The 113,789-nt window shown below is 70.6% G+C and carries 105 protein-coding genes and 2 pseudogenes; 44 read left to right on the plus strand and 63 right to left on the minus strand.

All coding sequences use genetic code 11. The features are described from left to right. A pseudogene (locus AB0H56_RS21600) lies at positions 1 to 1,077 on the plus strand (hypothetical protein); the annotation flags it as partial. Next, positions 1,074 to 1,760, plus strand: a complete 687-nt coding sequence (locus AB0H56_RS21605) for a class F sortase (RefSeq protein WP_357166056.1) — start codon at positions 1,074 to 1,076, stop codon at positions 1,758 to 1,760. The pseudogene AB0H56_RS21600 and the gene AB0H56_RS21605, both read left to right, overlap by 4 nt. A 133-nt stretch (positions 1,761 to 1,893) precedes the next feature. Here AB0H56_RS21605 and AB0H56_RS21610 read toward each other — a convergent pair whose 3' ends face one another. Together AB0H56_RS21610 and AB0H56_RS21615 are read right to left on the minus strand one after the other, a co-directional pair. Further along, positions 1,894 to 3,255, minus strand: a complete 1,362-nt coding sequence (locus tag AB0H56_RS21610) for an NlpC/P60 family protein (protein ID WP_357166590.1) — start codon at positions 3,253 to 3,255, stop codon at positions 1,894 to 1,896. A gap of 329 nt (positions 3,256 to 3,584) precedes the next feature. Then, positions 3,585 to 4,127 carry a DUF6676 family protein gene (locus AB0H56_RS21615; RefSeq protein ID WP_357166059.1) on the minus strand — a complete coding sequence of 181 codons (543 nt, stop codon included), beginning with the start codon at positions 4,125 to 4,127 and terminating at the stop codon, positions 3,585 to 3,587. 296 nt (positions 4,128 to 4,423) lie between these two features. On the opposite strand from AB0H56_RS21615, the gene acnA reads away from it, so the two are divergent. Then, positions 4,424 to 7,216, plus strand: coding sequence for an aconitate hydratase AcnA (acnA, locus tag AB0H56_RS21620; RefSeq protein WP_357166062.1), 2,793 nt, complete (start codon positions 4,424 to 4,426; stop codon positions 7,214 to 7,216). A 254-nt stretch (positions 7,217 to 7,470) separates the two neighbouring features. After that, on the plus strand, positions 7,471 to 8,040 hold the full coding sequence (locus AB0H56_RS21625; protein ID WP_110035461.1) for a TetR/AcrR family transcriptional regulator: 570 nt from the start codon (positions 7,471 to 7,473) through the stop codon (positions 8,038 to 8,040). Between the two features lie 57 nt (positions 8,041 to 8,097). Here the strand turns inward: AB0H56_RS21625 and AB0H56_RS21630 are convergent, their stop codons facing one another. Then, on the minus strand, positions 8,098 to 8,592 hold the full coding sequence (locus tag AB0H56_RS21630; protein ID WP_357166065.1) for a MarR family transcriptional regulator: 495 nt from the start codon (positions 8,590 to 8,592) through the stop codon (positions 8,098 to 8,100). A gap of 65 nt (positions 8,593 to 8,657) precedes the next feature. Here AB0H56_RS21630 and AB0H56_RS21635 point away from each other — a divergent pair, with 65 nt between their 5' ends. The 4 genes from AB0H56_RS21635 (at position 8,658) to AB0H56_RS21650 (ending at position 11,324) form a co-directional block, all read left to right on the plus strand. Further along, complete coding sequence (locus AB0H56_RS21635) at positions 8,658 to 9,152, plus strand: cupin domain-containing protein (protein WP_357166068.1); 495 nt, start codon at positions 8,658 to 8,660, stop codon at positions 9,150 to 9,152. A gap of 78 nt (positions 9,153 to 9,230) precedes the next feature. Continuing rightward, positions 9,231 to 9,647, plus strand: coding sequence for an acyl-CoA thioesterase (locus tag AB0H56_RS21640; RefSeq protein ID WP_357166071.1), 417 nt, complete (start codon positions 9,231 to 9,233; stop codon positions 9,645 to 9,647). Positions 9,648 to 9,930: 283 nt separating this feature from the next. Next, a complete protein-coding gene (locus AB0H56_RS21645) occupies positions 9,931 to 10,350 on the plus strand; it encodes a hypothetical protein (protein WP_357166074.1) in 420 nt (139 codons plus the stop codon). Positions 10,351 to 10,364: 14 nt separating this feature from the next. After that, positions 10,365 to 11,324 (plus strand): MvdC/MvdD family ATP grasp protein, encoded by a 960-nt coding sequence (locus AB0H56_RS21650; protein WP_357166077.1) that lies wholly within the window; start codon positions 10,365 to 10,367, stop codon positions 11,322 to 11,324. Positions 11,325 to 11,331: 7 nt separating this feature from the next. Here AB0H56_RS21650 and AB0H56_RS21655 read toward each other — a convergent pair whose 3' ends face one another. Together AB0H56_RS21655 and AB0H56_RS21660 are read right to left on the minus strand one after the other, a co-directional pair. Continuing rightward, positions 11,332 to 11,604, minus strand: coding sequence for a helix-turn-helix domain-containing protein (locus AB0H56_RS21655; RefSeq protein ID WP_357166080.1), 273 nt, complete (start codon positions 11,602 to 11,604; stop codon positions 11,332 to 11,334). Positions 11,605 to 11,750: 146 nt separating this feature from the next. Continuing rightward, complete coding sequence (locus tag AB0H56_RS21660) at positions 11,751 to 13,382, minus strand: ABC-F family ATP-binding cassette domain-containing protein (protein ID WP_357166083.1); 1,632 nt, start codon at positions 13,380 to 13,382, stop codon at positions 11,751 to 11,753. Positions 13,383 to 13,529: 147 nt separating this feature from the next. On the opposite strand from AB0H56_RS21660, the gene AB0H56_RS21665 reads away from it, so the two are divergent. Next, complete coding sequence (locus tag AB0H56_RS21665; protein WP_357166086.1) at positions 13,530 to 14,294, plus strand: SDR family oxidoreductase; 765 nt, start codon at positions 13,530 to 13,532, stop codon at positions 14,292 to 14,294. Positions 14,295 to 14,337: 43 nt separating this feature from the next. Here the strand turns inward: AB0H56_RS21665 and AB0H56_RS21670 are convergent, their stop codons facing one another. Both AB0H56_RS21670 and AB0H56_RS21675 read right to left on the minus strand, forming a co-directional pair. Continuing rightward, complete coding sequence (locus AB0H56_RS21670; RefSeq protein ID WP_357166089.1) at positions 14,338 to 16,698, minus strand: MMPL family transporter; 2,361 nt, start codon at positions 16,696 to 16,698, stop codon at positions 14,338 to 14,340. 327 nt (positions 16,699 to 17,025) lie between these two features. Beyond that, positions 17,026 to 18,108 (minus strand): lycopene cyclase family protein, encoded by a 1,083-nt coding sequence (locus AB0H56_RS21675; protein ID WP_357166092.1) that lies wholly within the window; start codon positions 18,106 to 18,108, stop codon positions 17,026 to 17,028. Positions 18,109 to 18,217: 109 nt separating this feature from the next. Between AB0H56_RS21675 and AB0H56_RS21680 the strand changes: the two genes are divergently transcribed. Next, the gene (locus tag AB0H56_RS21680) at positions 18,218 to 19,129 is read left to right on the plus strand and encodes a Ku protein (protein ID WP_357166095.1); all 912 of its coding nucleotides are present in this window, start codon (positions 18,218 to 18,220) and stop codon (positions 19,127 to 19,129) included. A gap of 14 nt (positions 19,130 to 19,143) precedes the next feature. Next, entirely contained in the window at positions 19,144 to 19,692 is a 549-nt protein-coding gene (locus AB0H56_RS21685) for a GNAT family N-acetyltransferase (protein WP_357166098.1), read from the plus strand. Positions 19,693 to 19,694: 2 nt separating this feature from the next. On the opposite strand, the gene AB0H56_RS21690 is transcribed toward AB0H56_RS21685, so the two are convergent. Beyond that, the gene (locus AB0H56_RS21690) at positions 19,695 to 20,561 is read right to left on the minus strand and encodes a MetQ/NlpA family ABC transporter substrate-binding protein (RefSeq protein ID WP_357166101.1); all 867 of its coding nucleotides are present in this window, start codon (positions 20,559 to 20,561) and stop codon (positions 19,695 to 19,697) included. 164 nt (positions 20,562 to 20,725) lie between these two features. Between AB0H56_RS21690 and AB0H56_RS21695 the strand changes: the two genes are divergently transcribed. Genes AB0H56_RS21695 through AB0H56_RS21705 form a run of 3 tightly spaced genes read left to right on the plus strand, consistent with a single transcriptional unit; the run spans position 20,726 to position 23,237 of the window. Then, positions 20,726 to 21,565, plus strand: coding sequence for a MetQ/NlpA family ABC transporter substrate-binding protein (locus tag AB0H56_RS21695; RefSeq protein WP_357166593.1), 840 nt, complete (start codon positions 20,726 to 20,728; stop codon positions 21,563 to 21,565). Then, positions 21,562 to 22,575 (plus strand): methionine ABC transporter ATP-binding protein, encoded by a 1,014-nt coding sequence (locus AB0H56_RS21700; RefSeq protein WP_357166104.1) that lies wholly within the window; start codon positions 21,562 to 21,564, stop codon positions 22,573 to 22,575. Before AB0H56_RS21695 ends, AB0H56_RS21700 begins: the two co-directional genes overlap by 4 nt. Then, positions 22,575 to 23,237, plus strand: coding sequence for a methionine ABC transporter permease (locus tag AB0H56_RS21705; protein ID WP_357166107.1), 663 nt, complete (start codon positions 22,575 to 22,577; stop codon positions 23,235 to 23,237). The genes AB0H56_RS21700 and AB0H56_RS21705 overlap by 1 nt, the downstream gene beginning before the upstream one ends. 69 nt (positions 23,238 to 23,306) lie before the next feature. Here AB0H56_RS21705 and AB0H56_RS21710 read toward each other — a convergent pair whose 3' ends face one another. Then, complete coding sequence (locus AB0H56_RS21710; protein WP_357166109.1) at positions 23,307 to 23,804, minus strand: DUF4189 domain-containing protein; 498 nt, start codon at positions 23,802 to 23,804, stop codon at positions 23,307 to 23,309. A 274-nt stretch (positions 23,805 to 24,078) separates the two neighbouring features. Further along, on the minus strand, positions 24,079 to 25,302 hold the full coding sequence (locus tag AB0H56_RS21715) for a helix-turn-helix domain-containing protein (protein WP_357166112.1): 1,224 nt from the start codon (positions 25,300 to 25,302) through the stop codon (positions 24,079 to 24,081). A 156-nt stretch (positions 25,303 to 25,458) separates the two neighbouring features. Between AB0H56_RS21715 and AB0H56_RS21720 the strand changes: the two genes are divergently transcribed. Continuing rightward, the gene (locus tag AB0H56_RS21720; protein ID WP_357166115.1) at positions 25,459 to 26,088 is read left to right on the plus strand and encodes a TetR/AcrR family transcriptional regulator; all 630 of its coding nucleotides are present in this window, start codon (positions 25,459 to 25,461) and stop codon (positions 26,086 to 26,088) included. A 53-nt stretch (positions 26,089 to 26,141) separates the two neighbouring features. On the opposite strand, the gene AB0H56_RS21725 is transcribed toward AB0H56_RS21720, so the two are convergent. The 9 genes from AB0H56_RS21725 to AB0H56_RS21765 form a co-directional block, all read right to left on the minus strand. Continuing rightward, the gene (locus AB0H56_RS21725) at positions 26,142 to 26,567 is read right to left on the minus strand and encodes a DUF4189 domain-containing protein (RefSeq protein WP_357166119.1); all 426 of its coding nucleotides are present in this window, start codon (positions 26,565 to 26,567) and stop codon (positions 26,142 to 26,144) included. Between the two features lie 112 nt (positions 26,568 to 26,679). Beyond that, positions 26,680 to 27,054 (minus strand): hypothetical protein, encoded by a 375-nt coding sequence (locus AB0H56_RS21730; protein ID WP_357166122.1) that lies wholly within the window; start codon positions 27,052 to 27,054, stop codon positions 26,680 to 26,682. 108 nt (positions 27,055 to 27,162) lie between these two features. Beyond that, entirely contained in the window at positions 27,163 to 27,546 is a 384-nt protein-coding gene (locus tag AB0H56_RS21735; protein WP_357166125.1) for a metal-sulfur cluster assembly factor, read from the minus strand. Next, positions 27,546 to 28,022 carry a Fe-S cluster assembly sulfur transfer protein SufU gene (gene sufU, locus AB0H56_RS21740; protein ID WP_110035482.1) on the minus strand — a complete coding sequence of 159 codons (477 nt, stop codon included), beginning with the start codon at positions 28,020 to 28,022 and terminating at the stop codon, positions 27,546 to 27,548. The genes AB0H56_RS21735 and sufU overlap by 1 nt, the downstream gene beginning before the upstream one ends. 3 nt (positions 28,023 to 28,025) lie before the next feature. Beyond that, positions 28,026 to 29,288: a cysteine desulfurase gene (locus AB0H56_RS21745; RefSeq protein ID WP_357166129.1), complete on the minus strand. Its 1,263-nt coding sequence runs from the start codon at positions 29,286 to 29,288 to the stop codon at positions 28,026 to 28,028. A 5-nt stretch (positions 29,289 to 29,293) separates the two neighbouring features. Next, complete coding sequence (gene sufC, locus AB0H56_RS21750; RefSeq protein ID WP_280303200.1) at positions 29,294 to 30,061, minus strand: Fe-S cluster assembly ATPase SufC; 768 nt, start codon at positions 30,059 to 30,061, stop codon at positions 29,294 to 29,296. Positions 30,062 to 30,097: 36 nt separating this feature from the next. Continuing rightward, a complete protein-coding gene (gene sufD / locus AB0H56_RS21755) occupies positions 30,098 to 31,276 on the minus strand; it encodes a Fe-S cluster assembly protein SufD (protein WP_357166133.1) in 1,179 nt (392 codons plus the stop codon). Next, positions 31,276 to 32,712, minus strand: coding sequence for a Fe-S cluster assembly protein SufB (gene sufB / locus AB0H56_RS21760; protein ID WP_067981090.1), 1,437 nt, complete (start codon positions 32,710 to 32,712; stop codon positions 31,276 to 31,278). Before sufB ends, sufD begins: the two co-directional genes overlap by 1 nt. After that, on the minus strand, positions 32,709 to 33,575 hold the full coding sequence (locus AB0H56_RS21765; RefSeq protein WP_357166137.1) for a metalloregulator ArsR/SmtB family transcription factor: 867 nt from the start codon (positions 33,573 to 33,575) through the stop codon (positions 32,709 to 32,711). Before AB0H56_RS21765 ends, sufB begins: the two co-directional genes overlap by 4 nt. Before the next feature lie 204 nt (positions 33,576 to 33,779). On the opposite strand from AB0H56_RS21765, the gene AB0H56_RS21770 reads away from it, so the two are divergent. The 5 genes from AB0H56_RS21770 to AB0H56_RS21790 all read left to right on the plus strand — a co-directional run bounded on the left by AB0H56_RS21770 (position 33,780) and on the right by AB0H56_RS21790 (position 39,260). After that, entirely contained in the window at positions 33,780 to 34,712 is a 933-nt protein-coding gene (locus AB0H56_RS21770) for a rhomboid family intramembrane serine protease (protein ID WP_357166140.1), read from the plus strand. A 79-nt stretch (positions 34,713 to 34,791) separates the two neighbouring features. Further along, positions 34,792 to 36,510: a polyprenol phosphomannose-dependent alpha 1,6 mannosyltransferase MptB gene (gene mptB, locus AB0H56_RS21775; protein ID WP_357166143.1), complete on the plus strand. Its 1,719-nt coding sequence runs from the start codon at positions 34,792 to 34,794 to the stop codon at positions 36,508 to 36,510. Then, the gene (locus tag AB0H56_RS21780) at positions 36,510 to 37,439 is read left to right on the plus strand and encodes an ABC transporter ATP-binding protein (RefSeq protein ID WP_357166596.1); all 930 of its coding nucleotides are present in this window, start codon (positions 36,510 to 36,512) and stop codon (positions 37,437 to 37,439) included. Before mptB ends, AB0H56_RS21780 begins: the two co-directional genes overlap by 1 nt. Continuing rightward, the gene (locus AB0H56_RS21785) at positions 37,436 to 38,218 is read left to right on the plus strand and encodes an ABC transporter permease (RefSeq protein WP_357166146.1); all 783 of its coding nucleotides are present in this window, start codon (positions 37,436 to 37,438) and stop codon (positions 38,216 to 38,218) included. Before AB0H56_RS21780 ends, AB0H56_RS21785 begins: the two co-directional genes overlap by 4 nt. A 67-nt stretch (positions 38,219 to 38,285) precedes the next feature. Further along, a complete protein-coding gene (locus AB0H56_RS21790) occupies positions 38,286 to 39,260 on the plus strand; it encodes a heme A synthase (RefSeq protein WP_357166149.1) in 975 nt (324 codons plus the stop codon). A 62-nt stretch (positions 39,261 to 39,322) separates the two neighbouring features. Here the strand turns inward: AB0H56_RS21790 and AB0H56_RS21795 are convergent, their stop codons facing one another. Continuing rightward, on the minus strand, positions 39,323 to 39,691 hold the full coding sequence (locus tag AB0H56_RS21795) for a hypothetical protein (protein ID WP_357166152.1): 369 nt from the start codon (positions 39,689 to 39,691) through the stop codon (positions 39,323 to 39,325). A gap of 76 nt (positions 39,692 to 39,767) precedes the next feature. Between AB0H56_RS21795 and AB0H56_RS21800 the strand changes: the two genes are divergently transcribed. Further along, positions 39,768 to 40,733 (plus strand): quinone oxidoreductase, encoded by a 966-nt coding sequence (locus tag AB0H56_RS21800; RefSeq protein WP_357166155.1) that lies wholly within the window; start codon positions 39,768 to 39,770, stop codon positions 40,731 to 40,733. A gap of 230 nt (positions 40,734 to 40,963) precedes the next feature. Here AB0H56_RS21800 and AB0H56_RS21805 read toward each other — a convergent pair whose 3' ends face one another. Next, complete coding sequence (locus AB0H56_RS21805) at positions 40,964 to 41,563, minus strand: TetR/AcrR family transcriptional regulator (RefSeq protein ID WP_357166158.1); 600 nt, start codon at positions 41,561 to 41,563, stop codon at positions 40,964 to 40,966. A gap of 98 nt (positions 41,564 to 41,661) precedes the next feature. Here AB0H56_RS21805 and AB0H56_RS21810 point away from each other — a divergent pair, with 98 nt between their 5' ends. Beyond that, entirely contained in the window at positions 41,662 to 43,158 is a 1,497-nt protein-coding gene (locus AB0H56_RS21810) for an FAD-dependent monooxygenase (protein ID WP_357166161.1), read from the plus strand. An 89-nt stretch (positions 43,159 to 43,247) separates the two neighbouring features. Here AB0H56_RS21810 and AB0H56_RS21815 read toward each other — a convergent pair whose 3' ends face one another. Further along, positions 43,248 to 44,183, minus strand: coding sequence for a heme o synthase (locus AB0H56_RS21815; protein WP_357166599.1), 936 nt, complete (start codon positions 44,181 to 44,183; stop codon positions 43,248 to 43,250). 483 nt (positions 44,184 to 44,666) lie between these two features. Between AB0H56_RS21815 and tkt the strand changes: the two genes are divergently transcribed. The 6 genes from tkt to AB0H56_RS21845 all read left to right on the plus strand — a co-directional run bounded on the left by tkt (position 44,667) and on the right by AB0H56_RS21845 (position 52,055). Further along, the gene (gene tkt, locus AB0H56_RS21820) at positions 44,667 to 46,808 is read left to right on the plus strand and encodes a transketolase (RefSeq protein ID WP_357166164.1); all 2,142 of its coding nucleotides are present in this window, start codon (positions 44,667 to 44,669) and stop codon (positions 46,806 to 46,808) included. A 5-nt stretch (positions 46,809 to 46,813) separates the two neighbouring features. After that, a complete protein-coding gene (gene tal, locus AB0H56_RS21825) occupies positions 46,814 to 47,950 on the plus strand; it encodes a transaldolase (RefSeq protein WP_357166167.1) in 1,137 nt (378 codons plus the stop codon). 4 nt (positions 47,951 to 47,954) lie between these two features. Beyond that, positions 47,955 to 49,529 (plus strand): glucose-6-phosphate dehydrogenase, encoded by a 1,575-nt coding sequence (gene zwf / locus AB0H56_RS21830; RefSeq protein WP_357166170.1) that lies wholly within the window; start codon positions 47,955 to 47,957, stop codon positions 49,527 to 49,529. Then, the gene (gene opcA, locus AB0H56_RS21835; RefSeq protein WP_186817348.1) at positions 49,526 to 50,434 is read left to right on the plus strand and encodes a glucose-6-phosphate dehydrogenase assembly protein OpcA; all 909 of its coding nucleotides are present in this window, start codon (positions 49,526 to 49,528) and stop codon (positions 50,432 to 50,434) included. Before zwf ends, opcA begins: the two co-directional genes overlap by 4 nt. Beyond that, on the plus strand, positions 50,427 to 51,212 hold the full coding sequence (pgl, locus tag AB0H56_RS21840) for a 6-phosphogluconolactonase (RefSeq protein WP_357166173.1): 786 nt from the start codon (positions 50,427 to 50,429) through the stop codon (positions 51,210 to 51,212). The genes opcA and pgl overlap by 8 nt, the downstream gene beginning before the upstream one ends. Positions 51,213 to 51,314: 102 nt before the next feature. Further along, on the plus strand, positions 51,315 to 52,055 hold the full coding sequence (locus AB0H56_RS21845) for a hypothetical protein (protein WP_357166176.1): 741 nt from the start codon (positions 51,315 to 51,317) through the stop codon (positions 52,053 to 52,055). 291 nt (positions 52,056 to 52,346) lie between these two features. Here AB0H56_RS21845 and AB0H56_RS21850 read toward each other — a convergent pair whose 3' ends face one another. Continuing rightward, positions 52,347 to 54,062, minus strand: a complete 1,716-nt coding sequence (locus AB0H56_RS21850) for an ABC transporter ATP-binding protein (RefSeq protein WP_357166179.1) — start codon at positions 54,060 to 54,062, stop codon at positions 52,347 to 52,349. Further along, on the minus strand, positions 54,059 to 55,834 hold the full coding sequence (locus tag AB0H56_RS21855; protein WP_357166182.1) for an ABC transporter ATP-binding protein: 1,776 nt from the start codon (positions 55,832 to 55,834) through the stop codon (positions 54,059 to 54,061). The genes AB0H56_RS21850 and AB0H56_RS21855 overlap by 4 nt, the downstream gene beginning before the upstream one ends. A 105-nt stretch (positions 55,835 to 55,939) precedes the next feature. Between AB0H56_RS21855 and AB0H56_RS21860 the strand changes: the two genes are divergently transcribed. Further along, positions 55,940 to 56,545, plus strand: a complete 606-nt coding sequence (locus tag AB0H56_RS21860) for a helix-turn-helix domain-containing protein (RefSeq protein ID WP_357166185.1) — start codon at positions 55,940 to 55,942, stop codon at positions 56,543 to 56,545. A gap of 4 nt (positions 56,546 to 56,549) precedes the next feature. Here AB0H56_RS21860 and AB0H56_RS21865 read toward each other — a convergent pair whose 3' ends face one another. Then, entirely contained in the window at positions 56,550 to 57,524 is a 975-nt protein-coding gene (locus AB0H56_RS21865) for an alpha/beta hydrolase (protein ID WP_357166188.1), read from the minus strand. 164 nt (positions 57,525 to 57,688) lie between these two features. Between AB0H56_RS21865 and AB0H56_RS21870 the strand changes: the two genes are divergently transcribed. Together AB0H56_RS21870 and AB0H56_RS21875 are read left to right on the plus strand one after the other, a co-directional pair. Continuing rightward, positions 57,689 to 58,345 carry an AraC family transcriptional regulator gene (locus tag AB0H56_RS21870; protein ID WP_357166191.1) on the plus strand — a complete coding sequence of 219 codons (657 nt, stop codon included), beginning with the start codon at positions 57,689 to 57,691 and terminating at the stop codon, positions 58,343 to 58,345. An 83-nt stretch (positions 58,346 to 58,428) separates the two neighbouring features. Further along, the gene (locus tag AB0H56_RS21875) at positions 58,429 to 60,708 is read left to right on the plus strand and encodes a thiamine pyrophosphate-dependent enzyme (RefSeq protein ID WP_357166194.1); all 2,280 of its coding nucleotides are present in this window, start codon (positions 58,429 to 58,431) and stop codon (positions 60,706 to 60,708) included. A gap of 2 nt (positions 60,709 to 60,710) precedes the next feature. Here AB0H56_RS21875 and secG read toward each other — a convergent pair whose 3' ends face one another. Both secG and AB0H56_RS21885 read right to left on the minus strand, forming a co-directional pair. Beyond that, positions 60,711 to 60,944, minus strand: coding sequence for a preprotein translocase subunit SecG (secG, locus tag AB0H56_RS21880; RefSeq protein WP_110036060.1), 234 nt, complete (start codon positions 60,942 to 60,944; stop codon positions 60,711 to 60,713). Between the two features lie 34 nt (positions 60,945 to 60,978). Further along, entirely contained in the window at positions 60,979 to 62,574 is a 1,596-nt protein-coding gene (locus tag AB0H56_RS21885; protein ID WP_357166197.1) for an MFS transporter, read from the minus strand. 95 nt (positions 62,575 to 62,669) lie between these two features. On the opposite strand from AB0H56_RS21885, the gene AB0H56_RS21890 reads away from it, so the two are divergent. Beyond that, a complete protein-coding gene (locus AB0H56_RS21890; protein WP_357166200.1) occupies positions 62,670 to 63,461 on the plus strand; it encodes an META domain-containing protein in 792 nt (263 codons plus the stop codon). Positions 63,462 to 63,520: 59 nt separating this feature from the next. On the opposite strand, the gene tpiA is transcribed toward AB0H56_RS21890, so the two are convergent. The 7 genes from tpiA to uvrC all read right to left on the minus strand — a co-directional run bounded on the left by tpiA (position 63,521) and on the right by uvrC (position 71,831). After that, positions 63,521 to 64,309: a triose-phosphate isomerase gene (tpiA, locus tag AB0H56_RS21895; protein ID WP_110035506.1), complete on the minus strand. Its 789-nt coding sequence runs from the start codon at positions 64,307 to 64,309 to the stop codon at positions 63,521 to 63,523. Positions 64,310 to 64,312: 3 nt separating this feature from the next. Further along, entirely contained in the window at positions 64,313 to 65,527 is a 1,215-nt protein-coding gene (locus AB0H56_RS21900; protein ID WP_357166203.1) for a phosphoglycerate kinase, read from the minus strand. A gap of 4 nt (positions 65,528 to 65,531) precedes the next feature. Then, positions 65,532 to 66,548, minus strand: a complete 1,017-nt coding sequence (gene gap / locus AB0H56_RS21905) for a type I glyceraldehyde-3-phosphate dehydrogenase (RefSeq protein WP_110035508.1) — start codon at positions 66,546 to 66,548, stop codon at positions 65,532 to 65,534. 201 nt (positions 66,549 to 66,749) lie between these two features. Then, positions 66,750 to 67,733, minus strand: coding sequence for a DNA-binding protein WhiA (gene whiA, locus AB0H56_RS21910; protein WP_110035509.1), 984 nt, complete (start codon positions 67,731 to 67,733; stop codon positions 66,750 to 66,752). Then, positions 67,724 to 68,770 (minus strand): uridine diphosphate-N-acetylglucosamine-binding protein YvcK, encoded by a 1,047-nt coding sequence (gene yvcK / locus AB0H56_RS21915; protein ID WP_357166208.1) that lies wholly within the window; start codon positions 68,768 to 68,770, stop codon positions 67,724 to 67,726. Before yvcK ends, whiA begins: the two co-directional genes overlap by 10 nt. After that, the gene (rapZ, locus tag AB0H56_RS21920) at positions 68,767 to 69,723 is read right to left on the minus strand and encodes an RNase adapter RapZ (protein ID WP_357166212.1); all 957 of its coding nucleotides are present in this window, start codon (positions 69,721 to 69,723) and stop codon (positions 68,767 to 68,769) included. Before rapZ ends, yvcK begins: the two co-directional genes overlap by 4 nt. Before the next feature lie 119 nt (positions 69,724 to 69,842). Next, positions 69,843 to 71,831: an excinuclease ABC subunit UvrC gene (uvrC, locus tag AB0H56_RS21925; RefSeq protein WP_357166215.1), complete on the minus strand. Its 1,989-nt coding sequence runs from the start codon at positions 71,829 to 71,831 to the stop codon at positions 69,843 to 69,845. A gap of 105 nt (positions 71,832 to 71,936) precedes the next feature. Here uvrC and AB0H56_RS21930 point away from each other — a divergent pair, with 105 nt between their 5' ends. After that, positions 71,937 to 72,359: a hypothetical protein gene (locus AB0H56_RS21930; protein ID WP_357166218.1), complete on the plus strand. Its 423-nt coding sequence runs from the start codon at positions 71,937 to 71,939 to the stop codon at positions 72,357 to 72,359. 41 nt (positions 72,360 to 72,400) lie between these two features. Here the strand turns inward: AB0H56_RS21930 and AB0H56_RS21935 are convergent, their stop codons facing one another. After that, positions 72,401 to 73,093, minus strand: a complete 693-nt coding sequence (locus AB0H56_RS21935) for an HAD family hydrolase (RefSeq protein WP_357166221.1) — start codon at positions 73,091 to 73,093, stop codon at positions 72,401 to 72,403. 146 nt (positions 73,094 to 73,239) lie between these two features. Here AB0H56_RS21935 and ggt point away from each other — a divergent pair, with 146 nt between their 5' ends. Next, positions 73,240 to 75,186, plus strand: a complete 1,947-nt coding sequence (ggt, locus tag AB0H56_RS21940; RefSeq protein WP_357166224.1) for a gamma-glutamyltransferase — start codon at positions 73,240 to 73,242, stop codon at positions 75,184 to 75,186. A 34-nt stretch (positions 75,187 to 75,220) separates the two neighbouring features. Here ggt and AB0H56_RS21945 read toward each other — a convergent pair whose 3' ends face one another. From AB0H56_RS21945 to AB0H56_RS21960, 4 genes are all read right to left on the minus strand, one after another. Continuing rightward, positions 75,221 to 75,715 (minus strand): PH domain-containing protein, encoded by a 495-nt coding sequence (locus AB0H56_RS21945; RefSeq protein WP_357166602.1) that lies wholly within the window; start codon positions 75,713 to 75,715, stop codon positions 75,221 to 75,223. A gap of 2 nt (positions 75,716 to 75,717) precedes the next feature. Continuing rightward, a complete protein-coding gene (gene ribH / locus AB0H56_RS21950) occupies positions 75,718 to 76,194 on the minus strand; it encodes a 6,7-dimethyl-8-ribityllumazine synthase (protein WP_110035516.1) in 477 nt (158 codons plus the stop codon). Positions 76,195 to 76,219: 25 nt separating this feature from the next. Beyond that, positions 76,220 to 77,464, minus strand: coding sequence for a bifunctional 3,4-dihydroxy-2-butanone-4-phosphate synthase/GTP cyclohydrolase II (locus AB0H56_RS21955; RefSeq protein ID WP_280348194.1), 1,245 nt, complete (start codon positions 77,462 to 77,464; stop codon positions 76,220 to 76,222). A 114-nt stretch (positions 77,465 to 77,578) separates the two neighbouring features. Further along, positions 77,579 to 78,202 (minus strand): riboflavin synthase, encoded by a 624-nt coding sequence (locus AB0H56_RS21960; RefSeq protein ID WP_357166228.1) that lies wholly within the window; start codon positions 78,200 to 78,202, stop codon positions 77,579 to 77,581. Positions 78,203 to 78,779: 577 nt separating this feature from the next. Here AB0H56_RS21960 and AB0H56_RS21965 point away from each other — a divergent pair. Continuing rightward, positions 78,780 to 79,211, plus strand: coding sequence for a hypothetical protein (locus AB0H56_RS21965; protein ID WP_357166231.1), 432 nt, complete (start codon positions 78,780 to 78,782; stop codon positions 79,209 to 79,211). A 13-nt stretch (positions 79,212 to 79,224) separates the two neighbouring features. Here AB0H56_RS21965 and rpe read toward each other — a convergent pair whose 3' ends face one another. After that, positions 79,225 to 79,881 carry a ribulose-phosphate 3-epimerase gene (gene rpe / locus AB0H56_RS21970; RefSeq protein WP_110035520.1) on the minus strand — a complete coding sequence of 219 codons (657 nt, stop codon included), beginning with the start codon at positions 79,879 to 79,881 and terminating at the stop codon, positions 79,225 to 79,227. A gap of 98 nt (positions 79,882 to 79,979) precedes the next feature. On the opposite strand from rpe, the gene AB0H56_RS21975 reads away from it, so the two are divergent. Next, the gene (locus AB0H56_RS21975) at positions 79,980 to 80,402 is read left to right on the plus strand and encodes an anti-sigma factor (protein WP_357166233.1); all 423 of its coding nucleotides are present in this window, start codon (positions 79,980 to 79,982) and stop codon (positions 80,400 to 80,402) included. A gap of 98 nt (positions 80,403 to 80,500) precedes the next feature. Continuing rightward, positions 80,501 to 81,295: an RNA polymerase sigma factor SigF gene (locus AB0H56_RS21980; protein ID WP_357166605.1), complete on the plus strand. Its 795-nt coding sequence runs from the start codon at positions 80,501 to 80,503 to the stop codon at positions 81,293 to 81,295. Positions 81,296 to 81,321: 26 nt separating this feature from the next. On the opposite strand, the gene AB0H56_RS21985 is transcribed toward AB0H56_RS21980, so the two are convergent. The 6 genes and pseudogenes from AB0H56_RS21985 to AB0H56_RS22010 form a co-directional block, all read right to left on the minus strand. Further along, the gene (locus AB0H56_RS21985; protein ID WP_357166236.1) at positions 81,322 to 81,666 is read right to left on the minus strand and encodes an MmcQ/YjbR family DNA-binding protein; all 345 of its coding nucleotides are present in this window, start codon (positions 81,664 to 81,666) and stop codon (positions 81,322 to 81,324) included. Positions 81,667 to 81,834: 168 nt separating this feature from the next. Next, complete coding sequence (locus tag AB0H56_RS21990; RefSeq protein WP_357166608.1) at positions 81,835 to 83,199, minus strand: transcription antitermination factor NusB; 1,365 nt, start codon at positions 83,197 to 83,199, stop codon at positions 81,835 to 81,837. A 688-nt stretch (positions 83,200 to 83,887) separates the two neighbouring features. Further along, a complete protein-coding gene (gene fmt / locus AB0H56_RS21995; protein ID WP_357166239.1) occupies positions 83,888 to 84,811 on the minus strand; it encodes a methionyl-tRNA formyltransferase in 924 nt (307 codons plus the stop codon). Then, positions 84,811 to 85,350, minus strand: a complete 540-nt coding sequence (def, locus tag AB0H56_RS22000; protein WP_357166242.1) for a peptide deformylase — start codon at positions 85,348 to 85,350, stop codon at positions 84,811 to 84,813. The genes fmt and def overlap by 1 nt, the downstream gene beginning before the upstream one ends. 51 nt (positions 85,351 to 85,401) lie before the next feature. Then, positions 85,402 to 86,070 (minus strand): annotated as a pseudogene (locus tag AB0H56_RS22005) (DNA alkylation repair protein). A 59-nt stretch (positions 86,071 to 86,129) separates the two neighbouring features. Further along, the gene (locus tag AB0H56_RS22010; RefSeq protein ID WP_357166245.1) at positions 86,130 to 87,113 is read right to left on the minus strand and encodes an alpha/beta fold hydrolase; all 984 of its coding nucleotides are present in this window, start codon (positions 87,111 to 87,113) and stop codon (positions 86,130 to 86,132) included. A 224-nt stretch (positions 87,114 to 87,337) separates the two neighbouring features. On the opposite strand from AB0H56_RS22010, the gene AB0H56_RS22015 reads away from it, so the two are divergent. After that, positions 87,338 to 88,723, plus strand: coding sequence for a flavin monoamine oxidase family protein (locus AB0H56_RS22015; protein ID WP_357166248.1), 1,386 nt, complete (start codon positions 87,338 to 87,340; stop codon positions 88,721 to 88,723). Here the strand turns inward: AB0H56_RS22015 and AB0H56_RS22020 are convergent. Next, positions 88,710 to 89,306 (minus strand): TetR/AcrR family transcriptional regulator, encoded by a 597-nt coding sequence (locus AB0H56_RS22020; protein ID WP_357166251.1) that lies wholly within the window; start codon positions 89,304 to 89,306, stop codon positions 88,710 to 88,712. The genes AB0H56_RS22015 and AB0H56_RS22020 overlap by 14 nt on opposite strands. A 126-nt stretch (positions 89,307 to 89,432) precedes the next feature. On the opposite strand from AB0H56_RS22020, the gene AB0H56_RS22025 reads away from it, so the two are divergent. The 4 genes from AB0H56_RS22025 (at position 89,433) to AB0H56_RS22040 (ending at position 94,612) form a co-directional block, all read left to right on the plus strand. After that, positions 89,433 to 91,598: an MMPL family transporter gene (locus tag AB0H56_RS22025; RefSeq protein WP_357166254.1), complete on the plus strand. Its 2,166-nt coding sequence runs from the start codon at positions 89,433 to 89,435 to the stop codon at positions 91,596 to 91,598. Positions 91,599 to 91,888: 290 nt separating this feature from the next. After that, on the plus strand, positions 91,889 to 92,920 hold the full coding sequence (locus AB0H56_RS22030; RefSeq protein WP_357166257.1) for an SDR family oxidoreductase: 1,032 nt from the start codon (positions 91,889 to 91,891) through the stop codon (positions 92,918 to 92,920). Next, positions 92,917 to 94,149 carry an aminotransferase class III-fold pyridoxal phosphate-dependent enzyme gene (locus tag AB0H56_RS22035; protein ID WP_357166260.1) on the plus strand — a complete coding sequence of 411 codons (1,233 nt, stop codon included), beginning with the start codon at positions 92,917 to 92,919 and terminating at the stop codon, positions 94,147 to 94,149. Before AB0H56_RS22030 ends, AB0H56_RS22035 begins: the two co-directional genes overlap by 4 nt. 19 nt (positions 94,150 to 94,168) lie before the next feature. Next, positions 94,169 to 94,612, plus strand: a complete 444-nt coding sequence (locus tag AB0H56_RS22040) for an SRPBCC family protein (RefSeq protein WP_110035532.1) — start codon at positions 94,169 to 94,171, stop codon at positions 94,610 to 94,612. 82 nt (positions 94,613 to 94,694) lie between these two features. On the opposite strand, the gene AB0H56_RS22045 is transcribed toward AB0H56_RS22040, so the two are convergent. Then, positions 94,695 to 95,372 (minus strand): PadR family transcriptional regulator, encoded by a 678-nt coding sequence (locus tag AB0H56_RS22045; RefSeq protein WP_357166263.1) that lies wholly within the window; start codon positions 95,370 to 95,372, stop codon positions 94,695 to 94,697. Between the two features lie 89 nt (positions 95,373 to 95,461). Then, positions 95,462 to 96,049 (minus strand): TetR/AcrR family transcriptional regulator, encoded by a 588-nt coding sequence (locus AB0H56_RS22050; protein WP_357166266.1) that lies wholly within the window; start codon positions 96,047 to 96,049, stop codon positions 95,462 to 95,464. 75 nt (positions 96,050 to 96,124) lie between these two features. On the opposite strand from AB0H56_RS22050, the gene AB0H56_RS22055 reads away from it, so the two are divergent. Continuing rightward, positions 96,125 to 96,970, plus strand: coding sequence for an NAD(P)H-binding protein (locus AB0H56_RS22055; protein ID WP_357166269.1), 846 nt, complete (start codon positions 96,125 to 96,127; stop codon positions 96,968 to 96,970). A gap of 264 nt (positions 96,971 to 97,234) precedes the next feature. Here the strand turns inward: AB0H56_RS22055 and AB0H56_RS22060 are convergent, their stop codons facing one another. From AB0H56_RS22060 to AB0H56_RS22100, 9 genes are all read right to left on the minus strand, one after another. Then, positions 97,235 to 97,897: a maleylpyruvate isomerase family mycothiol-dependent enzyme gene (locus tag AB0H56_RS22060; RefSeq protein ID WP_357166272.1), complete on the minus strand. Its 663-nt coding sequence runs from the start codon at positions 97,895 to 97,897 to the stop codon at positions 97,235 to 97,237. 158 nt (positions 97,898 to 98,055) lie between these two features. Beyond that, complete coding sequence (locus AB0H56_RS22065) at positions 98,056 to 98,868, minus strand: acyl-CoA thioesterase domain-containing protein (RefSeq protein WP_357166275.1); 813 nt, start codon at positions 98,866 to 98,868, stop codon at positions 98,056 to 98,058. A 132-nt stretch (positions 98,869 to 99,000) separates the two neighbouring features. Continuing rightward, the gene (locus tag AB0H56_RS22070) at positions 99,001 to 101,307 is read right to left on the minus strand and encodes a primosomal protein N' (RefSeq protein ID WP_357166278.1); all 2,307 of its coding nucleotides are present in this window, start codon (positions 101,305 to 101,307) and stop codon (positions 99,001 to 99,003) included. A 14-nt stretch (positions 101,308 to 101,321) separates the two neighbouring features. Next, positions 101,322 to 102,533, minus strand: a complete 1,212-nt coding sequence (gene metK / locus AB0H56_RS22075; RefSeq protein WP_357166280.1) for a methionine adenosyltransferase — start codon at positions 102,531 to 102,533, stop codon at positions 101,322 to 101,324. 232 nt (positions 102,534 to 102,765) lie between these two features. Further along, a complete protein-coding gene (gene coaBC / locus AB0H56_RS22080; protein WP_232999586.1) occupies positions 102,766 to 103,983 on the minus strand; it encodes a bifunctional phosphopantothenoylcysteine decarboxylase/phosphopantothenate--cysteine ligase CoaBC in 1,218 nt (405 codons plus the stop codon). Positions 103,984 to 104,011: 28 nt separating this feature from the next. Continuing rightward, the gene (gene rpoZ, locus AB0H56_RS22085) at positions 104,012 to 104,290 is read right to left on the minus strand and encodes a DNA-directed RNA polymerase subunit omega (RefSeq protein ID WP_110035543.1); all 279 of its coding nucleotides are present in this window, start codon (positions 104,288 to 104,290) and stop codon (positions 104,012 to 104,014) included. A gap of 28 nt (positions 104,291 to 104,318) precedes the next feature. Beyond that, positions 104,319 to 104,903: a guanylate kinase gene (gmk, locus tag AB0H56_RS22090; RefSeq protein WP_357166285.1), complete on the minus strand. Its 585-nt coding sequence runs from the start codon at positions 104,901 to 104,903 to the stop codon at positions 104,319 to 104,321. A 5-nt stretch (positions 104,904 to 104,908) separates the two neighbouring features. Further along, complete coding sequence (gene mihF / locus AB0H56_RS22095) at positions 104,909 to 105,229, minus strand: integration host factor, actinobacterial type (protein WP_043653536.1); 321 nt, start codon at positions 105,227 to 105,229, stop codon at positions 104,909 to 104,911. A gap of 348 nt (positions 105,230 to 105,577) precedes the next feature. Beyond that, on the minus strand, positions 105,578 to 106,168 hold the full coding sequence (locus tag AB0H56_RS22100; RefSeq protein WP_357166288.1) for a TetR/AcrR family transcriptional regulator: 591 nt from the start codon (positions 106,166 to 106,168) through the stop codon (positions 105,578 to 105,580). Positions 106,169 to 106,198: 30 nt separating this feature from the next. On the opposite strand from AB0H56_RS22100, the gene AB0H56_RS22105 reads away from it, so the two are divergent. After that, positions 106,199 to 106,552, plus strand: a complete 354-nt coding sequence (locus tag AB0H56_RS22105; RefSeq protein ID WP_357166291.1) for a DUF6463 family protein — start codon at positions 106,199 to 106,201, stop codon at positions 106,550 to 106,552. A gap of 109 nt (positions 106,553 to 106,661) precedes the next feature. On the opposite strand, the gene pyrF is transcribed toward AB0H56_RS22105, so the two are convergent. From pyrF to AB0H56_RS22130, 5 genes are read right to left on the minus strand one after another with little or no spacing between them, the layout of a single operon-like run. Further along, on the minus strand, positions 106,662 to 107,486 hold the full coding sequence (gene pyrF / locus AB0H56_RS22110) for an orotidine-5'-phosphate decarboxylase (protein WP_357166612.1): 825 nt from the start codon (positions 107,484 to 107,486) through the stop codon (positions 106,662 to 106,664). Position 107,487: 1 nt separating this feature from the next. After that, positions 107,488 to 110,850 carry a carbamoyl-phosphate synthase large subunit gene (carB, locus tag AB0H56_RS22115; protein ID WP_357166294.1) on the minus strand — a complete coding sequence of 1,121 codons (3,363 nt, stop codon included), beginning with the start codon at positions 110,848 to 110,850 and terminating at the stop codon, positions 107,488 to 107,490. Continuing rightward, positions 110,850 to 111,965: a glutamine-hydrolyzing carbamoyl-phosphate synthase small subunit gene (gene carA, locus AB0H56_RS22120; RefSeq protein ID WP_357166297.1), complete on the minus strand. Its 1,116-nt coding sequence runs from the start codon at positions 111,963 to 111,965 to the stop codon at positions 110,850 to 110,852. The genes carB and carA overlap by 1 nt, the downstream gene beginning before the upstream one ends. Continuing rightward, positions 111,962 to 112,468: a transporter gene (locus tag AB0H56_RS22125; RefSeq protein ID WP_357166300.1), complete on the minus strand. Its 507-nt coding sequence runs from the start codon at positions 112,466 to 112,468 to the stop codon at positions 111,962 to 111,964. The genes carA and AB0H56_RS22125 overlap by 4 nt, the downstream gene beginning before the upstream one ends. A gap of 12 nt (positions 112,469 to 112,480) precedes the next feature. Then, entirely contained in the window at positions 112,481 to 113,779 is a 1,299-nt protein-coding gene (locus tag AB0H56_RS22130) for a dihydroorotase (RefSeq protein WP_357166303.1), read from the minus strand. Positions 113,780 to 113,789 lie beyond the last annotated feature (10 nt).

Consider the following 113,789-nt stretch of genomic DNA (forward strand, 5'->3'; position numbering starts at 1 on the left):
GGAACCGCGCTCGGGTCAGGCAGTTCGGGCGCCCTCACCACCGGCAGCGGGTCGGCCGCCGGCGGCTCGTCGGCACTCGATGCCGGAACCGCGCTCGGGTCAGGCAGTTCGGGCGCCCTCACCACCGGCAGCGGGTCGGCCGCCGGCGGCTCGTCGGCACTCGATGCCGGAACCGCGCTAGCGTCAGGCAGTTCGGGCGGGCTCGCCACCGGCAGCACCGAGACCCTCGGGACCGGCAGTGCCCTCGCCACCGGCCTGCTCGGATCGAGCGGGTCCGCGACCGGCAGCGCCACCGGGCTCGGCGCACTCACCGCACTCCTGGACACAGGAAGCGCGCTCGGCTCGGGCGCCCTGCTGGGCACCGGGAGCGCGGGCGCCCTCGCGACCGGCAGCGCCGGCGCCCTCGGACTGGGCGGCAGCCTGGAAACCCTCGCCCTCCTCCTGGGCACAGAAAGCGCGGCCGCGGGAGGCCCGGCGCTGGGCAGCGCGGCCACCGGCAGCGCGGCACTCGGCAGCGCAGCCGTAGGAAGTGCCGGAGTCGGCAGCGCAGCCGTAGGAAGTGCCGGAGTCGGCAGCGCGGCCGTAGGAAGTGCCGGAGTCGGGAGCGCGGCGGTCGGGAGCGCGGCGGCCGGCAGCGCCGGGGTCGGGAGCGCCGCGGCGGGTAGTGCGGCACTCGGCGGTGCGGCGTTGGGGGCCGGTTCGTCGCAGGGTCTCTCGACGCCCGCGCCGGGGACCTCGGACAGGCCGGGCGCGCACACCGCTCCGGGGAATTCGCCGGCGCCGGGCGGTGCGGCGCCGGGCGAGCAGGCGACACCCCGAGGCAGTGCCGGCGGCTCCGTGCCGGTCGGCGGACGCGATGACGCGACGGCGGGTATCACGCCGGAGTACAGCAGCCGGTCGGCGACCGATCTCGCCGGAAGTTTGTACGGGACTCCGTCGGGTGCGCCCGAGACCGGCGCCGGTGGGCGATTCACCGACAACCGACTGATGCTGGCGGGGTTCGGCGTGCTGGCACTGCTCGGCGCCGCGGTCACGCTGACGCGGGACCGGCGCGCGGGACGGCGTCATCGGGCATGAACGAGCCGATCGGCACGGCGGAGCCGCGGGCCCGAATGGCCCCGACGCTCGGCTCGGCGAAGCGGCGAGCGCCCAGGGCGCGCATGGTGCGCGGCGTCGTCGCGACGGCCATGGCCGGGGTGGCGGTGGTGCTGTTCACCGCCGCCACCCGTGGCCCGCACCAGGCCGACCCGCCGCCCGCGCACGCCGACACGGCGCTGCCGGGCAGTGTCGCAGCGGCCGCACCGCTGGACCGTTCGGCGCCGGTCCGTCTGGAAATTCCGCGCATCGGACTCGACACGAGCCCGGGGCGCAGCGGCACGACCGCGAGCGGATCACTCGCCGCGCCGGACGATTTCGCACGCGCGACGTGGTTCGAGCCGGGCGCGAGCCCCGGGGAGGCGGGCCCGGCGGTCATCCTGGGACACGTCGACTCGACCAGCGGACCCGCCGTGTTCTTCCGCCTCGGTGAACTCTCGGCCGGCGACGAGGTCCGGGTGACCAGGGCCGACGGCCGCACCGCGCACTTCGTCGTCGACCGCACCGAATCGGTCGACAAGACACGGTTCCCCACCGATCGGGTCTTCGCCGACGACGGCACCGCGCGCCTGCGCCTCATCACCTGCGGCGGCACCTTCGACCCGGCCCACAGCCGCTACCTGGCCAATGTCATCGTCTACGCGACCTCGGTCGCCGTGACCTGACCGGCGCCGGGATCACGCCGGGCCTCCCTCGACTGGCGTAGGTGGCGCCGATGGTGGCAGCCGGGCGTCCAGGACCGTCGCGTGCGTGCCGGCCGGCACCAGCTCACCGCAGTCCGGCCGCGGACGAGCAGCCTCACTCGGTGACGATGCGGACCGCGTAGGGCATGATGCCGTCCTCACGGACCGGCGAGATCTTCACGACGTCACCGGATTCCGGCGCCTCGATCATCGTGCCGTCGCCCAGGTACAGCGCGACGTGCGCGCTGCCGCCCGGGCCCCAGAACAGCATGTCGCCGCGTTCCCGGTCCTCGACGTCGACGCGGGTGCCCGCGTTGTACTGGTAGCCGCTGTAGTGCGGCAGCGAGACGCCGATGCCAGCGAAGGCGTAGAGCATCAGGCCCGAGCAGTCGAAGCCGACCTTGTTGTAGTCGCCGTGCGCGTCGCCGGTGCCGCCGTCGCGGATGCCGAGGGTCGGTCCGTCCTCGTCGCCGCCGCCCCACGCGTAGGTGACGCCCAGCTGGGACATGGCCCGGTCGATCACCGTCTCGATGGCGGCCGACCCGGTGACCTGCGGCGTGGTCGGTCTGGGTTTCGTCTTGCGTGGCGAGGCGGGCGTGGATTCCAGTTCGGTGTGCGGACGCTGGCCCTCGCCGAGGCGGGCGGCGCGATCGCGGGCGGCCTGGTCGGCGGCGGCCCTGGCGGCGGCGGCGTTGGCGGCGGCCAGCAGCGCGGTCAGCTCGGCCTTGCGCTGGTCGTCCCAGGACAGGAAGACCTCGCGCTGGCTCTGCAGGCCCGCGACCGTCGCGCGGGCGACGTCGAGAGCGGACTGGGCGGCGGCCCGGTCGCGCTGCAGGCTGTCACGGGTGGCCGCCTGGGTGTCGTACTCGGACTTGGCCACCGTCATCGCGGTCTGCGCGGCGTTCTTCTTCTGCTCGGCGGCGGTGGCGGCGCTGTCGGCGTCGGCCTTGGCCTGGCGGGCGGCCGCGTTCTGGTTGGCCTGGGCGATCTGGGTGCGGCGCAGGTCGTCGAGCACTTGGCGCTGGTTCTTCGACACCATGCCGAGCACCTGCGCGCGGTCCATCGCGGTGTCGGGCGAGGAGGACGCCAGATAGGTGACGACGGAACTGTTCACCGGGCGCACGTAGGCCTGGGTGGCGAGCTGGTCGAAGTCGCGGCGCGCGCCGTCGACCTTCGCGCCCGCGTCGGCGAGCAGCGCCTGGGAGTCGGTGACCGCGGCCGCCGCCGCGTCGGCGGCGTCACGGGCCGACTGCAGGTCGACCAGCGCCTGGTTGACCGCCTCGCGTTTGGCGGCGAGGACGTCGTCGAGGGCGCGCAGCTGCTGATCGGCCGCCGCGACACGGTTGATCAGCGCGCCGATCTCACCGACGCGGGCGTCGACCTGGGCGTCGGCGCCGACGATCTCCCCGTCGGAGGGATTGGGTGGAGGCGGTGGCACCGCCGCGACGGGTCCCGCGCTCGCCAGCAGCGCGAGCACCAAGAGCAATCCCGCCGCTATCCGTAATAGACCTGGTTCGTCCTGCCTGCCCGCACTGCGCACGGCACCTCCGAGTGACTCGACTCGTCCAACGCCACCGGCGCATCAGCCCACCCCATCGACCTCAGCAGTCGACCAATGCCCCCTGTACCTCGTCCTTCACGATCATGATCACCGTCACCGTACGACACATAGTTCCCGAAGGAAACATCTGCCACAGCACGTCGGGGGCCCGATTAGGCGATTGCCCGGAATTAGCCTGATCTAAGACAGCATTAACCCGGGAGAAACAGACCGAAGGTCTGGAAATGTGACTGGAGTGAGACCAGTTACCTGGTGGAGTCGAGTTCAGCCGGTGCGGCGTCGACGTCGGGACCGCGCCGGACCTTGACGACGTAGAGGCCGGCGATCACCAGCGCGGTGAGCGTCAGGAGGATGCCGGTGATCACGCCCCAGGACACACCCTCGGGCTGCTCGAGCCGGTCCACGAAGGCGCGCACCGCCACCTCGGGATGGTTCCCCTTGTACTTGGCGGCATCCTCGGCCCACTCGAGCCGCACCCTGCTGATGCTGTCGCTGTGCGTGCCCACCCAGTCGTCGCTGAACACCGCGACGGTGCCTTCGGTACTTTCGCCCACCTCGGTGGCCAGGTCACGTAGGCTCGAGTCGTGCCCTGGGTTTCCGGGAACGACGACGACACTCAGCGGGATCCCCTCGGATCGCGCCTCGGCGACGATCGCCGCCAGCTTCTCCTGATCGACGCCCTTGGGGGCGGCGACATGATTGTCGGCGAGATCGGACTCGACACTGCTCAGCACGGTATTCGGCGGCAGTTCCGCGGCCATCGGCGCAAAGGTGTGCAAGACGGTCATCTTCCATCCGGTCTGTCGAGCCACGGTCGCCTCGGTCGCGACGGGCAGCCAACACTGCAGAGTGAGCGTCAACGCGTCATTCCCCGACTCGCTCGACAGGCACAGTACGCGACGGCACGCGCGGGCACGTCCGCACGCCACGCTCGGGCGGCCCCGCGTATTTCTTAGGACAAGCGTACTGTTAGACTTGTGCGGCGAGGAAACCGGCATCTCACGGCGCCGGAACCCCCTCCGAAGACGCGAGTCGCCGGCACAGCCCCGCCGGCGGCACACCCTCACACATGAGTGGAGCTGACGTGACGAAGATTGATACCTTCGGCGCCAAAGGCACGCTCGAGGTCGGAAGCAACTCCTACGAGATCTTCCGTCTCTCGGCTGTTCCCGGCACCGAGAAGCTGCCCTACGCCCTGAAGGTGCTGGCGGAGAACCTGCTGCGCACCGAGGACGGCGCGAACATCACCGCCGACCACATCCGCGCGATCGCGAACTGGGACCCCTCGGCCGAGCCGAGCGTCGAGATCCAGTTCACCCCCGCGCGCGTGATCATGCAGGACTTCACCGGCGTGCCCTGCATCGTCGACCTGGCCACCATGCGTGAGGCCGTCACCACCCTCGGTGGCGATCCCAGCAAGGTGAACCCGCTCTCCCCCGCCGACATGGTCATCGACCACTCGGTGATCCTGGACGTCTTCGGCCGCGCCGACGCGCTGGAGCGCAACGTCGAGCTCGAGTACGAGCGCAACGGCGAGCGCTACCAGTTCCTGCGCTGGGGCCAGGGCGCCTTCGACGACTTCAAGGTCGTCCCCCCGGGCATGGGCATCGTCCACCAGGTGAACATCGAGTACCTGGCGCCCACCGTCATGGTCCGCAACGGCCAGGCCTACCCCGACACCTGTGTCGGCACCGACTCGCACACCACCATGGTCAACGGCCTCGGCGTGCTGGGCTGGGGCGTGGGTGGCATCGAGGCCGAGGCCGCGATGCTGGGTCAGCCGGTCTCCATGCTGATCCCGCGCGTGGTCGGCTTCAAGCTGACCGGTGAGATCAAGCCGGGCGTCACAGCCACCGACGTGGTGCTCACCGTCACCGACATGCTGCGCAAGCACGGCGTGGTCGGCAAGTTCGTCGAGTTCTACGGCAAGGGTGTGGCCGAGGTTCCGCTGGCCAACCGCGCCACCCTGGGCAACATGAGCCCGGAGTTCGGCTCGACCGCGGCGATCTTCCCGATCGACGGCGAGACCATCAACTACCTGCGCCTGACCGGCCGCACCGACGAGCAGCTCGCGCTCGTCGAGGCGTACGCCAAGGAACAGGGCATGTGGCACGACGCCGACAACGAGCCCGCCTACTCGGAGTACCTGGAGCTGGACCTGGGCACCGTCGTGCCGTCCATCGCGGGCCCGAAGCGTCCGCAGGACCGCATCCTGCTCAGCGACTCGAAGTCGGCCTTCCGCTCCGACATCGTCAACTACGTGGGCGACTACACCGCGCTCGACGAGGGTGTCGACGAGACCTTCCCGGCGTCGGATCCCGTCGCGGTGTCGGCCGGTCACGCCGGTGACGCCTCCGCGCCCGCCCACTCCGCCGCCAACGGCGCCGCGGGCCGTCCGTCCAAGCCGGTCACCGTGCGTTCGGCCGAGCGTGGCGACTTCGTCCTCGACCACGGCGCCGTCGTCGTCGCGGGCATCACCTCCTGCACCAACACCTCCAACCCGTCGGTCATGCTGGGCGCCGCCCTGCTGGCCCGCAACGCGGTGGAGAAGGGCCTGTCGACCAAGCCGTGGGTGAAGACCAACATGGCGCCGGGTTCGCAGGTCGTCTCCGACTACTACGAGAAGGCCGGTCTGTGGCCCTACCTCGAGAAGCTCGGCTTCTACGTGGGTGGCTACGGCTGCACCACCTGCATCGGTAACACCGGTCCGCTGCCCGAGGAGATCTCGGCCGCGATCAACGACAACGACCTCTCGGTCACCGCGGTGCTCTCGGGCAACCGCAACTTCGAGGGCCGCATCTCCCCCGACGTGAAGATGAACTACCTGGCCTCGCCGCCGCTGGTCATCGCCTACGCGCTCGCGGGCACCATGGACTTCGACTTCGAGACCGACGCCCTCGGCAAGGACACCGACGGCAACGACGTCTTCCTGAAGGACATCTGGCCGTCCCCGCAGGAGATCGACGACACCATCAAGTCGGCGATCAACCAGGAGATGTTCAAGAAGTCCTACGCCACCGTGTTCGACGGTGACGAGCGCTGGCAGAACCTGGCCACCCCGGAGGGCGACACCTTCGCGTGGGACGAGAAGTCGACCTACGTCCGCAAGGCGCCGTACTTCGACGGCATGCAGATGGAGCCCGCCCCGGTCGCCGACATCACCGGCGCCCGCGTGCTGGCGCTGCTGGGCGACTCGGTCACCACCGACCACATCTCCCCGGCGGGCCCGATCAAGCCCGGCACCCCCGCCGCGCAGTACCTCGACGCCAACGGTGTGGCCCGCAAGGACTACAACTCGCTGGGCTCGCGTCGCGGTAACCACGAGGTGATGATCCGCGGCACCTTCGCCAACATCCGGCTGCGCAACCAGCTGCTCGACGACGTCTCGGGTGGCTACACCCGCGACTTCACCCAGCCCGGTGGCCCGCAGGCGTTCATCTACGACGCCTCGCAGAACTACCAGGCCGCGGGCATCCCGCTGGTCGTGCTCGGTGGCAAGGAGTACGGTTCGGGCTCCTCGCGTGACTGGGCCGCCAAGGGCACCAGCCTGCTGGGCGTGAAGGCCGTCATCACCGAGTCGTTCGAGCGCATCCACCGCTCCAACCTCATCGGCATGGGCGTCATCCCGCTGCAGTTCCCGCAGGGTCAGTCGGCGGCCTCGCTGGGCCTCGACGGCACCGAGACCTTCGACATCGCGGGCATCACCCAGCTCAACGAGGGTGTCACCCCGAAGACCCTGAAGGTCACCGCCACCAAGGAAGACGGCTCGAAGGTGGAGTTCGACGCGGTCGTGCGCATCGACACCCCCGGTGAGGCCGACTACTACCGCAACGGCGGCATCCTGCAGTACGTGCTGCGCAACATGATCCGCGGCTGAGACACGCGCGGCTCCGCCGCGGGGTCCGGGGCCTCGTGACCCCGCCGCCGGACACTCGGGACTCGCGCCTACGGCGCATGCGCTCCGAGTGCCCGGCGGCGGGGCGGCCCCGGACGTCGCTCGTCGGGCTCGCTCCCGACATGGCTGGGTTTCCGCCGGAACTCACCCATACTTGTTCGGCCACAAGCCGATTCGTCATCGACCCCCGCCTCGGTCTCCGGGGCGGGGGTCCGTGCATCCCCGTTGGAGGACTCATGCCCAAGGTCAGCGACGACCATCTCGCCGCCCGGCGCAGCCAGATCCTCGACGGCGCGCGGCGCTGCTTCGCCGAATACGGCTACGAGGGCGCCACGGTGCGCCGCCTGGAAGAGGCGATCGGCCTTTCGCGCGGCGCGATCTTCCACCACTTCCGCGACAAGGACGCGCTGTTCTTCGCGCTGGCCAAGGACGACGCCGAGCGCATGGCCGAGGTCGCGGCCAATCAGGGCATCGTGCAGGTCATGCGCGACATGCTCGCGCGCCCAGAGGAATTCAACTGGCTGGGCACCCGGCTCGAGATCGCGCGCCGCGTGCGCACCGATCCCGAGTTCCGCGCGGGCTGGACCCAGCGCTCGGCCGAACTCACCGCGGCCACCCTGGCCCGCCTCGAGCGCCGCAAGGCCGCGGGCGCGCTGCGCGACGACGTACCCACCGACGTCCTGCTCGGCTACCTCGACCTGGTCCTGGACGGCCTGATCGCCCGCATCGCCTCGGGCCACACCGACGACAACCTCTCCGCCGTCCTCGATCTCGTCGAGGCCTCGGTGCGCCGCAAGGAATCCTGAGCGCCGATTGCGCGGGCCGGGATCGTGCCCGGCGATAGTTGCGTTGCCGGGGATCGGCTAGTTCTCCAAGCTGCGCAACAGGATTCGGGCGATGCGGTCGAGAGATTCGCGGTCGGCGGGGTCGAGGACCGACAGCATCGCCGTCTCGTTCCTGACGTGGTCGCCGACGACCAGGTCGACCAGTTCGCGGCCCTCCCCGGTGAGCGCGACGCGCACCGCCCTGCGGTCGGCCACGTCGGCGATCCGCCGGACCAGTCCTGCCGCCTCGAGCCGGTCGATGCGCCCGGTCATCCCCGCCCGCGAGAGCATCAGGGTGTCGGCCAGCACCGACGGATTCAGCTCGAACGGCGCGCCCGCGCGGCGCAGCGCCGCGAGGACGTCGAATTCCCCACGCTGCAAGCCGTGCTCGGTGAACACCGCCTCGATGCGGGCCAGCGCCACGGTCATCAATCTGCCCAGCCTGCCGAAGACGGCCATCGCCGTCAGATCCAGGTCGGGTCGCTCGCGCCGCCACTGCGCGGCGATGGCGTCGACGGCGTCCGGTTCATCCATGGACACGATTCTATTCGCTGAGATATAGTTCGGTGGCGAATTATCAACCACCGAATGGACCTGCCATGACGAACCAGCGCGAGATCGCCCTCTGCCTGCCCGAGCAGGCCGAGACCCTCGGCACCGATGCCGTCCGCCTGCGCCTGCTCACCGACGCGGACGCCAGCGGTGGCGCCGTGAGCACCCTCGAGGTCACCATGGACCGGGGCGCCGACGGCGCGGCGCCACACTTCCACACCCGCTCCGACGAGCTGTTCTACGTCGCCGACGGCGAGCTGCAGGTGCTCGCCGGCGACCGCATCCTCACCGTCGGCGCCGGCGGCTCGCTGGTCGTCCCCCGGCACATGCCACACGCCTTCGGCGCGACACCCGACAGCGGCGCGCGCATTCTCATCGCGCTGATGCCCGGCGTCCAGCGCTTCGAGTACTTCCGCCTGCTCGACCGGCTGCTCCGCGGCGAGGGCACGCACAACGAATTCACCGCCGCCCAAGAGGAATTCGACAACCACTTCCTCGACGTGCCCGCCTGGCGCGCCGAACGCGAGGCCCACCGCCGCTGATGCGGGGACCGCGGAAATGTGGCCGACATTGCACCCGGACCGGGAACAACCGCGCGCGAACCCGCGGTTCTACGGCGTATGACGTTCTCCGTTCCGGTCCTCGTCCGCGGCTACGAGCTCGACACCCAGGGTCATCTCAATCACGCCGTCTACCACCAGTACGGTGAGCACGCCCGCTGGGAGCTGATGCGCGCGGCGGGCATCGCGCAAGACAAGTTCCTCGCCAGCGGCGTCGGCGCGGTGGTGCTCGAGTCGACCATCAAGTACCGCCGCGAGCTACGCGGCGGTGACGAGGTCACGGTGACCTGCGAACTCGATTTCGACGGCGGCAAGGTCTTCCGCTTCCACCACCAGATCCTGAAGCTCGACGGCACGGTGTCGGCGGAGATCACGGTGGTGGCGGGTGCGATGGATCTGACCGAGCGCAAGCTCATCGACGATCCCGCCGAACACTTCCGCGGCCTCGCCGAGCACCCCGAGCTCCTCGGTCTCTGACCCACGCGACACGGCCCACCTCCCCCAGCAATTCCGGGGCGACGCGGGCCGTCGCGCTGTCCGGCGCGTTAGCTGATCGATTGCCGAGGTGACGCGCCGATCCGCGCCCCGGTTGTCCGAAATTCTGTTCCCGCTAGGCGATCACGCGCCGCTCGGCGGTTTGCCCGGCACTCCGCAAATCTCGCGAACCCCCTCGGCGAGGCCCGCGCGCACGCTATGATCCGAAGCACCTTCGGGGGTTCTGGCAAATCGCGAGCAGACGAGAAGATCGGAGTGAGTGCCCATGACCGACGCCATCCACCTCCCCGCTACCGCGTCGCCCCGGCATCGGGGCCCGGCGTTGCGCGGATTGCTGGTGGCCGAGTCCGATCGCGACATCTCGGTGCGCGTGGACGACGGAACGTGGACCTTCGACCGCCGAGATGTCCTGCGGCTCACCGAAGATCACGCCGGGGCGGGCGAACGGCAGGTGCACGTGGACATCCGGCCGGGCGCCACCGCCGATTTCACCCGCCGCATGCGGGTGGAGCTCGTCGACCGGCCGATCACCCTGGCTACCGATCCCTCCGAGGCCCTCGGTGACGATCTGCTGGCCCAGGCCACCCGCACGTGGGCGGCCAAGCTGCGGATCGCCGAACGCGGCGGGGTCACCGGCGCCACGTTCACCTTCCGCGACGGCATCAACTGCGACAGTCTCGACTGAAACGGCCACGGGTCATGGAACGCGCGACCGACGCGGTGCTCATCGTCTCCGAATCCGACGACCTGCACGCCGATGCGCTGGCCGCCACGCTCCGCGAACACCACCGGCTCGACCCGATCCGGCTGGACCTGCGCGACTTCCCCACCGAGACCGGCAGTTTCCGGCTCGACAAGGCGGGCACCAACCGCGCGCTCGCGCACATCCACGGTCTCGACGACGTGCGCGCGGTCTGGTGGCGCCGGCCCCACCCGTGCCGGGTCCCGCAGGGCGTGCGCGCCGCCGACGACGCGTTCCGCCAGGCCGAATGCGACCATTTCCTCCAGGGGATGCTCTGGTCGATCCCGGCCTACTGGGTCAACGACCCGGCCGCCGAACGCACGGCCGCGCGCAAGATCGTCCAGCTGGAGACGGCGCAGCGGGCGGGCTTCACCATTCCGGAGACCCTGATCACCAACGATCCGGACGAAGCCCGCAGTTTCGTCGAATCCCGTTCCGGCCCAGTGGTGTACAAGCGCACCGGCACCGGCCGTGGCGAATTCTCCGAGACCAGGATCGTCACCAGGCCCGAACTGAGCAGGCTCGGCACGATCCGGTCGACGCCGACCACGTTCCAGGACTATGTCGAGGCCACCTGCGATCTGCGGGTGGTGTGGGTCGACGGCGTCGAATGGACCGTGCGGATCGATTCGCAGGCCGGTGTCGGGCGGGTCGATTCCCGGCTCGACACCTCGGTCGGGTTCGCGCCCGACCGGCTGCCCGCCTCGGTCAGCAAGTCCCTGGCCACCCTCATGGGCGCGCTCGGGCTGAGTTTCGGCGTCGTCGACCTGCGCCTCGGCCTGGACGGCGAGTACTACTTCCTCGAGGTGAACCCGCAGGGCCAGTTCGCCTACCTGGAGATCAAGACCGGGCTGCCGCTGTTCACCAGCCTGGCGCACCTGCTGGTGCGCGGGGACGGTGCCGTACCCGGGTGGTGACCGCTCCTCAGTCGGCCGGATTCTTGCGCCGGTTCGCGCCGCCGCGGCCGCGCAACTCCACGTGCGATTCGACAAGCACGTTGTGAATGAAGCCGTACGAGCGGCCGGTGGCCCTGGCCAGCGAGCGAATGCTCGCGCCCGCCTCGTACTGCTTCTTCAACTGGGATTGCAGCCGGTCACGGGACTTGCCCGTGACGCGCGTGCCCTTGCCCAGCGTGCCCTTGCCGATCGTCGCCTTGCCCTTGGCCGATCTCGCGGCCTGTCTCGCACTGTCGCTCATGGCTTCCTCCGAGTCGCCGAGCAGCTGATTCCAGGCTAGACACTCCGGCGGCGGTGATCAACGAAAACAGTGATCGAACTCACTCCGAGGCCGCGAGTTCCCTCCCGACACAGCGTTTCACGCCCGACACACCGGTCGGACGCGCGTCAGGCGAGGTCGATCAGCTCGGCGTACTCGTTGGACCAGTGGTCCTCGGTGCCGTCGGGCAGCAAAATGACCCGCTCCGGGTTGAGCGCCTCGGCCGCACCCGGATCGTGGGTCACCAGGACGACGGCGCCCGCGTACGTGCGCAGCGCCTCGAGCACCTGCTCGCGCGAGATCGGGTCCAGGTTGTTGGTCGGCTCGTCGAGCAGCAGCACGTTCGCCGCCGAGGACACCAGCCCGGCCAGCGCCAGCCGGGTCTTCTCACCGCCGGACAGGGTGCCTGCGGGCTGCTCCAGCTGCGGGCCGGTGAACATGAACGCGCCGAGCAGGCTGCGCAGCTCCTGCTCGCCCGCGTCCGGCGAGGCGTGCCGGATGTTCTCCCAGACCGTCGCCTGGTCGTCGAGGGTGTCGTGTTCCTGGGCGAAGTAGCCCACCTTGAGGCCGCGGCCCTGCTCGATCCCGCCCGAGGTCGGCGTCTCGACGCCGGCGAGCAGCTTGAGCATGGTGGTCTTACCGGCGCCGTTGAGGCCGAGCACGACCACGCGGCTGCCCTTGTCGACGGCGAAGTTCACCCCGGTGAAGATCTCCAGCGAGCCGTAGAGCTTGGTGAGGTTGTTCACCATGAGCGGGGTCTTGCTGCACGGCGCGGGCTCGGGGAAGCGGATGCGGGCGACCTTGTCGGCCACGCGCACGTCGTCGAGCTCCGACATCAACCGCTCGGCGCGACGCACCATCTGGTGTGCCGCAGCGGCTTTGGTGGCCTTGGCGCCGAGCTTGGCGGCCTGCTGACGCAGCGCGCTCGCCTTCTTCTCGGCGTTGGCGCGCTCGCGCACCCGGCGCTGCTCGTCGGTGGCGCGGGCGTCGAGGTACTTCTTCCAGCCCATGTTGTAGACGTCGGGCTCGCCGCGCACGGCGTCGAGGAACCAGACCTTGTTCACCACGGCCTCGAGCAGCTCGACATCGTGGCTGATCACGATGAGGCCGCCGTCGTGGTTCTGCAGGAAGCCACGCAGCCAGGTGATGGAGTCGGCGTCGAGGTGGTTGGTCGGCTCGTCGAGCAGCAGGATGCGGTCGGAGCGGCCACCGGAGCCGTCGGAGGCGGAGAACAGGATGCGCGCCAGCTCGATGCGGCGGCGCTGACCACCCGAGAGGGTGCGCAGCTGCTGGCCGAGGACGCGGTCGGGCAGACCGAGGCTGTTGCAGATGCGGGCCGCCTCGCTCTCGGCGACGTAGCCGCCCAGTGAGGAGAATTGGTCCTCGAGCCTGCCGTACTTGCGGATCGCCTTCTCGCGTTCCTTCTCGTCGACGACCTCGGCCATCAACGTCTGCTGCTTCTCCATGTCGCGGATGAGCGTGTCGAGGCCGCGCGCGGAGAGCACCCGGTCGCGGGCGATCACATCGAGATCGCCCTCCTTCGGGTCCTGCGGCAGGTACCCGATCTCGGTGGAGCGCACGATCTTTCCCGCGTACGGCTCGCCCTCCCCCGCCAGGATGCGCAGGGTGGTGGTCTTGCCGGCGCCGTTGCGCCCGACCAGTCCGATCCGGTCGCCGGACTGCACCCGCAGCGCCGGCCCAGGGGCCGAGAGCAGGGTGCGGACTCCGGCCCGGACCTCCAGGTCGGTCGCCGTGATCACAGGCTTCTCCTCGTGTCGGAAAGAAAGGTGGGCGCCGAACCGACCCATCGTGCACCGTCGGGCTCGGCGAGAACCACCCATTTTACCGACGCCGAACTCGGCGACCGAACCGGCGCCGCCCGGTGTGAGCGTGGTTACTCTCGATCCATGACAACCGACCTAGCGGGCAGGACCGCCCTCGTCACCGGAGCGAGCCGAGGCATCGGCCTGGCCACCGCCGCCGAACTCATGCGCCGCGGCGCGAACGTGCTGATCACCGCGCGCAAACCCGAGCCGCTCGAGGCCGCCGCGCAGGAGCTGCGCGCGCTCGGCCACGCGGGACAGGTGAGTGCCCTCGCGGGCAACGCCGGTGACGCCGACGCCCGCGCCGAGGCGGTCTCGCGGGCCGTCGCGGAGTTCGGTTCGCTCGACATCCTGGTCAACAACACGGGCATCAATCCGGTCTACGGCGCGCTGATGGACGCTGATCTCGGTGCGGTGGGCAAGATCTTCGATGTGAACGTGGTCGCCTCGCTCGGCTATGTGCAGCAGGCGTACCGGGCGTGGATGGCCGAGCACGGCGGCGCCGTGGTCAACGTGGCCAGTGTGGCGGGCATCCGGTCCTCGGGGGTGATCTCGGCCTACGGCGCGTCCAAGTCGGCGCTGATCCGGCTCACCGAGGAGCTGGCCTGGCAGCTGGGCCCGAAGATCCGGGTGAACGCGGTGGCGCCGGGCGTGGTGAAGACGAAGTTCGCCGACGCGCTGTACTCCGCCGACGAGGAGCGCGCGGCGAGTGTGTACCCGCTGAAGCGGCTCGGCGTGCCCGAGGACGTCGCCCGGCTGATCGCGTTCCTGGTCTCCGACGAGGCGGCGTGGATCACCGGCGACTGTGTGCGCGTCGACGGCGGACTGCTCGCCACCGGCGGTATCTGAGTTCCGGCCGCCCCCGCCCGCTACGCGGCGGGCGGGGGCCTGCTCAGTCGGCGGTCTCCGCGCGACCGGCCGTGCTCGCCAGGCCGTCGCCGGACTCCTCGGCGCGTGCCGCCTCCGCTCGCGCCTGTTCCGCCCGCGCGAGCGGATCGAGCACCAGCGGCTCGGCGGCGCTCTCCGGTCGGCCCGCGGTCACCACACCCAGCGGATCACGCACCGGCACATCGTGTTTCGGCGCCCGGCTCGCGCCGCCCTCGTCCAGCCCCCACCGATCGTGCAGCCTGCGCAGGAAGTCCGGGGCGTACCAGTTGGCGTCGCCGAGCAGCTTCATCGCGGCGGGCAGCAGGATGCCGCGCACCAGGGTGGCGTCGACGAGCACCGCCAGCGGCAGGCCGATGCCGAACGCCTTCATGAAGGTGATGTCGGAGGCGAGGAATCCGAGGAAGACCAGCGAGATGAGGATCGCGGCCGCGGTGACGATGCGTCCGGTGCGCTCCAGCCCCAGCGCGACGGCGGTCTCGTTCTTGCCGGTGCCGTCGTATTCCTCGCGGATGCGCGCCAGCAGGAACACCTGGTAGTCCATCGCCAGACCGAACGCGGCGGCGAACAGCATCACCGGCACGGTGGCGGCCAGGTCACCGGTGACGGTGAAGCCGAGCAGTCCGGACAGGTGCCCGTCCTGGAAGATCCACACCAGCGCGCCGAAGGTGGCGGTCAGGCTCAACGCGCTCAGGGCCATCGCGAGCACGGGCAGCACCACGCTGCCGGTGAGCGCGAACAGCACGATCAGCATCACGATCAGCACGAAGCCCAGCGCCCACGGCAGCGCGTCGGAGATGGCGGCGAGCGAGTCGACGTTGGCCGCGGCGACACCACCGACGAGCAGCGTGCTCGGTGTCGGCACCGCCCTGACCCGCTCGACCAGCGCGGACAGCTCGTCGCTGTCGGCGGTGGCGGGCACGATCGACAGATACACCGCGCGCTCGGCGCGGAACCGGGCGTTGGCCGCGGTCGGTTCGGCCAGCAGGCCGCCCTGGGCGTAGCTGCCGGTGGCGGTGTCGACGCGGCGGACGTGGTCCAGGTCCGACATCTCGCGGGCGATCGCGTCGAGTCCCCCGGCGCTGTAGGCACTGTCGGGCAGCACCGCGACGAGGGTGTTCTGGTCGCTCTCGCCGAAATCGCGCTGCACGATCTCGGTGACCTGCCGGGAGTTCATCGACTCCGGCAGGGTCCGCTCGTCCGGGAAGCCCAGCTTCACCCCGAGGAACGGTGTGCCCAACAGCAGCAGCACAGCGGTGACGGCGAGCCCGATCGGGATCGGCTTGCGCATGACCGCGGTGGCGAGCTTGTGCCAGGCGCCTTCGCCGGGTGCGGGGCGCGGCGCCCGCAGGAACCACCAGCCGAGCTGGCCCTTGTCGATCCTGGTGCCGAGCAGCAGCAGCGTGGCGGGCAGCACGGTCAGCGAGACGGTCGCGGCCAGCGCCGCGACGACGATGCCGGCGTACCCCATGGACCGGATGGCCAGCTGCGGGAAGAACAGCAGGCCTGCCAGCGCCACGGCGACGGTCAGCGCCGAGAAGGCCACGGTGCGTCCGGCCGTGCGCAGCGTGGTCGCGACGGCGCCGGCCGGGGTTCGGCCGTCGGCGAGTTCGTCGCGGAACCGGTTGACCACGAGCAGGCTGTAGTCGATGGCGAGGCCGAGCCCGAGCAGGGTGGCCACGTTCGTCGCGGTGACCGACAGCGGGATGAACAGGGTCAGCAGCCACAGCGTGCCCATGGTCGTGAGCACCGTGGCGACCGCGACGAGCAACGGCAGGCTCGCCGCGACCAGCCCGCCGAAGACGAACAGCAGCGCGATCAGGGTGAGCGGGAACGCGATCGCCTCGCCCTTGACGATGTCGCTCTTGCTCTGTTCGACGGTCTCGTGCAGCAGCATCGCGAAGCCACCCACCCGGACCTGCAGGGTGCCCTGCTGCCCGGTGAGCTCGTCGGCGATGGCGGCGACGCGCTGGTCGACCTCGCGTTCGGTGCCGAGCACGCTCGCCAGGATCATGCCCTGCTTGCCGTCGACGCTGCGCAGCGCGGGCTGGTGGGTGGTCCAGTACGACAGCACCTCGGCGACGCCGTCGCGTTCCTGCAGGTTGGCGACCAGCGCGGTGGCGGCGGCGGTGGATTCGGGGTCGTCGACCGAGTCCTCGGTCTCCACCAGCAACAGCAGATTCGGTGGGGCCTGGCCGAACTCGTCGCGCAGGACCTCGAGCGCGCGGCTGGATTCGCTGCCGGCATCGGTGTACCCGCCGCCCTCCACCCGCTCGAACAGCGTGGCGCCGAGCGCGCCGAGCACCAGCGCCAGCACCGCGAAAACCCCGAGCACCCAGCGGCTGCGCCGCCTGGTGAATTCGAACACCGGATATACCCCTTACTCGTCACGCCTCGCGCGCTCGCGCGCCTGGATCCGCGGGGTGGCGGCCGATCACCGGCCGGTCCGCCTCGGCGGCCCGAACCTGTTGGCGGGTCGGCGCGTTCGCCCGGCGATGGTAGCAACTTCGTGGCGCGTGCGCGGGCCCTCGGGGCGGGTGCGCGAACCGGCCGAGCGGACCCGGGCACCACCGGGCGGGCGGCCCGCCCGCGGCCGCACCGCGTCCCGCGCGCCGCCCACGGCGAGCGGGCGGGCCGGGAGTCGCTGATTTCCCTGTGCCAGTGCGCGATTCGCGGTGGACCCGGCCCCGCGGGGTCAGGACCGGGAGCCGCCGACCACCGCTGTCGCGACGGTGCGGCGCAGGCGCGGCGGCAGCGCGGCGAACAGCGCGCGCATGGCCGCGAGGGTGCCGGTCAGATCGGCGTCGCCCGAGAGGTAGGCGCGCTGCAACGGGGTCGGCAAACCGAAGAACGTCTCGAAGAAGACGGCGGTCTCGTGCGGCGGCAGGGCGAGCAACGCGCGCAGCCCGGCCCGGCGCAGGCCCGCCACGGCGCGCGCTCCGGCCGTCCACGGCGTCGCGCCCGCGGCGACGGTGTCGGCCGCGCGCAGCGAGGCCGCCACGCTGTAGCCGGTCGCGGGGTGGATCAGTCCGCCCGCCGCGCCGAAACGGCCGCGGCCCGGGCGCCCGCCCTCGACCGGGAAGCGCACCCGCTCCACGGGTTCGGTGCCGGTGACGGGAATCCCGCGGCCGCGGAGCCGGTGATCGAGCCTGCGCCGCAACTCGTCGAGGCCGAGGGCCGGCCTGCCCGCCAGGCAGGTCTCCTCGAACAGCAGGAATTCCGGGCCGCGCGGGACGGTGTAGAGGAACGAGGGCGGCGCGCCCGGTTCGGCGCCGTTGTCCCCCCGCCAGTCCATGAACAGGGTGGGCGGCTCGGAATCGAGCGCGTCGCGGCGCACCAGGATGCCGTAGGCGGTCTGCTCGGCCCGGCGCGGCGATCGGCCGAGGCCGCGGGCGTCGACCACCCGCCCGCGGGCGACCTGTCCGGACACCGTCGTCACCACGCCGCGGCGCGCGTCCACCTCGACCGCCCGGTCGGCGATCACCCGCGCGCCGTCGACGCTCAGCGCGCGCTGCAGCGCCGCGGTGTCGAGGATCTGATAGGCGCGGTCGAGGCGATGCTCCTCGAGCGCCCAGGCCGTCGGTGCCGGAACCGTCACCGCGACGGCCGCGGGATCGAGCCAGCCGGGCAGTTCGTCGGCCCACGCCGCGTAGGTCGGCGTCCACACCCGCTCCGGGTGCGGATCGATCACCGTCACCGCCAGCCCCTCGGCCAGCGCCCGATGCGCGACCGCCCGCCCGGCCGGGCCGAGCCCACAGATGATCACCTCGCCGTTCACCCGACGATTGGACCAGACGCCACTTTTTCAAGCACCGCCGCGTCACGGACCGGCGGCGGTTCGGTGCCGTGCGCTCGCCCCGCCGTGAATTATCGGTAATGATGGGGCTATGAGATCGATCTGGAAGGGCTCGATCGCATTCGGGCTGGTCAATGTCCCGGTCAAGGTCTACACCGCGACCGAGGACCACGATATTCGGTTCCATCAGGTCCACGCCAAGGACGGCGGACGGATCAAATACGACCGTGTCTGCCAGGTGTGCGGCAAATCCATCCAGTATTCCGATATCGACAAGGCCTACGTCTCCCCCGACGGCGACCAGGTGGTGCTCACCGACGCCGATTTCGCGAAACTGCCCGCGGCCGAGAAACACGAAATCCCCGTGCTGGAATTCGTGCCGTCCGATCAGATCGATCCGGTCCTGTTCGACAAGAGCTACTACCTCGAACCGGACTCCTCGACCCCCAAGGCCTATCAGCTGCTCGCGGCCACGCTGGAGCGCATCGACAAGACCGCGCTGGTGCACTTCACCCTGCGGCAGAAGACCCGGCTGGCGGCCCTGCGGGTGCGCGAGGGCGTGCTCGTGCTGCAGACGCTGCTGTGGCCCGACGAGGTGCGCGCGGTCGACTTCCCCGCCCTCGACGACGCCCCCGCGCCGCGGCCGCAGGAATTGAAGATGGCCGAAACCCTGGTCGAGTCGATGTCCGGTGATTTCGATCCCAGCGAGTACACCGACGAATATCAGATCGAATTGCAGAAGGTGCTCGACGAGGCGATCGCCAGCGGCACCGGCAAGGTCGAATCCGCCGAAGCGGCCGAACCCGCCGAGACGCCCGATGCCGAGGTCGTCGACCTGGTCGCCGCCTTGCAGCGCAGCCTCGAGGCCAGCGGCCGGCGCGAGGCCGACGAGAAACCGGCGCCGAAGAAGGCGGCGAAGAAGGCCACCGCGAAGAAGGCCGCGCCGCGCAAGGCCGCGAGCAAATCCACGGCGAGCAAGACCGCCGCCCGCAAGGGGGCGTAGGGCACACTGGGCCCATGGACCTCGCGATCGCTGTCGTTCCGATGGGATTGGGACATCTGCGTCAAGTCCTCGATCTCGGCCACCAGGTGTTCGACACGACCACCAAGCCGTACACGTCGTGGTCGCTGACGGCGGTCGCCGAGCATCTGGACAGCCCCGACAACGCCTGCTGGGTGGCGCTGGACTCCGACCGCGTCGTCGGTTTCGTGCTCGGCTCGATGGAGTTCGAGCATCGCGACGACTGGGCCTACCTGGAGTGGATCGCGGTGGCTCCCGACATGCAGGGCCACGGCATCGCCCGCAGACTCGTCGACGTGTGCTCGGAGGCGCTGTTCGCCCGCGGCGCCCGCCACATCGTCACCGACGTCGAGGACCGCAACAGCGCCTCCGGCGCCCTGATGACCAGCGCCGGTTTCGTCCCCGCCGCGACCGTCACCCTGCTGGTCCGCCCGAACCCCGACGACTCCGGCACCGGCGACCAGCCCCTACCCCCGATGTCGGCCACCACCCGCCACGACCTCATCCGCCGCGGCCGCCTCTCGGTCGACCATCCCCGCCGCTGACGCTACTTCCGGAACTTCGCCTCCAGCTCACGCAGCGTCGCCTCCAGGTCGGCCTGCTCGTTGGTCTTGAAGATGCCCGCGTACCCGGTCTCCGCGCGGACCGCGGCGACGACGTCCGGATCGTGGTACAGCTGAGCCAGTTTCCGCAGGGTCGGGTCGTCCTTGTCCTCGGCGCGCGCGGCGAAGATGTTGATGTACTGCTTCAGTTCGGGTCGTTCGGGATCGTCGGTGTAGATCACCTGCTGCGGCGTCAGGCCGGCGGGACCCGCGAAGGTGTCGTCGACGAAGGCGGCGTCCACACTGTCGAGCGACTGCGCGGTCAGGGTCGGATCGATCGCGGTGAGTGACACCTTCGAGGCCGCGGTGTCGACGTCCTCGATCTTGGAGTCCCAGGTGGCCCCGCCCTTCAGCACGATCAGCCCCGCCGCCGCGAGGCCGAGCAGCGGCCGCACCTGTTGCGCCGGGTTGTTGCTGAGCGTGATCTCACCGCCGCGCGGGATGGCGGCCACCGAGGTGTGCTTCTTCGAATACAGGGTGAGCGGGAAGATCTCGGTGGCGCCGATGGGCACGAGGGTGTCGTTGTTGGCGACGTTGTAGTTCGCCAGATACCGCACGTGCTGAAACTTGTTGAGGTCCACCCGCTTCTGCGACAGCGCCGGGTTGGGCTGCTTGTAGTCGGTGAAGTTCACGAACTCGACGGTGATGCCCTGCTCGGCGGCCTTTGTCCGGTAGATGTCCCAGTGCGGCTGGGCGATGTCGTTCACCCCGATCCGCACGACATCGTCGGGGTGATCGTTCCCACACCCCGCCCCGCCGAGGACGAGGGCGAGCAGGACCGGAATCGCCGGCAGACGGCGCAGGATTCGCATTGTGGGCAAGTTAGACGGGCGTCCAAGAGTTTGCGAGGGTTGTGCTCGAGGCGAATCGAACCGTTGTCGGCGGGGGTCGCGCGCGGCTTGGATGACCGGGTTCACCCACAGCGAGCAATTCGGGAGTCATAGTGAAATTCCGTCGGGTACTGGCGATCCCGGTCCTGGTAGCGACCGCGGCCCTCACCCTCACGGCCTGCGGTTCCGGCGAGGCGGAGTCCGGCACCGTCGTGCGCATCGGCACCACGGACAAGGACAAGGCGTTCGAGGTCTTCGAGCAGAAGGCGAAGGAACAGGGCATCACGCTGAAGGTCACCAACTTCTCCGACTACAAGCAGCCCAATGCCGCGTTGTCGCAGAAGCAGATCGACGTCAATCTGTTCCAGCACCTGCAGTTCCTCGGGCAGTACAACGTGGCGAGCTCCGACACCCTCACCCCGATCGGCAGCACCTACATCGTGCCGCTCGGCCTGTATTCCAAGAAGCACCGGACACTGGCCGACATCCCCGCGGGCGGCGAGATCGCCGTCCCCAACGATCCGACCAACCAGGCCCGCGCGCTGTTCGTGCTGCAGGCCGCCGGGCTGCTGACGCTGCGTGGCACGTCCGCCCAGCCGACGCCCGCCGACATCGACGCCGGCGCGTCCAAGGTGCGGGTGACCCCCGTCGACGCCGCGCAGACCGCGCTGTCGCTGGCCTCGGTCGACGGGTCGATCATCAACAACACCTTCTTGGACCGCGCCGGGATCGACCCTCAGTCGGCGCTGTACAAGGACGACCCGAAGAACCCGGCCGCCGAGCCCTACATCAATGTGATCGTCACCCGCGCCGAGGACAAGAACGATCCGACGCTGCGCAAGCTCGTCGAGATCTGGAAGGACCCGGCCGTGGCCGCCGCGCACGCCGAGGTCACCAAGAACACCGCCGTGGCCGTCACCCGTCCGGGCCCCGAGCTCGAGCAGATCCTCGACCGGGTGCAGCAGGGCATCCGGGCGAACAAATGAGCGCGGCCGACGCCGCTGTCGAATTCCGTTCCGTCTCCAAGGTTTTCGGCGGCGGCGCGGACCGCCATGTCGCCCTCGACGACATCGACCTGCGGATCGAGCAGGGCGAGATCTTCGGTGTGATCGGCTATTCGGGCGCGGGCAAGTCGACCCTGGTGCGCCTGATCAACGCACTCGAGAAGCCGACCTCGGGCACCGTCACGATCTCCGGCACCCCCATCACCGGGGTGCCGGAGTCGGCGGTGCGGCGGCTGCGGCGCGACATCGGCATGGTGTTCCAGCAGTTCAACCTGTTCCGCTCGCGCACCGCCGCGGGCAACATCGAGTACCCGCTGAAAGTGGCGGGGTGGAAACGCGCCGAGCGCAAGGCCAGGGTGGCCGAACTGCTCGAGTTCGTCGGGCTCACCGACAAGGCGCGCGCCTATCCCGATCAGCTCTCGGGCGGGCAGAAGCAGCGCGTCGGGATCGCGCGGGCGCTGGCGACATCGCCGTCGCTGCTGCTGGCCGACGAAGCCACCTCCGCGCTCGACCCCGAGACCACCGGTGAGGTGCTGCGGCTGCTGCGCAAGATCAACACCGAACTCGGGGTGACCATCGTGGTGATCACCCACGAGATGGACGTGATCCGCGCGGTCGCCGACCGGGTCGCGGTGCTGGCCGAGGGCAAGATCGTCGAACTGGCGTCGACCTTCGAGGTCTTCGCGGCACCGCGCGCCGCGCCGACCCGATCGTTCGTCGCGACCGTGCTGCACAACCGGCCCGACGCCGCCGAACTGGCTCGGCTGGGTCAGCTGCACGGCGGACGGCTGGTCACCGTCGACGTCGACGACCACAGCGGTGTCGGTGCGGCACTGGCCGCCGCCACCGCCGCCGACGTGCGGTTCGAGATCGTCTACGGCGGGGTGAGCACCCTGCAGGACAAGACGTTCGGCAGCATCACCCTCGCGCTGCACGGCCCCGACGACGCCGTGGACCGGGTGGTCGCCGACCTGGAGCGGAAGGCGGGCTGATGGAGACGAACTGGGAGAAGTTGCGGCCCACGCTGTTCGAGGCGATCGGGACGACCGTGTACCTGGTCGGGGTGACCTTCGTGGTGGCGGGAACGCTCGGATTGATCCTCGGCACCGCGCTCTACACGACCCGCAAGGGCGGGCTGCTGGCGAACGGGCCGATCCACGTGGTGCTCAATGTGCTGGTCAATGTGGTGCGGCCGATTCCGTTCATCATCCTGCTGGCGGCACTCGGGCCGATCACCCTGGAGGTGGTGGGCACGACGATCGGCAGCGAGGCGGCCCTGTTCGTGATGATCGTGGCCGCCACGTTCGGCATCGCGCGGATCGTGGAGCAGAACCTGGTGACGGTCGACCCGGGCGTGCTCGAGGCGGCGCGCGCGGCGGGTGCAGGGCCGCTGCGGATCATTCTCACGTTGCTGATCCCGGAAGCGCTGGGGCCGTTGATCCTCGGCTACACCTTCGTGGTGATCGCGATCGTCGACATCTCGGCGATGGCGGGCACGGTCGGTGGTGGCGGGCTCGGCGATTTCGCGCTGGTGTACGGCTATCAGCAGTTCGATTGGGAGGTCACCATCGTGGCGACGCTGATCATCATCGCCGGGGTGCAGGGTGTGCAGTTCCTCGGCAACGGGCTGGCCAGAAAAGTGTTGCGCCGCTGAGTGGTGCGCCGGGACGGCAGCGGGGCAACGGACAGGTTCGTCCGTTGCCCCGCTGCCGTTCGTTTCCCGTCAGACGTTCGACGTGCACGCCGAGAGAATGACGCTCGCCGCCCGCGGCGAGGCCGAGCCCGGATCCGGGAACGGCGGGGCGCTGATACCCAGCACATCCACCGCCGCCCGCTCGGCCGCGGCCTGGGAGTGGTCCCATGCCCAGCCGAACCGGAAGTCCGCGCCCTGCGCGACCGCACCACAGGCATTGCGGAATTCGACGACGACCTGGCAGTCCCAGACGCCGCACTCGGCCAGGGCGGCCTGGCTCGCCGCCTCCCAGCTGCCGTAGTTGACCGCCGAGGCGACCACGGCCTCCTGCGACGACAACGCCAGCGCGCCGTACAGATCACCGGAGGCCGCCTGGAACCCGCCGTCACGCGACACCGCGGTGTAACCGGGCGCCTCGGCGATCGCCACACCGCTCTCCGCCGCCCCGGCCGGACCGGCCGTCACCACGGTGACCGCGGCCGCGCACGCCGCGGCCACACCAAGGGCATACCTGCCCACAACAGACATCAGAGATTCTCCCCATCGAAAATGTCGACCCCACAACGAAAGCCGACCCGAGCACACCGCCGCCGAATCCTCCCGGTCCGCCGGCCGCCCCAGACTAACAACCCCCACCGACACCTTCGCTATCCGGACAGAACGTCCCGCTCCGACGATGCCGAAATGGCCCCGCTGCCACACGGTGTCGTCGAGATCGCGAACAGCCCGCCGAGGCAGTTCGCCGCACCCGGATGGTCGGTCGTGACGATCCGCGCGGCCGTGTCCTCGCCACCGATTCGGGCTAGGCCAGGCGGGCCTCGAGGGTGGGGCCGGTGTGGAAGCTGCGGGCGATCATGGCGGAGCGGAGTTGCCAGAGGCCGGAGCCCTGGGTGGGGTCGAGGCCGGTGAGCTGGGCGATGCGGCGCAGGCGGTAGTCCACGGTGTTGGTGTGGATGTGCAGCAGTCGGGCGGTGCGGCGGCGGTTCATGTTGTTGGCGATGTGCACGCGCAGGGTTTCGTAGAGCTCCGGGTGGTTGTCCAGCGGGGCGAGGAGCTCGCCGAGGCGCGCGCGGCCGGGGCCGGGGCGGGTGAGCTGGTATTCGAGAGCCAGGTCGCCGAAGCGGTAGAGACCGGGCGCGCAATCGAGGCGCTCGACCATGTCGAGCAGTTCGTGCGCGCGCTCGGCCGCAGCGGGGATGTCCTCGGTGTCCGCGGGAACGAGGGCACCCGTCACCGCCACGCGGGCAGCCCGCGACAGCGCGGCCACCAGCGCGTCGAGCGCGTCGGAATCCATCAGATCGGCGGGGATGAGCAGGGTGCCGCCGTCCACCGACAGCAGCGAGAGCACCTCGTCGCCGCCGTGATGGGCCAGCGCCGCCTGCACCCGGCGCAGTGTGCGCCGCGCGGCGACGGCCGCGTTCACGCGCGGATCGTCGCCGTCGGCGCGCCGCCGGATCGAGATCGCCAGCACCGAATACGCGTCGGCCACCGCGATCCCGCACTCCCTGGCCATCGTCACCGTCGGCTGGCCCGCGAGCAGCGCCGAGGTGAGCGTGTGCACGGCGGTGTGGTGCTCGCCGGCGATGTCGCGGTGCTCGCGGATGTAGGCGCGAGTCACCGTGGTGCACAACAGGTCCGACATCGCGACCGCCCGCCGGAAGCCCTCGATCATCGCCGCCCGGTCACCGTGGGTCGCCTCGGCGAAGACCGCGTCGAAGCCGAGCCGGAAGCCCTCGTGGAAAGCGTGCAGGATGGTGTCGATCGGCACGCCCTCGCGCGCCCAGCCCGCCGCGGCGATCGAGAGCCGGTTCAGCCGTTCGGTCTCGTCCCGCCCGTCGAGCATCCCGCCGACGATCTCCAGGCACAGCCGGGTGACCGTGGTGACGTCACCGGAGATCGCGTCCCCCGGCAGCGTCCGGCAGGTGGCGACGGTGTCCACGAAGTGGCCGACGAGCTTGCCGGTCAGGGTCCGGACATCGCGCAGGGGCTGCCACATCGGCGCTCCGTCCACGGGGATGGTCATCATCGTCGGCTCCTTCCACACCGCACCGGCAGCGCCGTCGGTGGTTCTGCTTCCGCAGTGCGGGCCCCTGTGATGGCCTACACTCCGGTTTCTCCGTGATCATGACTCTAGAATGAGCGACTACTCACCTTCTACTCCTCTTTCGACCGAGGTCTACGAATGCCACCGCACGCCGACAAGCAGCGCAAACGTCCGAAACAGGATCGAGCCAAGGAGACCCGAACGCGCATTCTCGAGGTATCCGCTCAGCTTTTCGGCGCCCGCGGTATCGGCAACACCTCGACCAACCGGATCGCCGCCGAGGCGGGCATGAGCATCGGCACCCTGTACCGGTATTTCACCGACCGCGACGAGATCGTCAAGGAACTCACCGACGGCCTTTTCCTGCAGGTGGAGGACCGATACAGCCGCCTGCTCACCCTCGCCGCCGACCTGACGCCCCGCGATGCGGTGGCCGACGTGATCCGCATCGCCGTGGAGATCCTGGTCGCCAACGGCCCGCTGGTCCGCGCGCTCGTCGCCGATCTGCACTTCTACGGCAGCGGCATCCCCGAATTCGAGCCGCGGCTGCGCATGATCATCAAGCTCTACCTGATCCACCTGCTCGGTCCGACCAAGAACGTCGACATCGACATCATGGCGTTCATCGTGCTCAACGCCGGATTCGCCACGGCGCTGCGCTCGGTGGAGATGGAGGACGAGGGACTCGACCGCGACGTGGTCATCGAGCACACCGCCGACATGATCGGCGCCTGGATCGCCACGGTCGCCGAGCCCGAACCGGCCTAGGACACACGAAAGGCCCGGATCCGCCCCCGCGGGGATCCGGGCCCGAACGATGATCAGCGCGCGTTGGCCGTGCAGGTCACGTCGACCAGCTTGGCGCCGCTGAACTGCGACGAACCGAAGTTCGCCAGCTGCGCGGTCGGGGTGATCTCCGACAACGTGGTGTACGCCTCGCGCTCCGCCTCGGCGCGGGTGGCGGCGACGGAAACCGCGAAGCCCTGGTCGCTCTCGACCATCGCGCCGCAGCCGTTGCCCCACCAGGTCACGATGCGGCAGTCGTCGGCGCCGCAGTTCGCGATGGCCTCGGCTTCGGCGTCTTCGCGGCTGGCCGCGTTGACGCCGGTGCCGAAGACCCACTCCCGATCGCTCACCGCGTAGGCCGCGTACAGGTTGTCGGCCTTCGCCGCACCGGCACCGAGCACCGATCCGGCCGCAAGGCCGAACACCGCCACGGCGAGGCCGGCCTTACCCATGAAACTCATCGAACTGTCTCCTCTGGAAAATGCCCCGCAAGCCGGAGCACCAAGATCATCGCCGAACATCGGTGGTCGTCCAACAGAATTGAGCAGAATCACACCCCACCAGAGGTTTACATCACCACGGACCGACCACGTACTCGAGCAGCGCCAGTCCGAGCGCGCCCAGAATGGCCGCGACCATTCCCGATCCCGTGGCGAGAAGATAATTGCGGCGCGTGCCGACCGGATTTCCCCACGTGATCAGCACACCGCCGAACGCGCCGAGCGCGGCGAGCACCAGCGCACCGCCGAGCACCAGGTAGAACAGGCTGCCGACGGCCGCGGTCAGGGCGCCGCCGACGCCGCTGGTGTAGCCGACCAGGGGCACGGGAAAGCGATAGACGGTCGCGGTGAGGGCGGCGGCGACCGGGGCGAGAACCACGGCGGCGAGCCCACCGGCCAGCGCCAATTTTCCGCGCGCCAGGGTGCTGTTCCGATTCGGCTCCGTCATTCCCCCATGATCCCCGTCCCGGCCGAACCGGCGACGAAGCACGCGCGGGAAGTCCAGGAAGAACGAAAAAGCCCGGACCCCATCGGGATCCGGGCTTTCGCACGGGTACTACACCGTGAAGCCGAGTGCGCGCAATTGTTCGCGGCCGTCCTCGGTGATCTTGTCCGGGCCCCACGGGGGCATCCAGACCCAGTTGATCTTCAGGTCCTCGACCAGGCCGCTGCGCACCAGCGCGTTGCGGGACTGGTCCTCGATGACGTCGGTCAGCGGACAGGCCGCCGAGGTCAGCGTCATGTCGAGGGTGGCGATGTTCTCGTCGTCGACGGACATGCCGTAGACCAGGCCGAGGTCGACGACATTGATGCCGAGCTCGGGGTCGACGACATCGCGCATGGCCTCCTCGAGATCCTCGAGGTGCTGGATCTGCTCGGGAGACAGCTCCACCTCGGCGGGCGCGGCTTCGGTGGCTTCGGCAGCCGGTGTCTCACTCATCACGCTTCCCCATTTCCCATGGCAGGCTTGGCATCTTCGGCCGAGGCGATCTGCACGACGGCGTCCTTGAACGCCATCCACCCCAGCAGTGCGCACTTCACGCGCGCCGGGTACTTGGCGACGCCCGCGAGTGCGATGCCGTCGCCGATCATGTCCTCGTCGCCCTCGACGGTGCCGCGGCTGGAGATCATCTCGCTGTAGGAGTCGACGACCTTCAGCGCCTGCTGCACCGGCAGCCCGATCACCTGATCGGTGAGGATCGAGGTGGCGGCCTGGCTGATCGAGCAGCCCTGACCGTCGTAGGAGACGTCGGCGACCTCGCCCGCGTCGTCGAGGTGTACGCGCAGGGTCACCTCGTCACCGCAGGTCGGGTTCACGTGGTGCACTTCGGCACCGAACGGCTCCCGCAGCCCGCGGTGGTGCGGGTGCTTGTAGTGGTCCAGGATCACTTCCTGGTACATCTGCTCCATGCGCATGTCTTATGCAACTCCGAAGAACGTCTGAGCCTTCCGCACGGCCTGCACCAGCGCGTCGACCTCGTCGAGGGTGTTGTAGACGGCGAACGACGCCCGCGCGGTCGCCGCGACACCGAACTTGCGGTGCAGCGGCCAGGCGCAGTGGTGCCCGACCCGGATGGCCACACCCTGGTCGTCGAGGATCTGGCCCACGTCGTGCGCGTGGATCCCGTCCACCACGAACGCGACCGCGCCACCGCGGTCCACGTTCTCGGTGGGACCGATGATCCGCACGCCGTCGATCCCGCGCAGGCCCTCGAGCGCGGCGCCGGTGAGCGCGTGCTCGTGCGCGGCGATCGCGTCCATGCCGAGATCTTCCAGGTAGCGGACCGCGGCGGCCAGCCCGACGACCTGCGAGGTCATCGGCGTGCCCGCCTCGAAGCGCTGCGGCGGCGGCGCGTAGGTGGTCTTCTCCATGGTGACGGTCTCGATCATCGAGCCACCGGTGATGAACGGCGGGGTCTCCTCGAGCAGCGCCCGACGGCCCCACAGTCCACCCACACCCATCGGGCCGAGCATCTTGTGGCCGGAGAACGCGGCGAAGTCGACGCCGAGCTCACGGAAGTTCACCGCCATGTGCGGCACCGACTGGCAGGCGTCGAGCACGACGAGCGCGCCCACGTCCTTGGCCCGGCGGACCAGTTCGGCCACCGGGGCGACCGCGCCGGTCACGTTCGACTGGTGGGTGAACGCGAGAACCTTGGTCGCGGGCGACAGTTCGAGCGAATCCAGGTCGATGCGGCCGTCGTCGGTGATGCCGTACCACTTGAGCGTGGCGCCGGTGCGGCGCGCGAGTTCCTGCCACGGAACGAGATTCGCGTGGTGCTCGAGCTCGGTGATCACGATCTCGTCGCCCCGACCCACCTTGTACGGGAACCGGTCGTCACCGAAGGCGTTGGCCACCAGGTTCAGCGACTCGGTCGCGTTCTTGGTGAACACGATCTCCCCGGCGTCGGCGCCGACGAAGCGGGCGATGGCGACGCGGGCGTCCTCGTAGGAGTCGGTCGCCTCCTCCGCCAGCTGGTGGGCACCGCGGTGCACCGCCGAGTTGCGGGTGAGCAGGAAGTCGCGCTCGGCGTCCAGCACCTGCAGCGGACGCTGCGCGGTCGCACCGGAATCCAGGTACACCAACGGTTTCCCGTCCCGGACCGTACGGTTCAGGATCGGGAAGTCGGCCCGGATCCGGGCGACGTCGAGGGCGGGCCCCGAGACGGACACAGCGGTCATGGTTGTCAGGCTCCAGCGGTCGCGGAGGTGAAGCGCACGTAGCCGTTCGCGTCGAGTTCCTCGGCCAGCTCGGAACCACCCTCGGCGACGATCTTGCCGCCGACGAACACGTGCACGAAGTCGGGCTGGATGTAGCGCAGGATGCGGGTGTAGTGGGTGATCAGCAGCACGCCGCCGTTCTCGCGCTCCTTGTAGCGGTTGACACCCTCGGAGACGATGCGCAGCGCGTCGACGTCCAGGCCGGAGTCGGTCTCGTCGAGGATCGCGATCTTCGGCTTGAGCAGACCCAGCTGCAGGACCTCGTGGCGCTTCTTCTCGCCACCGGAGAAGCCCTCGTTCACCGAGCGATCGGCGAAGGCGGCGTCGATGTCGAGCTCCTTCATCGACTCCTTCACCTCCTTGACCCAGGTGCGCAGCTTGGGCGCCTCGCCGCGCACGGCGGTGGCGGCGGTCCGCAGGAAGTTCGACATCGAGACGCCGGGCACCTCGACCGGGTACTGCATGGCCAGGAACAGGCCGGCGCGAGCGCGCTCGTCGACCGACATCTCCAGCACGTCCTCACCGTCGAGGGTGATGGTGCCCTGGGTGACGGTGTACTTCGGGTGACCGGCGATCACATAGGACAGCGTGGACTTGCCCGAGCCGTTGGGGCCCATGATGGCGTGCGTCTCGCCGGACTTCACGGTCAGGTTCACGCCGTTGAGGATCTTCTTGGACTCACCCTCGGGGGTGGTGATCTCGGCGTGCAGGTCCTTGATTTCCAAGGTGGTCATCGAATTCGAATTCCTTCGTGGGGAGTGTGAGGGGTGTCAGATACCGACAGTGGCGAGCTCGGCCTCGATGGCCGCCTCGAGCCGCTCCCGGACCTCGGGGACCGCGATCTTCTGGATGATCTCGTGGAAGAAGCCGCGCACCACCAGGCGGCGGGCGACGTCTTCCGGGATGCCGCGAGCGCGCAGGTAGAACAGCTGCTCGTCGTCGAAGCGGCCGGTGGCGCTGGCGTGGCCGGCGCCGGCGATCTCGCCGGTCTCGATCTCCAGGTTCGGCACCGAGTCGGCGCGGGCGCCGTCGGTGAGCACCAGGTTGCGGTTGGCCTCGTAGGTGTCGGTGCCCTCGGCGGCCGCGCGGATCAGCACGTCGCCGACCCACACGGTGCGGGCATCGCCCTTGGGGGACTTCGGATCACCCTGCAGCGCGCCCTTGTAGAGCACGTTGGACTTGCAGTTGGGCTCGGAGTGATCGACCAGCAGGCGCTGCTCGAAGTGCTCACCCGCGTCGGCGAAGTACAGGCCGAACAGCTCGGCCTCGCCGCCGGGACCGGCGTAGCGCACGGTGCCGGTGAGGCGCACCAGATCGCCGCCGAGGGTGGCCGCGAAGTGGCGCACGGTGGCGTCGCGACCCAGCTTCAGGTGGTGCGCGGTGGTGTGCACGGCGTCTTCGTTCCATTCCTGGACGGCGACGACGGTCAGCTTGGCGCTGTCCCCGAGCACGAATTCGACGTTCTCGGCGTAGGTGCCACTGCCGCGCTGGTCCAGGACCACGGTGGCGGCGGCGAAGTTGCCCAGCCGGATCTGCAGGTGGCCGTAGGCGGTCTTGCCCTCGCCGGGACCGGTGACGGTGATCGTGACGGGCTCGGCGACCTCGGTCTCCGCGCCGACCGACACGACGGTCGCCGACTCGAAGCCCGAGTAGGCCTGGGCGGCAACACGATCGGCGGGGGTGCCCGCCTGACCGAGACGTGCGTCGGAGCGGTCGACGGTCTCGACGGTGACACCCTCGACCGGGGTGACCTCGACGGTCGGCACGCCGTCACGCACGGCGGTGCCGTCGTGCAGGCCGCGCAGGCGGCGCAGCGGGGTGAACCGCCACTCCTCGTCGCGGCCCGAGGGCACCTCGAACGCGTTCACATCGAACGAGGTGAACACCTCGCCCTTGTTGATCGCCGGAATGCGAGCCTCGGCGGCCTCGGCAACGTTGTCCACGGCCATCAGCCGACGGCTCCTTCCATCTGCAGTTCGATCAGGCGGTTCAGCTCGAGGGCGTATTCCATCGGCAGTTCCTTGGCGATGGGCTCGACGAAGCCGCGCACCACCATCGCCATCGCCTCGTCCTCGGTGAGACCGCGGCTCATCAGGTAGAACAGCTGGTCCTCGGACACCTTGGAGACGGTCGCCTCGTGGCCCATGGTGACGTCGTCCTCGCGGATGTCGACGTAGGGGTAGGTGTCGGAGCGGCTGATCGTGTCGACCAGCAGCGCGTCACACTTCACGGTCGACTTGGAGCCGTGGGCGCCCTTGTTCACCTGCACCAGACCGCGGTACGACGCGCGACCGCCGCCGCGCGCCACCGACTTCGACACGATGGTCGAGGAGGTGTGCGGGGCCAGGTGCAGCATCTTGGCGCCGGTGTCCTGGTGCTGGCCGACGCCGGCGAACGCGACCGAGAGCACCTCGCCGTGCGCGTGCTCACCGGTCATCCAGACCGCCGGGTACTTCATGGTGACCTTGGAGCCGATGTTGCCGTCGACCCACTCCATGGTGGCGCCCGCCTCGGCCTTGGCCCGCTTGGTGACCAGGTTGTAGACGTTGTTGGACCAGTTCTGGATGGTCGTGTAGCGGCAGCGGCCGCCCTTCTTCACGATGATCTCGACGACCGCGGAGTGCAGCGAGTCGGACTTGTAGATCGGCGCGGTGCAGCCCTCGACGTAGTGGACGTAGGCGTCCTCGTCGACGATGATCAGCGTCCGCTCGAACTGGCCCATGTTCTCGGTGTTGATCCGGAAATAGGCCTGCAGCGGGATGTCGACGTGCACGCCCGGCGGCACGTAGATGAACGAGCCACCCGACCACACGGCGGTGTTGAGCGCGGAGAACTTGTTGTCGCCCGCGGGAATCACCGAGCCGAAGTACTCCTGGAAGATCTCCGGGTGCTCCTTGAGCGCGGTGTCGGTGTCGAGGAAGATGACGCCCTGCTTCTCCAGGTCCTCACGGATGGAGTGGTAGACGACCTCGGACTCGTACTGCGCGGCGACACCGGAGACCAGGCGCTGCTTCTCGGCCTCGGGGATGCCCAGCTTGTCGTAGGTGTTCTTGATGTCCTCGGGCAGGTCTTCCCAGCTCTCGGCCTGCTTCTCCGACGAGCGCACGAAGTACTTGATGTTGTCGAAGTCGATGCCGTCGAGGTTGGAACCCCAGTTCGGCATGGGCTTGCGATCGAAGATGCGCAGCGCCTTGAGGCGGATGTCGAGCATCCACTCCGGCTCGTTCTTCTTGGCCGAGATGTCGCGAACGACAGCCTCCGACAGGCCGCGTTGCGCGCTGGCACCGGCCACATCCGAATCGGCCCAGCCGTAACCGTAGTTGCCCAGCGAGGCGATGGTCTCGTCCTGGGTCAGCGGTTGCGCCTGGTCGGTGGTCGTCGTCATTCGGCACTCCTTCCGGAGTCGTTCGTTCGTCCCGCCGCGGGCTGTGCGGCGGATGGGGTGGCGGCTGTTTTCGGGAGCGCGACCAGCGGTACGTGGGTGGTGCAGGCGCAATCGCCGTTGGCGATGGTCGCAAGTCGCTGGACGTGGGTGCCGAGCAGGTCCCGGAAAGCGTCCAGTTCGGCGTCGCACAACTGCGGGAACTCCTCGGCCACGTGGGCCACCGGGCAGTGGTGCTGGCAGATCTGCACACCGGCCCCGACCTGGCGGGTGGTGGCGGCGAAGCCCGCGTCGGAGAACGCGTCCGCGATCTCGGTGACCTTCGCCTCGATCTCGGGGGCGGTGTGCTCGGCGACGGGTTCGATGCCGTCGACGATCGTGCGGACACGCTTGCGCGCGAACTCCTCGATGGCCGCGTCGCCGCCGATCTCACCGAGCTGGCGGATCGCCGCACCGGCCAGATCGTCATAGGCGTGGCCGAGGGTGCCCCGGCCCGCCGCGGTCAGCTGATACTGCTTGGCCGGGCGGCCCCGGCCCTTCTGCTGCCACGGCGCCGACCGGCTCGCCCGCGCCTGACCGGAGTCGATGAGCGCGTCGAGATGCCTGCGCACGCCCGCGGGCGCGAGGCCGAGCGCGGCGCCGATGGCGGTCGCGGTGATCGGGCCCTCTTCGAGCAGCAACTGGACGATCGCCGCCCTGGTCTGCCCTTCGTGCGCGGTCGTCACTGGACCAGCGGACGAGCGGGCGCCGGTCGTCTTACGACCGGTCCCGTCCACGTCTGTCCGCAAACCCACGGTTTTCACAACACAAGTGTGGCGGAATTCGTTCCCTAAATCTAATAAGGGTGTCCTGACAAAGGGTGCCATGACCTGCGACGAAGATCATCCGCGGCGCCCGGGGCCCGGCAAAACCCCAGGTGCGGCCCTCGGACGCGGTGCTCCGCCGCGCGCGGGGGTGACTCATCGCACACCTCGACGCGGGCTCGATCCGCCGGAATTCGCGCCCGCGCACATGGTCAACAGTCCAGCGCGGAGACGGCCCGGACCGGCGGGCCGTGGCAGGATGGTCGGGTGTCGAACCCGCCCGCGCCCACGTGCGTCCGTCATCCCGATCGACCGACCGGACTCGCCTGCACGCGCTGCGGACGGCCCGCCTGTCCGGACTGCCTGCGCCCCGCGGCGGTCGGCCAGCACTGCGTGGACTGCGTGCGGCAGGGACAGAGCGAGGTGCGGCCGGTCCGCACCGTCGGCGGTGGGCGAGCGGGCGCCACGTTCCCCGCGGTCACCTACGGGCTGATCGCGATCAATGTGCTCGTCTACGTGATCACGGCCGCGCAGGCAGGCAGCGCGATGGACAACTACCGCGGCTCGGCGCTGTTCCGGGAGTTCGTCCTGGTCCCGCTGCTGGTCGCCGACGGCCAGTGGTGGCGGCTGCTCGGGTCGGGCTTCCTGCACTACGGCGCGATCCACCTGCTGGTCAACATGTTCGCGCTGTATGTCGTCGGCCGCGATCTCGAGCAGGTGCTCGGCCGGACCCGCTTCGCCTGCGTCTACCTGGTGTCGCTGCTCGGCGGTTCGGCCGCGGTGATGGCGCTGTCGGACTCGATCACCGCGACCGCCGGCGCCTCGGGCGCGGTGTACGGCCTGTTCGGCGCGGTCACCGTGACCCTGATCCGGTTGCGGCAGAGCCCCACTCCGATGCTGGTCGTGATCGGCGTCAATGTGCTGATCAGCTTCTCGCTGCCGGGGATCTCGCTGTGGGGGCACCTCGGCGGACTCGCGGCGGGCACGCTCGCGGCGCTCGGCATCCTGTTCGTGCCCGGCTGGCTGTCCGCGCGGACCCAGGAGGCCGCGCGGCGCATCGGCTGGGCGGCACTGGCCGCGGTGGCGGCCGCGTGTCTCGCCGTCGCCGGCGTCGCGACCCTGATGACGCGCGACGAGATCCCGCCGCAGCCCGTGCGGGTGAGCGCCCCCGCCGACCTCCAGGTCCCGGCGCCGCGCTGACCGCCGTCCGCGCCGGTCGACGGCGAGCGGCGGACCGGAACACCGCCACTCGCGGCCGACCACACTAGGCTCGCTCCTCGTGGCGGTACTGGAGGGCGCGGCGCGCAAGATATCGGCGTTCGGTAGACGGGCTCTCGGGTTCGACGTACCGGCGCCCGATCACACCGTCGCGGTGCTGCACCGCGACGAGAGCGAGGTCCCCGGCCTCGACAAGCGTGAGCGCGCGCAACTGGACCGGATCCGGCTCATGGGCGCCACCGGCGCCGTGCTCATGGCGATCGCGGCGCTGGGCATCGGCGCGCAGCCGGTGCACCAGAACCCGGTCTCCGGCATGCGGGTCTTCGGCATCTTCGCGCGGGCGCACACCGGCTCGCTGGCGATGTGCATGTTCGGCACCGTCCTGGTGATCGGCGCGTGGCTGTTGCTGGGCCGCTTCGCGATCGGCGGGCTGGCCGGTTCGCCGATCCACCGGCTGACCAGGTCGCAGCTGGACCGGACGCTGCTGCTGTGGATCATCCCGCTCAGCGTGGCGCCGCCGATGTTCAGCAACGACGTCTATTCCTACCTGGCGCAGAGCGAGATCGCCGCGCGCGGCATCGACCCGTACGACGAGGGTCCCGTCGCGGGCCTCGGGATCGACAACGTCCTGACCAACAACGTGCCGACCATCTGGCGCGACACCCCGGCGCCCTACGGCCCGCTGTTCCTCTGGATCGGGCGCGGCATCGCGGAACTGACCGGGGACAACATCATCGCCGGCGTCTGGGTCCACCGCCTGCTGGCGCTGGCCGGCGTGGCGCTGATCGTGTGGGCACTGCCGCGGCTGTCGGTGCGCTGTGGCGTGGCGCCGGTCAGCGCGCTGTGGCTGGGTGCCGCCAATCCCCTGGTGCTGTTCCACCTGGTCGGCGGCGTGCACAACGACGCGCTGATGCTCGGCCTGATGCTGGCGGGCGTCGAGCTGATGCTGCGGGCGATCTACGGCGACGGCGGCGAGCCCGACCGATTGACCGGGCCGGTCACGGCGCCGTTCGACGCCAGGGCCTACGGGCTGCTGATCGGCGGCGCGGTGGTGATCACGCTGTCGTCGTCGGTGAAGTTCACCTCGATCATCGCGCTCGGCTTCGTCGGCATGGCGCTGGCCAGGCGCTGGGGCGGCGACCTGAAGGCCGTCCTGAAGGCCGCCCTGTTGCTGGGCGTGATCGCCGCGGTGACAACACTTTTCGTGAGCTGGGCCAGCGGCCTCGGCTTCGGCTGGATCTTCACCCTCAACACGGCGAGCGCCGTGCGCAGCTGGATGTCGCTGCCGACGGTCATCGGCATCATCACCGGATTCGGCGGCGTGCTGCTGGGGCTCGGCGACCACACCACCGCGCTGCTGTCGATCACCCGGCCCATCGCGGCCCTGGTCGCGGCCTTCGTCACCGTCCGCATGCTCGTGGCCACCAGCACCGGCCGCCTGCACCCGGTCGGCGCGCTCGGCGTCGCCCTCGGCGCGATCGTGCTGCTGTTCCCGGTGGTCCAGCCCTGGTACCTGCTGTGGGCGATCGTGCCACTGGCGGCCTGGGCGACACAGCCGGTGTTCCGCATCCCCGCGGTCGCGTTCTCGGCGGTCGTCTCGATGCTGGTGATGCCGCGCGGCGCGGAGTTCCAGGTCTTCCAGATCATCGGCGCCGCACTGGCCGCCGCGATCTGCTTCGGGCTGTTCTACGCGCTCACCCGGCACACCCTGCCCTGGCGCGCGCAGCCGGGGGTGTCGGCTGAGTCACAGCAGGGCACGGCTTACCGTGTGACCTCGTGATGACAGGACCTGGCCCCGCTGTCAGCATCGACGGTGTGGTCAAGCGCTACGGCGCGACCACCGCGGTGGACGGCCTGCGGTTCGAGGTCGAGCAGGCCCAGGTGTTCGCGTTGCTGGGCCCCAACGGCGCGGGCAAGACCACCACCGTCGAGATGTGCGAGGGCTTCGTGCGGCCCGACGCCGGGACGGTCCGCGTCCTCGGGCTCGACCCGATCGCCGACTCCGAACAGCTGCGTCCCCGGATCGGCGTCATGTTGCAGGGCGGCGGCGCCTACCCGGGCGCCCGCGCCGGCGAGATGCTCGACCTGGTCGCCGCCTACTCCGCCGACCCGATCGATCCCGGCTGGCTGCTGTCGACCCTCGGCCTGAGCGAGCACCGCCGCACGCCGTACCGGCGCCTGTCCGGCGGTCAGCAGCAGCGGCTCGCGCTCGCCTGCGCCCTGGTCGGCCGCCCGGAGATCGTGTTCCTCGACGAACCGACCGCGGGCCTCGACGCGCAGGCCAGGCTGATCGTGTGGGAGCTGATCGACGCGCTGCGCCGCGACGGGGTGAGCGTGGTGCTCACGACGCACATGATGGACGAGGCCGAACAGCTCGCCGACCAGCTGGTGATCATCGATCACGGACAGATCGTCGCCGCGGGCACCCCCGCCGAGGTCACCGCGCACGGCGCCGCGGGCCAGCTGCGTTTCTGCGCCCCACCGAAACTCGACATCGAGCTGCTGAAATCGGCTCTGCCGGAAGGCTTCTCGCCACGCGAGACCACGCCGGGCACCTACCTGATCGAAGGCGAGATCACCCCGCAGGTACTGGCCACCGTCACCGCCTGGTGCGCCAGGATGGACGTGCTGGCCACCGACATCCGGATCGACCAGCGCCGCCTCGAGGACGTCTTCCTCGAACTGACCGGACGGGACCTGCGCGGATGACCGAGACCACCAGCCGGTTCCTGCCCGGCACCTTCACGCCCGACCCGCGCCCCGCGAGCCGGGCGGCGATGCTGGCCGCGCAGACGGCGCTGGAACTGAAGCTGTTGCTGCGCAACGGTGAGCAGCTGCTGCTCACCATGTTCATCCCGATCACGCTGCTGGTCGGGCTCACCCTGCTGCCGTTCGGCGAGTTCGGCGAGCACCGGGTGGACAAGATCGTGCCGATGGTCATGATGACCGCGGTCATGTCGACGGCGTTCACCGGCCAGGCCATCGCCGTCGGCTTCGACCGGCGCTACGGCGCGCTCAAACGGCTCGGCGCCACCCCGCTGCCGCGCTGGGGCGTGATCGCGGGCAAGTGCGCGGCGGTGCTCATCGTCGTCGTCCTGCAGGCGCTCCTGCTCGGCCTGATCGGTGTCGCGCTGGGCTGGCGGCCCGGACTCGGCGGGCTGGCGCTCGGCGCGCTGGTGATCGCGCTCGGCACCGCGACCTTCGCCGCGATGGGCCTGCTGCTCGGCGGCACGCTCAAAGCCGAGGTCGTGCTGGCCCTGGCCAACATCTGCTGGTTCGTCATGCTCGGGATCGCCAGCCTGGTGCTGGTCAGCGACTCGCTGCCGACGGCGCTCACCGTGCTCGTGCGGCTGGTGCCCTCCGGCGCGTTGGCCTTCGCGCTGGAAGCGGCCCTGGCGGGGGCGGTCGACTGGCTCGGCGTCGCGGTGCTCGTGGCGTGGGGCGTGGTGTGCGGGGCGCTGGCGACCCGGCTGTTCCGGTTCAGCTGACGTGATCAACGACGCACCGTAGTAGCCCGGGTATCGGTCGCGATCGGGCGGCCAGTACCATCGTGACGTGCTGTATCGCGCCTTCATGCGACTCGTCGACCGGCTGCCGCTCCCCTCACTGCGGGTGCAGTTGCTCATCGCCGCCGCCGTCGTCCTCACCCAGGCAGGCATCTCGGTGACCGGCGCCATCGTGCGCGTCACCGCGTCGGGCCTCGGCTGCCCCACCTGGCCCCAGTGCTTCCCAGGCAGCTTCACCCCCGTGGGAGTGTCGGAGGTGCCGATCCTGCATCAGACCGTCGAGTTCGGCAACCGGCTGCTCACCTTCGTCGTGTCCCTGTTCGCCGGGCTGATCGTGCTGGCCGTGCTGCGGGCGCGCCGGCGCAAGGACGTGCGGGTCTACGCCTGGCTGATGCCGGCGGGCACCGTCGTGCAGGCCGTCATCGGCGGCATCACCGTGCGCACCGGCCTGCTGTGGTGGACCGTGGCGGTGCACCTGCTCGCGTCGATGGTGATGGTGTGGCTGGCGGTGGTGCTCTACGCCAAGATCGCCCAGCCCGACGACGGCATCGAGACGGTGCAGGTACCCGCTCCCCTGCGCTGGCTGACGGCGCTGAGCGGCGTCGCGCTGGCCGGCGTGCTGATCGCGGGCACGCTGGTCACCGCGGCCGGACCGCACGCGGGCGACAAGAGCATCGAGCGCCAGGTCGAGCGGCTGCAGGTCGAGATCGTCACGCTGGTGCACCTGCACTCGCAGCTGCTCGTCGGCTATCTGGCGCTGCTGGTCGGGCTCGCGTTCGGCCTGTTCGCGGTGGGGATCACCCCGGCGATCCGCACGCGGCTGTTCGTGCTGCTCGGGCTGGTGCTGTCGCAGTCGCTGGTGGGTGTCGTCCAGTACTTCACCGATGTGCCCGCCGCGCTCGTCGCGATCCACGTGGGTGGCGCGGCGGCGTGCACGGCGGCCACGGCCGCGCTGTGGGCCTCGCTGCGGACCAGGGAGAAGGTCGAGGCGCCTGCCGGTGTCGCCGCGCCCGCGGTGTCCTGACCCGAAACGCACGACTGCCCGCGATCACGGTGATCGCGGGCAGTTCTCGTTCGGTGCCGAGCTCAGGCGCCGGCGAACAGGTCCGCGTTGCGGGCCTTCGGGAACCGGGTCTGCCTGGCGACCCAGCCCGCCATCTTCTTCCAGTGCGACGCGGTCGGGGTGACGACGGAGACCAGCTCGCGGTTCCATTCGTCGGTCTCGGTGAGCCCGTCGACCTTGGCCACGATCGCCTTCGCGGTCGCCAGATCGGCGACCACCCGGTCGCCCAGGATGCCGTCGGCGCCGACCAGCGTGATCCGCACGCCCTGCTCACCGATGTACTGCAGCACGGCCGTGCCCGAACCACCGTGCTCGGCGACGAACTTGACGATGGACTTCTCGACCTCGGCAGGCACCTTCACGGCGGCGGGGGCGGCGGCGGTTGCACTCATGCCGGGGAGTTTACCGGCCGGTAGTCGCGCGTCCACCCCCGAGTGGCGTCGAACACGGGGTGTACAAAGGGGACTCATGCATGCGATTCAGGTTTCCGAGCACGGCGGTCCCGAGGTTCTGCGGTACGTGGAGGTGGCGGATCCGCCGATCGGGCCGGGTCAGCTGCTGGTCGACACCCAGGCCGTGGGCGTCAACTACATCGACACCTATTTCCGCACCGGCCTGTACCCGCAGCAGACGCCCTATGTTCCCGGCTCCGAGGGCACCGGCGTCGTCGCCGAGGTCGGCACCGAGGTGACCGAGTTCGCCGTCGGCGACCGGGTCGCGTGGGCGGCGGCGCCGGGCAGTTACGCGGACCGCGTCGCCGTCGACGCGGCTGTGGCCGTGAAGGTGCCCGACGACGTGGACGCGACCGTCGCGGCCGCCGCGCTGCTGCAGGGCATGACCGCGCACTACCTCGTCGAATCGGTGTTCCGGCCCGAGCCCGGCGACCCGGTGCTGATCCACGCGGGCGCCGGTGGTGTCGGCCTGCTGCTGACGCAGATGGCCGCCGCCAAGGGCGCGCGGGTGATCACCACGGTCTCCACCGACGACAAGGAGAAGCTCTCGCGCGCGGCGGGGGCGGCCGAGGTGCTGCGCTACGGCGACGACCTCGCCGACCGGGTCCGCGCACTCACCGGCGGGACCGGCGTCGCCGCGGTCTACGACGGCGTCGGCGCGAGCACGTTCGAGGCCAGTCTCGCCTCGCTCCGCGTCCGCGGCACCCTCGCCCTGTTCGGCGCGGCCAGCGGCGCGGTGCCCCCGTTCGACCCGCAGCGCCTCAACCCGGCCGGTTCGCTCTGGCTGACCCGTCCCTCGCTCGGCGCCTACACCCGGGATAGGGCCGAATTCCTGTGGCGCGCCACCGATGTCTTCGACGGTATCGCCGCGGGCACGCTGAACCTGCGGATCGGGGCCACCTACCCGCTCGCCGACGCGGCCCAGGCCCACCGCGATCTCGCGGCACGCAAGACCACCGGCTCTATCGTGCTGTTGCCGTAGCGGCTCGCTGCGGCGCGTCCCGGTTCGGCGAGGCAGCCGTGCCACCACAGCGACGACCCAGGAGCGCTCGTCGGCGCGGTGCGCGACTCACTTCGGCGCGCGTCGCGTCCGGTTCGGGTCGCCGGTGGAGCGAGGCAGCTTTCCTGGAACTCCGAAGACCTCGTCGCCCGCGTTCGGCAGCGGGGTCTTCGCTGTCCATCCGGCACGGTCCTGGGCGGCCTTGTCGGGGCTCAGCAGTCGCGGCCGGTGAGTCCCCGGTAGACGAAGCGCGTGAGTGATTCGATCGCCTCGTCGTCGGTCATCGTCACCGCGCCGTCCGCGATCATCCGCAGCAGTCCGTCGGCCGCCGCGAACATCATCGCCAGGCTCGCGTCGACCGTGCCGGGCAGTGCGAGCCCGTGCTCGGGGAAATCGGCCACATGGTCGGCGATGTCGGCGCGCTGCGCTGTCCCGAAACTCGCGACGACCCGGGCGAATTCGGGACTGACCTGGGCCGCCTGTTCGATCGCGCGCAGCACCGGCGCGTGTTCGCGCGCGAAGCTCCAGTACGCCCGCACGTGGTAGCGCACCGCCGCCGGATCGGTGAAGTCGCCGTTGTGCTCGGGATCGGCGGTGCGTTCGTCGCCCGCCGCGGCCAGGTCGGCCAGCAGTGCCTGGAGCAGTTCCTCTTTGCTCGCGAAGTGGTTGTAGAACGAACCGGCGGCGCGGCCCGCGGCCGCGGTGATGTCGGTGATCTTCGCGTTCAGGTAGCCGTGTTCGGCGAACACCTGCCGGGCGGCGTCCTTGAGCGCCTGCTCGGTCTCCGCGGACTTCTCCCGCCTGCTGCCCATCTCCGGCCACCTCCTCTTGACAGGCAGGCTACCAACACTGAAACTGAATTCATATTCACTGAATATCGATTCAGCCAGATTCTCAGGAGGTAATCCCCATGTCCGACCAGGTACTCGTCGCCGGTGCGGGCCCTACCGGCCTCACCCTCGCCATCGATCTCCTGCGCCGTGGGATCGGGGTGCGCGTCATCGACCGGGCGGCGTCGCCCTTCCATGGCTCGCGCGGTGACGGCATCCAGCCGCGCACGCTCGAGGTGTTCGACGATCTCGGTGTGCTCGAGGCGGTGTTCGCCGCCGGGCGCGATCTCCCCGTGATGCGCGCGTACTTCGCGGGCGAGTTCGCCGGCGAGCGCCGGATGGCCGATCCGGTCGCGCCGACACCGGCGGTGCCGTATCCGAACGGCTGGGTGCTCGGCCAGTCCGACACCGAGGCGATCCTGCGCGCACGCTTGACCGCACTCGGTGGGCGCGTCGAATTCGGTACGGCGCTGGTCGATGTCACCCAGGACGACATCGGCGTCACCGCGGTGCTCGCACGAGGCGAGAGCAGGCAGACAGTGCGGGCGAGCTATCTGGTCGGCGCAGACGGCGGCGCGAGCACGGTCCGCAAGCGCCTCGGCATCGCGTTCGAGGGCACCACCGACGAATCGATCAGGATGCTGCTCGGCGATGTACGCGCCGACGACCTCGACCACGACTTCGGGTACTGGTTCGCCGCCGCAGCCGACCAACCGATGACCGGCTTCGCGCTCTCACCCCTGCCGGGCGGGCGGCGTTTCCAGTTCGCCGCTCCCCTGTCGCTGGACCAGCGCGCCGACCTCACCACCCTGCAGGCTCTCGCCGACCGGCACGCGCCCGGGCTGGGCCTGACGCTGGGTGACCTCTCGTGGGTCACGGTGTGGCGCCCCAACATCCGGCTCGCCGAACGCTTCCGCGCAGGCCGCGTCCTGCTCGCGGGCGACGCCGCCCACGTGCATCCGCCGACCGGCGGCCAGGGCCTCAACACCGGTGTCCAGGACGCGTACAACCTGGGGTGGAAACTGGCGGCGGCGCTCGACGGCGACCTCGCCCCGCTCGACACCTACGAACCGGAGCGCCGTGCCGTCGCGGCCCACGTCCTCGGCCTGAGCACCGACCTGCTCGACAAGCTCGTCGACGGCGACGAGGACGCGATGCGCCGCGGCCCGGCGACCGGCCAGCTCGGCATCACCTACCGCTCCCCCACCGCGCAGGGGCCGCTGGTCGCGGGCGACCGCGCGCCGGACGCGCCGCTCGCCGACGCCACGGGCGCGCGGATCCGCCTGTTCGACGTCTTCCGCGGCCCGCACGCGACCCTGCTGCGATTCGGGCCGTCCACCGACGCCGAGGCGGGCACCGCCACGGCGCCGCCACGGATGCGCGCCCAGCTCGGCGGCGCCGGAGTCCACACGATCGATATTCACCGCGCCGGCTCGATCGCCCCCACGCGCACGGATGTCGCGGGCGTTCACGCACACCTCGTCGACGCCGACGGTCACGCCTTCACCGCCTACGCGGCCACCCCGGGCACCGAGGTCCTGATCCGCCCGGACGGCCACCTCGCCGATCGCTGGTAGCCCGCCGAGCCGGAACGTCGCGCCGACGACAGCCCGAACAGACCGGTGGCCGGGCATCGCTGCCCGGCCACCGGTTCGTGCGAAGTGCGTCAGAGCCCGACGAGGCTGCCCAGGGTCGTCCAGCCGAGCACCGAGTCGACGGCCAGACCGCAGAACACCACGGCCAGGTAGTTGTTCGACTGCAGGAACAGCCGCAGCGGCTTCACCGATTCCCCGCGGCGCACCCCGGCGTAGAGCTGGTGGGCCATCAGCAGGAACCAGGCGCCGGCGACCAGGGCCACGGCCGCGTAGATGACGCCGGTCGCGGGGACGAGCGCCAGGGTCGCGAGCACGGTCAGCCAGGTGTAGATGACGATCTGCTTGGTGACGGCCTGTTCGGTGGCGACCACCGGCAGCATCGGCACGCCGGCCGCGCGGTAGTCCTCCTTGTAGCGCATGGCCAGCGCCCAGGTGTGCGGCGGCGTCCAGAAGAAGATCACCAGGAACAGCACGATCGCGGGCCAGCCGATGGTGCCGGTGACCGCCGACCAGCCGACGAGGGCGGGCATGCAGCCCGCGGCGCCGCCCCACACCACGTTCTGCGAGGTCCGCCGCTTGAGGCCCTTGGTGTAGACGAAGACGTAGAACAGGATCGTCGCGACCACCAGCACACCGCTGAGCAGGTTGGCCTGCCACCACAGCCAGCTGAACGAGATCGCCCCGAGCGCCACGCCGAAGACCAGGGCGTGCCTGGTCGGCACCGCGTCGCGGGCCAGCGGCCTGCGCGCGGTCCGCTTCATCACCTTGTCGATGTCGGCGTCGACGACGCAGTTGAGGGTGTTGGCGCTGGCGGCGCCCATCCAGCCACCGAACAGGGTGACCAGGATCAGCCGGATGTCGACGGTGCCGCGATCGGCCAGCAGCATCGTCGGGATGGTGGCGACGAGCAGCAGCTCGATGACGCGCGGCTTGGTGAGCGCGATGTAGGCCAGCGGCTTGCGCAGGATCTTGGCGACGAGTCCGTCGCCGGTGATCCGGTCGGCCAGCGCCGTCGAGGAATTGTGCGCACCGCTACTACCCGGCTGGGGATCGATCCGCACTGTTTCTCCTCGCACGCTGTGCTTCGCATCCGGCATTGGAACCAGCAGCGCGCGGCTGCGGCGCGGCCACTACTACAGACGATGGTAGACCCACGCCGGTGCCGCTCCACGCCAGGGCCCCGCCACCGTGGGCCCCGTCACGGCGCCCTCGAGGCCACCCGCGGCGGTGAACCCGCGCCGACGCGCAGGTGAACGGTGACGTCGGCGAGCCATCACCGGACGCGCCGGGCGATGCCACCGACACCGCGAACGGTGTCGCCGCACCCCTCTAGACTCACAACCAGGGTTCGCGCCGGTCCCGTGGAGCTCCACCACTAGGGTAGGGGTGTACATCGGTACGCACCCAGGCCGCGTGCGGTCCGTACGACATCCACATCGCCGCTGCCATGTATCGCCGTCGACGAAACCTAGGTCAGGAGAACCACGGTCGTGTCAGTCACAGACGACATTCGCGCCCTCACTCAGCGGAACTACCCCAGCGACTGGACGGACCTCGACACCAAGGCCGTCGACACCGCCCGTGTCCTGGCCGCGGACGCGGTGCAGAAGGCGGGCAACGGGCACCCCGGTACCGCGATGAGCCTCGCGCCGGTCGCCTACACCCTCTTCCAGCGCACCATGCGCCACGATCCCGCGGAGCCGCGCTGGGTCGGTCGCGACCGGTTCGTGCTGTCCTGTGGGCATTCCAGCCTCACCCTCTACATCCAGCTCTACCTGGCCGGTTTCGGCCTGGAGCTCACCGACCTCGAGCAGCTGCGCCAGTGGGACTCGCTGACCCCCGGCCACCCCGAGTTCCGGCACACCGACGGCGTCGAGATCACCACCGGCCCGCTGGGCCAGGGTCTGGCCTCCGCGGTCGGCATGGCCATGGCGGCCCGCCGTGAGCGCGGCCTCTACGATCCCGACGCCCCCGCGGGCACCAGCCCGTTCGACCACTTCATCTACACCATCGCCTCCGACGGCGACCTGCAGGAGGGCGTCACCGCCGAGGCCTCCTCGATCGCGGGCACCCAGCAGCTGGGCAACCTCGTGGTGATCTACGACGACAACGAGATCTCCATCGAGGACGACACCGACATCGCCTTCACCGAAGACGTGGCCAAGCGCTACGAGGCCTACGGCTGGCACGTGCAGGTCGTCGAGGGCGGCGAGGACGTCGTCGCGATCGAGGCCGCGATCGAGGCCGCGAAGGCCGAGACCGCCAAGCCCTCGATCATCATCCTGCGCACCATCATCGGCTTCCCCGCGCCGAACAAGATGAACACCGGCGGCGTGCACGGCGCGGCGCTGGGCGCCGACGAGGTCGCCGCCGTCAAGCAGGCCCTCGGCTTCGACCCGGAGAAGTCCTTCGACGTCGACCCGGCCGTCATCGAGCACACCCGCAAGGCCCTGGCCCGCGGCGCCGAGGCGAAGGCCAAGTGGCAGACCGACTTCGACGCCTGGGCCACGGCCAACCCGTCGAACAAGGCCCTGTTCGACCGCCTGCAGACCCGGTCGCTGCCGCAGGGCTGGACCGAGTCGCTGCCCACCTTCGAGACCGACCCGAAGGGCATGGCCACCCGCAAGGCCTCCGGCAAGTTCCTGGCCGCCGTGGCCGACGAGCTGCCCGAGCTGTGGGGCGGCTCGGCCGACCTGGCCGAGTCCAACAACACCACGATGCCCAGCCAGCCGAGCTTCGGCCCCGAGTCGATCTCCACCGGCATGTGGAAGGCGCAGCCCTACGGCCGCACCCTGCACTTCGGCATCCGTGAGCACGCGATGGGCTCGATCCTCAACGGCATCGCGCTGCACGGCCCGACCCGTCCCTACGGCGGCACCTTCCTGGTGTTCTCCGACTACATGCGCCCGGCCGTCCGCCTGGCCGCGCTGATGCGGGTGCCCGCCATCTACGTCTGGACCCACGACTCCATCGGTCTGGGCGAGGACGGCCCGACCCACCAGCCGATCGAGCACCTGGCCGCGCTGCGCGCGATCCCCGGCCTCAACGTCGTGCGCCCCGGCGACGCGAACGAGACCGTGCACGCCTGGCGCACCGTCCTCGAGCGCGACTCCGACGAGCACACCTCGCACTTCTCGGTGCACGACGCGCCGCACCAGGACGGCCCGTCCGCGCTGGCGCTGACCCGCCAGGACGTCCCGACCCTCGAGGGCACCAGCTACGAGGGCGTCAGGAAGGGCGGCTACGTGCTGGCCGAGGCCTCCACCGGCACCCCGCAGGTGATCCTCATCGGCACCGGTTCCGAGCTCCAGCTCGCGGTGGCCGCGCGCACTACCCTGGAGGAGCAGGGCATCCCGACCCGGGTGGTCTCGATGCCGTGTGTGGAATGGTTCGACGCGCAGGAGCAGGGCTACCGCGACGAGGTGCTGCCGCCGTCGGTGCGTGCCAGGGTGGTCGTCGAGGCCGGTATCGCGATGCCGTGGCACCGCTTCGTCGGTGACGCCGGTGAGGTCGTCGGTATCGAGCACTTCGGCGCCTCCGCCAACTTCAAGAAGCTGTACTCCGAGTTCGGTATCACCGCCGATGCCGTCGTCGCCGCCGCGCTGCGTTCGACCGACAAGGTGAAGGGGTAAAACCAATGGCACAGAACGAGAATCTCGCCGCGCTCTCGGCCGCGGGCGTCTCGGTGTGGCTCGACGATCTGTCCCGTGATCGGATCAAGTCCGGCAATCTCGCCGACCTGGTCGCGACCAGGAGCGTCGTCGGTGTCACCACGAACCCGAGCATCTTCCAGGCCGCGCTGAGCAAGGGCCACGACTACGACGGCCAGCTGACCGAGCTCGCCGGACAGGGCGCCGACGCCGACGCCGCGATCCGCACCATGACCACCGACGACGTGCGCGCCGCCTGCGACGTGCTCGCCCCGGTGTTCGAGGCCACCAACGGCGTCGACGGCCGCGTCTCGATCGAGGTCGACCCGCGCTTCGCCTTCGACGCCGACAAGACGGTCGCCCAGGCGATCGAGCTGTGGAAGATCGTCGACCGCAAGAACCTGTTCATCAAGATCCCGGCCACCGAGGCGGGCCTGCCCGCCATCACCGCGGTGATCGGCGAGGGCATCAGCGTCAACGTGACGCTGATCTTCTCGGTGCCGCGCTACCGCGCGGTGATGGGCGCCTACCTCGACGGTCTGCGCAACGCCAAGATCGGCGGCCACGACCTGGCCAAGATCCACTCGGTCGCGTCGTTCTTCGTCTCCCGCGTGGACACCGAGATCGACAAGCGCCTGGACGCGATCGGCACCCCGGAGGCGCTCGCGCTGCGCGGCAAGGCCGGTGTGGCCAACGCCCGCCTCGCCTACGCCGAGTACCAGGACGTGTTCGACGGTGGGGCACACACCTCCACCTACAACCACCTGGCTTCCCAGGGCGCCAACCGGCAGCGGCCGCTGTGGGCCTCGACCGGCGTGAAGAACCCGGACTACCCGGACACCCTCTACGTCACCGAGCTCGTGGGCCCGAACACGGTCAACACCCTGCCGGAGAAGACCCTGGAGGCCTTCGCCGACCACGGTGAGGTCCGCGGCGACACCCTCAGCGGCCAGGCCGTCGAGGCCGCCCAGGTCTTCGCCGACCTGGAAGCGGTCGGCATCGACCTGGCCGACGTGTTCGATCTGCTCGAGCGCGAAGGCGTCGACAAGTTCGAGTCCGCGTGGAACGAACTGCTCGAGGCCACCACCGCCGAACTGCGTACCGCGGCGGCGGGGGGCAACTGACCCGATGGCCGGCACAGCATCGACGGATCAGGCGGCGGGGCTGTGGCACAACCCGCTGCGCGACGAACGAGACAAACGGGTCCCCTTCATCGCGGGCCCGTGCTGCTTGGTGATCTTCGGTGTCACCGGAGATCTGTCCCGCAAGAAGCTGATGCCGGCCATCTACGACCTGGCGAACCAGGGGCTGCTGCCCCCTGGTTTCGCCCTGGTCGGTTTCGCCCGGCGCGACTACGCCGATGAGGACTTCGCCGCCGTCGTCCTCGACGCGGTGAAACAGCACGCCCGCACGCCCTTCCGCCAGGAGGTCTGGGACAACCTGGCCGAGGGGCTGCGGTTCGTGCAGGGCAGTTTCGACGACGACGTCGCGTTCGCGACCCTCGCCGACACCCTGCGCACGCTCGACGAAACCCGCGGCACCGGTGGCAATTACGCCTTCTACCTGTCGATTCCGCCGAACATGTTCCCCGTGGTGCTCGATCAGCTCTCCGAGCACCACCTCGCCCAGCCCACCGGCGTCGACGCCGACGGCTACCTGCCGTGGCGGCGGGTGGTGATCGAGAAGCCCTTCGGCCACGATCTGGAGAGCGCGAAGGAACTCAACGCCCTGGTGAACCGCGTGTTCCCGGAGGAGCAGGTCTTCCGCATCGACCACTATCTCGGCAAGGAGACGGTGCAGAACATCCTGGCGTTGCGCTTCGCCAACGAGCTATTCGAGCCGATCTGGAACGCCAACTACGTCGACAGCGTGCAGATCACGATGGCCGAGGACATCGGATTGGGCGGGCGCGCGGGGTATTACGACGGGATCGGCGCCGCCCGCGACGTCATCCAGAACCATCTGCTGCAGCTGCTGGCGCTGACGGCGATGGAGGAACCCACCTCCTTCGAGCCCCAGCAGCTGACCACCGAGAAGATCAAGGCGCTCTCGGCGACCAAGCTCGTCGAACCGCTGGACGAGACCACCGCGCGCGGCCAGTACACCGAGGGCTGGCAGGGCAGCGAGCACGTGGTCGGCCTGCACGAGGAGGAAGGCTTCGACCCGCAGTCGCGCACCGAGACCTTCGCCGCGATCACCGTGCACGTGGAGAACCGCCGCTGGGCGGGTGTGCCGTTCTATCTGCGCACCGGAAAACGCCTGGGCCGCAGGGTCACCGAGATCGCGGTGGTGTTCAAGCGCGCGCCGCACCTGCCCTTCGACCAGACGATGACCGAGGAGCTCGGCCAGAACGCGCTGGTCGTGCGGGTGCAGCCGGACGAGGGCATCACCCTGCGCTTCGGTTCCAAGGTGCCGGGCTCCGGCATGGAAGTGCGCGACGTGAACATGGACTTCAGCTACGGCGAGGCGTTCACCGAGTCCTCCCCCGAGGCCTACGAGCGGCTCATCCTCGATGTGCTGCTCGGCGTGCCGTCGCTGTTCCCGGTGAACGCCGAAGTCGAATTGTCCTGGCGCATCCTCGATCCCGTGCTCACGCACTGGGCCGCCGAGGGCAAGCCCGAACCCTACGAGGCCGGGACCTGGGGTCCCGCCTCGGCCGAGGAGATGCTCGCGCGCAGCGGGCGGGAATGGCGGCGCCCGTGATCGTCGACATGCCCGACACGAACACCGTCGAGGTCGGCAAGCGGATGGTGCAGCTGCGCGAGACCAACGGCGTCATCACCCAGGGCCGGGTGCTCACGCTGGTGGTGTGCACGCTGGATTCCTCGGAGGCCGAGGACGCGATCGACGCCGCCAACGACGCCAGCCGCGAGCACCCGTGCCGGGTGATCGTGCTGGCGCGCGGTGACCGCGACGCCGAGGCCCGCCTCGACGCCCAGATCCGGGTCGGCGGCGACGCGGGCGCGGCCGAGGTGATCGTGCTGCGATTGCAGGGTCCGCTGGTGAACCACGAGAGCAGCGTGGTCACCCCGTTCCTGCTGCCCGACACCCCGGTGGTGGCGTGGTGGCCGCGGGGCGCGCCGGAGTTCCCCTCCCTGGATTCGGTGGGCAAGCTGGCCAAGCGCCGGATCACCGACGCCACCTTCGCGCCCGACCCGCAGGCCGCCATCAAAAAACGCCGTCACTCCTACGCGGCGGGCGACACCGACCTGGCGTGGAGCCGCATCACCTACTGGCGGGCGCTGTTGGCCGCGGCGCTGGACGAACCGCCGTTCGAGCCGGTCACCTCGGTGACGGTGTCCGGACTGGCCAGCGAACCGGCGCTGGACACGCTGGCGGGCTGGCTGGCCTCGCGCCTCGACTGTCCCGTCCGTCGCCGGACGGGTGAGCTGCGGGTGGAAGTGCACCGCGGCACGGATTCGATCGCGATCAGCAGACCGCAACTGGGCAGAACCGCAACGCTGACCCGCACCGGTGAACCCGACCAGCGAATCGCGCTGGCGCGCCGGGAAACTCGCGATTGCCTCGCCGAGGAACTGCGCCGGCTCGACGCCGACGAGATCTACGCCGAGGCGCTCGCCGGAATCGAGAAGGTGACCTATGAGTGACCATATCGACGTGCACGACGAGCTCGGCGCCGAATTCCCCGCCGACACGATCGAGGTCCACGACGACGCCGACCTGCTCGCGGACGCGGCGGCCGAGCGCTTCGTCGACGTGATCGTCGCGGCCCAGGCCGAACGCGGCACCGCCTCGGTGGCGCTGACCGGCGGCAGCGACGGCATCCGGCTGCTCGAGCGCGTCCGGCAGAACCCGGGCGCCATCGACTGGTCGGCGCTCTACGTCTACTGGGGCGACGAACGGTTCGTCCCCGACGGCGACGCCGACCGCAACGAGCTGCAGGCCAGGCAGGCGCTGCTGGACCACGTGCCGCTCGATCCGGCACACGTGTTCCCGATCGCCGCCTCCGACGGCACCTACGGTTCGCCGGAGGCCGCGGCCGCCGCCTACGCCCAGCTCGTGCACACCGAGCTCGACGAGCGCGGCGAGTTCGACCTGACCGTCCTCGGGATGGGGCCGGAGGGACACATGAACTCGCTGTTCCCGCACTCCCCCGCGGTGCGCGAGCAGACCGATTACGTGGTGGCCGTGCACGATTGCCCGAAGCCGCCGCCGACCAGGGTGAGCCTGACGCTGCCCGCGGTGCATCGGTCCCGGCACGTCATGCTGGTGGTGAGCGGCGAGGGCAAGGCTGCCGCGGTGGCCGCCGCCGTCAACGGCGCCTCCCCCGACGACGTTCCCGCGGCGGGCGCGGTCGGCATCGAGTCGACCACCTGGGTCATCGACGAGGCCGCCGCCTCCGACCTCCTGCTCGACGAGGAGTAGACCGACGCCGCGCGGGAACCCTCACCAGGTCCCGCGCGGCGCGGCCACCCGCCCGATCGATATCGTCGAGGACATTCGACCGGCCGAAGGGTGACCACAGTGATGAGCCAGACCGAGACGGTGACGATTCCGGAGCACATCCACGGCTATCCGCAGGTGGCCTTCGGCGGCTACGTGGCCGGGATGCTGGCCCGCCGGTCCGGGGCCGACACGGTGCGCGTCGACTTCCGGAGCGCGGTGCCGATCGGCACGCCGATCGCGGTGTCCGCCGGGGACTCCGGGTCAGTGAGCCTGTCCGGCGCGGACGGCACCGTGCTGGCCCGGTCCGCCCCCGCCACGGCGTCGCTCGCGGTCGCGCCCACTCCCTCCTGGTCGGATGCGAAGCGGGCGACCGAATCCGCGCTGGCCAGTCCGAAACGCCCCGCCACCGACTGCTTCGGGTGCGGTGTCGAGTGCGCGCCCGGCCACGGGTTGCGGTTGTTCCCATGGCCGGTGCCAGACAGTTCCGTCGTGGCCGCCGCCTGGACCCCGGATCACGGCCTCGCCGACGCTGACGGCGAGCTGCCGCCGGAGATCGTCTGGTCCGCCCTCGACTGCCCCGGTGGCATCGCAGCCTGGGTGTTCCAGGACATGGCCCGCGGCGCGGTGACCGCCGCCCTCACCGCCACCATGCACCAGCCGGTCCTGGCCGGCGCCGAATACCTCTCGCACGCCTGGGCGATCCACAGCGAGGGCCGCAAGTTCACGGTGGGTGTGGCCCTGTCGACCCGAGACGGCGAACTCTGCGCGGCCGCCGAGGCACTGTGGGTGGTGCCGCGGGAGATCGCGGCACAAGCCGGTTAGGGCAGACGCCAGACGAACTGGACGCCGGGCACGTACCGCCCGCCGCGAACGTACGGTGGCCCTCAGCCTTTCGACCGACGATCCGGCGGGCGTCGCAGCCCGCCGAGGCCTTGCCGGGTGCCGAGTCGCCCCGACAACCGCGTGGCGTGTCACGCGGCGGACACCGGGGCGCTATGCAATCGCACCGTGGCCCTCAGCCTTTCGACCAACGATCGGGCGGACTTCGCTGCCCGCCGAGGCCTCGTGCTGTTCCGCGCAGCCGCCGAGTCGCCCTGGCAGCCGCGTGGCATGTCAGGCGCCGGACACCGGGGCGGTGGCGATGTTCCAGAACTCGGCGTACCTGCCGTCCGCGGCGAGCAGTTCGTCGTGCGTGCCCTGTTCCGCGATCCGTCCACCGTCGAGGAAGACGACGTGGTCGGCGGTGCGGACGGTGTTCAACCGATGCGCCACCATCACGACGGTGCGCCCCCGCATCAAACGCTCGATGCCCTCGTGCACGGCCGCCTCGTTGACCGGGTCGAGCGCCGAGGTCACCTCGTCGAGCAGCACGACCGGAGCGTTCTTCAGCAACGCGCGGGCGATCGAAACCCGTTGGCGCTCACCGCCGGAGAGCAGCGCGCCGCCCTCGCCGACCGCGGCCGACCAACCGCCGGGCAGTCGCTCGATCACCTCGTCCAGCCGGGCCGCGGTCGCCGCGGCCCGCACCTCGGCGGTGCTCGCGCCGGGGCGGCCGAGGCGGATGTTGTCCTCGATCGTGCCGTCGAACAGGTAGACGTCCTGGAACACGATCGCCACCCGCGACATCAGGGTGGCGGTGTCGATGTCGCGGACGTCCACACCGCCGAACCGCACCGCGCCCGCGTGCACGTCGTGGAACCGGGCGAGCAGGTGCAGCAGTGTGCTCTTGCCCGCGCCGGACGGGCCGACGATCGCGTACCGCGCGCCCTGCGGCACGCTCAGCGTGAGTCCGTCGAGCACCGTGCGGTTCTCGTGCCGGAAGGTGACGGCGTCGAAGGCCAGATCGTGGCGCTCGGGGTGGATCGGGTCGACGGGTTCGGGGAGCGGTTCGGTGCGCAGCAGGGCGTCGAGGCGGTCCAGCTGGGAGCGGGCGCTGCGGAGCTTGCCGCCGAGATCGGCCAGCGACAGCAGCGGTTCGGCGCAGCGGGCGGCCAGCACCAGCATCGCCAGCAGCTCGGCCACGCCGAGGCCGCCGCCGAGCGCGAGGTACACGCCGAGCGCGAGCAGGACGGTGAACATCGCCTGCACGACGAGCGTGAGCCCGACCATGCCGGGCAGCGCCGACCGCACCGAGCGGTGGGTGGAGCGCTGGATGCCCCGCAGCGCGTCATCGAGCAGGTCGAAGCGCTCCGCGGCGCGCCCGCCTGCCCGCAACACGGGCTGGGCCTGCAGATATTCGATGACGCGGCCCGCGGCCTGCTGGTCGCGGTCGTGGCGTTCGACGTCGGCGGTGGCCATCGCGCGCCCCGACCAGGCCTGGATCGCCGCGACGAGCGGGACCGCGAGCGCCGCGGCCAGCCCGAGCCGCCAGTCGTAGACGGCCATGACGACCACGATCGTCAGCGGGGTCAGCGTGGCGGTGACGAACGGCGCCAGCAGATGCGCGATCACCCCCATGGCCTCGAGGACACCGCGGCTGGCGAGCGCCGACACCGCACCGACCCGCTCCGGCCCGTACCAGCCGATCGGCAGCCGCGCCAAGTGGTCACCGAGCCGGTGATAGGTCCCGCGCAGCAGGGTTGTTCCGGCCCGGAACCCGGCCAAGTCGGCGAGGTAGCGCAACCCCGCGTAGAGCGCGACGCCGGCGCCGAAGGCGATCAGCCAGGGCCAGGCGCGGGTGGGCTCGCCGCCGAACAGTTCCCGGAGCACGGGCACCAGCAGCAGCGCGGACAGTCCCTCCACCACCGCGGCGACGCTCATCAGCACCACGGCGCGGCGGACCGGACCGGCGTACTGGTGGCCGAGCACGCGGAGCAACGTGCGGATCATGACAACTCGCTTCCTCGATGGGTCTGCCAGAACTCGGCGAACGGGCCGCCCTCGGCCGAGAGCCGCGCGGGATCGCCGTGCTCGACGATCACTCCGCCGTCGAGCAGGACGACGGTGTCGGCGTCGGCGACTGTCTCGTGCCGATGGGCGATGATCAGCACGGTGCGGTCGCCCCGGCCGCTCGCCACCGCACGGCGCAGCGCTTGTTCGGTGCGCGGGTCGGCGAAGGCGGTGGCCTCGTCGAGCACCAGGACGGGGGTGTCGGCGAGCAGGGCGCGGGCGAGCGCGAGGCGTTGCGCCTCACCGCCGGACAACCCGGCCTGTTCGCCGAGCACGGTGTCGTAGCCGTGCGGCAGCTCCAGGATCCGGTCGTGAATCTCCGCCAGCCGCGCCGCCTCGACCACCTGCGCCCGGTCGGCGTGCGGCACCGCGAGCGCGATGTTGTCGGCCACCGTGGCCCGCAGCAGGCGGACGTCCTGGAACACGAACGAGACCGACCGGTAGAGCCGCTGACCGCCGATCTCCCGCAGATCGACGCCACCGAGGAGCACGGAGCCGCCGGTCGGATCGAAGAACCGCAGAAGCAGGTGGGCGAGTGTGGATTTCCCGCTGCCGGAGCGCCCGACCAGCGCGGTCACCGTGCCCGGCTCGAGCACCAGGTCGATGCCGCGCAGCACCTCGTGGTCGGCGTCGTAGCCGAATCGCACGTCGCGCAGCTCCACCCGGTGCCCGCGCGGCGGGACCGACCTGGCGGGTTCGGGCAGCGGTTCGACGGCGAGCACGTCGCGGATCCGCCCGACCGCGCGACCGGCCGCCTGCAGATCGTCGAAGCCGTGCCCGAGTGCCGCGACCGGCGCGGTGAGTCCGAGGCCGAGCAGCAGGAACGGCAGCAGATCGGCGGGCGCCAGCCCACCCCGGGTGATCAGGAAGGTCCCACCGATCAGCACGATCAGCAGCACGAACGGCGGCGAGAAGGCCAGCTGCATCCCGGCGGCGATCGGCGCGAGACCGCGCACCCAGCGCAGGAAGGTATCGGCGAATTCGTCGGCGGCCGTGCGGAATCGGCGATGGGCGCGGTCGCCGCCGCCGAAGGCTTTGACGACGGCGATGCCCTGGACGAACTCCACCACCGAGTCGGCGATGCGGCCCATCGCGGCGTCGAACTCGCGCTGTTCGCGTTCCCTGGCGGGCAGCATCAGCAGCGGCACGTGCGCCACCGCGAGCGCCACGGGGATCAGCGTGATCAGCGTGAGCCGCCAGTCGACGGTGAGCAGGTAGACCAGCGAGACCAGCGGCACCACGAACGCCGAGACCAGTTCACCGGGCGCGTGCGCGAAGAACGGATGCACCGCGCTCACGTCGTCGCCGACGACCTTGGCCAGCTCGCCGGTCCGGCGCCGGGAGAACCAGCCGATCGGCACGCGTCCCAGATGCGCGGCCAGCCTGCGCCGCAACGACAGCTGGACGCGGCTGTCGAGCACATGGCCGAGGCCGGAGGAGGCGGCGGTGAACACGAGCCGCACGAGCAGCCCGAGCGCGCCGATCGCCACGGCCGCCCACACCCGGTCCGCGTCGACCGGCCCCGGCGAGAGCAGCAGCCGGCCCACCTCGACCACCGCGAGCAGCGGCGCCAATCCGGCGACCGCGCCGATGACCTGCAGGACCACCACGGTCGCGAAGCCGGGGGCATGGGGGCGCACGAGTGTCGCGAGTCCCCCGGTATCCGGCGGCGCGGACCGCACCGCCTGCTCGGCACGTTCGATTGTCGTCATCGCACACCCCAGTTCAGAAAGTCACTGTCTGTAGCGAGTGACTCTACGATTCTCGTATCAGACAGTCAATGTCTGAAGACAGCTACTCCCTGATAATCTGCTCGCATGACCGGACTTCGCGAACGGTGGCGGCTCAAGGCCATGCACACCGTCCAGGAACGCGCCCTCGACCTGTTCGACGAGAAGGGCTTCGCCGCGGTGACCATCGACGAGATCGCGGCCGCCGCCGAGGTCTCCCCGTCGACGGTCTACCGGCTCTTCGGCACCAAGGAGGGCATCATCGTGGCCGACGAGTTCGACAATCTCAGCGACGCCGACCTCGAACGCGTCGTCGACCCGGGTGACCCCATCGGCAGCCTGCTGGCGTCGGTGCGCGAGTACGAGTCCGCGCCGGCCACCTCCGACTCCGGCACAGGCGATCCCAGCCCGTGGCGCCGCAGTCTGCGCTACCACTTCACCGAGCCCTCGGTGCGCCGCGCCGCCTACGCCTCGGCGGACCGGACGAGCCAGCGGCTCACCCCGATACTCGCCGCGACCGGCCGATTCACCGAGGCGCAGGCGCGCGTCGCCACCAACGCGCTGATCTTCGGCTATCTCGCCGCCCTCGAGCAGTGGTTCCTCGACGGCGAGGACCGCTCCGTCGCCGAGTCCGTCGAGGACAGCCTGCGCCCGCTGCGCGCGCTGTGGCCGGCCGATGCCGACGCGCGCTGACCGTTCACCGCGGGACCCGCACCCGGGCCAGGTGGTCGACCAGATGGGTGCGGATCTCCGCGCGCGCGGGCCGCGCCGCGGGGACCAGCCCCGGCATGCTCAGGAACGCGTGGGTCGCCTCGGCGTGGCGGGTCAGCGTCACCGCCACGTTCGCCTCGCGCAGGCGGGCGGCGTAGGCGGGCGAGTGGTCCTCGAGGGTGTCGAGCCCGGCGGAGACGATCAGCGCGGGCGCGACCCCGGCGAGGTCGCGGTGGTGCAGTGGCGAGATCGCCGCAGAGTCGAACGAGGGCGGCAGCGCGATCCGCTGCGCGGCACGGCAATTGGCGGGTGTCGCGGTCGGGGCGTCGGCATTCTCGGTGAACGACGGGTATTCGAAGGTGGCGTCGGTCCAGTCCAGCTGCGGGTTGATCAGCACCTGCGTGCGCACCGTGCGGCCCTGTGCCACGGCGTGGATCGCGGTGAGCGCCGCGAGGGTGGCGCCCGCGCTCGAGCCGAGCAGCGCGACCCGGTGCGGATCGATCCCCCACTGTTCGGCCCGGTCGACGAGGTGGGCGAAGGCGTCGTAGGCGTCGTGCACCGGCGCGGGGACCGGATGTTCGGGCGCCAGCCGGTAGTCCACCGACACGACCACGGCACCGCAGCGCGCGGCCAGGTGGCTGAGCAGCCAGTCGTCCTGGGCCGGCGTACCGACGATCAGCCCGCCGCCGTGGAAGGCGAGGATCAACGGCGGCGTGCCCTCGACGCGGCGCGGCCGGTAGACGCGCACGTCGACCGCGCGTCCCGGCAGCTCGAGCGTCTGCGTCGAGATCAGCACGCCCCGATCGGTGCGGCCGCGCACCAGCACACCCAGGGGCGACCGCAGCACTTTCGCTTGCGCCGCACGCAGTTCCACGAGATCAGCCGCGGTGATCGTGTCCCAGTCGGGTTCGGGCCGGAGTGCGGCCAGCATCCGCATTCGCCGGGGAATTCTGCCTCGCATGACGGGTCCTCCTGATGGATCGGTGTAGCGCTACGGTGACAGGCGGGCCCGGTGCCGCGCTTTCGGAAACGTGCGGTCTCGCGCGGTCGCCGCTGGTCTGGATCCGGCCCGGGCATGCCGGCTATCTCGGACTAGAGCTCGGTGTCGATCCGCATTCGACGTCGGTGGCGGTGCTGAGTGTGGGGTTGACCGGGCCGTTCGTCCTCGAGACCGCCACGCACGGCGAGATCGTGGCCCGCAGCGCGCTCGCCCCGGCGCGGGCGGTACACAGGGTGAACTCGCGCGACGACCCGATCCTGTTGATGTTCGTCGATGTCGCCGACTCGCCCGCGGCCGCGATCGCCGCCGAGATGACCAGCGCCGTCGGGCCTTTCGGGCTCGGGCACCGCCGCGAACGCGCGCTGATCGACCTGTGCGCGGGCCCCGAGGTCGACCCGGATGAGATCTTCGGCCTGCTCGTCGCGGGCCGGACGCGGCCGGTCGATCCACGGATCGACGCGGTGGCCGCGGCGATCCGGCGACACCCTCGGCACACGTACCGGGCCGAGGTGGTCGCCGCGCGCCTCGACCTGTCCACCTCGCATTTCCTGCGCCTGTTCGCCCAGCAGTGCGGGACCACCTTCCGCCGGTATCAGCAGTGGGCCAGGATGATCCACGCCCTGCGCGGCATCGCCGACGGCCACGACCTCACCCGCTGCGCGGTCGACGCCGGGTTCGCCACGCCCTCCCACTTCAGCGAGACGGTCCATCGGATGTTCGGCGCCCCGGTCAGCCGGCTGCTGCGCCACGACGTCCGGTTCGACGTCAGCCCACCCGGCTGAGCGCCGATTACCCCGGCCCGCGGGCGCCGAGCGCCTAGCATCGGGATGCTGAACGAATCGACGGCGGGCGAGGAGTGGGTGCGATGGTGCGGAGTTCGCTCGACATGGACACGGCGTTGCGGACCGCGCTGACCGGGCTCGCGGTCTACGCCCGTTCCGACGCCGCCCCCACCCTCGCCACCGCCGACGCGCTCGACCTGTTCGAATCCCAGGCCACCAGCAGGCATCTCGATCTGGCGGCGCGCCGGCTCGGCGCGGCCGGGCGCGGGTACTACAGCATCGGCTCGGCCGGGCACGAGGGCAACGCCGCGGTGGCCGCCGCGCTGCGTGTCGACGATCCGGCGCTGCTGCACTATCGGTCCGGGGCGTTCTTCGTGCAGCGTTGCCGGCGGATTCCCGGCCTCGACCCGGTTCGTGACGTGCTGCTCGGCGTGGTCGCGGCGGCGGCCGATCCGATCTCCGGCGGCAGGCACAAGGTGTTCGGCAGCAAGGCCGCCTCGATCATTCCGCAGACCTCGACCATCGCCTCCCAGCTGCCGCGCGCGGTCGGCCTCGCGTTCGCGCTGGATCGCGCGGCGCGCCAAGGGGTTCGGTGCCCGTGGCCCGCCGACGCGGTGGTGGTGTGCAGTTTCGGTGACGCCTCGGCCAACCACTCCACCGCGACGGGCGCGATCAACGCCGCGGTGCACGCGGCGGCGCAGGGTGTGCCGATGCCGATCGTGTTCGTCTGCGAGGACAACGGTCTCGGCATCAGCGTGCCCACTCCCCCGGACTGGATCGAGAGCGCCTACGGCCCCCGCCCCGGCCTGACCTATCTGGCCGCGGACGGCTGCGACCTGCCCGACGTACTCGGCGCCGCCGACGACGCGGTCCAGCTGGCCCGCACCTGGCGGACCCCGGTTTTCCTGCACCTGCGCACGGTGCGCCTCGGCGGACACGCCGGCTCCGATGTCGAGGCGGCCTATCGCGGTCCGGCGGAGCTGGCCGCCGATCTGGCCCGCGATCCGCTGCTCGGGACCGCCCGCCATCTGCACGCCACAGGCCTGGCCGAGGCGCCCGAACTGCTCGAACGCTACGACCGCATCGGCGCACAGGTGCGCGCGACCGCCGAGGAGGTCGTGCGCGAGTCGCGGCTCGACTCCGCGGCGGCGGTCATCGCCCCACTCGCGCCCGCCCGGCCGGACGCCGTGCGCGCGGAGGTGGTGCGGTCGTGGTCACCCGGCGAGGTCGCCGGGCCGCGCGGTCAGCGGGCGGGATCCCCGGCCACGCCGAGCTTCGGGGACGGGACACCCGGCGGTTCGCGAACAGCCGAGGGCCCGCAGGCCGGGGCCGCGGGCACCGATACGCGCCCTCCCGTGATGACCCTCGCGCAGGCTATCAACCACACCCTCGGTGAGCTGCTGGCCAGAGATCGCGACGTCCTGGTCTTCGGCGAGGACGTCGGCCGCAAGGGCGGCGTGTACGGCGTCACCAAGGGGCTGCGCAAACGTTTCGGCGCCCGTCGCGTCTTCGACACCCTGCTCGACGAGCAGGCCGTCCTCGGCACCGCGCTGGGTACCGCGCTCGCCGGATTCGTTCCGATCCCGGAGATCCAGTACCTGGCCTACGTGCACAACGCCGCCGACCAGATCCGCGGCGAGGCGGCGACGCTGTCGTTCTTCTCGAACGGGCAGTATCGCAACCCGATGGTCGTGCGCATCGCCGGCCTCGCCTACCAGAAGGGTTTCGGCGGCCATTTCCACAACGACGACTCGCTGGCGGCCCTGCGGGACATCCCGGGCGTGGTGCTGGCGGTGCCCGCGCGCGCCGACGACGCCGCGGCCATGCTGCGCACCTGCGTTTCGGCGGCCAGGGTGGACGGCCGGGTGTGCCTGTTCGTGGAACCGATCGCGCTCTACCACACCAGGGACCTGCATCCGGGCGACGAATCATGGCTCGCCGCACCGTCTTCCGGGCATGTGCCGATCGGCAGCGCCCGCGTGTACGGTGACGGCACCGACCTCACCCTCGTCACGTTCGGTAACGGGGTGCCGATGTCGCTGCGGGTGGCGGACCGCCTGGCCGCCCGCGGCGTCCGGGCCAGGGTGCTCGACCTACGCTGGCTCAACCCGCTGCCGGTGCGGGATCTGCTCGAGCACGCCGCCGCGACCGGGCGCGTGCTGGTCGCCGACGAGACCCGGCGCGGGGGTGGGGTGTCGGAGTCGGTGTACGCGGCGCTGATCGATGCGGGCTATGCGGGCGCGCTCGCCCGCGTCACCAGCGCGGACAGCTTCGTTCCCCTCGGGCCCGCCGCCGACACCGTGCTGCTGGGCGAAGCCGAGATCGAGTCGGCCGCGCTGCGGATGACGGCGCCGGAGCGCTGAGCTCAGGCGAACTTGATCTCCAGGCCGATGCCGAGGATCGAGATCAGCCAGACGAGACCGACGAAGATGGTGACCCGGTCGAGGTTCTTCTCGACCACGGTGGAGCCGGACAGGCTCGACTGCACGCCGCCACCGAACAGGCTGGACAAGCCGCCACCCTTGGCGCGGTGCAACAGCACCAGCAGCACCAACAGCACGCTGGTGATCACAAGGAGGATATCGAGGAACAGCGACATGGCGTCCATCCTATGGGGTCGACGCCCGATGGGTCTAACCAGGCTCGACCGCGACCAGGTGGGAGACCGTCGCGGCACCGGCCGACCAGTGCGCGACGGTCTGTTCGATCTCCCGGTCGCGCGCGGTCAGCCGCACCTGGTGCTGGTGCATGTGTTCGGCCCAGGACCGCACGACGAAGGCCTCGACGAACCGGTCGAGGATGCCGACATCGCGGTAGAGCCGCCATTCCATCGCGCCCGTGCGCTGCCTGGACCGCCCGACCAGGGCCATCGCCTCGGTGAACGCGGCCACGTCGGCGGGCGGCACATCGTAGCCGCGCATCACCAGCACCGGCCCGTCCATGGGATCGGGCTCGACCACGAGCTGCGGTTCGGGCCAGAACGCCGCCGGGGACAGGTCGATGTCCTCCACGTTGTGCCGGATCGGCCACCACACCGTGCTCACCGCGCAGCAGGCCAGCAGCACGGCCGCGACCAGCAGCGCCGCCACCGCGCCGTAGGCGCCTGCGACCAGGCCCCACAGCAGCGAGCCGATGGCCTGCCCGCCCATGAACACCAGCATGTACACCGACAGCCCGCGCGCCCGCACCCACGCGGGCAACAGCAACTGCATCGTGGAGTTCAGCGTCGACATGGCCAGCAGCCAGGCCAGTCCCGCGCCGACCAGCAGCACCAGCACGATCGGCACACTCGGCACCAGCGCCGTCGCCACCGCGCCGAGCCCGAACAGCACCGCGGCCAGCGCCAGCCGCTGGGTCGGGGTGAACAGCACCCGCAGCCGGGACAGGCCGAGCGCGCCGCACACCGCGCCGAGCCCGAGCGCGCCGAGCAGCAGACCGTAGCCGTCGGAGGCCAGTCCCAGCCGGTCGTGCGCGATCACCGGCAGCAGCGACCACACCGCGCTCGCGGGCGCGATGAACAGGATCGCGCGGAACAGCACCCGCCGGATCGCGGGCGCGGCACGGATGAACCGCGTGCCCGCCTGCAGCGCGGCGAGCGGTCGCTCACTGGGCAGGGTGCGCGGCCGGGTGGGCCACTTCGACACCAGCAGCACCGCCACGATCCCGACGAAGGACAGCGTGTTGAACCCGAACACCACGGTGGGCCCCGCGATCGAGACGATCACACCCGCCACCGCGGGTCCGACCGCCCTGCCGATGTTGACGCTCATGCTGCCCAGCGCCGCGGCCGAGGTGATCTGGTCGCGCGGCACCAGTTCCGGCTGGATCGCCTGCCACGCGGGCGCCGTGAGCGCCTGCCCGCAGCCGAGCAGGAACAGCAGGGTCAACAGGACCGCCGGGGTCGTGTGCCCGGTCGCGGTGAACACGGTGAGGGTCAGCGAGGCCAGTGCCATGCCGCTCTGCGCGCCGAGGAGCAATCGGCGCCGGTCGACCAGGTCGGCCAGCACCCCGGACGGGATGGACAGCAACATGACGGGCAAGGCCAGCGCGGTCTGCACGAACGACACCAGCGCCGCCGCGTTCGGCGCGTCGACCAGGATCCACTGGGCGCCGACCGTCTGCATCCACGTGCCCAGATTCGACACCAGCTGCGCGATCCACAGCGCCCGGTACACCGGCGACCGCAACGGCGCCCACGTCGACACCGGTCCCGCCGCCACGCCTGTCACCCGCCGAGCATATCCCCGGCGACCGGCCCGCGACGCCACGCACGACCCCGCGCAGCATGACCGGCCGTGTGGCCCGTCGCACTACCATGGGCCCCATGTCGGCATCCCTGCTCCGCCTCGCCGCGCTCGGTGTCCTCGCCACCGTCGCGGCCACGGCCTGCTCCTCGTCCGATTCCGGAAAGGCGCCGGAGGACACCGCCACCCCGATGGGCCACACCTACATCTCCACCGAGGTCGTCGGCGGCGCCATCCCCGGCGGCGGTCCGCTGACGCTCACCTTCGCCGACGGCCGCGTCTCGGCCAACTCCGGCTGCAACACCAGCAGCGGCACCGTCGACCTGACCGACCACGTCCTGCGCCCGACCTCCCCGCTGGCGGGCACCCTGATGGCCTGCCCCGGTGACCGCGGCAACGCCGACGCCTGGCAGACCGCGTTCCTCGAATCCGGTCCCACCTGGCGGCTCGACGGCGACACCCTCACCCTCACCGGCGAGACCGTCACCGTCCATCTCACCGACAAGAAGATCGTCACCCCTGACAAGCCGCTGCTCGGCACCACCTGGATCGTCACCACCCTGCTCACCCCGCAGGGCCAGGTTCGGTCCACCACCCTCGACGAGGTGCGGCCGAACCTCACCATCGGCGAGGGCGGCACCGTCAACGGGCTGGCGGGCTGCAACCGGATGTCGGGCACCGCGGGGGTCGGCCCCGGCGACGCGGTGGCCTTCGCCGTCGGCACCACCAAGATGATGTGCGGCCCCGAGGTGATGGAGGTCGAGAACGACGTGCTGCGCGCCCTCGACGGCAAGACCACGGCCACCGTCGACGCCGACACGCTCACTCTCCGCAACGAGAACGGCTACGGCCTCGTCCTGCACGCGCAGTGACCGCGAAAGGCCGGAAACCACTGGGGTTTCCGGCCTTTCGACGGGGTTTCAGCTACCGATCAGGGCAGCGGCCCACCCGCGGCGATCGCCGACAGGGTGGCGAACTCCTCCGCCTTGAGCGAGGCACCGCCGACCAGGGCGCCGTCGATGTCGGGCTGACCGACCAGCTCGCCGACGTTCTTGGCGTTGACCGACCCGCCGTAGAGCACCCGCACGGTCGCGGCGACCTCGGGCGAGGCCAGCTCGGCCAGCTCGGCCCGGATCGCGCCGCAGACTTCCTGCGCGTCGGCCGCCGAGGCGACCTTGCCGGTGCCGATCGCCCAGACCGGCTCGTAGGCGATGACGACCTGAGCGATCTGCTCGGCCGTCAGGCCCTTCAGCGAACCGCGCAGCTGCTCGAGGTTGTACTCGACGTGGGTGCCCGCCTCGCGGACCCCGAGACCCTCACCGATGCAGACGATCGGGGTGATCTCGTTCTTCAGCGCCTGCTTGGCCTTGGCCAGCACGATCGCGTCGTCCTCGTTGTGGTACTGACGACGCTCCGAGTGCCCCACCACCGCGAAGGTGCAGCCCAGCTTGGCCAGCATCGAGCCGCTGACCTCGCCGGTGTAGGCGCCCGAGTCGTGCACCGACACGTCCTGCGCACCGTAGGTGAGCAGCAGCTTGTCGCCCTCGACCACCGACTGCACGCTGCGCAGATCGGTGAACGGCGGGATCACCGACACGTCGACCTTCGCGAAGTACTTCTCCGGCAGCGCGTAGGCCACCTTCTGCACCAGCGCGATGGCCTCGAGGTGGTTGAGGTTCATCTTCCAGTTGCCCGCGATGAGCGGCTTGCGTGCGGCCATCGCTCAGCCCTCCAGCACCGAAATACCGGGCAGCTCTTTGCCTTCCAGGTATTCCAGGGACGCGCCGCCACCGGTGGAGATGTGCGAGAAGCCGTCCTCGGGCAGGCCGAGGGTGCGCACGGCAGCGGCCGAGTCACCGCCGCCGACCACGGTGAACGCGCCCTTGCCGGTCGCGGTCACGATGGCCTCGGCCACCCCGCGGGTGCCCGCGGCGAACTTCTCGAACTCGAACACGCCCATCGGGCCGTTCCAGAACACCGTCTTCGCCTCGGTCAGCAGCGCGGCGAACCGCGACACCGACTCGGGGCCGATGTCCAGGCCCATCCAGCCGTCCGGGATCTCGGTCGAGGCGACCGTCTTCGCGTCGGCGTCGGCGGCGAACTTGTCGGCCGCGACGATGTCGACCGGCAGGTGCAGCACGTCACCGAAGCGCTCGAGCAGCTCCTTGCAGGTGTCGATCATCTCTTCCTGCAGCAGCGAGGTGCCCACCGAAAGGCCCTGTGCGGCAAGGAAGGTGAAGCACATGCCGCCGCCGATCACCAGGGTGTCGACCTTGGGGGCCAGCGCCTCGATCACGGCCAGCTTGTCCGAGACCTTGGAGCCGCCGAGCACCACCGCGTACGGGCGGGCCGGGTCCTGGGTGAGCTTGCGCAGTACGTCGACCTCGGCGGCGACCAGGGTGCCCGCGTAGTGCGGCAGCAGCTGGGCGACGTCGTAGACCGAGGCCTGCTTGCGGTGCACCACACCGAAACCGTCGGAGACGAACGCGCCGTCGTCCCCGACCAGCTCGACGTAGGCCGCCGCCAGCTTCGCCCGCTCGGCGTCGTCCTTGCTGGTCTCGCGCGCGTCGAAACGCACGTTCTCCAGCAGCAGCACGTCGCCGTCGGTCAGGCCCTCCGAGCGCGAGAGCGCGTCGTAGCCGACCACGTCACCGGCCAGCTGGACATTGCGGCCCAGCAGTTCGGCCAGCTTCGCGGCCACCGGGGCCAGCGAGAACTTGGCGTCGGGCTCGCCCTTGGGACGACCGAGGTGGGCCATCACGACCACCTTGGCACCGGCCTCGACCAGCGCCTGGATGGTCGGCACCGAGGCGATGATCCGGCCCGGGTCGGTGATCTGGCCGTTGTCGTCGAGGGGGACGTTCAGGTCGGAGCGCACGAGCACGCCCCGACCCTCGACACCCTCGGCCAGGAGATCCTGGAGTGTCTGAACCGTCATCGCGTCAGAGCGACTTGCCGACGAGATCGACCAGGTTCGCGAGGCGGTTGGAGTAACCCCACTCGTTGTCGTACCAGGACACGACCTTGACCTCGTTGCCGATGACCTTGGTCAGCGGGGCGTCGTAGATCGAGGAGTGCGGGTCGGTGACGATGTCGCTCGACACGATCGGGTCCTCGTTGTACTTCAGGATGCCCTTCATCGGACCCTCGGCGGCGGCCTTCATCGCGGCGTTGATCTCGTCGATGGTGGCGGCCTTGGTCAGGGTCGCGGTCAGGTCGGTGACCGAGCCCGTGGGGACCGGAACGCGCAGCGCGTAGCCGTCGAGCTTGCCCTGCAGCTCGGGCAGCACCAGGCCGATGGCCTTGGCGGCACCGGTGCCGGTGGGCACGATGTTCAGGGCCGCGGCGCGGGCGCGACGCAGGTCCTTGTGCGGCGCGTCCTGCAGGTTCTGGTCCTGGGTGTACGCGTGGATGGTGGTCATCAGACCCTGCTCGATGCCGAAGGAGTCGTGCAGGACCTTCGCGATCGGGCCGAGGCAGTTCGTGGTGCACGAGGCGTTGGAGATGATGTTCTGGGTGCCGTCGTACTTGTCGTCGTTGACGCCCATGACGATGGTGATGTCGTCGCCGGTGGCGGGCGCGGAGATGATGACCTTCTTGGCGCCGGCCGACAGGTGGCCCTTGGCCTTCTCGGCGGCGGTGAAGATACCGGTGGACTCGACGACCACGTCGACGCCCAGGTCGGCCCACGGCAGCGCCGAGGGGCCCTCCTTGATCGCGAGCGCCTTGATCCGCTGCTCGCCGACCACGATGGTGTCACCGTCGACCGACACGTCCTGCGGCAGACGACCCAGGATGGAGTCGTACTTCAGCAGGGTGGCGAGGGTGTTGATGTCGGTGAGGTCGTTGACCGCGACGATCTCGATATCGGTCTTGCCGACAGCCTTCAGCGCCTCCACCGCACGGAAGAAGTTACGTCCGATACGACCGAAGCCGTTGATACCTACCCGGACAGTCACGTTATCGCTCCTCAGCTTTCAAGCGGATTCATTCCGACGGTCACCACAGTAGTAGTCGACCCAACCCCACCGACACCCACCTGCGGTTTGTGAGTCCCTGGCCCCTGACCTCCAGGAACGCCCAGAGTAAAGGGCAGAGCGGTCATGCATGACCGCTCTGCCCAAAACGTCGGATTCCCCACATGTTCGCCGCGCGAGCGCCTAGGCGTCGTCGAGGAGCTCCGCGGTGACCGCCGACTCGGTGTCGGGGATGCCCAGATCCTTCGCGCGGCGGTCGGCCATCGACAGCAGCCGCCGGATACGACCGGCGACAGCGTCTTTCGTCATCGGCGGGTCGGCCAGCTGGCCGAGTTCCTCGAGCGAGGCCTGCCGGTGCTCCACGCGCAGCTTGCCCGCCGCGGCCAGATGGTCGGGCACGTCGTCGGCGAGGATCTCCAGCGCGCGCTCCACCCTGGCCGCCGCCGCGACGGCCGCCCGCGCCGAGCGGCGCAGGTTGGCGTCGTCGAAATTGGCGAGTCGGTTGGCGGTGGCCCGCACCTCGCGGCGCATCCGGCGTTCCTCCCAGGTGAGCCTCGTGTCCTGCGCGCCCATCCGGGTGAGCAGCGCACCGATCGCCTCGCCGTCGCGCACGACCACGCGATCGGTGCCGCGGACCTCCCGCGCCTTGGCGGTGATGCCGAGCCGCCGCGCGGCGCCGACCAGCGCCAGCGCCGCCTCCGGTCCGGGGCAGCTCACCTCGAGCGCGGAGGACCGGCCCGGTTCGGTGAGCGAACCGTGCGCCAGAAAGGCGCCACGCCAGGCCGCTTCGGCGTCGCCGATACTGCCGCCGACCACCTGGGCGGGCAGCCCGCGCACCGGGCGTCCGCGTACATCGAGCAACCCGGTCTGGCGGGCCAGCGCCTCACCCTCCTTGGACACCCGCACGACGTAGCGGGAGGTCTTGCGCAACCCGCCCGCGCCGAGCACGTGCACATCGGAGCCGTATCCGTAGAGCTCGAAGATCTCCCGGCGCAACCGCCGCGCGATGGACCCCATGTCCACCTCGGCCTCGACGATCACCCGGCCCCCGACGATGTGCAGACCGCCGGCGAACCGCAGCAAGGCCGACAATTCCGCCTTGCGCGAGCTGACCTGCGACACCACGAGCCTGCTCAGCTCGTCCTTCACCTCGGCTGTCATCGCCACGAGACGCGCTCCTTTCCCACCGACCCGGAACGCACATCCGATCCCGTGTGCCGTCCCTCGACTCGAAGCCCTGCCAGTTGCGGCCGCGGCTGCTGGATCAGCTGATCCAGTGCGGCGGCTAGTTTTCCGGGATGATGCCGATCCGTTCCCGGCTCGGCGACATCGCAGAACGTTACCCGTGCGCGCAACTGTTCGGCGGCTCTTGCCACATGTTCCCGTTGCCGCCCCTCGGGCACCGACGCCGAGTCGACGAGCACGTCGTCGACCGCGAAATCCGGTGCGTGCTGGGACAATACATGCAGATGACGTTCGGCGGAGAACCCGGCCGTCTCGCCCGGCTCCGCCGCCAGGTTCAACACGAGCACCTTGCGCGCCCTGGTGTGCACGAGCGCGTCGTGCAGCTGCGGCACGAGCACATGCGGAATGACGCTGGTGAACCACGAACCCGGGCCGAGCACAACGACATCCGCGTGCTCGATGGCCGAGGTCGCTTCGGGGCTGGCGGGCGGATCGGACGGAATCAGCCGCACCCGCCGGACCTTACCCGGCGTGGTCGCCACCGCAACCTGGCCGCGCACGCACCGCCCGATCCGCGGGTCCGACTCCAGCCCGGACACCTCGGCCTCGATGTCGAGGGGGATCGGCGACATCGGCAGCACCCGGCCGGTGATCCGCAGCAGTCTGCCCACCTCGTCCAGCGCGGCCACCGGATCGCCGAGCACATCGGTGAGCCCGGCCAGGATCAGGTTGCCGACCGAGTGACCGGCCAGCGCGCCCGTCCCGCCGAAGCGATGCTGCACCGTGGTCGCCCACACGCCGTCACCGTCCTCGGCGAGCGCGGCCAGCGCCATCCGCAGGTCGCCCGGCGGCAACATGCCCAGCTCACCGCGCAGGCGGCCGGAGGACCCGCCGTCGTCGGCCACCGTCACGACCGCGGTGATCCGCCTGGTCAGCCTGCGCACCGCGGTCAGGGTCGCGTAGAGCCCGTGACCGCCGCCCAGCGCGACGACGGCTGGATCGGCCTCCCAGCCACTCATTCGCGCCCCAGATCCCGGTGCACGACGCGGACGACGTCCACCGCCGCGTGCCCGGTGTCGGCGCCGATGCGTTCACCGAGCGCCTCGGCGATCGCGACGCTGCGATGTTTGCCGCCGGTGCACCCCACTGCCACCGTCATGTATCGCTTCCCCTCTTGGCGGTATCCGGTCGTGGTCAGGTCGACGAGATGGTGGCAGGTCGACAGGTAGTCCTGCGCGCCCGGCCTCGACAACACGTAGTCGCTGACCACCGATTCCTGGCCCGTGTGCTCCCGCAGTTCGGGAATCCAGTGCGGGTTGGGCAGGAATCGCACATCCAACACCATGTCGGCGTCGAGTGGAACACCGTACTTGAAGCCGAAGGACTGCACGGTCAGTTGGAGTGCGGCGGGCGCGCCCGCGCCGTACACCTCCTCCAGCTTGCGGTGCAGCTGATGGATCGAGAGCTCGGTGGTGTCGATGACGACATCGGCGGCCGCCTTCACCGCGGCCAGCCGGACCCGCTCGGCGGTCAGGCCGGCCGACAGCGTGCCGTCGGGGCTGTCGCTCTGCAGCGGGTGCCTGCGCCTGGCGAAGCCGAAGCGCCGGATCAGCACGTCGTCGGAGGCCTCGAGGAACAGCACGCGCGTGCGGATGCCCATCCCGCGCAGTTGCTCGGTGACGCCGGAGAGGTCACCGGTGAAGAACCGGCTGCGCACATCCATCACCAGGGCGAGCCGCCTGATCGGCGGGTCGGCCGCGGCGCCGAGTTCGATCATCCGCCCGATCAGTTCGGGCGGCAGGTTGTCGGTGACGTACCAGCCGAGATCCTCCAATACACGTGCGGCGGTACCGCGGCCCGCACCGGACAGACCGGTGACGATGACCACTTCCACTGGCTGCTGTGTGTCGGAGACCGACCCGGCCTTTCCGGGTACCGCCCCCGCATTGTTGTTCGATTCGACGCGTGTCATGTCCTACCGGATCCGTTTCTGGGTGCCTTTCGATCATCCCGCACCGGTTCGGGTATCGGGCGCAGACACACAACGTACGGCACTCGCAATCTTGCGTCCTGTGATCCGCCCCGCCCCCACTACGGGCTGTTGAGTGCTTCGAGCACCGCCTTCGCCGTGGAGACGCCGATGCCGGGCACCGCGGTGATCTCGTCGACGGTCGCGTCCTTGATCCTGGCGACCGAGCCGAAATGGGTGACCAGCGCGGTGCGTCTCGCCTCGCCGAGGCCGCGCACCGAGTCCAGCGCCGATGCCGTCATCCGGCGCGAGCGCTTGCTGCGATGGAAGGTGATGGCGAAGCGGTGCGCCTCGTCGCGCACGCGTTGCAGCAGGTAGAGCGCCTCGCTGTTGCGCGGCATGATCACCGGGTCTGGTTCGCCTGGCACCCATACCTCTTCGAGGCGTTTGGCCAGCCCGATGACGGCGACATCGGTGATGCCGAGCTCGTCGAGTACCTCGGCGGCCGCGGCGACCTGCGGCGCGCCGCCGTCGACGACGTAGAGGTTCGGCGGGTAGGCGAAGCGGCGCGGTTTGCCAGTAGCCGGGTCGACGCCGGGCCGCGAGCTCGGCTCGTCGGTCTCGTCGGGTTCGAGTTCGGCGACCTGCTGCCGGTCGCGCGCGAGGCGGGCGAAGCGGCGGCGCGTCACCTCGGCGATGCTGCCGACGTCGTCGGAGCGCCCGTCGCCCGCGGCCTCCTTGATGGCGTAGTGCCGGTAGTCGGATTTGCGGGCGAGGCCGTCCTCGAAGACCACCAGCGAGGCGACCACATCGGTGCCCTGCACGTGGCTGATGTCGACGCACTCGATCCGCAGCGGTGCGCTGTCGAGATCGAGGAAGTCCTGGATGTCTTGCAGCGCTTGCGATCTGGAGGTCAGGTCGCCTGCCCGCTTGAGCTTGTGCTGGGCCAGCGCCTCGCCCGCGTTGCGCTGCACGGTCTCGGCGAGCGCCTTCTTGTCGCCGCGCTGGGGCACCCGCAGCGAGACCGCGGAGCCACGCAGTTCACTCAGCCACTCCTGGATCTGCACGGCGTCGGCGGGCAGTTCGGGGACGAGCACCTCGCGCGGGACGACGATCACCTCGGCGTCGGCGTTCTGTTCGGCCATGGCGGCCTGCTCGCCGTAGAACTGGGTGAGGAACTGTTCGACCAGGGCGGCGAGTTCGGTGCCGGACTCGGCGACGTCGAGCGCGTCACCGGACTTGTCGACCACCCAGCCGCGCTGACCGCGGACCCGGCCGTCGCGGACGTGGAAGATCTGCACGGCCGCTTCCAATTCGTCGGTGGCGAAGGCGATCACGTCGGCGTCGGTGCCCGTGCCGAGCACGACGGCCTGCTTCTCCAGCGCGCGGCGCAGGGCCTGGACGTCGTCGCGCAGGCGCGCCGCGGTCTCGAAGTCGAGGTCGTCGGCGGCCTCGTGCATGCGGCGCTCGAGCGCGCGCACCATCTTGTCGGTGCGGCCGGAGAGGAAGTCGCAGAAGTCGTCGACGATCTGGCGGTGTTCGTCGGCGGTGACCCTGCCCACGCACGGCGCCGAGCACTTGTCGATGTAGCCGAGCAGACAGGGCCGCCCGATCTGGTTGTGCCGCTTGAACACTCCGTTGGAACACGTGCGCGCGGGGAACACGCGCAGCAGCAGGTCGAGGGTCTCGCGGATCGCCCACGCGTGCGCGTAGGGGCCGAAGTAGCGCACGCCCTTCTTCCTGGCGCCGCGGTAGACGAACAGGCGCGGGTACTCCTCGTTCAGCGTGACCGCGAGCACCGGGTAGGTCTTGTCGTCGCGATAGCGGACGTTGAACCGCGGATCGAATTCCTTGATCCAGTTGTATTCGAGCTGCAGCGCCTCGACCTCGGTGGAGACCACCGTCCACTCCACGCTCGCGGCCGTGGTCACCATCTGCTTGGTGCGCGGGTGCAGCGAGTACACGTCGGCGAAGTAGGAGTTCAACCGGCTGCGCAGGCTCTTGGCCTTGCCGACGTAGACGACCCGCCCGTGCGCGTCCCGGAACTTGTACACACCGGGTTCGACGGGAATGGTGCCCGGCGCCGGCCGGTACGTCGCGGGATCTGCCACCCGTCCAGCCTATCCACCCGGTCCGACAGGCTCACCGACCCGACCGGACCGTCTGGTCTGCCCGTGTACCGTGAATGTCCGGATTCGTTCCGGAAAGGACCACCGTTGACCGACCCCACCGCCGCCCTGCCCACGGCCCTCGACGACCGCTACGCCGACGAGGCGCCGCCGCCCGGCCTGATGCCGGGCACGGTCCGTGGCGCCCGGCTGATCGCGCTGGTCGCGACGCTGGTCGGGATGGTGCTGATCGTGCTCACGGTCGCGCTCGGGAACGACGGCTCGCTCGGCACGCTCGTCGCGGGTTACCTCCCCAGTCTCGCGCTGGCCCCGCTGTCGCTGCTGTTCGGCCGCGGCGGCGACCGGGTCAGGCAGGTGGCGGTCGCCCTCGCCGGACTGGCCGCGCTGGCGTCGAGCACCGGCATCCTCACCGGCCTGCCGCCCGGCGCGGTCGGCATCGTCGCCAACGGCGCGATCCTCGCGCTGCTGCTGCGCCCCTCCGCCAAGGCCTGGTTCACCCGCGAACGCTGACCCGCCGCACGCCGCGTTCCGGCGCGGCAGGCGAGGGCGGGTCAGCTGGTCGCGACGATCCCGTGCGCGGCGAGCGCGTCGATGAGGGCGCGCGGCCGGTCGGCGGTCGGCAGGGGGTCGACGAGGGCGAAGCGGGCGCCGAGCAGCGTCGCACCGCCGTCGGCCTCGGCGCTGTCCCCGATCATCAGTACACGCTCCGGCGCGACGCCGAGGCGGTCGATGGCGTCGCGGAAGATCTCGGCGCTCGGCTTGATCGCGCCGACCTCGAAGGACAGCGTCATCGCGCCGATCAGCTCGGTCCATCCCCGCCGGTCGAAGGCGGGGCGGATGTCGAAGGCGATATTGCTGACGATCCCGATCGGAATGCCGTGGGCGGACAGCGATTCCAGGACCATGCCGGTGTCGGGGTACGGGGTCCACGCGAGGGGGTCGATCAGGCGTTCGTAGAGCCTGCCCGCCTGGCGGTCGGGAACGCCGGAGCCGCGCAGCACCTCGAGATAGGCGTGCCGGTGCAGCGCCGGGTCGAGGTCGCGGTGGTCCCAGGCGTGCTGGCCCGCGGCGTCGAAGGTCATGAACTGTTCCACCGGGGCCGTCATGCGCCGCAGCACTTCGGCTTTCGCGGCGACGTCGAACGGCGCGCCCGCGTCGTCGATCAGCTCGTCGGCCCAGGTCCGGTCGTCCTCCAGCCGGAAGACCGTGCCGGAGAAGTCGAACAGCACCGCGTCGATATCCATGTCGCCAGGGTAGCGAGCACGGCGCGGGTCACCCGGCGGAAATCGGTTCGGCAACCGAACATTCGCGCCGCCGTCACCGCCGCGCCGCCCGCCCCGTGGCGGGGAAAAGGGCGGCCCGGCGGGCCGGGCGGGGTTACGCTGCCAGGATGACGCCAAGGCGACAGACCTGGATCGGCGCCGCGGCGGCCGGTTTGCTCACCATGGGACTGCTGACGGGCTGTTCGTCCGAGGACAGCGCGGCCGCCGAGTGCACGAGCACACCGAACGGCACCCCCGTCTCGGCCGCCCCCGCGACCGGTGCCCCGACCTCGCAGAACCTCAGCACCAACCCGGAGATCGCGTCGGGCTACCGCTCGGACATGACCGCGGTGCGCACCCGCACCTATGCCGTCTCCACCGCGAATCCGCTGGCCACCGAGGCCGCGTGCCGGGTGCTGCGCGAGGGCGGCACCGCGGCCGACGCGCTGGTCACCGCGCAGGCAGTGCTCGGGCTGGTCGAGCCGCAGGCCTCCGGGATCGGCGGCGGCGCCTTCCTGGTGCACTACGACGCGAAGTCGCGCACCGTCGAGGCCTACGACGGCCGCGAGACCGCGCCTGCCGCGGCCACCGAGAACTACCTGCGCTGGGTCAGCGACACCGACCGCACCGAACCCGCGCCGAACACCCGCGCCAGCGGCCGCTCGATCGGCGTGCCCGGCGTGCTGCGGATGCTCGAGCTCGCGCACCGCGAGCACGGCACGACCGCCTGGAAGGAGCTGTTCGACCCCGCGATCAGCCTGGCCGACGCCGGTTTCGAGATCAGCCCGCGCCTGGCAGGCCAGATCGCCGAGTCCGCCAAGGACCTCGCTGCCGACGAGGGCGCGCGCGCCTACTTCCTCGAGGCGGACGGCGCGCCCAAGAAGCCGGGCACCCTGCTCACCAATCCCGCGCTGTCGAAGACTCTGTCCGCCGTGGCCACCGACGGCGCGCAGGCCCTCTACACCGGCGCGATCGCGCAGGACATCGTGGAGGCCGCGGGCAGCACCGCGGGCGGGCGTACGCCGAGCCAGCTCACCACCACCGACCTGGCGAACTACCAGGCGGTCAAGCGCACCGCGCTGTGCACCGGCTACCGCAAGTACGAGCTGTGCGGCATGCCCGCGCCGTCCTCGGGCGGCACCACGGTCGCCGCGACGCTGGGCATCCTGGCCAATTTCGACCTCGCCGCGCTGCGTCCGCAGGATCTCGACGCCAACGGCGGGCGACCGGACGCGCAGGCGGTTCACCTGATCTCCGAGGCCGAACGGCTCGCCTACGCCGACCGCAACAAGTACGTCGCCGACCCGGATTTCGTTCCGCTGCCCGGCAATTCGGCCCTGTCGCTGGTGCATCCCCAGTACCTGAAGCAGCGTTCCACACTGATCGACCCGCAGCGGAGCATGGGCACCGCCAAGCCGGGCGATCTCGGTCCGGTGCCGCTGGGCAACGGCCCGCAGCCGCCCGAGCACGGCACCAGCCACATCTCGGTGGTCGACAAGTACGGCAATGCCGCGGCGATGACCACGACGGTCGAGTCCGCGTTCGGTTCGTTCCACTTCGTCGACGGGTTCCTGCTGAACAATCAGCTCACCGACTTCGCGAGCGACCCGCTCGACCCGGACGGCACGCCCGTCGCCAACCGGCTGCAGCCGGGCAAGCGGCCGCGCAGTTCCATGGCGCCGACGCTGGTCTTCGATCGCAACGACGCGGGCGATCGCGGCGACCTGGCCCTCGTCACCGGCTCCCCCGGCGGATCGGTGATCATCCAGTTCGTGGTGAAGACCCTGGTCAACGTCCTGGACTGGGGTGTCGACCCGCAGCAGGCGGTCTCTGGCGTGGCCTTCGGCGCAGGCAACACGCCGGTCACCGGGATCGGCGGCGAGCATCCCGCCATCGACGCCACCGACAACGGCGATCACGATCCCCTCGTGCAGCGGCTGCGTGCCATGGGCCACCAGGTGTCGGTGGCACCGCAGACCAGTGGTCTGAGCGCCCTGCAACGCGACGGGTCGGACGGCTGGACCGGCGGCGCCGACCCCCGGCGCGAAGGCGCGGTCCTGGGCGACACCCGCTAGCGCGCGGTACCGGGCCGGTGCACGAGCGGCCCGGTCAGTCCTCGGTGGCCGAGTAGCGGGCGCCGAGTTCGCGCAACCGCTCGATGGCGTCGGCGGCGTGGGCCTTGTCGTTGGAGCGGATCGCCAGCATCGGGACGTAGTCGTCGTCGGCCAGCTCGAGCCGGGCCCAGGACTTGCGGTCGGGGAACGAGGCGCCCCGGATGTAGGCCCACGGGTATTCGTGGTCGCCGAGGATGTTGCGGACCGAGACGCCGCGGGCGCCCGCGCGGACCCGGGGCCGGGTCAGCAGCAGGACCGCGCCCGCGCCGAGCACGCCGATCAGGACCATCGCGATCTGGTCGGCGAACCGGAAGTTCACCCCCGTCGATCCGGTGCGCAGCAGGATCCCACCCGCGGTGAAGAAGACCAGGATGACGATCGCCACCACGACGGCGGTGCGAACGGCCCGGCGCGGCCGCACCTCCAGCTCCCAGTCCGCACCGGGTTCGGGAGCACCCGCACCGCGTCGCCAGGTCCGCACCACCGGCACGGTCACGCCGATCGCAGCGCGCGCAGGGTGAGCGCGGCGTCGAGGGCGGCGGCGCACGCCTGCTCGCCCTTGTTCTCGGCCGAACCGGGCAGTCCGGCCCGGTCGCGCGCCTGCTCCTCGTCGTTGGTGGTGAGCACACCGTTGGTGACCGGGGTGGCCGCGTCCAGCGACACCCTGGTCAGCCCGGCGGTCACCGCGTCGCAGACGTACTCGAAATGCGGTGTGCCGCCGCGGATCACGACGCCGAGCGCGACGACGGCGTCGTGCGTGCGGGCCAGCTCCTGGGCGACCACCGGCAGTTCCATCGCGCCCGCGCAGCGCACCACGGTGATGTGCTCGACGCCGGCTTCCTTCGCGACCCGCTCCGCGTTGGCGACCAGGGTGTCGCAGATCTCGGTGTGCCAGCGCGAGGCGACGATGCCGAGTCGGACGTCTGTGGCCTGTGCCAGCGCGAAGGACGGGACACCCGTGCCGCTCATCGTTGCTACCTTTCGGAAGTGGTGGTCACTGCGCGGTTTCGCCGAGGTCCAGATCGTCGAGGCCGACCAGGTCGTGCCCCATCCGGTCCCGCTTCGTGCGCAGGTAGTGCAGATTCTCGGCATTGGCGCGCAACGGCATCGGCACCCGCTCGGTGATCCGCAGGCCGTAGCCGTCGAGCCCGACCCGCTTGGCCGGGTTGTTGGTGAGCAGCCGCATCGAGCGAATACCCAGGTCGACCAGGATCTGCGCGCCGGTGCCGTAGTCGCGGGCGTCGGCGGGCAGGCCGAGGTCGAGGTTGGCGTCGACGGTGTCGCGGCCGGTGTCCTGCAACTGGTAGGCCTGCAGCTTGTGCATCAGGCCGATGCCGCGGCCCTCGTGTCCGCGCATGTACAGCACGACACCGCGGCCCTCCTGGTCCACCATCTCGAGCGCGGCGTCCAGCTGCGGACCGCAGTCGCAGCGCAGCGAGCCGAAGACGTCGCCGGTGAGGCACTCGGAGTGCACGCGCACCAGCACGTCCTCGCCGTCGCCGATGTCGCCGCGGACCAGCGCGACGTGCTCGGCCTCGTCGAAGATGCTCTGGTAGCCGACCGCCTTGAAATCGCCGTGCGCGGTCGGGATGCGCGCCTCGGCCACCCGCACGACGTGCTTCTCGTGCTTGCGCCGCCAGGCGATCATGTCGGCGATCGAGATCATCGCCAGATCGTGCTCGTCGGCGAAGACGCGCAGCTCGTCGGTGCGGGCCATGTGCCCGTCGTCCTTCTGGCTGACGATCTCGCAGATCACGCCCGCCGGGCGCAGACCGGCCATCCTGGCCAGGTCGACCGCGGCCTCGGTGTGACCGGGCCTGCGCAGCACGCCGCCGTCCTTGGCGCGCAGCGGCACGACGTGGCCGGGCCTGGTGAAGTCGTCGGCCTTGGCCTGGGCGCTGGCCAGCAGGCGCATGGTCACGGCGCGGTCCGCGCCGGAGATGCCGGTGGTGATGCCCTCGCGGGCGTCGACCGAGACCGTGTACGCGGTGCCGTGCTTGTCCTGGTTCATCGCGTAGGCGGGCGGCAGGCCGAGCCGGTCGCAGTCGTCGCCGGTCAGCGGCACGCAGATGTAGCCGGAGGTGTAGCGGATCATGAACGCGACCAGCTCCGGGGTGGCCTTCTCGGCCGCGAAGATGAGATCGCCCTCGTTCTCCCGGTCCTCGTCGTCGACGACGACGACAGCCTTACCGGCCGCGATATCGGCGACCGCGCGCTCGATGCTGTCCAACCTGGTCACGTCTGCTTGCTCCGTATTCTTGGCGGCTGACGCCGCGGGTTGCCGGGGATGGCATTGGCTACCACATTACGGCCTGCGATCGGGGGTTCCGGCGACCGCATCCCGTCTGCTGGGTCACCCGCGCTGCGCGAGTCGCTCCACGTACTTGGCGATCACGTCGACCTCGAGATTCACGGTCGTGCCGACGGGCGCGGTGCCGAGGACGGTCAGCGCGAGGGTGGTCGGGATCAACGAGACCTCGAACCAGTCGGTGGCGCCGTCGGCCGCGGGCTCGGACTCGCGGCCGAGGCCGGAGACGGTGAGCGAGACGCCGTCGACGGTGATCGAGCCCTTCTCCACCACGTACCGCGCGATCGCCTCGGGCAGGGAGATCCGCACGACCTCCCAGTTCTCCGACGGCGTGCGGGCGAGCACGGTGCCGGTGCCGTCGACGTGTCCCTGCACGAGGTGGCCGCCGAGGCGGCTGTTGAGCGCGGCCGCGCGTTCGAGGTTGACCCGGGAGCCGACGACCAGTGCGCCGATGCTCGACCGGTTCAGGGTCTCGGCCATCACGTCGACGGTGAAGCTGTCGCCGTCGACGACGTCGACCACGGTGAGGCAGACACCGTTCACGGCGATCGAATCACCGTGCCCGGCATCGGAAGTCACCAGCTTGCCGCGGATCGTCAGCCGGGCGGCGTCGGTCAGCTGTTCGGTGGCGACGATCTCGCCCAGCTCTTCGACGATCCCTGTGAACATGCCTGACTCCCTTGTCGCTTCCTGTACCCCGATGGGCCCAACAGCGGGTGCGCGGCCGCTATTCCCGGCGGTACCCGTCCGCCGCACAGCCTAGTGGCGGGCGCTGTGCGGACCGTCGACTCGGGGTCGGATCCGACCGCGGGCACGGTGACGTCGCCGAAAAGAGCGACGCGTCATCGATTCGGCGGCGGAAGCGGGTCGGCACGACCGAACACCGCCGTTAATCATTCCGGCGGTAATCGTTCAATCGAATTTTCTGAGAACCGGTCGCGGCCATTCCGTGGACGGTCCTATCCTTGCTTTACCCAGGAATGCCGAACTTGCAAACACGATGATTCGAATGCTTGCGCCGATCCCGCCATTGACGCAATATTGTTATGTCGCCGATTCCCGCCGTTCAACTGCTGACGGCCTGATCGACGGCGCATCCGACCCGCGGCGATGCCGCCACGGGGAGTTCGACCCAGGGCTAGTCCACCACTCCAGGAAGACAGACAACTGTGGGTCACAACAAGTTCGCTACGTGTGGGGGTGCCGTGTGAGCACATTATTGGATTCCGCGCTGGAAATTCGTTGCGTGCGTTATCGGCGGGAACTACACCTGCCCGCGACGATCGAGCCGGACTCGCGCCGCATTCTGTTGCAGATCGGCGCACACTACGGCGCGGTCACCATGCCGGGCGATCTGGGTGAGCGGGTGCAGGCCCGGTTGCGCGAGGCCGCCATCGCGGGTCCGGTCGTCGCCCACCCGCGGGCCAGGCGCTGGACCTTCCTCACCGGACCGTGCCGCGCCGACACCCTCACCACCACCGCCTCGGCCGAGCTGTTCCGGCTCTACACGACGGTCGCGTGCCACGGCAGCCAGATCGTGCTGCCCTCCCCCGACGACGAGCGCACCGGGTACCGCACCTGGGTGCAGGCGCCGGAGGCGGCCGACAACCGACCGCCGCTGCACGCCGTGATCGAGGCGGCGCGGGCGCTGGGCACCCGCAAACTCCGCTCCCTGTAACCGAATTCGCCGTTTACGGCTGCCAGACGGCAGTCGCCATGCTGCGCAGTGTCTGCACGGCGGCACCGGGATCGGCGGTGTTGTAGACCGCCGATCCCGCGACGAAGCAATCGATGCCCGCCGCGGCGGCCTGCTCGATGGTGTCGGTGTTGATGCCGCCATCGATCTCCACGACGAGCCGCAGCTCACCCGCGTCGACCAGATTGCGCACGATCCGGGCCTTCTCCAGCACCTCGGGAATGAACGACTGGCCGCCGAAGCCGGGCTCGACGCTCATCACCAGCAGGGTGTCGAATTCGCGCAGGATCTCGAGGTACGGCTCGATCGGCGTCTTCGGCTTCACCGACAGGCCCGCCTTGCCGCCCGCGGCGCGGATGTCGCGGGCCACCGCGATCGGATCGTCGGTCGCCTCGGCGTGGAAGGTGACGTTGTAGGCGCCGGCCTCGGCGTAGCCCGGCGCCCAGCGGCCCGGGTCGTCGATCATCAGGTGGCAGTCGAACGGGATGTCGGTGGCCTTCAGCAGGCTCTGCACCACGGGCAGGCCCAGTGTGAGGTTCGGCACGAAGTGGCCGTCCATGACATCGACGTGGAGCCAGTCGCATCCTTCGACGGCGGCCGCCTCAGCGGCCAGATTCGCGAAATCCGCGGACAGGATGGACGGGGCGATCATCGGCTTCGCCGGGCGGGAGAACGTCGGTGTGGACACAGCGCGCAAGTGTAGCGACCAAATGGTGATTGCCCCGGGGGGATGTGGGTAGCCTGCATAGGGTGACCAATATTTCGGCGGAACAAGGGCTGTTCAGTGCCCCGGTGGAGATTCGCGTAGCAGCATCGCTCAACCAGCTGCCCATCCTGCGCGGCCTGGCCGAAACCCTGGTCCTGCTCAGCGATTTCACCCTCGACGAGGTCGCCGACGTGCGCCTGGCGGTGGACGAGGTCTGCTCGACGCTGATCGCGATCGCGGCCCCGGATTCGCAGCTCACCTGCGAATTCCTCGTGGGTGACACCGAACTGCTGGTGCGGGTCGACGGTGTCGCGGGCTCGGAGGGCATGCCGGACCAGCGCAGCTTCGGCTGGCACGTGCTGCGCACGCTCAGCGACGAGGTGACCGCCGACCAGCAGGGCTTCGACGCGGCAGTGGCCGGATATCCGACGACGGTCCGATTCCGTCGGGTCCGGGGGAAGGCGTAGTGCACGGCGAGGACACCACCGAAGAGCACGCGCCCGACCAGGAGAACAGCACCGGCACCGAAACCACCACGGAGAACCCCGCCGAGCCGGAGAACCCGGTGGAGGCGGAGACCGAGGACGAGGAGACCGACGAGCCGGTTTCCGGGTACGACGATGTGAGCGCGCTGTTCGAGCGCCTCGCGGCGACCGAACCCGGCAGCGCCGAGCACGCGATCGCCAGGGATGCGCTGATCAACCGCTGCATCCCGCTGGCCGATCACATCGCCAGGAAGTTCAGCGGGCGCGGCGAGCCGTTCGACGATCTGTCGCAGGTGGCGCGGGTCGGCCTGGTACACGCGGTGGACCGGTTCGACCTGAGTCGCGGCTCCAACTTCCTGTCCTTCGCGGTCCCGACGATCATGGGTGAGGTCCGGCGCTACTTCCGTGACAACACCTGGGCGATGCGGGTGCCGCGGCGGGTCAAGGAGACCCACCTGCGCATCGGCGCCGCGGTCGACCAGCTCTCGCAGCGCCTCGGCCGGTCCCCCACGGCCAAGGAGATTGCGGCCGAACTCGACGTCGACCCCGATGAGGTGACCCAGGCGGTCATCGCGGGCAACGCCTACCAGCCCACCTCGATCGACGCCGCCTCGGTCGGGCGCGACAGCGACGCCTCCCTGCTCGACACCCTGGGCGAGGAGGAATCGCAGTTCGACCGGGTCGAGGAATACATCGCGGTGCGCCCGCTGCTCGCGGGCCTGCCCGAGCGCGAGCGGCGCATCCTCACCATGCGGTTCTTCGAGTCCATGACGCAGACCCAGATCGCGTCCCAGCTCGGCATCTCGCAGATGCACGTCTCGCGCATCCTCGCGAAAACCCTTGCGCGTCTGCGCGAATTGTCCGAACGGGACTGACGGCCGCGCACGGGACAACGGCGTCCCTACGCGCCCTGCCGCTCCCGCCGCAACCGGGCAGGCGCCCGCAGCCACCACGCCGCGTCGACGAGTTCGGCCAGCTGATCCGGGTCGACGACCGCGAGATCGATCAGGATGAACGGGTGCCCGTCGTAGTGCGGGGTCGTGTAGAACGCCGGATCGCCGGAGGCCAGCAGGGCTTGTTTCTCCGGGATCTCACACAGCAGAGCCAGGCCGCCTTCGGCCTCGTCGCGCAGGCGCGCGAACCCTTTACCGCCGACCTTCAGGCCGGGTGAGCGCCACCAGGTGCCCTCCTCGACCCCGGGCAGCGCCGTCGCCACACCCACCACCTGTTCCCACGTCATCGCCATGGGTCGATTCTGCGCCCGCGCACCCCGTCGGCGCTTGGACGAATGTCGCGTGGCGTGCCGACCGGTTCGCCCGGCCGCTCGCCGATTCCGGGTGCAGGCGACTGTCGACGGTCTCGGAGCCGGGCCCGCGCCGGGTGGCAGGACCCGGCTCCGCGTCGGTGGCCGGCCTCAGTCGAGCGGCTTGCGCAGGGCCGCGACGAACATCGCGTCGGTGCCGTGGCGGTGCGGCCACAGCTGAGCCGACGGTCCGTCGCCCAATTCGGTGACGCCCGGCAGGCATTCGCGGGTGTCGAGCTGCTCGGCGCCGGAGCGGCGGACGAAATCGCCGACGACGCCCAGGGTTTCGGACAGGTGCGGTGAGCACGTGGAGTACACGACCACACCACCGGGACGCAGCAGATCCCAGGCCGCGGCGAGGAGTTCGCGCTGCAGGGCGACCAGTTCCGGCACATCTCCGGGTGTCCGCCGCCAGCGGGCTTCGGGGCGGCGGCGCAGCGCGCCGAGGCCGGTGCACGGCGCGTCGACGAGAATGCGGTCGTAGCCGGGGGCGAGACCGCTGTCGCGGCCGTCGGCGACGTGCACGGTGACCGGGAGGTCCCTGGTCGACTTGCGGACCAGTTCGGCGCGGTGCTCGGCCGGTTCGACGGCGTCGACGGTGAACAGGTCGATGGCGGCCAGCGCGCCGAGCAGCGCGGCCTTGCCACCGGGACCGGCGCACAGGTCCAGCCAGCGCCCCTGGTCGGGGCCGTGCAGCGGTGCCCTGCTCAGCGCGAGGGCCACCAGTTGGCTGCCCTCGTCCTGCACGGCGGCGATGCCCTCACGGACCGGTTCCAGCTGACCGGGGTCGCCGCCGTCGAGGTACACGGCGTAGGGCGACCAGCGGCCTTCCTCGCCGCCGGTGACCAGGGCCAGCTCCTCGGCGGTGATCTCGCCGGGCCGCGCGACCAGGTGCACGAGCGGGCGCGCGTCGTCGGCGGCGAGCAGGTCGGCCAGTTCCCCGGCGCGGGCGCCGAGCGCGTCGGCGAAGGCCTGGGCGATCCAGGTCGGGTGCGCGTGCTCGAAGGCGAGGGCGCCGACCGGGTCGGCGGGCGCCAGCTCGGCGATCCACTGTTCGGCCGTCTTCTCCCCCGCGCGCCGCAGCACCGCGTTGACGAAACCCGCACGCCCCTGGCCGAATTCGGACCTGGCCAGGTCGACCGAGGTGTCCACGGCGGCGTGCGCGCCGATGCGGGTGCGCAGCAGCTGGTAGACGCCGAGCCGCAGGATGTCGAGGATCGGACCGTCGATCTCGGCGACCGGGCGGCCCGCACAGGCCGCGATCACCGCGTCGAGCTGGCCGAGCGAACGGCACGCGCCATACGTGAGCTCGGTCGCGAACGCCGCGTCGCGCCCGCTGATCTTGCGCTCCCGCAACAACTTCGGCAGCACCAGGTTCGCGTAGGCCTCCCGGTCCCGCACCGCGCGCAACACGTCGAGGGCCACCTCACGCGCCGGATCCACCGGCTCCCCGCGCCGCTTGCGCGGACTGGGCACACTCGGATCGGCCCGCTCGTCCCGGCGCCGCCCACCACCGGCCCGCGCACCACTCTGGGCATCGCGCCCGGCCCGCGCGCCCGCACGGGTACCGCCGGACGGCTGGCCACCACGCGAATCCCCGGCACGCGCGTCACGTTCCGCGCCGGACCGACTCCCGGCGCCGCGCCCCGGGCCGCCCGAGCGCGCGCCACCGGAACGATCATCACGCCGGTTCGCACCGCCGCCGGAACCACCGCGTCCACCGGCCGAGCGCCGCTCGCCACTGTCACCGAACCGCCGCTCCCCCGCGCCGTCGCCGGAACGATCGTCGCGCCGGCCCGCGCCGGCCGAGCCACCCCGGTTGTCGGTGCGGTCGGCCGAGCCACCCCGGTTGTCGGTGCGGTCGGCCGAGCCACCCCGGTTGTCGGTGCGGCGGGGCCCGGCGGATCCACGGTCGTCCGACCGGCGGGAGGCGCGCGGCGCGCGGCGATCGTCCCCAGCGGGAACGGTGCCGCCGCCCTTGGCGGCGCGGGCCGCCCAGCCGCCGTCGACGTTCTTACCGGTCACCTTCCGGTCGTCGCGGGGCGCGGCGCCGGAGCGCTGGTCGGCTTCGCGGCGACGCCTGCGGTCGGAGGCACTCATGCGGTCACCTCACCGACGCGCGGCTCCAGCACGACCGGCACGGCACCGGCGTCAGTCCGCTCGCTCATCCGATCACCGCGCCGGGGGCCAGGCGGGCGCCGCGAGCCCAGTCGAGGGCGTTCATCATCTTCTTGCCCGGCGGCTGGACCTGGCCGAGGCGGACCGCGGTGGTCGCCGTGCCGACGAAGACGCCGGATTTGCGTACCTCGATCTCGCGTTCGGGCAAGGTTTCCTCCACCATCTCCACCGGACCGAGCTTGAGGCGCAGTCCGTTCATCTCGGTCCACGCGCCCGGCGCCGGGGTGACGGCGCGGATCCGGCGGTGGATGGCCAGCGCGGGCTCGTCGAAGCGGATCCGGCCCGCCTCCACGGTCACCTTCGGCGCGTAGGACACGCCGTCGGTGGCTTGCGGCACCGCGCGCACGGTGCCGTCTTCCACTCCGTCGAGGGTCTTCTCCAGCAGGACCGCGCCCGCGTCGGCGAGCCGGGCGAGCAGCTCGCCCGCGGTGTCGGTGACGCCGACCTGCTCGGTCATCACGCCGTAGACCGGGCCGGTGTCCAGGCCCGCCTCGATGAGGAAGGTCGACGCGCCGGTCATGTCGTCGCCCGCGTCGATCGCCGCCTGGACCGGCGCCGCGCCGCGCCAGGCGGGCAGCAGCGAGAAGTGCAGATTGATCCAGCCGTGCCGGGGGATGTCGAGCACGCGCTGCGGCAGCAGGGCGCCGTAGGCCACCACCGGGCAGCAGTCCGGGTTCAGCTCGGTGAGCGCGGCGACGAAGTCCGGGTCGGCGGGCTTGCCGGGGGTGAGCACGGGGATGCCGTGCTCGTCGGCGAGCTGCCCGACCGGCGAGCGCATGATCTTGCGGCCGCGCCCGGCGACGGCGTCGGGCCGGGTGACGACCGCGACGACCTCATGGCGTTCGCTCTCGATCAGCCTGCGCAGCGAGGGCACCGCGGGGTCAGGGGTTCCGGCGAAGACCAGCCGCATCAGTGGCCACCGCCGACACCGCTGGACTCACGGACGGTGATGCCCGCCTTGAACCAATCGGATTCGCGGATGGTGCGCATCGCGTCCTTGCGGTCGGCGGGCTCGAGCTTGGCGATGAACAGCACGCCGTCGAGGTGGTCGGTCTCGTGCTGCACGCACCGCGCCAGCAGTTCGGTGGCCTCGAACTCGACCGGAGCGCCGGCCTGGTCGACACCGGTGACGTGCACGCGCAGCGCGCGGCGCACGTCGTAGCGCACGCCGGGAATCGACAGGCAGCCCTCGGGCCCGACCTGTTCGTCGTCGCCGATCGCGGTCCACACCGGGTTCACCACATGCCCGGCGGCGTCGCCGGTGTCGTAGACGAACACCCGCAGCCCGACGCCGATCTGCGGCGCCGCCATACCGACGCCGCCGTCGTCGTGCATGGTCTCGGTGAGGTCGGCGACGAGCTGGGCAAGCTCGGCCCCGAACTCGGTCACCGCCTCCGCACGGGAACGCAGAATCGGATCGCCGAACAGGCGAACGGGCTGGATGGTCACGCGGCGGCTCCCGGCTGGACGATGGGCGGTCGTCCTATTCTATGGACCGCCTCAGGACTCCTTCCGCCGCACCATCTCGGCGATCCAGACGGGCGCGAACGGCGAGGTGCAGTTCGGCGGCGTCGGATAGTCCGCGAGCACCTACAGCCGCGCACCGATCTCGACCGCGCGGGCCCGGTACCCGGGATGTTCGATCCCGATCTGGGCGAGGCAGGTGTTCATCGCCCACTGCAGCCGGTCGGGCGCGTCGGCCATCTCGGCCTCGATGACGTCGAGCAGCCCGGCCAGGTCGAGCCCGTCGGGCCGTTTCACCACGCGATCACTGGTCAGCGCCCAGCCCGCGCTCGCGACCACCGGGTCGGGGTCGGCGAGCCACGACTGCCGCAGGTCTTCGGCGCCCGGGTGCTTCTTGACCACGTAGTTGACGAGCCAGTCGTGCGCCTTGGGGGTGCGGGCCTCGCGGAGCATGGTGTCGAGCTCGGCGCGGTCGAAGGACTTCGGGCGGCAGATCAGCAGCGCCAGCAGGCGTGCGGCGGTGTCGCCGGTCGCCCACAGCTCGCGGGCGAGTTCGTGCCGGGTCTTCAGCCGGGTGGCGATCGCGCGCAGCGCGGTGAGGTTCACGCCGTGGTCGTCGCCGTGTTTCTCGTTGACGGCCCGGATCTTCGGGTTGTCGAGCGCGGCCAGCTCGGCCAGCAGCTCGGGCACGGTCTCGTCGGACACCGGGGCCTCCTGTCCTCCACGGGGAGTGTCAGCCTACGAGAGGACAGGAGACCCGGGCGTCAGGAGTTGCCTGCGATGATCACCTGCGGGATGCCGGTGCCGAGGGAAACCGGCTGGCAGACCGGCGCGGGAGCGTGCTCGGGGTCGAGGACACGCAGCAGCAGTTGCTGCACGAACGGGTCGTAGACCAGGTGGAAATGCCCGGTCAGGTCGTCGGCGCACAGATCCTGCAGGACCAGGTTCTCCGCGCCCGCGCCGTGCAGGGCGATGTTGTCGAAGGGCTGGATCATCTCGTCGACCCGGCTGCCCACCGTCACGTACCGGACGCCGGGCACGGTGTCGCCACCGGCGTTGAGCTCGACCATCAGCGGCTCGCCCTGCGCCTGCTGTACCGCCGCCGTCGAGGTGACCTTGGCGTAGACGTCCATCATCCCCGGAATCGCCTGCCCCACCGGTACCAGCCCGTACATCACCCCGCCGTAGCTCGGCGAGGCCAGGCCGACCCACGTGCCGACCTTCGGCGCGCCACCGAGCTTGTTCACGTAGTACCGGCTGACGTTGGCGCCCTGCGAGAAGCCGACGAGGTCGACCTTCGCCGCGCCGGTGGCCGCGAGCACGTCGTCGACGAACGCGGCGAGCTGGGCGAAGCTGATCCGCATGTCCTCGGTGCCGTAGGTGTCGGCCCCCGGCGCGCCGCCGTAGTTCAGCGCGAACACGCACATGCCCGCGTCGACGAGCTGCGGACCGATCCCCGCCCAGTCGGAGTAGGCGCTGGAGTCGGTACCGTGCACGAGCACCACCGGACGCGGATGTGCCGCGGTGGGCCGACAGCCGAAGTCGTTGACCCCCAGGGGAACAGCGGCGGGATGGGTGTCGATGTACCGCGCGGCGGAGAGGTGGTCGCTCTGCCGCGGCCCGGCTTCGGTCGGCACCACGGCGGGCCGGTACCCGGCGGGCGCGGCGGCGACCGGTGCCGCGGCGTGCACCCCGAACGCCGCGACGACCGCCACCGCGAGCGCGCCCGCGCGTCGCTTTTGTGCCATTCCCCAACCCCACAACCGATTCCGCTGTTCCATATCCCAAACAAGTACCCCACCGGAGCGGGTTTCGCATCCTCGAAACCGGGTATTCTTTGCCCCCATTTTTTGGGGTGGACGCGACACGGCCCCGACACGCCGCGACCTTGGGCATTCCGGTCCCCGCCGACCGCGCCCGAACTATCCTGGAACTGGACAATCGTTCAACAAAACTTCGCCGGAGGGTCGTCGTGACGGGACCGGACGTTTGTGATGTCGTGGTGGTCGGCGCCGGGCTCGCCGGACTCGCCGCCGCCAGGAAACTCCACGATCGCGGCCACCGCGTCCTCGTGCTCGAAGCTCGCGACCGCGTCGGCGGGCGCACACTGAACGAGCCGATCGACGACGAGCACGTCGTCGAGGTCGGCGGCCAGTGGATCGGGCCGACCCAGCACCGCGTCCTCGACCTCGTCGCCGAACTCGGGCTCGACCTGCACGCCACCCATCAGCACGGCGACACCCTCGTCGAGTTTCGCGGCCGGTCCAAGCGCTACCGCGGCCGCGTTCCCGCGTTACCGCCGCACGTGCTCGCCGACGTCGCCCAGGCTCAGCTGCGCCTGGACCGGATGGCCCGCAAGGTCCCCCTCGCGGCGCCGTGGACCGCGCCCAGGGCCGCCGAGCGGGACAGCCAGACCCTCGACACCTGGCTGCGCAGGCACGTGCGCACCCGGGGCGGCCGCGAGGTGTGCGCGCTGGTGTGCCAGGCGGTCTTCGCCGCCGAACCCGCCGACCTCTCCCTGCTGCATTTCCTGTTCTACCTGCACTCCGGCGGCGGCATCGATCAACTCACCTCCACCACCGGCGGCGCGCAGCACTGGCGCGTGGTCGGCGGCACCCAGCGCATCGCCCAGGAGATGGCACGGCGACTCGACGGGACCATCGAGCTGTCGAATCCGGTTCGGCGGATCGAGACCACCGACCTCGACGTCAGCGTCGTCGCCGACCGGCGCACCGTGCGTGCCAGGGCGGTGATCGTGGCCATCCCACCCACCCTGACCGCGCGCATCAGTTACGACCCGCCCCTGCCCGGACACCGGGATCAGATGGCGCAGCGGTTCGTTCAGGGTTCGGTCATCAAGTGCATGGCCGTCTACCCCGAGCCGTTCTGGCGGCGCGACGGCCTCAACGGCCAGGCCACCAGCGACGTCGGCCCGGTGAAGCTCTGTTACGACAACTCCCCGCCCGACGCAGGCAAGGGCGTCCTGCTCGGTTTCCTCGAGGCGAACCACGCGCGCAGGCTCGGACAGCTCCCCCTGGCCGAACGCCGCGCCGAGGTACTCGGTTGTTTCGCCCGCCATTTCGGCCCGGCGGCCGCGGCTCCCCTGCGCTACCTGGAGAAGGACTGGAGCCAGGAGGAGTGGACCAGGGGGTGCTACGGCGGCTACCTGCCGCCCGGCGGCTGGACCGCCTACCGCGATGCCGTCCGTGCGCCGATCGGCCGGATCCACTGGGCCGGAGCCGAATCGGCGACGGTCTGGAACGGCTACATGGACGGCGCGCTCACCTCGGGCGAGCGCGCCGCCACCGAGGTACTCGCCGTCCTCGACGCGGGCAGTCCGCGGCTCATTCCCGGGTGAGGACCTCCCAGATCCATTCCGCCACCACGGGCGGCGGCGTCTGCGGCAACTCCGCCAGCCAATAGGCGATGACGGCGAGCATCGCGCCCGCCAGCGCGGCGGCGTCGACCTCGACCGGGATCACCGCGGCCACCGGCGCGTGCTCCCCGAGCAGCCGGATGCCGTCGACCAGAATCGTCGCGATGCTACGGGCCAGCCGCGCGTGCACCGCCGCCGACCCGTGCGCGCCGAGCACATTGCGGTACAGCTGCGCGTGATCGGCGATGTGGCGCACGTACTCGATGAGGAACTGCGGTGGCTGATCCGGTAGTCCGTCGCCGAGTCCCTCCGCGCGCAGCGTGACGCCCGCGTCGAGGGCGTGCCGTTCGATGGCGTCGGCGAGCAGCGTCTCCTTGTCGGTGTAGTGGTCGTAGAAGGTACTGCGGCTCACGCCTGCGCGCTGGGTGATGTCGGAGATCGCGATCCCGTCGACCGGCCCGGCCCGGCCCAGCTCGAGGATGGCGTCCTGAAGCAGACCGCGACTGCGGAGCACCCGCGGGTCGTCGGAGGTCGGCTTGCGCTGGTCCGGCTGCACTCGAATCACTTCTCCACCTTCACATCTGTCGCCCCTTGTGTCGTGCGACACGTTGACGGCCGCCGGTCCACCGGACCTATCCTACACATGTAGGTAATCAGCCATCTGTAGGTTAAATACCCTGGAGGGGTAACCATGGCTCGCGCTCTCTATCGCCTCGGCGATCTCTGTTTCCGAAATCCGTGGTGGGTGGTCGCGGCCTGGTCGCTCCTCGCCACGATCGTCGCCCTGGTCGGAATCACCTTGGGCGCCAAGGTTTCCGACAAATTCGACATCCCCGGCACCGAATCCGATCGGGCCCAGCGCGTCCTGATCGAGAGCTTCGGCAAGGGCGCGCCGACCACCCCCGGCGAGGGCGCGGCCCGCCTCGTCGTCCGGGCACCCGAGGGCAAGCCGCTGCCGCTGACCCAGCTCGACGCCGAACTGTCGACCCTGTCGGGCACCCCCGGCATCGACGGCATCACCCCGGCCGCGCTCGCCGTCGCCGAGCGCGGCGACGTCACCTTCGTCGACATCACCTTCGCCGACCCGGTGAACCCGACCGCGAAGACCGCCGTCGACACGGTGCGCACCCGCCTGGAGGCCCAGGGCCTGCGCCCGATGCTCACCGGTGGCCCGTACTACTCGGAGGCCTCGTTCGTCGGTCCGGCCGAGGCGGTCGGGGTGGCGATCGCGATGGGCGTGCTCCTCGTGACCTTCGGGTCACTGCTGGCCGCGGGCCTGCCGATCCTGCTCGCGCTGGTCGGTGTCGGCATCGGCACCGGCGGCGTGGTCGCGGTCTCGACGCTGTTCGACGCGTCCTCGGCGACGCTGGCGTTGTCGCTGATGCTCGGCCTCGCCGTCGGCATCGACTACACGCTGTTCATCGTGTCGCGGCACCGTCAGCAGCTCGCCGAGGGCCTGCCCGTCCGCGAATCGGCGGCCCGGGCGACCGGGACGGCGGGCAGCGCGGTCGTCTTCGCGGGTGCCACGGTGCTGATCGCCCTGTGTGGGCTCGCGATCGCGCGGATCCCGTTCCTCACCGGCATGGGTCTGGCCGCCGCCGGCAGCGTCGGCGTGGTGGTGCTGCTGGCGATCACGCTGCTGCCCGCGCTGCTCGGCTTCGCCGGGGCGCGGCTGATCCCGGCCGGCCGCGGGCTGACCGCGATCGAGGGCGCCAAACGTCCCAACCGCTGGGGTCAGACCGTCACCGCCCATCCGATCGCCACGCTGCTGGCCGGCGTCGCGGTGCTGGCGGTGCTCGCGCTGCCGGTGCTCGAGCTGCGCCTCGGGTTGCCCAACGCCGGGCACGAAGCGACCGACACCGTGCCGCGCAAGTCCTACGACGTTCTCGCGCAGGCGTACACGCCCGGATTGAACGGCCCCCTGGTCGCGGTGGTCGAGGGCGAGGCCGGCCGGATCCAGGCCCAGACCCAGGCCGCGGTGGAGCGGATCAGCGCGCTGCCCGGGATCGCGATGGTGTTCCCACCGGAGGTGAACGAGGCGGGTGACACCGCCCAGTTCGTCGTGATCCCCACGACCGCACCGAGTTCCGAGGACACCGCCACCCTGGTCCGCGCCATTCGCGACACCGGTCCCGGCCTGCGGGCCGACCAGGCGGCCACCCTCCACCTCACCGGCGAGACCGTCATCGCGATCGATGTGGCGCGCAAGCTCTCCGGCGCGCTCGTCCCGTTCCTGATCGTCGTGGTCGGCCTGGCGCTGGCACTGCTGACGCTGGCCTTCCGGTCGCTGCTGGTTCCGCTCACGGCGGCACTGGGGTTCCTGCTCTCCCTGGCGGCCGCGCTCGGCGCGACCACCGCGGTCTACCAGTGGGGCTGGCTCGGCTCGGTCCTGAACGTGCATCGGCCCGCGCCGATCCTGGCGTTCCTGCCGATCCTGCTGATCGGCGTGCTGTTCGGGCTGGCGATGGACTACCAGGTGTTCCTGGTCTCCCGGATGCGCGAAGCCCATGTGCACGGGCGTGGTTCGGCGCTGGACGCGGTGCGCGCGGGCTACGCGAGCAGCGTCCGGGTGGTCGCGGCGGCGGCGGTGATCATGATCGCGGTCTTCGCCGGATTCCTGTTCAGCCACAACACGATGATCGGGCCGATCGGCTTCGCGATGGGGATCGGCGTGCTGTTCGACGCGCTGATCGTGCGCATGACGCTCATCCCGGCCGTCATGGCACTGCTCGGGCGGCACGCCTGGTGGCTGCCCGGCCCGCTCGAGCGCCTGCTCCCCCACGTCGACATCGAAGGCGAGTCGCTGCCGGAGCCGGCGGCACCGAAACCAACAGTGAGTGAACCCGTAACGGCCTGACGGCTTTTCGGGCACGTCGACGTCGTCCGGTGCGCAGGCACCCGGGCGCCGTCGACGTGCGCTTTCGCTGATCCGACACGCCCGGAACACAGCAACGCCGACCGCGTCGGGAAATCACCCAACCGATCCCGACTGTTCACCTCCACGTTCCCTATCGTCGAAATCCCTTGCGTTACTTTGGATTTCGCGGGGGTCACAACGGCGTAACGCATCCGCATCTCGGATCAAGCAGCTTCTACCGGGTACGTCGCCCGATCTCGGTCGCGGCGACCTCTCGGAGTGGAGGGAACATGAGCACCAACCGTGAATCCACCTTCCTGATCACCGGCGCCTCCGGCGTCATCGGCGGGGCGCTCGTCGAGCTCCTCGCCGGCCATCGGATCTACGCGCTCGGACACAGCAAGACCGGTGCGGCACGGGCGGGCGTCACCTGGCTCAGCGGTGACATCCGGCAGCCCGATCTCGGCCTCGGCGAGGACTACGCGCGCATCGCCGACGAGGTCGACCGGGTCATCCACGTCGCGGCCATGGTCGATTTCAACCGCGACGAGGAGACCATCCGGTCGATCAATGTGAACGGCACCCGGAACGTGCTGCGGTTCTGCGAGGTCGCGGGCGCCGGCATCGTGCACACCAGTTCGTCGTTCGTGGCCAGGGCCGAGTCGGCGAAGGTCGTCACCGGCACCGGCTGCGCCGGGGGACGCGACGACTACCTGCGTTCCAAGATCGACGGCGAAGCCGCCGTGCGGACCTCGGGCATCGACTACGTGATCGCCCGGCCGTCGCTGCTGATGGGCGATTCGGCCACCGGCAAGATCGTGCGCCACCAGGGGCTGCACACCTTTCTCGGCGCCTACGTCAAGGGCGCGCTGCCGTTCGTGCCGTTCAGCGACACCGCCCAGGTCGACTTCCTCGCCCAGGACATGGTCGCCGCGGCGCTGGCCCGGCTGGCCACCGCCGAGCTCGACGGCTCGGAGTACTGGCTGACCGCGGGCGACAACGCCGTCGCCACCGGCGAGATCGTCGCGCTGTGCGGTGAGCTCTACGGCGCGGCGGGCATCGCGCTGACGACCCCGCGCTACTTCCAGATCGAAGCCGTCCAGCGGCTGATCCTGCCCGCCCTCGGCGATGTGCTCGATGCCAAGGCGCGCAACAAGTTCGACAACCTGCTGGCCATGGCCTCGCTGTTCACCGACGCCCCGTTCGAGTCCAGCCTCGGCAGCGGCCCGTTCGTCGGCATCGAACCGACCGCCGAGACCGCGCGCGACCTGCTCACCCGCACCGTGCGCGCGTACTGGCTACCCGAGACGGTGGCGGCATGATGGAGCGCGCGGAGATCGTCGAACTGACCCGCGCCCACCTGGGCCGAGGCCGGGCGGCGCTGGCCGAATTCGTCCACGCCCCTGTCGAAGTCGCCTCACACGGCGCGATCGTGGAGACGGCCGACGGCCGCTCGTTCATCGACTGCGGCGGCTACGCGGTGTTCCTGCTCGGGCACTGCCCGGAACCGGTGGTGCGGGCCGTGGTCGAGCAGGTGCGCACGCATCCGCTGGCCACGCGACTGCTGCTCGAGCCCAAGGTCGCCGAGGCGGCGCGGGCGCTGGCCTCGATCGCCCCGGAGGGCCTCGACGCCGTGCAGTTCCTCAACTCCGGCGCCGAGGCCACCGAGCTCGGGCTGAAAATCGCTCGGGCCCACGGCAAGACACGGCTGATCACCATGCTCGGCGGGTATCACGGCAAGACCACCGGGGCGCTGGCGGTCACCCCGAAGGCCGAGTACCAGCAGCGGTTCCAGCCGCTGCTGCCCGCCACGGCGGTGCCGTTCGGCGACCTGGCGGCGCTCGAGGCCGAGCTCATCGCGGCCGACGGCGACGCGGCGGTGATCCTGGAGCCGATCCAGGGCGAGGGCGGGGTCGTCCTGCCGCCGGCCGGCTACCTGGCCGGTGTCCAGCGACTGTGCCGCACCCACGAGGCGATGCTGATCGTGGACGAGATCCAGACCGGACTCGGCCGCACCGGCACGATGTGGGCGCATCAGCCCGAGATCGATCGCCCCGACGTGCTGCTGGTGGGCAAGGCGCTCTCCGGTGGCGTGGTGCCGGTGTCGGCGGTGCTGGCCACCGCCGAGGCGTTCCGCCCGTTCGCCGACGACCCGACGCTGCACTCCTCGACCTTCGGCGGCTCGCCGCTGGCTTCGGCCGCGGTCGTGGCGACCGTGCGCGCGCTGGTGGACGGCGATGTCGCCGCGCGGGCGGCGGAGCTGGGCGAGCGGATGCTGGCCGAGGTCACCGAGATGTGCTCCCGGCACGTCGGCAGGACGGTGCGCGAGGTGCGGGGGCGCGGGCTGTTGATCGCCATCGAGTTCCTGCGCCCCGACCTCGCCGGGGAGCTGGTCACCGACCTGCTCGCGCGCGGCGTGATCGTCAACCACTCGCTCGGCGCCGGTTCGGTGGTGCGGCTGAGCCCGCCCGCCGTGCTCACCGAGGACCAGGAGCACACGGTCCTGTCCGCGCTCGATCTGTCGCTGTCCGCCCTGCTGTCCCACGTCTGATCACAGGAGATTGATTGCCATGCCCACTGTTTCGCTGAGCCGTCGCATCGAGAACATCGACGCCGACATCGTCTTCACCCAGCTCAAGGATCTCGACAGCTACCCCGAGATCGCCGACGGCGTGCAGAAGGTCGAGGTCCGCTGGGACGCCGACGGCGCCGCCGCGACCAGCGACTGGGAGGTCAAGTTCCGGGACGGCGCGCTGCGCTGGACCGAGCGCGACTTCTTCGACGCCGAGGCGCGCACCTACTCGTTCACCCAGGTCGCCGGGGACCTGGTCGCCTTCGAGGGCCGCTGGCAGGTGCAGGCCGACGGCGCGGACACGGTGGTGAGCTTCGCCGCCGAGTTCGACCTCGGGATGCCGAGCCTGGCCGCCATGCTCGACCCGATCGCCGGGCGCGCGCTGCACGACAACATCGAGGAACTGATGACCGCGATCAGCTCCTCGGTCAGCGTGTCCTGATCCCTGGTCCACCCGGCCCGCGCGCCCTGCCGCAGCACAGTGTGGCGCTCGGCAGGGCGCGTTCGGCCCGGCCATCGCGGGCTCACGCCTCGTCGGCGGCGTCGTTCCCCGGCGCGATGTCGTCCTCGGCGAGGATGCGATACAGCGCCCGCCGGGTCTCGGTGAGCACCTCGGCCGCCTTGGCCGCCTGCTCGGGGGTGCCGACCTGGGCGACCTGCCCGACCGCGCCCATCACCTGGCCGACCAGACCGCGCAGGTCCAGCGCCTGGGCGCCGATATCGTCCTTGACCTCGGCCCACGGGTCGCCGAGCTCCTCGCGATGGGTCTCGACATAGGCCTTGCCCTCGTCGGTGAGCTGCGCGGTCTTGCGACCGGCCACCTTCTCGATGAGCACCAGACCCTCGTCCTCGAGCTGCGCCAGCGCCGGGTAGATCGATCCCGGGCTGGGACGCCAGATGTCGTCGCTGCGTTCGCGGATCCGCTGGATCAGCTCGTAGCCGTGCATGGGCCGCTCGCCGAGCAGCAGCAGGACCGCGGCGCGCACGTCACCGCGCCTGCCCCGCCCGCCGCGACCGCGGCCACGACCGAAGCCAGGGCCGAAACCCGGCCCGAAACCGGGACCGAAGCCCGGCCCGAAGTCGGGACCGTGCCCGTGTCGCCCACCCCGGCGGAACTGCCGCCGATCGGGACCGAATTCCACCGGACCCGGCCCACGACCGCGACCGAACTTTCCGAATTCTCGATGTTCTGCGTTGTGCATGACAGCCTCCTCAGGCTCTCTCGTTGTTCGTAACACTATCGACGATATATCGACAATGCATCGAGCGCAAGGAGTAGGGCCGGAGGAGTTCAGCGACGGGAGAGTTCGTCGATCCAGCGTTCGAGTCGCGCACCCTCGGTCACCATCAGCTCCGGATCACGGAAGGTGTTGGCGAGCAAGGAGATTCCCTGATAGGCGGCGACGAAGGCGATGGCGAGTTCGTCGGCGTCGGACCTGCCCATGGCGGCGAACTGGGTGCGCGCCCAGTCGATGAGCAGGCTCATCACCCGCGCCGGGGCACCGCCGAACGCGTCGTCGCGCTTGTCCAGCTCGGCGGCGAGCGAACCCGTCGGGCAGCCGTAGCGCGCGGCCTGTTCCCGCTCCTCCACCCAGCCCCTGACCATGGCCTTCAATCGCTCAGCCGGGTCCGGCAGCGGCTCGAGCGCCGCGATGATCCCGGCGAACACCCCCGCATGCGTCTCCAGCACCGCCTGGACGAACTGGTCCTTGGTCTTGAAGTAGTAGTAGACGTTGCCGACCGGCACGTCGGCCGCGTGGGCGATGTCGGCGATGGTCGTCTTCTCGACGCCGCGTTCGTAGAAGACGCGCGCCGCCGCCTCGACCAGGCGTTCCCGCTTCCCCGCCCTCGGCTTCTTCTGCGCCACTGAGTCAGTCATGCAACTAACTATAGACAAGCTCGCGGATCGCCTGCTACGTTCTTGTTAGTCAGTCAACTAACTCAAGGAGTTCTCATGATCGTCGTCACCGGAGCCACCGGAAACATCGGCCGCCGGCTGGTCGGTCTGCTCGCGGAGGCGGGGGCTCAGGTCCGCGCCGTTTCCCGGGGCAGCGCCCCGATCGAGCTGCCCGCGGGTGTGGAGCATGTCACCGCCGATCTGGGCGATCTCGACAGCCTCTCCCCCGCCCTGCACGATGCGGAGGCCCTGTTCCTGCTCATCACCGGTGAACAGCTGATGACCGGACCCGAGCCGGCCCAGCTGCTGAAGACCGCGGCCGCCGCCGGGGTTCGCCGCGTGGTGTTCGTGTCCTCACAGGGGGCGGTGACCAGGCCGGATTCGGCCGGATACGCGCGCACCCGGGCCTTCGAACAGGCGCTGGCCGAGTCGGACCTGGTGTGGACCGCGCTGCGGCCCGGCGGGTTCTTCTCCAACACGTTCGCCTGGATCGAATCCGTGCGCACGCAGCGCCTCGTGGCCGCGCCGTTCAGCGAGGTGGGGCTGCCCGCCGTGGATCCGGGCGACATCGCCGCGGTCGCCGCGGCGGCCCTGACCTCCGATGACCACGCCGGTCAGGCGTACACGCTGACCGGGCCCGCCCTGGTCACCCCGCGCGAGCAGGCGGCGGCGATCGCCGCGGCCGTCGAGGCACCGGTCACCTTCGTCGAACTCACGCGCGACCAGGCCAAACAGAACATGCTGCGGTTCATGCCGGAACCGGTCGCCGACCACACCCTCCACATCCTCGGCTCACCCACCGCCGAGGAGCAGCAGGTCAGCGGTGACATCGAACGCGTGCTCGGCCGGCCCGCGACCTCGTACGCCGAGTGGGCACTGCGTCATCGCACGCTGTTCGCCTGAGCCAGGGGCACCTCGGATCCGCACCATGTCGGTCGGACCCGGCGATGCCGGATCCGTTCGGCACGCATGGCCGTCCCGCGCGGGAGGGGCTCAGGTGGACAGTCGACCGGGGCAGTGTGACCGGGCGGGGCGAACCGGAACCGGACGGTCTGGGCCGGGCGAACCGGGCGGCCTCGCGAGCGCGAGAGTGGCTAGCCGGCTCGCTCGGGTCGCACCCGATTGTTGGGACAGGTCAGGCGCTGGTGCGGCCCCGGGCGTACGGTCTCAGGTCGCGCGGTGGTCCCCCTGCGAGACGCGGTCGCGCAGGATGGGGAGGCCGGGGCCGGTGAGGTCGTCGCAGTAGGCGACGCGTCCGGCCATCGCCATGACCAGCGCGATGGTCGGGCCGCTGACCAGGGGGCCGGTGCCCGCCGCGAAGGGGCCGTCGGTGGCTTCGACGCGCAGGCCCTCGATCGCGCTGCGGCCGGCGACGGTGAAGTCGCGGCGCGCGAAGAACTCCGCCACCGCGGTGGCGGCGTCGATCGAGGGCGCGGTGGTCAGGCCGAGGGGGCGGCGGATGTCCTGGGCGTGGACGACGACCTCGCCGAGCCAGGCCGCGGTGTGTCCGGACGCCCCCGTCGACGTGTCGACGACGGCCCGGAAGCGCGCCAGGGTCTCGGCGGGTGTCGCCCCGCGGTGGGCGGCCACCTGCCGGGCATTGTGCAGGTCGAAGTCGAAGCGGGCGCGCAGCACGCTGGCCAGCCAGCGGAACCGGCCGATGCTCGCGCCCGCGGTGAGGTGCGCGACCACCTCCTCGACCGTCCACTCCCCGCACAGCGATCGAGCCGCCCACTGCTCGGCGGACAGCCCGGCCAGGTCCGCGGCCAGTGCTGCCCGCTCGGTATGGGCCAGGGCCCAGAGTCGTTCACGCTGCGCGGTTTCGGTCACGGCTGCCTCCACTCGGATGGAACACGCGAGGGATCGGGCCCACCGGAGGGTGCGCGGCACCCACGATCAGCTCACCCGCGCGAAGGGTGTCGAAAGTCCAGACGGGCGAACCCGGAGGAATTCATCGGAGCGGCTCGCCGGCCGCGCGGCGGGCGGATTCAGCTCTGCAATGCCGCGGCCTGGTCGCCCAGCTCCGCCAGGTCGACCTGGCGGCGGGCGTTGGCGAGCGCGGTGATCACGCAGGTGCCGAGCCGGCCCGCCCGGTCGTAGAGCGTGGCGGTGCTGACCGCGACACCCGCCGACGCGACATGGTCGAGCGCCTGGAGGCCCAGTTCCGCGCCCTCGGGCAGGCGCGACAGGGTCAGGGTGACATCGGTGTTGATGTAGCCGACACCCTCGGAGCCCCAGTGGCAGACCAGGTTGGTGACATCACCGATCGCGGCCGCCCGCTGGAACGGCGAGAACGGTTCGCCGGCCACCAGCGGCGGCAGGTTGTGCCAGGCGACCTTGCGTTCGGCGTTCTGGACGGCCGCGAAATCGGTGGTCCAGTCCTCGTCACCGCACTTGAGCAGGGGCGGGGTGCCGTCGGGGTCGTCGAGCACGCGGTCGGGGACGGGCAGGACGCGCTGGGGTTCCCAGACCTCGCCGGGCGGGTTGTCGGTGGCGGCCAGGTACAGCACCGTCGCCCTGGCCCGCACCTGACCGTGCTGCATGATCCAGGAGTCGACCACCCGCACCCGATTGCCCGCCCGCACCACCTCGCTACGCAGCGTGATCGGCTCGTTCAGCACCGGACGGAACAGGTCGACGGTGAACCGGGCCGGAACGAATCCCGCTCCCGGACTGTGCTTCTCGGCCTCCTTCGCCAGCAGGCCGCACACCCCCACCCCGTTCAGCTGCTTCGACGACCACCGGCTGATCGCCAGCTCACTCGCCACATACGAACCGTCGCGCACCGTGAAGAACTCCACCGCTCGCCTCTCTACTCACGAACGTCGATTAGAACACGTAACAATCAGCTCGCTGACGGGCCGTCCACGCCATCGGCCGCACGCCGAACCGCAACGTCGCGGGCAAGGCGTACCGTCGGATCACACTGTGCGTCAGCCGATGTCGACCGGATCGATCTGGACGCGCAGGGGTGCGTCGGAGCGGTGGGAACTGCGCACGGCGCGGGCGGCGGTGAGAGCGCGGGCCAGCGGCGCTCCCGCGGAGCGACCGACCCGCAGGAGCATGCGTTCGACCTCGGCGGGTTCCTCGGCACCGGAGAACGGTTTGCGGGCCGTCGGGGGCAGCGGGACCGGGCCGAGAACTTCCACGTGATCGGGAAGCTGTGCGACATCGAGCAATTCGGCGATGGCGGCGGGCGTGCCGTCGATGGCGGCCAGCCGGACAGCAGGCGGAAAACCGACCTCGGCGCGGGCTTCGAGTTCGGCGGCGGCGTGGTGGACCGGGTCCCAGCGCACCAGCGCCTGGACCGTCGGCAGCGACGGCTCGGCCATCACGATCACCTGGCCGCGCGGCCGGACCAGCGCCGCCGCGCCCATCCAGCGGCGCAGGGTGTCCTCGGTGGCGCGCAGATCGGCGCGGCCGAGCAGAGCCCAGCCGTCGAGCAGCAGCGCCACCCCGTACCCGCCACGCACGAGGGGTTCGGCGCCGACGGTGGCGACCACCACCTGCGCGCCCGGTTCGACCACGTCGAGCACCTCCCCGCCGCCGGAGCCACGGATCGGGACGCCGGGGAAGGCGCGGCCGAGTTCCTCCGCGGTGCGGGCCGCGCCGATGACGGTCGCCCGCAGCGCGCGGGCACCACACGCCTGACAGCGATAGGCGGCCTCGGTGATGCCGCACCACTTGCACTGCGGGCTCGCGGCCTCCCCGGTGTTCGACTGCGGCAGCGCCAGCGGCCCGTGGCAGTGTCTGCAGCGCGCCGGGGTGCGGCACTTCGCGCACGCCAGCGACGGGACGTACCCGCGCCGTGGCACCTGCACGAGCACCGCCGCGTTCTCGCGCAGCGCCGCGCGCGCGGCCGCGAACGCCACACCGGGCATCCGCACCGAGCGGGCCAGGGCATCGCGCTCCAACGCGAAGTCGGTGTCGCCGGGGGCGCTGATCCGCGGCATCACCTCGCGCAGGACCTGCCGCTCGGCGAGAAGATCACGCGCCCAGCCGGATTCGACCACTGCCTGGATCTCGGCCGTGCGCGCGAAACCGGCCGCGACGAAGGCGGCGCCGGTCTCGTGGGCGCGCAGCATGGCGACCTCGCGGGCATGCGGATACGGCGCCCTCGGCTCGGCATAGGTGTCGTCGCCGTCGTCCCAGAGGGCGATCAGCCCGAGATCGCGCACCGGCGCGAACACCGCGGCCCTGGTGCCGACCACGATCCGCGCCTGCCCACGCAACACCGACAGCCACCGCCGGTACCGCGCGGCGGGCCCCAGCCCTGCCGACAGTCCGACCGCCGAATCCCCCACCAGCCGAACACATTCCGTCAGCAGCCGATCCAGGTCGCGCTGGTCCGGCACCATGAGCACCACCCCGCGCCCACCCGCCACCACGGTCGCCGCGAGCTCGGCCAACCGCGCCGCCCAGTCCTCCCCCGGCAGCGCCTGCCACGCCGCGCGCGGTCCGCGCCCCGCCCGCAACGCCGCGACGAATGCCCCGCCGTGCGCATACCGCCCCCAGGCCGACGCATCGACCTCGACCGCGGGGCCTGGCGCGGTATCACCTTCCGTGGTCTCGCCGACCTCCGCGTCACCCCGCGCCGGGCCGGGAGCTGCCGTGCTCTCACCGGCCGCCTCGACTGCCACCGGCGCCGACGTGGCCGAGCCGGAGACGGCCGTCCCCGGCCCTTCCGGCACAGCGGGCTCCGACGTCGACTCGTCCGTCCCGGCGGGCGGAGCCACTTCCGAGGATTCGTCCGCGACGACGTCGAAAGCCGTTCCGTCCGTACCCGTTTCGTCAGAGGAGTCACGTTCGGCCGGCACCGCCACGGCGGACTTCGTCGACCCGGAACGGGATCGCCGGGGCGTGGCCGGGCCGTTCTCGGTGCGGGCGTGGCGCGGCGGGATGGCCAGGCGGAGGACGTCGGCGCGGGTGCCCGCGTAGCGGGCGGCCACCGTGGTCGCCAGGCGCAGGATCTCGGGGGTCAGGACCCGCTCGGCGGAGACGACCCGTTCCAGCGTCATCATCTTGCCGGTGTGGTCGGTGCGCGGGAGCCGTTCGAGCAGGTAGCCGTCGACGAGGCGGCCCGCGAACCGGACACGGACCCGCACACCCGGCTGCGCGATCTCGTCCAGCTCGGGCGGGACGAGATAGTCGAAATCGCGGTCGAGGTGCGCAGGCGACAGCAGCGGGAGCACCCGAGCGATCGGGTGTCCCGCTGCTGTCTGTGTCTCGTCCGCTGCCACGCGGGCCGTGGGAACTACAGGCCGACGGCCGCGCGCAGCTTGTCCGCGCGGTCCGTGTGCTCCCAGGGCAGGTCGACGTCGGTGCGGCCGAAGTGGCCGTAGGCCGCGGTCGGCGCGTAGATCGGGCGCAGCAGGTCCAGGTCGCGGATGATCGCGCCCGGACGCAGGTCGAAGACCTCGGAGATGGCGGTGGAGATGCGGGTCGGGTCAACCTTCTCCGTGCCAAACGTCTCGACGAACAGGCCGACCGGAGCCGCCTTGCCGATCGCGTACGCGACCTGCACCTCGACCCGCTCCGCCAGACCGGCGGCCACGACGTTCTTGGCGACCCAGCGCATGGCGTAGGCGGCCGAGCGGTCCACCTTCGACGGGTCCTTGCCGGAGAAGGCGCCGCCGCCGTGGCGGGCCATGCCGCCGTAGGTGTCGACGATGATCTTGCGGCCGGTCAGGCCCGCGTCGCCCATCGGGCCGCCGAGCACGAACTTGCCGGTGGGGTTCACCAGCAGGCGGATGTCGGAGGTGTCCAGCGAGGGCAGCTCCAGGTCACCGATGACGGCGTCGACGACCTTCGCGCGGATGTCGGGCGCGAGCAGGTTGTCCAGGTCGATGTCGGCCGCGTGCTGGGTGGAGATGACGACCGTGTCCAGGCGGACCGGCTTGTCACCGTCGTATTCGATGGTGACCTGGGTCTTGCCGTCGGGCCGCAGGTACGGCAGCACGCCGGACTTGCGCACCTCGGTGAGCTTGCGCGAGAGCCGGTGCGCGAGCGCGATCGGCAGCGGCATCAGCTCCGGGGTATCGGTGGTCGCGTACCCGAACATCAGGCCCTGGTCACCGGCGCCCTGACGCTCGATCGCGTCGTCGGAGCCGCCGACGCGAGCCTCGTGCGAGGTGTCGACGCCCTGCGCGATATCGGGCGACTGGGCACCGATCGCGATGTTGACACCGCAGGAGTTGCCGTCGAATCCCTTTGCGGAGGAGTCGTATCCGATCTCGAGCACCTTTTCCCGCACGATCCGCGGGATGTCGGCGTAGGCCGACGTGGTGACCTCGCCCGCCACATGGACCTGACCCGTGGTCACCAGGGTTTCCACCGCGACCCGGCTGCTCGGATCCTCCGCGAGCAAGGCGTCGAGGATGGAATCGCTGATCGCGTCACAGATCTTGTCCGGATGACCTTCGGTTACGGACTCACTGGTGAATAGCCGACTACCTGTCGTACGCACAGTTATTCCCTCTCCCTCAACGGGTTACTCGTGTCGGCTTGTGACGGTAGCTCTCGGGGGCCACCGCACAACCCTTCTATCCAGACTATTCCAAACCACCGACGAGGTGGCGGAGTGCACACAGACTGACCCGGACTGTTCACCGAACCGGCGAACCCGCCCACCGATCTCATCCGTTCGCACTAGACTGCGCGGCAAATCGTTGCCGCACAACAATTCTCGTGCGAACCCGTCAGCGCAACAGCGGCACGAGCGCGTCGAGCACCCGGCTGGCCAGCAGCGCCTTCGACCCGTGGTCGAGGGCCTGTTCGGTGCCGTCGGCCCCGAGCAACCAGCCGTCGTTGGTGTCGACCTCGAAGGCCTTGCCCTCCCCGACCGCGTTGACCACGAGCAGGTCGCAGCCCTTGCGGGCCAGCTTGGCGCGGGCGTGGGTGAGCACGTCACCGTTCTCGTCCCCGGTCTCGGCGGCGAAGCCGACGATCGCGGTACCGGCGAGCCTGCCGTCGGTGCGGGCGTCGACCAGGCCGGCGAGGATGTCCTCGTTCTTGGTCAACGGGATCACGTCGGGCTCGTCCACGCCCTTCTTGATCTTCGCCGCCGCGACGTGAGTGGGCCGGAAGTCGGCCACCGCTGCCGCCATGATCACCGCGTCGGCGCCGAGCGCGTGCTTGTCGACCGCGGTCTTGAGCTGGTCGGCGGTGGTGATGTGGACGAGTTCGACAGCCGCGGGGGGCGCGAGTTCGATGGTGTTGCCCGCGATGAGGGTCACCTGGGCGCCACGCTGGGCGGCGACCCTGGCCAGGGCGTAGCCCTGCTTGCCGGAGCTGCGATTGCCGAGGAAACGGACCGGGTCAAGGGGCTCCCTGGTACCGCCGGCGGTGATCACCAGGCGGCGACCGGTCAGGTCGCGGGGCAGCGCGTCGGCGCGCTCGAGCAGCAGCGAGGCCAGTCCGAAGATCTCCTCCGGCTCGGGCAGGCGGCCCGGACCGGTGTCGGTGCCGGTGAGCCGGCCCGACGCGGGCTCCATGACATTGGCGCCGTGCGCGCGCAGCGTCGCGACATTGGCCACCGTCGCCGGATGCTCCCACATCTCGGTGTGCATCGCGGGCGCGAACAGCACCGGACATCGGGCCGTCAGCAAGGTGGCGGTGAGCAGATCGTCGGCGCGCCCCTGCGCGGCGCGCGCCATCAGATCCGCGGTGGCGGGGGCGATGACCACGAGATCGGCCTCCTGGCCGATCCGGACATGCGGCACCTCGGGCACGTCGGCGAACACGCCGGTGTTGACCGGCTGTCCCGACAGCGCCTCGAAGGTCGCCTTACCGACGAACTGCAGAGCCGACTCGGTGGGAATCACCCGCACCTGGTGGCCGGTCTCGGTGAACCGGCGAACGAGGGCACACGCCTTGTAGGCGGCGATGCCCCCGCCGACCCCGACGACGATCCGCATGGTCTCTACGCCTCCGGAAAAGAGATTGTCACTCGCCCTCGGTGTGTTCGAGCAGGTCGGAGTGGATTTCACGCATGGCGACCGACAGCGGCTTCTCCTGCAGGCCGGGCTCGACGAGCGGGCCGACGTACTCCAGGATGCCGTCGCCGAGCTGGTTGTAGTAGTCGTTGATCTGACGCGCGCGCTTGGCCGCGTAGATCACCAGGGCGTACTTGGACGACGTGCGCTCGAGCAGCTCGTCGATCGGCGGGTTGGTCAGGCCGATCGGGGTGTCGTACGCGGGCGCGGCTGCGATGTCCGTACTCACTAGGGGAGGCTCCTGCGGGGTTAGTGGGTCAAGAACTCGAATTTGTGCTAACGAACAACGATACCAACTGCTCGCAGGCGGTCGTCACCTCGCTGTTCACGATGACCGTGTCGAACTCGTCACAGGCCGCCAATTCGACCCGGGCGGTCTCGAGTCGGCGCTCGATCACCTCGGGTGTCTCGGTGCCGCGCGAACGCAGGCGCGAGACCAGTTCCTCCCAGCTGGGCGGGGCGAGGAACACCAGCAGTGCCTCCGGCATCGCCTTCCGCACCGAGCGCGCGCCGGCCAGGTCGACCTCGAGCAACACGTGGTGTCCGGCCGCCAGCGCTTCCCGCACCGGGGCCGCGGGGGTGCCAGAGCGCTGCAGCCCCCCATGGATGTCCGCCCATTCGAGCAGTTCGTCCGCCGCGATCATGGCGTCGAAGTCGGCTCGGGAAACGAAACGGTAGTCACGGCCGTCGACTTCCCCGGGCCGGGGGGCCCGGGTCGTCGCGGACACGCTGAAAACCAGTTCGGGCAGGCGTTCCCGCACGCACCGCACGACCGTGGACTTACCCACGGCCGAGGGGCCGACCAGTACAACCAGCCGACCCTTCCGCGTGTGTTCGACCACCTGAATCAGGCGTCGAAGTCGAAGCGAGCCAGCAGCGCCTTGCGCTGACGGTCGCCCAGGCCACGGAGCCGCCGGGTGGGGGCGATCTCCAGCTCGGTCATGATCTCGGCAGCCTTGACCTTGCCCACCTTCGGCAGAGCCTCGAGCAGCGCCGACACCTTCATCTTGCCGAGAATCTCGTCGGACTCGGCGTCGGTGAGGACCTGCTTCAGGTTGGTGCCACCACGCTTCAGGCGCTCCTTGAGCTCTGCCCGAGCGCGGCGAGCGGCAGCCGCCTTCTCCAGAGCAGCGGCGCGCTGCTCGTCAGTCAGCTGGGGAAGGGCCACGGGTTCCTCCGTCTCATCGTTCATTGCTAGATCTACCGCCGGTTACCCGGACGGTCTGTGCGACCGTACCCACGGTGCGCGCCGATTGCGAACCCGACCCCCAGGTCAGGGCACGAATACGGATGCCGTATGGGGCGCGCGGGCCCGATGCGGTGACCACCGATTCCTCCGCACCGATCGTACCGCCGAATCCTAAAAATGCATCCCCACCTGCGGTTTTACCGATATGGGCGATGTTAGCCACCGGGTAGCGCGACCGGCCGTGGCCGACCCCGCAAACCGGGCGCGTCGCGACCAGGGGGTTTCCCGAATTTCCCCGCGTGTCGCGCGAATTCGTACCGCGTGTCGTCAAGATCGGGAACGGAACCGGTCCAGAACCGCGCCGGTGGCGGTCGCGGTGACCTCGTCGATCCAGTCCGGAATCGGGGCCGCGCGGGCGATGTAGTCGCGCACGAGGCCGTACGGAATGGCCTTCACGGCGACCTCGGCGACGGCGGTCGCGTGGTCGTCCGCGGTGCCGAATTCGGTCACCACCGCCGTCAGCAGCGCGGCGTTCATGGCGTCGTTCACGGTGGCGATCGCAGTCCGCAGCTCCTCTGGCCCCACCTCGAGCAGCTCCTCGCGGTGGAACATCTTCATCGCCCTGGCCTCGGTCGGATGCTCGCGGCAGTAGCGCGGCAGATAGGTCGCCGCGGCCAGCAGCGGCGACGGGCCTGCCAGCGCGTCGAGCAAGCCGACGTGGAACCGCTGGATCGAGCGCAACCACAGCCGTGCGAGGAGTTCGTCACGTGAGGCGAAGCGCACATAGATCGACCCCGTGTGCACGCCCGCGGCCTTGCCGACGGCGGTGATCGCCGGGCGGGTGATCGCCGGATCGGCGAGGAGGTCGCGTGCCGCGTCGAGCACCTGATCGTCGGTGAAGAGACGGGGTCTTGCCACCGGCTCAGCCTAGTGGCACAGTTTATGAATATGAATTCAAGAACTAGATTCCCGCTGGCCGGGTCCGCGGTGGTGTTCATCGCCGGGGTCCACACCGCCCTGGGTGTCGCGGATTGGCTGCGCGGCGACCAGGCCTCCGAGCTGTCGTTCTGGTTCACCCTGTTCGGGGTGATCGGGGTGGGGCTCGGGCTCGCCATGATCGAACTGGAACGGGCGCGTGGCTTCGTGCCGGTTCCGGTGCTGGCCGCCCTGGCCGTCACGACCGGTGCCGGATTGGCCTACATGCCGGTGTCGGGGTTCCTCACCCTCTTGGTGCCCCTCGGCGTCGGAGCACTGGGCTGGTGGCGGGCACGGGCGGGCGTGCCGGAGCCCACCGGCGCCTGACCGGGACACCCGCGCGGTGGAGCCGTCGAGGCCCACGCACGGCCGGGTCCGGGCACGACGACGGAGCCGCCGGTGTGCGTCGCACCGGCGGCTCCGTCGGATCGGGTTGTCAGGCCTGGAGGAAGGCGAACTCCTCCTGCAGGCGCGCGGTCTTGTCGCACAGGGCCGTCACCGACGGGCCCGCGCCGAGGACCTCGCGCGAGACATTGGGCACCACGGCCGCCAGATTCGCCGCGGGGACCAGGGCGCGGATGGAGTCCGCTCCCCCGCCCTGCGCGCCGACACCGGGCATCAGGATGGGCCCGTTGAGGTTCGACAGATCGGGCGCCTCGGTGAGCGTCGCGCCGACGACGACGCCGACGGAACCGAAGCCGTGCCCGGCGTTGCGGGCCGCGGCCTCGTCGACCATCGTCTGCGCGATCGTGCGCCCGTCCGCGGCGGTGATCCGCTGCAGTTGCGCCCCTTCGGGATTCGAGGTCGCCGCGAGGACGAACACGCCGCGATGATTGGCCTGCGCCAGGCTCAGCGCCGGGTCGAGTGACCCGAAACCGAGGTAGGGCGAGACCGTCACGGCGTCCGAGCCGAGCGGCCCGTCGCCGAGCCAGGCGTTGGCGTAGGCGTCCATGGTGGAACCGATGTCGCCGCGCTTGGCGTCGGCCAGCACCAGGGTGCCCGAGGCACGCAGCACTTCGATCGTGCGTTCGAGCACCGCGAGGCCGCCGGAGCCGTAGGTCTCGAAGAACGCGACCTGCGGTTTGACCAGGGCGACCCGGCCGTCGAAGGCCTCGACGCAGATCTCGGCGAACGCCTCGAGCCCGTCGACGTCCTCGGTGAGCCCCCACGCCCGGAGCAGCCCGGGGTGGGGGTCGATGCCGACGCAGAGCGGCCCGAACTGCCGCATGGCGTGCCGCAACCGATGACCGAAGCTGTGCATGTCAGCCACGCAGCACCGAGTGCAGTTCCTGCAGGGACCGCACCCCGATGCCGCCGTTGATGCCGGCTTCGATGCCCTGCACGGCCGCGGCCGCGCCCTGCACCGTGGTGATGCACGGGATGTTCGCGCCCACCGCGGCGGTGCGGATCTCGTAGCCGTCCACGCGGGGGCCCGAGTTGCCGTAGGGGGTGTTGAACACGATGTCGATCTCGCCGTCGCGGATCTGCTCGACGATCGAGGCCTCCGGCATGCCGGTGGCCGGGTCGGTGGCCTCCGGGTCGGAGTGCTTGCGCACCTGCTCGCACGGAATGCCGTTGCGGCGCAGCGTCTCCGCGGTGCCCGCGGTGGCGAGGATGCGGAAGCCCAGGTCGTGCAGGCGCTTGATCGGGAACACCATGGCGCGCTTGTCACGGTTGGCGACGGAGACGAACACGGTGCCCTCGGTCGGCAGCGAGCCGTAGGCGGCGGCCTGGCTCTTGGCGAAGGCGGTGCCGAAATCGGCGTCGATGCCCATGACCTCACCGGTGGACTTCATCTCCGGCGAGAGCAGCGAGTCGATGCCGGAGCCGTCGGCGCGGCGGAACCGATGGAAGGGCAGCACGGCTTCCTTCACCGCGACCGGCGCGTCCAGCGGGACGTGGCCGCCGTCGCCCTCGGGGGGCAGCATGCCTTCCTTGCGCAGGTCGGCGATGGAGGCGCCGAGCATCACCCGGGCGCAGGCCTTGGCCAGCGGCACCGCGGTCGCCTTGGAGACGAACGGGACCGTGCGGCTGGCGCGCGGGTTGGCCTCGAGCACGTAGAGCACGTCGTCCTTGAGGGCGTACTGCACGTTGAGCAGGCCCTTCACGCCGATGCCCTTGGCCAGGGCGATGGTGGAGCGGCGCACGGCCTCGATGTCGCTGCGGCCCAGGGTGATCGGGGGCAGCGCGCAGGCGGAGTCACCGGAGTGGATGCCGGCTTCCTCGATGTGCTCCATGACGCCGCCGAGGAAGACCTCCTCGCCGTCGCACAGGGCGTCGACGTCGATCTCGATGGCGTCTTCCAGGAAGCGGTCGACCAGCACCGGGTGTTCCGGGTTGAGTTCGGTGGCGCGGGAGATGTAGCCCTCGAGCGAGGTCTCGTCGTAGACGATCTCCATGCCGCGACCGCCCAGCACGTAGGACGGGCGGACCAGCACCGGGTAGCCGATCTCGGCGGCGATCTTCTTCGCCTGCTCGACGGTGGTGGCGGTGCCGTACTTGGGCGCGGGCAGCCCGGCCGCGACGAGCACGTCACCGAACTCGCCGCGGTCCTCGGCCAGGTCGATGGCGGCCGCGGAGGTGCCGACCACCGGAACGCCCGCGTCGGTGAGCCGCTGCGCCAGGCTCAGCGGGGTCTGGCCGCCGAGCTGCACGATGACCCCGGCGACGGTGCCCGACTCCGATTCCGCGTGGTACACCTCGAGGACGTCCTCGAAGGTGAGCGGCTCGAAGTAGAGGCGGTCGGCGGTGTCGTAGTCGGTCGACACGGTCTCGGGGTTGCAGTTGACCATGACGGTCTCGTAGCCAGCGGCCGACAGCGTCTGCGCGGCGTGCACGCACGAGTAGTCGAACTCGATGCCCTGACCGATGCGGTTGGGGCCCGAGCCGAGGATGATCACCTTGTCGCGTTCGGTCTGCGGCGCGACCTCGGACTCGGCGCCGGGATCCAGCTCGTAGGAGCTGTAGTGGTACGGCGTCTTGGCCTCGAACTCGGCCGCGCAGGTGTCGACGGTCTTGTAGACCGGCCGCACGCCGAGGCGGTGGCGCAGGGAGCGCACGCCCGCTTCGCCGGCGAGCTCGGGGCGCAGGGCGGCGAGCTGACGGTCGGACAGGCCGTAGTGCTTGGCCTGGCGCAGCAGGTCCTCGTCGAGGACGGGCGCGTCCAGGATCTCCTGGCGCAGCGCGACCAGCCCGGCGACCTCGGCGACGAACCAGGGGTCGATGCCGGAGGCGGCGGCGGTCTCCTCGACGCTCGCGCCGAAGCGCAGCGCCCGCTCGACCTGGTAGATGCGGCCCTCGATCGGCACGCGCAGGTCGGCGAGGACGGCCTCGATCGCCTCGCGCACGGAGGCGGGGTCGTTCGCGTCGGCGGGGGCCCACTCGCCGTCCTCGGCAGTCCAGAAACTGGCGGCCTTGGTCTCGAGCGAGCGCAGCACCTTGCCGAGGGCCTCGGTGAAGTTGCGGCCCAGCGACATGGCCTCACCGACGGACTTCATGGTGGTGGTGAGCGTGCCGTCGGCGCCGGGGAACTTCTCGAAGGCGAACCGCGGCGCCTTGACCACGACGTAGTCGAGCGTGGGCTCGAAGCAGGCCGGGGTCTCCTTGGTGATGTCGTTGACGATCTCGTCGAGGGTGTAGCCGATGGCCAGCTTGGCGGCGATCTTGGCGATCGGGAAGCCGGTGGCCTTGGACGCCAGCGCCGAGGAGCGCGAGACGCGCGGGTTCATCTCGATGACGATCAGGCGGCCGTCCTTCGGGTCGACCGCGAACTGGATGTTGCAGCCGCCGGTGTCGACGCCGACCTCGCGCAGGATGGCGATGCCGAGATCGCGCATCTTCTGGTACTCGCGGTCGGTGAGGGTCATGGCCGGGGCCACGGTCATCGAGTCGCCGGTGTGCACGCCCATCGGGTCGACGTTCTCGATGGAGCAGACGATGACCACGTTGTCGCGGCCGTCGCGCATGAGCTCGAGCTCGTATTCCTTCCAGCCGAGGATGGACTCCTCGATCAGGACGTTCGCGGTCGGCGAGGCGGCCAGGCCGCCGCCGGCGATGCGGTCGAGGTCCTCGTGGTTGTAGGCCATGCCAGAACCGAGGCCGCCCATGGTGAACGACGGGCGCACGACGACCGGGAAGCCGAGTTCGGCGACGGTCTCGCGGACCTCGTCCATGGTGTAACAGACCTTGGAGCGGGCGCTCTCGCCGCCGACCTTGGCGACGATGTCCTTGAACTTCTGCCGGTCCTCACCGCGCTGGATGGCGTCGAAGTCGGCGCCGATCAGCTCGACGTTGTACTTCTCCAGCACCCCGCGCTCGTGCAGCGCGACCGCGGTGTTGAGCGCGGTCTGCCCGCCGAGGGTGGCGAGAATCGCGTCGGGGCGCTCCTTCTCGATGACCTTCTCGACGAACTCCGGGGTGATCGGCTCCACGTAGGTGGAGTCGGCGAACTCGGGGTCGGTCATGATCGTCGCCGGGTTGGAGTTCACCAGCGACACGCGCAGTCCCTCGGACCGCAGCACCCGGCACGCCTGGGTACCGGAGTAGTCGAATTCGCACGCCTGGCCGATGACGATCGGGCCAGAGCCGATCACCAGGATGTGCTTCAGATCCTCGCGGCGAGGCATCAGGCTCCTTCCATGAGACCGGCGAAACGGTCGAACAGGTATGCGGCGTCGTGCGGGCCTGCGGCGGCCTCGGGGTGGTACTGCACCGAGAAGGCGCGACCGTCGATCAGTCGCACACCCTCGACGGTGCCGTCGTTGGCGCAGATGTGGGAGACCTCGGCCTTGCCGAAGGGGGTGTCGAACACCTCGCCCTTCTCGCCCTCGAGGGCGAAGCCGTGGTTCTGCGCGGTGATGGAGATGCGGCCGGTGCCCGCCTCGACGACCGGGATGTTGATGCCGCGGTGGCCGAACTTCATCTTGTAGGTGTCACGGCCCAGCGCCCGGCCCAGGATCTGGTTGCCGAAGCAGATGCCGAACAGCGGGATTCCGCGCTCGAGCACACCCTGGGTCAGCGCGATCGCGCCGGTCTGGGTGGCCGGGTCGCCGGGGCCGTTCGACAGGAACACGCCGTTCGGGTTCAGGGCCAGGATGTCGTCGAGGGAGGTGTTCGACGGCACCACGTGGGTGCGCACGCCGCGCTCGGCGAACATGCGCGGGGTGTTGGTCTTGATGCCGAGGTCGACCGCGACGACGGTGAAGCGGTGGTCACCGACCGGCTCGATCGTGTACATGCCGTCGGTGCTGACCTCTTCGGCCAGATCCGCGCCGAGCATGGAGGGCTGGCCGTTGACCCGGGCCAGCAGCTCGTCGTCGGCGGCCAGAGCGGCACCGGAGAAGATGCCCGCCTTCATCGAGCCGCGGGTGCGCAGGTGGCGCACCACCGCGCGGGTGTCGATGCCGGCGATGCCGACCACGTTCTGCTTGTCGAGCTGGTCCTGCAGGGTGCCGGTGGCGCGCCAGTTGGACGAGATCGGCGAGGGGTCGCGCACGGCGTAGCCGGCGACCCAGATCTTGCCGGACTCGTCGTCCTCGTCGTTCCAGCCCGTGTTGCCGATCTGCGGGGCGGTGGCCACCACGATCTGGCGGTCGTAGCTGGGGTCGGTCAGGGTCTCCTGGTATCCGGTCATCGCGGTGCAGAACACCGCCTCGCCCAGGGTCTGGCCCTCGGCGCCGAAGGCGGTACCGCGGAACACGCGGCCGTCCTCCAGCACGAGGGCTGCCTTTGTCTTCGTCATTCGTCGTCTCCCGTCGTCGCCCTGGTCGCATCCGCGGTCCATGCCGGGTACACCGTCTTGTCGTCGCCCCGGAATCCGGTATCGATCTCGGTTCCGGTCGGCAGTGTCCAGCGAATTACCAGCACACCATTCTCTGTCATCACTTTGCCCGCGTGTCCGCGTTCGGTGCGCACGGCCGTCACGGATTCCTGCGGAATCCAGATCGGCGTCGCCCCGTCGCGTTCGAGCAGGATTCCGCGTTCGAACCGCGTCAGTTCGGCGGTCGCCCGGAATCCCAGGTCACCGACCGCGATCCGGTCCTGCCAGCTGGGCGCGAGGGTGCTGCCCAGGTAGAGGCCGGTGGTCGGTTCCAGCAGCTGGGCGCCCAGTTCGGTGGGCACCGTCGGCAGTTCACCGATGCGCCCTGCCTGACGCACGGCCTTCTTCTGCCAGGCCCGGTACATCAGCCACAGGCACACCAGGAAGAAGACCAGACATCCCAGTACCCACAGAATTCTCTCCACGTTCCTGGCCTCCTAGATCCCGGCCGCCTTGCCCTCGCGGGCAGTTACCCGGCCGCGCAGCACGGTGGCTGACACCTGCGCCGGGAACGTCATGTCCTCGAACGGTGTGTTGTTCGAGATGCTCGCCAGTTCGGCGCCGCGCACCGTCCACTCGGCGTCGGGGTCGATCAGGGTCAGGTTGGCGGGCTCGCCGACCGCGATCGGGCGGCCGTGGTCGTCGAGGCCGACGATCGCGGCGGGCTTCTCGCTCATCACCCGCGCGACCCCGCGCCAGTCCAGCAGGCCGGGCGCGACCATCGTCTGCACGATGATCGACAGCGCGGTCTCCAGCCCCAGCATGCCGGGGCGGGCGGCGGCGAATTCGCAGCACTTGTCCTGCTCGGCGTGCGGGGCGTGGTCGGTGGCGACACAGTCGATGACGCCCTCGGCCAGCGCCTGGCGCAGAGCGGTCACGTCGGCGGATTCGCGCAGCGGCGGGTTCACCTTGTTGACCGCGTCGTAGGTCTCCAGCCGCGAGTCGTCGAGCAGCAGGTGGTGCGGGGTGACCTCGGCGGTGATCGAGATGCCCTGGGACTTGGCCCATTTCACCAGTTCGACGGTGCCCGCGGTGGAGGCGTGACAGATGTGTACGCGGGCACCCGCGTCGCGGGCCAGCAGCGCGTCGCGGGCGACGATCGACTCCTCGGCGGCGCGCGGCCAGCCGGCCAGACCCAGGCGGGCGGCGTTGGGGCCCTCGTGCGCGACGGCGCCCTTGGTCAGGCGCGGCTCCTCCGCGTGCTGGGCGATGAGCACGCCGAGCGAGTTCGCGTATTCGAGGGCGCGGCGCATGATCAGCGGGTCGTAGACGCAGTGGCCGTCGTCGGAGAACATCCGCACCTGGCCCACGCCAGCGGCCATGGTGCCCATCTCGGCGAGCTGCTTGCCCTCGAGCCCGACGGTGACCGCGCCGACCGGGAACACGTCGACCAGGCCGACCTCCTGGCCGCGCCGCCACACGTGATCGGTGATCACGTGCGAGTCGGCGACCGGGCTGGTGTTGGCCATCGCGAACACCGCGGTGTAGCCACCGAGAGCGGCTGCGGCCGAGCCGGTTTCGATGGTCTCGGTGTCCTCGCGGCCGGGCTCGCGCAGGTGGGTGTGCAGGTCGACGAAGCCGGGCAGCAGGATCTGGCCGTCGCCCTCGATCACCTCGGCGCCTGCCTGCGCCTCGATGCCCGCGGCGATCTCGGCGATGACGGTGCCGCGCACCAGCACGTCCACCGGCTCGCCCTCACCGTAGGGCCGGACATTCTTGATCAGCAGCTCACTCACGCTGTCTCCT

This window comes from Nocardia sp. NPDC050717 (assembly GCF_040654275.1).
GTDB lineage: Bacteria > Actinomycetota > Actinomycetes > Mycobacteriales > Mycobacteriaceae > Nocardia.

Excerpts from the sequence above, each read along its gene's own strand:
- AB0H56_RS21605 (WP_357166056.1), top strand. The coding sequence starts at position 1,074 with ATGAACGAGCCGATCGGCACGGCGGAGCCGCGGGCCCGAATGGCCCCG.
- AB0H56_RS21615 (WP_357166059.1), bottom strand. The coding sequence starts at position 4,127 with ATGACCGTCTTGCACACCTTTGCGCCGATGGCCGCGGAACTGCCGCCG.
- AB0H56_RS21625 (WP_110035461.1), top strand. The coding sequence starts at position 7,471 with ATGCCCAAGGTCAGCGACGACCATCTCGCCGCCCGGCGCAGCCAGATC.
- AB0H56_RS21630 (WP_357166065.1), bottom strand. The coding sequence starts at position 8,592 with ATGGATGAACCGGACGCCGTCGACGCCATCGCCGCGCAGTGGCGGCGC.
- AB0H56_RS21635 (WP_357166068.1), top strand. The coding sequence starts at position 8,658 with ATGACGAACCAGCGCGAGATCGCCCTCTGCCTGCCCGAGCAGGCCGAG.
- AB0H56_RS21640 (WP_357166071.1), top strand. The coding sequence starts at position 9,231 with ATGACGTTCTCCGTTCCGGTCCTCGTCCGCGGCTACGAGCTCGACACC.
- AB0H56_RS21645 (WP_357166074.1), top strand. The coding sequence starts at position 9,931 with ATGACCGACGCCATCCACCTCCCCGCTACCGCGTCGCCCCGGCATCGG.
- AB0H56_RS21650 (WP_357166077.1), top strand. The coding sequence starts at position 10,365 with ATGGAACGCGCGACCGACGCGGTGCTCATCGTCTCCGAATCCGACGAC.
- AB0H56_RS21655 (WP_357166080.1), bottom strand. The coding sequence starts at position 11,604 with ATGAGCGACAGTGCGAGACAGGCCGCGAGATCGGCCAAGGGCAAGGCG.
- AB0H56_RS21665 (WP_357166086.1), top strand. The coding sequence starts at position 13,530 with ATGACAACCGACCTAGCGGGCAGGACCGCCCTCGTCACCGGAGCGAGC.
- AB0H56_RS21680 (WP_357166095.1), top strand. The coding sequence starts at position 18,218 with ATGAGATCGATCTGGAAGGGCTCGATCGCATTCGGGCTGGTCAATGTC.
- AB0H56_RS21685 (WP_357166098.1), top strand. The coding sequence starts at position 19,144 with ATGGACCTCGCGATCGCTGTCGTTCCGATGGGATTGGGACATCTGCGT.
- AB0H56_RS21690 (WP_357166101.1), bottom strand. The coding sequence starts at position 20,561 with ATGCGAATCCTGCGCCGTCTGCCGGCGATTCCGGTCCTGCTCGCCCTC.
- AB0H56_RS21700 (WP_357166104.1), top strand. The coding sequence starts at position 21,562 with ATGAGCGCGGCCGACGCCGCTGTCGAATTCCGTTCCGTCTCCAAGGTT.
- AB0H56_RS21705 (WP_357166107.1), top strand. The coding sequence starts at position 22,575 with ATGGAGACGAACTGGGAGAAGTTGCGGCCCACGCTGTTCGAGGCGATC.
- AB0H56_RS21710 (WP_357166109.1), bottom strand. The coding sequence starts at position 23,804 with ATGTCTGTTGTGGGCAGGTATGCCCTTGGTGTGGCCGCGGCGTGCGCG.
- AB0H56_RS21715 (WP_357166112.1), bottom strand. The coding sequence starts at position 25,302 with ATGATGACCATCCCCGTGGACGGAGCGCCGATGTGGCAGCCCCTGCGC.
- AB0H56_RS21720 (WP_357166115.1), top strand. The coding sequence starts at position 25,459 with ATGCCACCGCACGCCGACAAGCAGCGCAAACGTCCGAAACAGGATCGA.
- AB0H56_RS21725 (WP_357166119.1), bottom strand. The coding sequence starts at position 26,567 with ATGAGTTTCATGGGTAAGGCCGGCCTCGCCGTGGCGGTGTTCGGCCTT.
- AB0H56_RS21730 (WP_357166122.1), bottom strand. The coding sequence starts at position 27,054 with ATGACGGAGCCGAATCGGAACAGCACCCTGGCGCGCGGAAAATTGGCG.
- AB0H56_RS21735 (WP_357166125.1), bottom strand. The coding sequence starts at position 27,546 with ATGAGTGAGACACCGGCTGCCGAAGCCACCGAAGCCGCGCCCGCCGAG.
- sufU (WP_110035482.1), bottom strand. The coding sequence starts at position 28,022 with ATGCGCATGGAGCAGATGTACCAGGAAGTGATCCTGGACCACTACAAG.
- AB0H56_RS21745 (WP_357166129.1), bottom strand. The coding sequence starts at position 29,288 with ATGACCGCTGTGTCCGTCTCGGGGCCCGCCCTCGACGTCGCCCGGATC.
- sufC (WP_280303200.1), bottom strand. The coding sequence starts at position 30,061 with ATGACCACCTTGGAAATCAAGGACCTGCACGCCGAGATCACCACCCCC.
- sufD (WP_357166133.1), bottom strand. The coding sequence starts at position 31,276 with ATGGCCGTGGACAACGTTGCCGAGGCCGCCGAGGCTCGCATTCCGGCG.
- sufB (WP_067981090.1), bottom strand. The coding sequence starts at position 32,712 with ATGACGACGACCACCGACCAGGCGCAACCGCTGACCCAGGACGAGACC.
- AB0H56_RS21765 (WP_357166137.1), bottom strand. The coding sequence starts at position 33,575 with ATGGCACCCTTTGTCAGGACACCCTTATTAGATTTAGGGAACGAATTC.
- AB0H56_RS21780 (WP_357166596.1), top strand. The coding sequence starts at position 36,510 with ATGACAGGACCTGGCCCCGCTGTCAGCATCGACGGTGTGGTCAAGCGC.
- AB0H56_RS21785 (WP_357166146.1), top strand. The coding sequence starts at position 37,436 with ATGACCGAGACCACCAGCCGGTTCCTGCCCGGCACCTTCACGCCCGAC.
- AB0H56_RS21795 (WP_357166152.1), bottom strand. The coding sequence starts at position 39,691 with ATGAGTGCAACCGCCGCCGCCCCCGCCGCCGTGAAGGTGCCTGCCGAG.
- AB0H56_RS21800 (WP_357166155.1), top strand. The coding sequence starts at position 39,768 with ATGCATGCGATTCAGGTTTCCGAGCACGGCGGTCCCGAGGTTCTGCGG.
- AB0H56_RS21805 (WP_357166158.1), bottom strand. The coding sequence starts at position 41,563 with ATGGGCAGCAGGCGGGAGAAGTCCGCGGAGACCGAGCAGGCGCTCAAG.
- AB0H56_RS21810 (WP_357166161.1), top strand. The coding sequence starts at position 41,662 with ATGTCCGACCAGGTACTCGTCGCCGGTGCGGGCCCTACCGGCCTCACC.
- tal (WP_357166167.1), top strand. The coding sequence starts at position 46,814 with ATGGCACAGAACGAGAATCTCGCCGCGCTCTCGGCCGCGGGCGTCTCG.
- zwf (WP_357166170.1), top strand. The coding sequence starts at position 47,955 with ATGGCCGGCACAGCATCGACGGATCAGGCGGCGGGGCTGTGGCACAAC.
- pgl (WP_357166173.1), top strand. The coding sequence starts at position 50,427 with ATGAGTGACCATATCGACGTGCACGACGAGCTCGGCGCCGAATTCCCC.
- AB0H56_RS21845 (WP_357166176.1), top strand. The coding sequence starts at position 51,315 with ATGAGCCAGACCGAGACGGTGACGATTCCGGAGCACATCCACGGCTAT.
- AB0H56_RS21850 (WP_357166179.1), bottom strand. The coding sequence starts at position 54,062 with ATGATCCGCACGTTGCTCCGCGTGCTCGGCCACCAGTACGCCGGTCCG.
- AB0H56_RS21855 (WP_357166182.1), bottom strand. The coding sequence starts at position 55,834 with ATGACGACAATCGAACGTGCCGAGCAGGCGGTGCGGTCCGCGCCGCCG.
- AB0H56_RS21860 (WP_357166185.1), top strand. The coding sequence starts at position 55,940 with ATGACCGGACTTCGCGAACGGTGGCGGCTCAAGGCCATGCACACCGTC.
- AB0H56_RS21865 (WP_357166188.1), bottom strand. The coding sequence starts at position 57,524 with ATGCGAGGCAGAATTCCCCGGCGAATGCGGATGCTGGCCGCACTCCGG.
- AB0H56_RS21875 (WP_357166194.1), top strand. The coding sequence starts at position 58,429 with ATGGTGCGGAGTTCGCTCGACATGGACACGGCGTTGCGGACCGCGCTG.
- secG (WP_110036060.1), bottom strand. The coding sequence starts at position 60,944 with ATGTCGCTGTTCCTCGATATCCTCCTTGTGATCACCAGCGTGCTGTTG.
- AB0H56_RS21890 (WP_357166200.1), top strand. The coding sequence starts at position 62,670 with ATGTCGGCATCCCTGCTCCGCCTCGCCGCGCTCGGTGTCCTCGCCACC.
- tpiA (WP_110035506.1), bottom strand. The coding sequence starts at position 64,309 with ATGGCCGCACGCAAGCCGCTCATCGCGGGCAACTGGAAGATGAACCTC.
- AB0H56_RS21900 (WP_357166203.1), bottom strand. The coding sequence starts at position 65,527 with ATGACGGTTCAGACACTCCAGGATCTCCTGGCCGAGGGTGTCGAGGGT.
- yvcK (WP_357166208.1), bottom strand. The coding sequence starts at position 68,770 with ATGAGTGGCTGGGAGGCCGATCCAGCCGTCGTCGCGCTGGGCGGCGGT.
- rapZ (WP_357166212.1), bottom strand. The coding sequence starts at position 69,723 with ATGACACGCGTCGAATCGAACAACAATGCGGGGGCGGTACCCGGAAAG.
- AB0H56_RS21935 (WP_357166221.1), bottom strand. The coding sequence starts at position 73,093 with ATGGATATCGACGCGGTGCTGTTCGACTTCTCCGGCACGGTCTTCCGG.
- ggt (WP_357166224.1), top strand. The coding sequence starts at position 73,240 with ATGACGCCAAGGCGACAGACCTGGATCGGCGCCGCGGCGGCCGGTTTG.
- ribH (WP_110035516.1), bottom strand. The coding sequence starts at position 76,194 with ATGAGCGGCACGGGTGTCCCGTCCTTCGCGCTGGCACAGGCCACAGAC.
- AB0H56_RS21960 (WP_357166228.1), bottom strand. The coding sequence starts at position 78,202 with ATGTTCACAGGGATCGTCGAAGAGCTGGGCGAGATCGTCGCCACCGAA.
- rpe (WP_110035520.1), bottom strand. The coding sequence starts at position 79,881 with ATGATCGCCCCGTCCATCCTGTCCGCGGATTTCGCGAATCTGGCCGCT.
- AB0H56_RS21985 (WP_357166236.1), bottom strand. The coding sequence starts at position 81,666 with ATGGCGATGACGTGGGAACAGGTGGTGGGTGTGGCGACGGCGCTGCCC.
- fmt (WP_357166239.1), bottom strand. The coding sequence starts at position 84,811 with ATGCGGCTGGTCTTCGCCGGAACCCCTGACCCCGCGGTGCCCTCGCTG.
- AB0H56_RS22010 (WP_357166245.1), bottom strand. The coding sequence starts at position 87,113 with ATGGCACAAAAGCGACGCGCGGGCGCGCTCGCGGTGGCGGTCGTCGCG.
- AB0H56_RS22025 (WP_357166254.1), top strand. The coding sequence starts at position 89,433 with ATGGCTCGCGCTCTCTATCGCCTCGGCGATCTCTGTTTCCGAAATCCG.
- AB0H56_RS22030 (WP_357166257.1), top strand. The coding sequence starts at position 91,889 with ATGAGCACCAACCGTGAATCCACCTTCCTGATCACCGGCGCCTCCGGC.
- AB0H56_RS22035 (WP_357166260.1), top strand. The coding sequence starts at position 92,917 with ATGATGGAGCGCGCGGAGATCGTCGAACTGACCCGCGCCCACCTGGGC.
- AB0H56_RS22040 (WP_110035532.1), top strand. The coding sequence starts at position 94,169 with ATGCCCACTGTTTCGCTGAGCCGTCGCATCGAGAACATCGACGCCGAC.
- AB0H56_RS22045 (WP_357166263.1), bottom strand. The coding sequence starts at position 95,372 with ATGCACAACGCAGAACATCGAGAATTCGGAAAGTTCGGTCGCGGTCGT.
- AB0H56_RS22050 (WP_357166266.1), bottom strand. The coding sequence starts at position 96,049 with ATGACTGACTCAGTGGCGCAGAAGAAGCCGAGGGCGGGGAAGCGGGAA.
- AB0H56_RS22055 (WP_357166269.1), top strand. The coding sequence starts at position 96,125 with ATGATCGTCGTCACCGGAGCCACCGGAAACATCGGCCGCCGGCTGGTC.
- coaBC (WP_232999586.1), bottom strand. The coding sequence starts at position 103,983 with ATGCGGATCGTCGTCGGGGTCGGCGGGGGCATCGCCGCCTACAAGGCG.
- AB0H56_RS22105 (WP_357166291.1), top strand. The coding sequence starts at position 106,199 with ATGAATTCAAGAACTAGATTCCCGCTGGCCGGGTCCGCGGTGGTGTTC.
- pyrF (WP_357166612.1), bottom strand. The coding sequence starts at position 107,486 with ATGCACAGCTTCGGTCATCGGTTGCGGCACGCCATGCGGCAGTTCGGG.
- carB (WP_357166294.1), bottom strand. The coding sequence starts at position 110,850 with ATGCCTCGCCGCGAGGATCTGAAGCACATCCTGGTGATCGGCTCTGGC.
- carA (WP_357166297.1), bottom strand. The coding sequence starts at position 111,965 with ATGACGAAGACAAAGGCAGCCCTCGTGCTGGAGGACGGCCGCGTGTTC.